Origin of the sequence: Streptomyces sp. NPDC014764 (genome assembly GCF_043082785.1) — a bacterium.
GTDB classification, from domain to species: domain Bacteria; phylum Actinomycetota; class Actinomycetes; order Streptomycetales; family Streptomycetaceae; genus Streptomyces; species Streptomyces althioticus.
Map to the genome: position 1 here is coordinate 1 of NZ_JBIBXY010000015.1, position 112,716 is coordinate 112,716.

Here is a 112,716-nt window from a genome sequence, read left to right on the forward strand (position 1 = left end):
AAGGTCATCGAGGAGATCGTCGACGACGGCGAGTACCTCGAGGTCCACGAGCGCTGGGCGCGGAACATCATCTGCGCGCTGGCGCGGATGGACGGGCAGGTCGTCGGCATCGTCGCCAACCAGCCGCAGGCGCTGGCGGGCGTGCTGGACATCGAGGCCTCCGAGAAAGCCGCCCGCTTCGTCCAGATGTGTGATGCCTTCAACATCCCGATCGTGACCTTCCTGGACGTCCCCGGGTTCCTGCCGGGTGTGGACCAGGAACACGGCGGCATCATCCGCCACGGCGCGAAGCTGCTGTACGCCTACTGCAACGCCACCGTCCCGCGCATCAGCCTGATCCTGCGCAAGGCGTACGGCGGTGCGTACATCGTCATGGACTCGCAGTCCATCGGCGCCGACCTGACCTATGCGTGGCCGACGAACGAGATCGCGGTGATGGGCGCGGAGGGCGCCGCCAACGTGATCTTCCGCCGGCAGATCGCCGAGGCCGAGGACCCCGAGGCCATGCGCAAGCGCATGGTCAAGGAGTACAGGTCCGAGCTGATGCACCCGTACTACGCCGCCGAGCGCGGTCTGGTCGACGACGTGATCGACCCGGCCGAGACCCGCGAGGTGCTGATCCGTTCGCTGGCGATGCTGCAGACCAAGCACGCCGACCTGCCGTCGCGCAAGCACGGCAACCCGCCCCAGTAACTGGGAGAACTGACGATGACGACACCTGACATCCGTGTGGAGAAGGGGCATGCCGAGCCGGAGGAGGTCGCGGCGATCGCGGCGATCCTGATGGCTCGTGCGGCCAACGCGCCGACGGCTGCGCCCGCCCACCGGGGCCGTCCCCGGGCCGGCTGGCGCCGCCTGGAACGCGAACCAGGCTTCCGAGCCCCCCACAGCTGGCGCTGACCCGAAGGGCCCCACCTCCACTCGGAGGCGGGGCCCTTCTGCGACACCCTGAAGGGGCGCCGGGGAACTGCGCGACCAGCCACGAACGAGCCGCACCCGGCATCCGGACAGGACCCGGCACCCCCGTGGCCGTGGCGAATGAAACAGCCCCCGTGCCAGGAACGCACCGGGGGCTGCTCTCGCGTGGAAGGCGCCTAGCGGAGCCGCGCCATCAGCGCATGCTCCACCAGCGTGATGAGCGTCGACTTCGCGTCCGCCCGATGCCGCGCATCCGTCGTGATGATCGGCGTGTCCGGCCCGATCTGCAGCGCCTCCCGGACCTCGTCCGGGTTGTACGGCTGCTGTCCGTCGAAGCCGTTGAGGGCGATGACGAAGGGCAGGCCGCTGTTCTCGAAGTAGTCGACCGCGGGGAAGCAGTCGGCGAGGCGGCGGGTGTCGACGAGCACGACCGCGCCGATGGCGCCGCGCACCAGGTCGTCCCACATGAACCAGAAGCGGTCCTGGCCGGGTGTGCCGAACAGGTACAGGATCAGGTCCTGGTCCAGGGTGATACGGCCGAAGTCCATGGCCACCGTGGTGGTGGTCTTGTCCCCGGTGTGGGTGAGGTCGTCGATGCCTGCCGAAGCAGACGTCATGACGGCCTCCGTGCGCAGCGGGTTGATCTCCGAAACGGCCCCGACGAACGTGGTCTTGCCCACGCCGAAGCCACCCGCCACCACGATCTTCGCCGAGGTGGTGGAGCGGGAAGGACCGCCGCTAGAGCTTGCGAAGTCCACTGAGCACCCTTTCGAGCAGTGTCACGTCTGGCTGGCCGCCGGCGTTCTCGTCGCCGCCGGGCTGATGAATGGCGACCAGTCCCGCCTCCGCCAAGTCGGCGACGAGGATCCTGGCCACGCCGAGAGGGATGGTCAGCAGGGCCGAGATCTCGGCCACCGACTTGATTTCCCGGCAGAGGTTGCAGATCCGCTGATGCTCGGGCAGCTGGCCCTGCATCTGGTGCGGCTGCGCGGTGGTGTGCACCAGTGCCTCGATGGCGAGCTGGTACCGCGGCCTGGTGCGGCCGCCCGTCATCGCGTACGGGCGCACCAGGGGATTGTTCGACGCCCCGGCGGGCGCCGCTTCGGGTGTCCGGCGCTGCGGCTGCACGGGCTGGATGCGTGGGCTGTGCGGCTGGTCGTACGGCGAGGGGCCGGGGCCCTGAGGCGCGTACGGCTGACCGTGCTGCGGCGTGGAGGGGTAGCCGTAGCGGTTCTGGGAACCGTCGTTCTGGCCCTGGGCAGGGCCGTACGACCAGTTGCCGGCCGATGAACCGTCTGGGGGTGTTGCCACTTTCTCCTCCTCCGACTGTGCCTGGCGCCCATCTCTGTGGAGCCGCGTCCCGAAACCTTACGGCCACGGGACGCCATATCGCACCGTCCGCTTGTCAGTTGAGAAGGCTCCCCTGGAGCTCCGCTCGAAGGTCCGGCGTGAGGACCGTACCCGCTCGATCGACCAGAAGGGCCATCTCGTAACCAATGAGACCGATGTCCGCCTCAGGATGTGCGAGAACCGCAAGCGACGAACCGTCGGAAATGGACATGATGAAGAGGAATCCCCGCTCCATCTCCACAACCGTCTGGTTCACGCTGCCGCCCTCGAAGATCCGAGAGGCGCCGGCTGTGAGTGAGGTCAGACCGGAGGCGACGGCCGCGAGCTGGTCGGCGCGGTCGCGGGGGAAGCCTTCGGACATCGCCAGAAGGAGTCCGTCGGCGGAGACCACCACCGTGTGGGACACCCCCGGGGTGTTGTCCACGAAGTTGGTGATCAACCAGTTCAGGTTCTGTGCCGCCTGGCTCATCGGGCTCACACTAACGCTCCTGGTTGTAGGTGCTGTCAGGACCGAAGCCCTGGCCGTTCGTTTCACTGCCTGCGGTGCGGCCTCGTTGGACGCCGCGCCGCAGGTTGCTCAGCCTGCCCCGGACGTCCTCCGGGGCTCGGGAGACCTGTGGGCCCCCCTGGGGGGTCGTTTCGGCGGCTCCCTGGACCAGGTTGGCCTTCGGGACCCTCCGAGGCAGACCGGAGGAGGTCACTCCGCCCGCCTTGGGCTTCCGGAGCGCCGACGCCTGCTCCCAGCGCTCGTCGTTCGCCGAGCGCCAGTTGCTGTCGCCGTCGCTCTCCGAAGTGGTGGCCGGCGGCTCCTGGTCGCGGCGCCCCGTGCCGCCCGCGCCGTTCGCGGAGGACCCGCGGCGCGGAAGGCCGGCATCGGTCAGCGCGTGGGCGTCGGAAGGAGCCGGTCCCGGACGGTCGAAGCCTACGCTGTCCGACTCGCGCGCGTCAGCGGCCTGCGAGGATTCCCCCTCCGGGGCCTGAGCAGGGTACTGGGCCTGGTAGCCGTTGCGGTAGCCGTCGTGCTGCGGCCAGTCGTCCTCCTGGCGCCGCTCGCCGAAGCCCGGGAACGAGCCCGTGGTGCCCGCGGGGGCCTGGCCGCCCTGACCCGGCTCGGCGTAGGAGCCGTTCCGGTAGCCGCCGTTCTGCTGGAAGGCGTCGCTCTGCTGGAAGGCGTCGTTCTGCGGCAGGTCGCCGTTCGGCGTGTAGTAGCCCTCGGCGTACGACTGTTGCTGGTCGTCGTAGCCGCCCTGACGGCCTTCGTCGTACGCCTGCTGGTCGTACCCGCCGCCCTGCTGCTGGTCCTGGTAGCCGTTGTCGAAGCCCTGGGGGTCGTAGCCCTGACCGTCGCCGAAGCCCTGCTGCTGCCCGGCGAACTCGTCGCGGTAGCCGCCCTGCTCGCCGCCGTCCTGGGCGTTCCCGGCGCTGAGCTCGCCCGGCTGCGACTGGGACTCCAGGGCCGCCCGCCGCTCCTCGCGCATCAGGGACCGGCCGACCGGGTCCAGCTCGCGGATGTCGTCGGGGACGTCCGAGTAGCGGCTGTCGTCGAAGCCCAGTTCCTCGGCGGTGCGCATCGGCTGGCCGAAGTTCTCACCCTGGAAGTTCTGCTCCGGGATGATCTGCGAGACCGTGAACTCGTTCTGGACGGGGGCCGCCTCGCCGCCACCGCCGTGGGTGATGGCGTCCGGCAGCATGACCAGCGAGGTGGTTCCGGCCTGCTCGCCCGAGGGGCGGAGCTGGACGCGGATGCCGTGCCGGTCGGACAGCCGGCCGACCACGAACAGACCCATGCGCTGCGAGATCGCGGCGTCCACGGTCGGCGGGTTGGCCAGCTTGTGGTTGATGTCCGCGAAGTCCTCGGCGGTGAGGCCGATGCCCTTGTCGTGGATCTCGATCATGATGCGGCCGTCGGGCAGACGGGTCGCGGTGACGCGCACCTTCGTCTGCGGCGAGGAGAACGTGGTCGCGTTCTCCAGCAGCTCGGCGAGCAGGTGCACGAGGTCGGTGACCGCGCGGCCGTGGATCTCGGCGTCCGGCACCCCGGACAGCTCGATGCGCTCGTACTGCTCCACCTCGGAGGAGGCGGCGCGCAGCACGTCGACCAGCGGGACCGGCTGGTCCCAGCGGCGGCCGGGCTCCTCGCCGGCGAGGACCAGGAGGTTCTCGCCGTTGCGGCGCATACGGGTCGCGAGGTGGTCCAGCTTGAAGAGGTTCTCCAGCTGGTCCGGGTCGGCCTCGTTGTTCTCCAGGTCGGTGATCAGGGTCAGCTGGCCCTCGATCAGCGACTGGTTGCGGCGCGACAGGTTGGTGAAGATCGCGTTGATGTTGCCCCGCAGCAGGGCCTGCTCGGCGGCGAGCCGCACGGCCTCGCGGTGGACCTGGTCGAAGGCGCGGGCGACCTCGCCGATCTCGTCCGTGGAGTTGATCGGAATGGGCGCGACCTTGGTGTCCACCCGGCCCGGGTCGGTCCGGGAGAGCTGGTCGACCAGCATCGGCAGGCGCTGCTCGGCGATGCCGAAGGCGGCGTTGCGCAGCTGGCGCATCGACTGGCTCATCTGGCGGGCGACCATGCCGGCCAGGATGAACGCGGCGAGCAGCGCGAGGACGACCGCGGCGCCGGTGATGAAGGCGTCCCGCTGGGCGTCGGAGGCGATCTGCGACGCCTCGTTCACGGCGCTGTCGGCGAGGTCGGACTCGATCTCGCGGTAGCCGTCGAACTTGAGGGTGTTCATCGCCCACCAGTTCTCGGGCGTGATGCCCTTGGCGGCGAGGTCCTCGCGGGCGGACGCGTCCGTGGTGGACAGGCGGCCCAGCTCGGAGATCATCGTCTCCGGCTTGGCCGGCGGCGGGACGTAGTCCGGGTCGTTCTGCGCCGCGGTCTTCGCCATGGCCGCGCCCTCGGCCTGGATGCGCGCGGCGACCTCTTCCAGCTTGGCGTTGTCCGCCTCGGTGCCGCCGCCCTTGTACTCGTCGAGAGCGATGTTCTCGAGGTAGGCGTACGACAGGAAGGCCACGCGCTGGCTGGCGAGCTGGCTGTCGGTCGGGCCCGGCTTCACCAGCAGGTGCATGCCGATGGAACGCTCCAGCGACAGGGCGGCCTTGGTCAGCGAGATCGCGTAGACCGTACGTCCGTAGCTGGTGATGTTGCCGGTGCCGAGGCCGAGCTCGTTGGCGATCTCCATCAGGGGGTGGGCGACGGCGACGTAGCCCTCCTCCGTCTCGACGCCCTTGAGCTTGGAGGTGTAGGCGGCGGCGCGCAGCGCGGACAGCTTGGGCTCGGCCTCGCGGACGAGCTGGAGGCGGCGCTGCAGACCGGGCTTGTCGGGCACGCTCTGCGCCGCCTCGTCGAAGGCGTCGGCTGCCTTGTCGGTCGCCTCGCGCGCCTTGGAGACGTCCGGGTCGTCCTCGCCCTTGCCGCTCAGCAGCGGCACGGCGCTGACGTCGCGCTCGTTGTAGAGGGCGTTGGCGTACGTGAGAGAGGCCCGCACCAGGCGGGCGGTGTTCTCGGCGTCCTGCGCCTCGGTCCAGGTGTCGATCGAGCTCTTCACCTGGAAGCCGCCCATGACGAGGCCGACCAGCACGGGTATGAGCAGGATCGCGTTGAGTCTGGTGGCCACGCGCCAGTTCCGCGGGGACATGCGTCCTCCGCTCTTTGCGGGCGCGGCCTTCGACTCCGGACCGGGCACGGGGGCGGGCGCCGCTGTGCGCGGCGGCGGCGTGAAGTTGCCCCGGGCCGACGGCTCGGGACTGTTCTTGCTTCGCCTCACTCGACCAACAACCTCTCGGCGGTCGGCACCTTCGTCGTGCCGCAGTGTCTCAGAGCCCGGCATGCCATCGACTACTGAGTACGTCTTTGACCCATGGGCAGTTCAGGCATTCCAGCATGCCGACCAGCGCTCTTCCAAACATGGAAAGGCAGGGGTCCCGAGTGATGTAAGCCCCAGATAAAACGGTCATAAAGAGCGAGGGACGCCAAATGGCGAGGTCTCCGTGCGCGCAGTGGTACGGCGCGACCGCGTCGCGTGTCGGCCTCACCCGATTCCTCTGCCGAAACGTTATGAACACCGGGGCCGGCCGTGTCAAAGGACACAGCCAGCCCCGATACGTCTACGACAACTGCAGTATGCCGCTTTTGACTTGCCGCTACCGGAGTCGTGCCATGAGGGCGTGCTCGACCAGGGTGATCAGCGCGCTCTTGGCGTCCGCGCGGTGACGGGCGTCCGTGGTGATGATCGGGGCGTCGGGTCCGATCTGCAGCGCCTCGCGCACTTCCTCCGGGTTGTACGGCTGCTGTCCGTCGAAGCCGTTGAGGGCGATGACGAAGGGCAGGCCGCTGTTCTCGAAGTAGTCGACCGCGGGGAAGCAGTCGGCGAGGCGGCGGGTGTCGACGAGCACGACCGCGCCGATGGCGCCGCGCACCAGGTCGTCCCACATGAACCAGAAGCGGTCCTGGCCGGGTGTGCCGAACAGGTACAGGATCAGGTCCTGGTCCAGGGTGATACGGCCGAAGTCCATGGCCACCGTGGTGGTGGTCTTGCCTCCGGTGTGGGTGAGGTCGTCGATGCCTGCCGAAGCAGACGTCATGACGGCCTCCGTGCGCAGCGGGTTGATCTCCGAAACGGCCCCGACGAACGTGGTCTTGCCCACGCCGAAGCCACCCGCCACCACGATCTTCGCCGAGGTGGTCGCACGGCTCTCGGAGACCGTCCCGCCGCTAGAGCTTGCGAAGTCCACTGAGCACCCTTTCGAGCAGTGTCACGTCCGGGGCGCCTGTCGCCTCGTCGCCGCCCGGCTGGTGCACGGCGACGAGTCCCGCCTCCGCCAGGTCTGCCACCAGGATCCGGGCGACGCCCAGCGGCATGTTGAGCAGTGCCGAGACCTCGGCGACCGACTTGACCTCTCGGCACAGGTGGCAGATGCGCTGGTGCTCGGGGAGGAGCCCCATGAGCGCTGCCGGGTCGGCCGTCGTACTGATGAGTGCCTCGATGGCCAGCTGGTAGCGCGGCCTGGTCCGGCCGCCGGTCATCGCGTACGGACGAACCAGCGGCTGGTCGCCCTCGTCCTCGTACGGCTCCGCGTACGGATCATGAGAGGCGGTGGGCGGGGTCATGAATCCTCCGGGCGAGACAGCAAGCAGGTCAGTCAAGCTGTTTGATGGGGCCGGTGGGGGGAATTGTGGCGGCCGGACGGTGATTTGGTGAGACGGGTGGTGCCGGGGCCGTTCAGTGGAGCAGACTTCCCTGTAGCTCGGCGCGCAGGTCCGGGGTGAGTACCGCCCCCGCGCGGTCGACCAGGAGCGCCATTTCGTAGCCGACGAGGCCGATGTCGCACTCGGGGTGCGCGAGCACGGCGAGGGACGAGCCGTCGGAGACGGACATGAGGAAGAGGAACCCCCGCTCCATCTCCACGACCGTCTGAGCGACGTTGCCGCCCTCGAAGATCCGGGAGGCGCCGGCCGTCAGGGAGGTCAGCCCCGAGGCGACGGCCGCGAGCTGATCCGCGCGGTCGCGCGGGAAGCCCTCGGAGAGCGCCAGGAGGAGACCGTCGGCGGACACGACGACGGTGTGGGACACCCCTGGGGTGTTGTCCACGAAGTTGGTGATCAACCAGTTGAGGTTCTGTGCCGCCTGGCTCATCGGGCTCAACTAACGCTCCTGCTGGTGAGTGGGGTGCGGGAAGCTGCCGGTCTGTCCGGACCCGGCCTGACGACCCTGTGCGATACCCCGACGGAGATTGGTCAGCCGGCCGCGCACGTCATCCGGCGCGCGCGAGACCTGAGGACCGCTCTGGTGGTTCTGCTGCTGAGCCGTGCCCGGGACGAGGTTCGCCTTGGGCACCCGGCGCGGCAGGCCGGAGGTGGTGACGCCGCCCGCGGCCGGCTTGCGGACGCGTTCGGCCTGCTTGACGAGCTCGTCGTTGGGCGAGCTGCGCCAGGCGGCGTTGGACCGCTGCGAGCCGGTCGGGCTCTGCGGCTGGGGGAACTGCTGCTGCGGCTGCTGCTGGGGTTGCTGCGGGGCGGCCGGCGCGGAGCCGTTGCCCTGCTCCTGCGCACCGCCCTGACCGCCGCGGAACCAGTTGGTCTCCAGCGTGTCGTACAGCGGTGTACGGCCGTCGCCCGGGCCGGAGGCCGGGGGCAGCGCCCACTGGTCGGACGGCTGGCGCTGCTCCTGCTGCTGAGGGGGCTGGTGACGCGGGGGGACGGGGCCGGCGCCGTGCGTGCCGTTCGTTCGCGGTCGCTCGAACTGGCCCGTGTCGGACGGGTCGGTGCCCGGGCGGCCGGGCAGCGCGTACTGGCCGGTCGAGCCGTGGTCCTGGCCCTGGACCGGGTACTGGCCGGCGCCGTTGGCGTAGCCCTGCGGGGCGGGGAACTGGCCCGTGGAGGCCGGGTCCTGCGCGCCGGGGCGGCCGCCCTGCGGGGCGCCGAAGATGTCACCGCGGACGAACTGGCCCGTGTTCGGGGCGTTGTCGGCACCGTTGGCGTCGGGACGGCCGTACTGGCCGGTGTCCTGGCCGGGCGCCTGCTGCCGCTCGTCGAACCGGGGGATCTCCGCGGTGGCGCCGGGACCCTGACGGTCGTCGAAACGCGGCATCGCGGCGGTGCGGGAGACGTCCGGCTCGTCGTGGCCGCGCGGGGCGTCCATCGAGGGGCGCGGCGCCGGGGGCCGGGCGTTGTCGTCGCTCCAGCTCGGCGTGCGCTGCTGCTCGCTGCCCGGCAGTTCCGGACGGGCGCCGCTGCGCGGCGGGAGCTGGAGACGGCGGCCGCGCTCGGGGGCGTTGCCCCGCTGCGGCGGGACCTGGCCCTGGTTCCCGAACGGAGACGCGGCCTGCGGGGCGTTCGGGCCCTGCTGCTGCCCGAAGCCGGCGCCCGCCGGAGCGGGACGGCCCTGCTGGGAAGCGGAGGGAGCGCCCTGGTCGAAGAGCGAAGGAGTCTGGTTGCCCGCCGGGGGACCCTGCGGTCCCCGGCCGCCGGGACGGCCCGAGCCGTCCCGCCCGGGCAGCGCGGCCCGCGGGCCCTGGCCGGCCCCGAGACGCCCGCCGGGCGCTCCCGCGCCGAGCGGACCGCCGCCGGACTGGCCGGCCCCGGCGGAGCGCCGCGCGGCGGCGGCACCGGCGGCGGCCTGCGCGGCGGCCGGACCGCCCGCGCCACCCGGCTGACCGGGCGCCTGAGGCTTCTTGCCGCCCTGGGCGACGTCGACGGGCAGCATGACCAGCGCGGTCGTACCGCCGGAGTCGGACGGGCGGAGCTGGATGCGGATGCCGTGGCGCTGCGACAGACGGCCGACCACGAACAGACCCATGCGGCGGGAGACGGAGACGTCCACGGTGGGCGGCGAGGCGAGCCGCTCGTTGATCGCCGCGAGGTCCTCGGGGGACAGGCCGATACCGGTGTCGTGGATCTCGATCAGCACCCGGCCGTCGGGCAGGGCGTGACCGGTCACCTTGACCTTGGTCTGCGGGGAGGAGAACGAGGTCGCGTTCTCCAGCAGCTCGGCGAGCAGGTGCACGAGGTCGTTGACCACGCGGCCGGCCACTTCGGTGGACGGCACGGCGGCCAGCTCGATGCGCTCGTACTGCTCCACCTCGGACGCGGCGGCGCGGAGCACGTCGACCAGCGGGACCGGGCGGGTCCACCGGCGGCCGGGCTCCTCACCCGCGAGGACGAGGAGGTTCTCACCGTTACGGCGCATGCGGGTCGCGAGGTGGTCCAGCTTGAACAGCGACGACAGCTGGTCCGGGTCGGCCTCGCGGGACTCGAGCTCGGAGATCAGCGACAGCTGGCGCTGGATCAGACCCTGGGAGCGGCGCGAGAGGTTGGTGAACATCGCGTTGACGTTGCCCCGCAGGAGGGCCTGCTCGGCGGCGAGGCGGACCGCCTCGCGGTGCACGTCGTCGAACGCCGCGGCCACACGGCCGATCTCGTCCCGGGAGTGCACACCGACCGACTCGACGGTGGTGTCGACGTCCTGCGGGTCCGTCTCGGAGAGCTGCTTGACCAGGTCGGGCAGGCGCTCCTGGGCGACCTTGGTCGCGGTCTCCTCCAGGCGGCGCAGCGACCGGATCATGGACCGGGCCACGACGAAGGCGCCGACGAGGGACACACCGAGCACGAGGAGGATCAGCGCACCGGAGATGATCGCGTCGCGCTCGGTGGCGCTGCGCAGCTCACGGGCCTTCTGTTCCATCTCCTCGAGCAGCGAAAGCTCGATGTTCTTCATCTGCTGGATCTTGGTGGAGCTGTCGTCCAGCCAGTCACGGTAGGAGCGCGCGCCCACCGACTGCAGACCGAACTCCGAGGCCAGCGCGCGGCCGGCGTACTCGTCGGTCGCCTTGATCGTGGTGTTGCCCTCTTCGATGGGCAGCAGCAGATCGGCGGCGGAGTCCTCGCCGTAGATGCTCTTGAAGGCGCGCAGCTCGGACTTCTGGCTCTCCAGCGCGGACTGCGCGTAGAGCCGGTCGTTCTCGTTGAGCTTGCCCTTGGTGGTGTTGCTGGCGGGCAGGGCCGCGGCCAGGACGGCGCGCTGGACCGACGCGTACTCCTTGGCGGAGGAGAAGGACGACAGGGCACGCGTGCGCTGGATCATGTCCGGGTTGCTGGTCGCCTCCGCCATGTCCTGCGAGAGGTCGATCAGGTTCTCGATCAGGCGGTGGTAGCCCTCGACGGTCTGCGTGGAGTTGTTCTCCTGCTGGAACGCCGTGTTGCGGATCTTGGCGAGCTCGCTCAGGTCGCCGGCCAGCTGGACGAGGTTGTCGCGGACGCCCTTGAGGTTGCCGTCCTTGCTCGCCGAGTCGATCTCCTCGGAGCTGTCGAGGAAGTTCGACATCGCGCGGTCGGTCTTCTCGCGGTAGCCCTTGACCGAGAAGTCCGTGCCCTTGCCGCCGTGCGCGAGCGGACCGGCCGACTGGTCGCGCTCCTCCTGGAGCGCGTGCGCCAGCTCGGTGGCCTGCTTGGTCATGTCCGTCAGCAGCTTCATGTTGTCGAGCTGCTGGATGTCGTCCATCGACTGCTGGATACGCAGCGCGCCGAGCGAGGTGGCCGCGACCACCGGCAGCGCCAGCAGCGACACCAGACGGGTCGAGATCCGCCAGTTGCGCAGGGCTATTCGCGAACCCGGGCCGGTCGGACCGGCGGAGGAGGCCGACGGGGTGGCCGGGGGTGCGGACGGCGCGCCGGGGCGCTCGCCGCCGTTGCCGCCGGGCGGGGTCGGCCCCTGGCTCTGGGCGTGCTGGGGCGAGGAGCTGACGGCCTTGGGGCCAGTCCCGCCCTGCGGCTCCGGCTCCGCCGAAGCGCTGCCATCCCTCTTGAAACGTCCCTGCACTAGCGTCGCAACCTCTGAACCAGGCGCCCCTCCGCGTGAACGGTGAGGCACGGTGTCGGCGTCATAGGGGCGCCCTGAATACGCCCCCGTGGTGGTCGTGATGTTCCGGCGCCGGTTCCCCCATCTCGCCGCCACTCGGCGCGTGGTCGCGCCCCCTGTGCGCCGGCTCGATCCCTGCGGCGGTCCGTGAGATTCCAGCACAGTGCCGGATCTCCAACAAGGCCCGTGGGCTTACCCGTGACATACGTGACACCCCGTGGCCGACGGATCACCGGACGTAGAACGGGATCTTGTTCATTCGGGACATACCGGCTCGGACCGGCGAGGGTGGGCCGGTGTCCCAGTCGGCATGATCAGGAGCGGAATGGTTGCTTCAGGGGGTCAATGTCCGATTCCGGGCGTCAGGGCGAGCGTCCGGGATGCCCGGAATGTCAATCGGATCGTGAGTAAACTCACACCGAGATCACCGCTGCCCGCCCCGGACCGCCGGGAATTGAATGTTTAGCCTGACGCTTTACAGGGACGGCAGAACTGACAACCCGCGCCCGTCCGAGGTTCCTCCCGGACCTCCGGGCGCCCGTTCACAGGACAGGGTCAAGTAAACAGTGAAGACGACGACGATGTTCCACAAGATCGCCAACCCGCGGCGCACCACGCTCGCGCACCTCGACGGTGCCGACGATCTGCAGAAGCCGGTCCAGCAGGAGCACTCCGTCGAACTCCCGGCCCAGACAGCCAACCCCAAGCGCACCGTCCTCATGGAGATCCCGGTCACGGCAGGCGCCGCGAACTGACACCGGTCCATACGCGCGGCCGCCGCGAAACGCTCAACGCGCGCCGCGCACCCACGAGGGGCGTCCCACCGGCCGAGGTGGGGCGCCCCTCGTCGGTGCGCCGGGCCGGGACGCCTGCGCGTTAGCCTGGAGCGTCAGACTCCAGCCGCTTCAGTCAAGGGGACCAGCATCCCGTGCGCATCGCCAGATTCTCCATCGACGGGAACGTCGCCTTCGGCGCGGTCGAGGGCGAGAAGCAGGACGAGCTCGTCCTGGACATCATCAAGGGCATCCCGTTCGCGGACTTCGAGCTCTCCGGCACCAAGGTCCCGGTGAGCAAGGTCAGGCTGCTGCCCCCGGTGCTCCCCAACAAGGTGGTGGCCTTCGGGCGCAACTACGCGGACCACGCGAAGGAGATGGGCAACGAGGTGCCCGACGCCCCCTTCGCCTTCTTCAAGCCCGCCACCTCGGTGATCGGCCCCGGTGACGAGATCCAGTACCCCTCCTTCTCCCAGGACGTGCATCACGAGGCCGAGCTCGCCGTGGTCATCGGCCGGCTCTGCCGCGAGGTCCCGCGCGAACGCGTGAAGGACGTGATCTTCGGCTACACCTGCGCCAACGACATCACCGCGCGCGACGTCCAGAAGCGCGAGAAGCAGTGGGCGCGGGCCAAGGGCTTCGACACCTCCTGCCCGCTCGGGCCCTGGGTGGAGACGGACCTCGACATCGCCGCCGCGCACGACCTGACGATCCAGCTCACGGTCAACGGCGGCCAGCGCCAGCTCGGCCGGACCAGCGAGATGATCCACTCCATCGAGGACCTGATCGTCAACATCTCCGAGGCCATGACCCTGCTCCCGGGCGACGTCATCCTCACGGGCACCCCGGCTGGGGTCGGCCCCCTCCACGTCGGCGACGAGGTCGCCGTCACCATCGAAGGCATCGGCACTCTCACCAACAAGGTTGTCAAGCGTGGCTAGCGCATCCGGCTCCTCAGTACGCGTCCGTTTCTGCCCCTCGCCCACCGGTAACCCCCACGTGGGCCTGGTCCGCACCGCCCTGTTCAACTGGGCGTTCGCCAAGCACCACGGCGGCACCCTGGTCTTCCGCATCGAGGACACCGACGCGGCCCGCGACTCCGAGGAGTCCTACAACCAGCTGCTGGACTCCATGCGCTGGCTGGGCTTCGACTGGGACGAGGGCCCCGAGGTCGGCGGCCCGCACGCGCCGTACCGCCAGTCGCAGCGCATGGACATCTACCAGGACGTCGCGCGGAAGCTCCTCGACGGCGGCCACGCCTATCACTGCTACTGCTCCCAGGAGGAGCTGGACACCCGCCGCGAGGCCGCCCGCGCCGCCGGCAAGCCGTCCGGCTACGACGGCCACTGCCGCGAGCTGACCGCCGCGCAGGTCGAGGAGTACAAGGCGCAGGGCCGCGAGCCGATCGTCCGCTTCCGCATGCCCGACGAGCCGGTCACCTTCACCGACCTGGTCCGCGGCGAGATCACCTACCTGCCGGAGAACGTGCCGGACTACGGCATCGTGCGCGCCAACGGCGCCCCGCTGTACACGCTGGTCAACCCGGTCGACGACGCCCTGATGGAGATCACCCACGTCCTGCGCGGCGAGGACCTGCTCTCCTCCACCCCGCGCCAGATCGCCCTGTACAAGGCGCTGATCGAGCTGGGCGTCGCCAAGGAGATCCCCGCCTTCGGCCACCTGCCGTACGTGATGGGCGAGGGCAACAAGAAGCTCTCCAAGCGCGACCCGCAGTCCTCGCTCAACCTCTACCGCGAGCGCGGCTTCCTGCCCGAGGGCCTGCTCAACTACCTGTCGTTGCTCGGCTGGTCGCTCTCCGCCGACCAGGACGTCTTCTCGATCGACGAGATGGTCGCCGCCTTCGACGTCACCGACGTCAACCCCAACCCGGCGCGCTTCGACCTCAAGAAGTGCGAGGCGATCAACGCCGACCAAATCCGCATGCTCGACGTGAAGGACTTCGCCGAGCGCTGCCGTCCCTGGCTCCAGGCCCCCCACGCCCCCTGGACGCCGGAGGCCTTCGACGAGACCAAGTGGCAGGCGATCGCCCCGCACGCGCAGACCCGCCTCAAGGTGCTCTCCGAGATCACCGACAACGTCGACTTCCTGTTCCTGCCGGAGCCGGTCTTCGACGAGGCGTCCTGGAACAAGGCGATGAAGGAGGGCTCCGACGCCCTGCTGCTCACCGCCCGGGACAACCTGGAGGCCGCCGACTGGACCTCCGCCGAGTCGCTGAAGGAGGCCGTCCTGGCCGCCGGCGAGGCCCACGGCCTCAAGCTCGGCAAGGCCCAGGCGCCGGTCCGCGTCGCCGTCACCGGCCGCACCGTCGGCCTGCCGCTCTTCGAGTCCCTCGAGGTGCTGGGCAAGGAGAAGTCTCTGGCCCGCGTCGACGCGGCCCTGGCGAGGCTCGCGGGCTGACCGCGCACCCGCCGCGCAGGGGCGGCTCCCGGAGACGTCCGGGGGTCGCCCCTCGGCGTTCCCCGGTGCCGTCCGGCCCGTCCCGGTACGGTCGGTGCCATGGACATCCGCGCCGTGGTCTGGGACGTCGACGACACGCTGTTCGACTACACCTCCGCCGACCGGGAGGGCATGCGCGCCCACCTCGTCGCCGAAGGGCTGCTCGCGGGACACGGGACTGTCGAGGAGGCGCTGGCGCGCTGGCGGGAGATCACCGACCAGCAGTGGGCGCGCTTCGCCGCCGGCGACGTGGACTTCGAGACCCAGCGCCGCGACCGCACCCGGGTCTTCCTCGGGCGCGAGCTCACCGACGCCGAGGCGGACGACTGGTTCGACCGCTACCTGGTCCACTACGAGTCCGCCTGGAGCCTGTTCCCGGACGTGCTCCCCGTGCTGGACGCCCTCGCCGCCAGCCACCGGCACGCGGTGCTCTCCAACTCCAGCCTGCACGTGCAGGACCGCAAGCTGCGGGTGCTGGGCGTCCACGACCGCTTCGAGGCGATCCTGTGCGCCGCCGAGCTGGGCGTCTCCAAGCCGGAGCCCGGCGCCTTCCTGGCCGCCTGCGACGCCCTGGGCCTGCCCCCGGAGCAGGTCGCCTACGTCGGGGACCACCCGGAGATCGACGGCAGGGGCGCCGCCGAGGCCGGACTGCTCTCGGTGTGGATCGACCGCGCCGACGCCCACGCCACCCTCGAACCGCCGACGGGTCCGCGCCGCATCGCGTCCCTCGCCGAACTGCCGTCCCTGTTGCGCGGCGATACTCGTTTTGGAGCGTCGTCGTCCTTCGGGTAATGTTCTTCCTGCGCCGCGGGGAGCGGGCCGGAAGGCCGGAGCCCCGAAGCGCAGAACTAGAACGAGATCCCCTTCGGGGCTTGCGTTCCAGTGGCCTATGGTGTAATTGGCAGCACGACTGATTCTGGTTCAGTTAGTCTTGGTTCGAGTCCAGGTAGGCCAGCTCGCAGAGCTCATCTGCACCCGCGGATCACATCCGCAAGCCCCCGTTGTGTAGCGGCCTAGCACGCTGCCCTCTCAAGGCAGTAGCGCCGGTTCGAATCCGGTCGGGGGTACAGATCCTTCCCGCGAGGACAGTCAGGGTAGCTCCCGCTGGCCACACGGTGACAAAACCCGGCTATCGCCGGGTGAGGATCGCTAGGGCCCCCGTTGTGTAGCGGCCTAGCACGCCGCCCTCTCAAGGCGGTAGCGCCGGTTCGAATCCGGTCGGGGGTACTGACTGGTCTAAACCATCATTGGTCTATGGTGTAATTGGCAGCACGACTGATTCTGGTTCAGTTAGTCTTGGTTCGAGTCCAGGTAGACCAGCAGGATCTGCGGAAACGCATGATCCACGCCCCCGTTGTGTAGCGGCCTAGCACGCCGCCCTCTCAAGGCGGTAGCGCCGGTTCGAATCCGGTCGGGGGTACACCGGCGAAGGCCCTCCACCTCGGTGGAGGGCCTTCGTGTTGTCCGTCACGCGATGCGGTACCGACCGGCCGACTTCTCCTCCTGAGTCGTACGTCCCCATGAAGTCGAGCTGCCGCACGCCACCTGGTGCATCAGCCGCGCGTACGACGGCGCGCCGAGGACCGGTTCGCGTACCGGCCGGAGCCGCCCGCACGGACGGAAGCGGCGGAAAAGACGGCGCCGTCGGCGGTGGCCGACGGCGCGTGAGGCGGGAGAGGGGGTCCGCCGCGGCGTTGAGGCGGACCCGTTCCCGCGGGGCGGGTGCGGTGGACGTGTACCGGGAGGGAACGCTCAGGAGCGCCGCAGCGCCTCGGAGAGACGGCCGGCGGCGTCGATGACGGCCTGGGCGTGCATCCGGCCCGGGTGACGCGTCAGCCGCTCGATGGGGCCGGACACCGACACGGCGGCCACCACACGGTTCGACGGGCCACGCACCGGCGCCGAGACGGACGCCACGCCCGGCTCGCGCTCGCCGATCGACTGCGCCCAGCCGCGGCGCCGTACGCCGGAGAGGGCCGTGGCCGTGAACCGGGCGCCCTGCAGGCCGCGGTGCAGCCGCTCGGGCTCCTCCCAGGCCATGAGGATCTGCGCCGACGACCCGGCCTTCATGGTGAGCGTGGAGCCCACCGGCACCGTGTCCCGCAGTCCGGACAGGCGCTCCGCCGCGGCCACGCAGATGCGCATGTCGCCCTGGCGGCGGTAGAGCTGGGCGCTCTCGCCCGTCACGTCGCGCAGGTGCGTGAGCACCGGGCCCGCCGTGGCGAGCAGCCGGTCCTCGCCCGCGGCAGCGGCCAGTTCCGCCAGGCGCGGGCCGAGGATGAACCGCCCCTGCATGTCACGCGCCACCATGCGGTGGTGCTCCAGCGCCACCGCGAGACGGTGGGCCGTGGGTCGTGCCAGTCCGGTGGCGCCGACCAACCCCGCGAGGGTGGCCGGGCCGGACTCCAGGGCGCTCAGGACGAGGGCTGCCTTGTCCAGAACGCCGACGCCGCTACTGTTGTCCATGCAACGATACTTGCGTCTCACTCTGTGAAACGCAAGTTCAATTTCTCGTGGAACCCGCCACTCTTGAAGCACGAAGCAACGCGGCCCGTGAACCACCGGGCCTGGCGGCGGACGCCCGGTGTCAGGGGCGCGGGCGCCGTCTCACAGATCTCTAGTTGGGCCGGAGAGCTGCATGCCGGCCGGAGGGAAAGCGATGGGTAGGACACTCGCGGAGAAGGTCTGGGACGACCACGTCGTCCGGCGCGCCGAGGGCGAGCCCGACCTCCTCTTCATCGATCTGCACCTGCTGCACGAGGTGACCAGCCCCCAGGCCTTCGACGGCCTCCGTAAGAACGGCCGCCCGGTGCGCCGTCTCGACCTCACCATCGCGACCGAGGACCACAACACCCCGACCCTCGACATCGACAAGCCCATCGCCGACCCGGTCTCCCGGATCCAGCTGGAGACGCTGCGCAAGAACTGCGCCGAGTTCGGCGTCCGGCTGCACCCGCTGGGCGACGTCGAGCAGGGCGTCGTGCACGTCGTCGGCCCGCAGCTCGGCCTGACCCAGCCCGGCATGACGGTGGTGTGCGGCGACTCCCACACCTCCACCCACGGCGCCTTCGGCGGGCTGGCCTTCGGCATCGGCACCTCCCAGGTCGAGCACGTCCTGGCGACCCAGACGCTGCCGATGACCCGCCCCAGGACCATGGCGATCACGGTCAACGGCGAGCTGCCCGACGGCGTCACCGCCAAGGACCTGATCCTGGCGATCATCGCCAAGATCGGCACGGGCGGCGGCCAGGGCTACGTCCTGGAGTACCGCGGCGAGGCCATCGAGAAGCTCTCGATGGAGGCCCGGATGACCATCTGCAACATGTCGATCGAGGCCGGCGCCCGCGCGGGCATGATCGCCCCCGACGAGACCACCTTCGCCTACCTCGAGGGCCGTCCGCACGCCCCGAAGGGCGAGGACTGGGACGCGGCCGTCGCGTACTGGAAGACGCTGAAGTCCGACGACGACGCCGAGTTCGACGCCGAGGTCGTCATCGAGGCCTCCGAACTGTCGCCGTTCGTCACCTGGGGCACCAACCCGGGCCAGGGCGCACCGCTCTCCGCGTCGGTCCCCGACCCCGCCTCGTACGAAGACGCCTCGGAGCGGCTCGCCGCCGAAAAGGCCCTGGAGTACATGGGGTTGGAGGCCGGGCAGCCGCTGCGCACCATCAAGGTGGACACCGTCTTCGTAGGGTCCTGCACCAACGGCCGCATCGAGGACCTGCGCGCCGCGGCGGACATCGTCAAGGACCGCAAAGTCGCCGACGGCGTACGGATGCTGGTCGTCCCCGGCTCCGCGCGGGTGGGTCTGCAGGCCGTCTCCGAGGGCCTGGACGTGATCTTCAAGGAGGCCGGCGCCGAGTGGCGGCACGCGGGCTGCTCGATGTGCCTGGGCATGAACCCGGACCAGCTCGCCCCCGGTGAGCGCTCCGCCTCCACCTCCAACCGCAACTTCGAGGGCCGGCAGGGCAAGGGCGGCCGGACGCACCTGGTGTCCCCGCAGGTCGCCGCGGCCACCGCGGTCCTCGGCCATCTGGCCTCCCCGGCCGACCTCGCCGCCGCCGACGACCGCACGCCCGCTGGAGTCTGATCAGTCATGGAAGCATTCACCACCCACACCGGCCGGGCCGTCCCGCTGCGCCGCAGCAACGTCGACACCGACCAGATCATCCCGGCCCACTGGCTCAAGAAGGTCACGCGGGACGGGTTCGAGGACGGGCTGTTCGAGGCCTGGCGCAAGGACCCCGAGTTCGTGCTCAACCGGCCCGAGCGCGAGGGCGCCACGGTCCTGGTGGCCGGCCCCGACTTCGGCACCGGCTCCTCCCGTGAGCACGCCGTCTGGGCGCTGCAGAACTACGGCTTCAAGGCCGTGATCTCCTCCCGCTTCGCCGACATCTTCCGAGGCAACTCGCTGAAGAACGGCCTGCTGACGGTCATCCTCGACCAGAAGATCGTCGACGCCCTGTGGGAGCTCACCGAGGCCGACCCCACCGCCGGGATCACCGTGGACCTCGAGGCCCGCGAGGTGCGCGCCGAGGGAGTGAACGCCCCCTTCGAGCTGGACGAGAACTCCCGCTGGCGGCTGCTGAACGGCCTCGACGACATCTCCATCACGCTGCAGAACGAGGCGGACATCGCCGCCTACGAGGCGAAGCGTCCCGCCTTCAAGCCGCGGACCCTCACGGCCTGACCCCCGCGCCGCCGAAGTCCTCGGCAGAGGTCGACTTTCGGCCACCGTGTCACCCCGCCCGTACCCCCGATCGGTCCGATCGGGGGTACGGGCGTCTTCGTACCCGTTCGGCTCCGCGTGCCGTCTTGAGAGCCGCCAACTTGCCACGTTATGAAGGTGGTTGCTGGGGTACACGTGTCACGTGCCCGTGGATCCCGGGAGTGTGCGGACGGCCGTCCGGCGCGGCAGTTGCCCCCTGCGCAGGCGACAACTCGCCCCAGATGGCACAATCTGTGCATGGAACACGACGGCCAACTCCAGCTCTATACGGCGGTCGCGGTCCGGCTCAAGGAAGCGCACTCGAGGGTGCGCGCACTGCAAGTCCCGGAGGGCGTACGTATGGCGCTGACCCGGAAGCTGTTGGTCATTACGGCCGCGGCCAAGCGCGATCTCGCCGGTGCGGCAAGGCGTCTGGAGCGGTTCATGGCGGACCTCGACGAGGGACGGATCCCCGGCGAGGAACGCTGAGCCAGTCGAGACAACCGAGTTCGTTGCGGCACAAGGGTGATTAGCCCGTTTCGTGTTTGATTTGCGGTATATATCTGCCTAACGTGCGAAAAAGCTTGAACACATTCGTTCTGGCGATGTCTCCGAAGGGGAAGACGTGAACAAGGCGCAGCTCGTAGAAGCGATTGCCGACAAGGTGGGCGGCCGCCAGCAGGCCGCCGACGCCGTCGACCACGTACTGGACGCCATCGTCCGCGCGGTCGTCTCGGGGGAGCGGGTCTCGGTCACCGGCTTCGGTTCGTTCGAGAAGGTCGACCGCCCCGCCCGCTACGCCCGCAACCCCCAGACGGGCGAGCGGGTTCGGGTGAAGAAGACCTCCGTCCCGCGTTTCCGCGCCGGTCAGGGCTTCAAGGACCTGGTCAGCGGCTCGAAGAAGCTGCCGCGCGGCGGCGAGGTCGCCGTGAAGAAGGCTCCCAAGGGCAGCCTCACCGGCGGCGCTTCGGCGACGGTGAAGAAGGCCGCGGCCAAGAAGACCACGGCCAAGAAGGCCGCCACGGCCAAGAAGGCTGCCGCGAAGAAGACGACGGCCAAGAAGGCCACCGCCAAGACCACGGCGAGCAAGACCACGGCGAAGAAGGCCCCCGCCAAGTCGACTGCCGCGGCCAAGAGCACCGCCGCGAAGAAGACCACGGCGAAGAAGGCCCCGGCGAAGAAGGCGACGGCCAAGAAGGCCCCCGCCAAGAAGTCGACCGCGCGCAAGACCACCGCCAAGAAGACCACCGCCCGCAAGAAGTAGCGGACGCCTCGTCCCCCCTTCGGGCAAGCGGTACTCACGTGCCGGGCCGGACTCCCCCGGGAGCCCGGCCCGCGGTGTGTCCGGGGCCGCCCGCGCGCGTCAGAAGGTCTGCAGCGTCACCAGCGTGATCCTCAGGGACGCGCCCTCGCCCTCCGTCTCCAGCCGCACCCGCTGCCCGGGACGCAGCAGCCGGAGACCGCCCGCGTCGAACGCCGCGGCGTCGAAGGGGACCGGGGTGCCGTCGTCCAGCAGCACCTGACCGCTGCGGCTGCCGGGGTCGTAGGTGTACGCGGTGGCCTGCATGTGCGGCAGCCTACTGCTGCCCGGCGGGCAGCCGCGCGGCGGCCGCGGCCGTGCGGGGGCCGACGCCCAGCGTCAGCGCGGCCCGCAGATCCCCGCCGGTGTCCACGTCCTGGCGTACGGAGTCGACCGCGTCGAGCGTGAGCTCCACCGCGCCGGACGCCCGGTGCAGGGCGCGCGAACCGACGCCGAATCGCGGACGCAGTTCACGGCCGCGGCTCGCGGCGAGAAGAGTCGTGCCGAGTCCCGCGGAATCCGCAAGGAAGGACCGCGGGAATTCCGCCGCCGCGTCCAGCACCCGGGCCAGTTCCGCGGGGCGCAGCGCCGGCAGATCCGCGTTCAGCGCCGCCACCGAGGCCGCGCGGCGGGCGGCGCCCACCACCGTCGCGGCATGGACGAGTGCGGCGTTGAGCCCGGCCCGGGGGAGGTCGGGGACGGTCCCGGCGCCCAGCGCCGCCAGCTCCCTGGAGGCCAGGGCGTCGTTGGTGACGACCACCACATCCCGCACCGCCGGACAGCTGAGCGCGGCGGCCACCGTGTCCTGCGCGAACGCCAGCGCCAGACCCGGCCGCAGACCGTCGTCCGCGGTGTCCGCCAGCCTGCTCTTGGCCAGCGGCAAGGGCTTCAGGGGTACCACCAAGGTCCACTGCACGAGTGTTGCGTCCCTCTCTTGTCACGGCCATTGTCACCCGGGGCGGCCGGCGGCCGCGGGACCGGGCGTACGGTGTTCTCGACAGACCGGCGGCCCGGGGCGACACTTGTGCGGCCCGCCCGGCCTTGAGGGGGCCGGGACCTGGGCCTGTCGTCCGTAAGAGGAAGGTGTACTCGTGCCGCGCCGCAGAATCGGCTTCTGGTACCGCTTCGCCGCGGTGATCTGCAAACCGCCGCTGGTGGTACTGCTCAAGCGGGACTGGCGCGGAATGGAGAACATTCCGGCCGAGGGCGGATTTATCACCGCGGTGAACCACAATTCGCACATCGATCCTCTGGCCTACGCGCACTTCCAGTACAACACCGGCCGTGTTCCGCGATTCCTCGCGAAGAGCGGGCTTTTCAGCAAGGGATTCGTCGGCGCCGCGATGCGCGGCACCGGACAGATCCCCGTCTACCGCGAGAGCACGGACGCGCTGAGCGCCTTCCGTGCCGCCATCGACGCCGTGGAGCGCGGGGAGTGCGTCGCCTTCTACCCCGAGGGCACCCTCACCCGGGACCCGGACGGCTGGCCCATGACCGGCAAGACCGGTGCAGCGCGCGTCGCGCTGCAGACCAGGTGCCCGGTGATCCCGGTCGCCCAGTGGGGCGCCAACGAAGTGCTCCCGCCGTACGCCAGGAAGCCGCGGCTGTTCCCGCGCAAGACCAGCAGGGTGCTGGCCGGCCCGCCGGTCGACCTGTCGCGCTTCTACGACCGGGAGATGACACCGGAGCTCCTCAAGGAGGCCACCGAGGCGATCATGGCCGCGGTGACCCTCCTGCTGGAGGAGATCCGCGGCGAGAAGGCCCCCGAGACGCCCTACGACCCGCGCGTGGAGCGCTTGGAGCAGCGCCGCCGGACGCACGCGCAGCGCAACGGGCGGCAGGACCGCAACCGGGGCGAGCGCGCCGCCGTCCGGGAAGTACGCGAAGAGGGGCTGGGCACGTGAGCAAGCCGGTCAAGGCGGCCGTCTTCGGCACGGGATCGTGGGGGACGGCCTTCGGCATGGTCCTCGCCGACGCGGGCTGCGACGTCGTGCTGTGGGGACGGCGCCCCGGACTCGCCGATGCGATCAACTCCGGCCGCACCAACCCCGACTACCTGCCCGGGGTCGAACTCCCCGAGAACCTGCGGGCCACCTCGGACGCCGCCGAGGCCGCGCGCGGCGCCGACTTCACCGTCCTCGCCGTGCCCTCGCAGACGCTCCGCGGCAACCTCGCACAGTGGCGCGACCTGCTCGCGCCCCGCACGGTGCTGGTGTCGCTGATGAAGGGTGTCGAACTCGGCTCCGCGATGCGCATGAGCGAGGTGATCGAGGACGTCGCCAAGGTCGGCCGGGAGCGGATCGCCGTGGTGACCGGCCCCAACCTGGCCCGCGAGATCGCCGCGAAGATGCCCGCAGCCGCCGTCGTCGCCTGCACCGACGAAGAGGTCGCCCGGCGGCTCCAGACCGCCTGCCACACCCCGTACTTCCGGCCGTACACCAACACCGACGTCATCGGCTGCGAGCTGGGCGGCGCGGTGAAGAACGTCATCGGTCTCGCCGTCGGCATCGCGGACGGCATGGGGCTCGGCGACAACACCAAGGGCTCGCTCATCACCCGCGGCCTCGCCGAGACCACCCGGCTGGGCGTCGCGCTCGGCGCCGACCCGCTGACCTTCTCCGGACTCGCGGGTCTGGGCGATCTGGTGGCCACCTGCTCCTCGCCGCTGTCCCGCAACCACACCTTCGGCACCAACCTCGGCAAGGGGCTGACCCTGCAGGAGACCATCGCGGTCACCAAGCAGACCGCCGAGGGCGTCAAGTCCTGCGAGTCGGTGCTGGACCTGGCCCGCCGGCACGGCGTCGACATGCCGCTCACCGAGACGGTCGTCGGGATCGTGCACGAGGGCAAGCCCCCTCAGGTTGCCCTGAAGGAGCTGATGTCGCGCAGCGCGAAGCCCGAGCGACGCTGAGCGACGGGCCCGGCGGCGGACCCCTCCGTTCGGCCCACGCACGGCGTTGCGGGCGCTGTGTCCCGGCTCCGGCAGCGGGTACGCTCGTCGCGATATGAGCACCGAGAACCTCCCCCAGAGCCCCGACTCGCCGTCGCGCAAGCCGCGCGTGGCCGTCGTGTTCGGCGGGCGCAGCTCCGAGCACGGGATCTCCGTGGTCACCGCCGGCGCCGTCCTCAAGGCCATCGACCGGACCAGGTACGACGTCCTGCCGATCGGCATCACCCAGGACGGCCGGTGGGCGCTCACCGCCGACGAACCGGAACGCATGGCGATCGCCGAGCGCCGCACGCCCAGCGTCGACCAGCTCGCCGAGTCCACGGAGGGCGCGGTGGTGCTCCCCGTCGACCCCGCGGACCGCGAAGTCGTGTACAGCGAGCCGGGATCGGTGCCCAAGGCACTCGGTGAGGTCGACGTCGTCTTCCCGGTGCTCCACGGCCCCTACGGGGAGGACGGCACCCTCCAGGGCCTGCTCGAACTCTCCGGCATCCCCTACGTGGGCTCCGGTGTGCTGTCCTCGGCCGTCGGCCAGGACAAGGAGTACATGAAGCGGGTGTTCACCTCCTTCGGGCTCAAGGTCGGTCCGTACCTGGTGATCCGGCCGCGCGAGTGGGCCCAGGACGAGGCCGCCGCCCGCAGGCGCATCGTGGACTTCGCCGGCGAGCACGGCTGGCCGCTGTTCGTGAAGCCCGCACGGGCCGGCTCGTCCATCGGCATCACCAAGGTCGACGACCTCTCCGGCCTGGACGACGCCATCGCCGAGGCCCAGCGCCACGACCCGAAGATCCTGATCGAGGCGACGCTGCGCGGGCGCGAGATCGAGTGCGGCGTGCTGGAGTTCGAGGACGGGCCGCGCGCCTCGCTGCCCGCCGAGATCCCCCCGCCGGACGCGCACGCGTACTACGACTTCGAGGCGAAGTACATCGACTCCACGCCCGGCGTCGTGCCGGCGCCGCTGACCGACGCGGAGACGGCCGAGGTGCGCCGGCTCGCGGTCGAGGCGTTCGACGCGGCCTCCTGCGAGGGCCTGGTCCGCGCGGACTTCTTCCTCACCGAGGACGGCGAGTTCGTGATCAACGAGATCAACACCATGCCCGGCTTCACGCCCATCTCGATGTACCCGCAGATGTGGCAGGCGACCGGCGTCAGCTACCAGGAGCTCGTCGACCTGCTGATCCAGGCGGCGCTGCGCCGGTCCACCGGACTGCGCTGAGCCGCACCCCGCGCGCGTGTCAGGAGGCGATCCCCTCGGGGATCGCCTTCTTCACGGCCGGGGCCAGATCGATCAGCACACCCGTGCTGTCCCGCCCGTCGGCCACCTCGACCTCTACGTACGCCTCGCGGTTGGCCGTGGTGAAGCGCTGGACGCCGTCGCCCTGCCGCTCCATCAGCCAGTCGACGCCGTTGACGCCGCCGGGCACCGCGTCGGCGTCCTGGCCGTTGGCCACCTTGGGATCCGTCATCTTCGGCGGCCGCCCGACACCGCACCGCAGTATGATCGCCACGCCGCCCCAGCCCGCGGTCAGTTCGGACGCGGGTTCGGGGTCGTCGCGGCTCTCACCGTCCACCGTCGCCGGCAGGACCTCGTCCAGGTTCTGACACAGCTCGGTGACCTTCGCGTCCGGGCTGGGAACCGCCGCGGACACGTCGTCGTCTGCCGAGGAGCAGCCCGCGACGGTGATCAGCACCGCGAGGGCGGAGCAAACGGCGTGCCGGTGACGGAAGGAGTTCACCGGGACAGGGTAGACGGGGGCTAAAGATGCACCACCGGGCAGGTCAGGGTGCGGGTGATGCCGTCCACCTGCTGGACCTTGGCGACGACCATGCGTCCCAGGTCGTCTACGGTGTCGGCCTGGGCGCGCACGATGACGTCGTAGGGACCCGTCACGTCCTCGGCCTGGACGACTCCAGGGATCTTGCCGATCAGATCGGCGACGGTCGACGCTTTGCCGACCTCCGTCTGGATCAGGATGTACGCCTGTACCACGGAACCTCCAGGGCGGCCACGAGGATCATGTGGGGAAAAGGAACGCCACGGTATCGCGTCGCCGCTCGTCGCGGGGAGACCTGCGGGAACCGGGGCTTGCGCGCCGGGGTACAGGCACGAGAGAAGTTGACGGTCAGTTCGACCGTAGCGAGGACTCGGACGACCCGCGACCGGGCACGGACAGGGATAGAAGGGGCGTAAGGGAAATGAAGGGCACTGTTGGTGAGCTAGGGGAGTTCGGGCTCATCAGGGAGCTCACCTCCCGTCTCACCACCACCCCGGCGGTCCGGGTCGGCCCCGGCGACGACGCCGCGGTGGTCTCCGCGCCCGACCGGCGGGTCGTGGCCAGCACCGACGTCCTGGTGGAGGGGCGCCACTTCCGCCGCGACTGGTCCACGGCCTACGACGTCGGCCGCAAGGCCGCCGCCCAGAACCTCGCCGACATCGCCGCCATGGGCGCCGTGCCGACCGCGCTGCTGCTCGGCCTGGTCGTGCCCGCCGAACTGCCGGTGACCTGGCCCAGCGAACTCATGGACGGCCTGCGCGACGAGTGCCAGGTGGCCGGCGCGGCGGTCGTCGGCGGGGACGTCGTGCGCGGCGACACCATCACCGTGTCCATCACCGCGCTCGGCGACCTGCGCAACCAGGAGCCTGTGACCCGTGGCGGGGCGCAGCCCGGCGACATCGTCGCCGTCACCGGCTGGCTCGGCTGGTCCGCGGCCGGGCACGCGGTGCTCTCCCGCGGGTTCCGCTCCCCCCGCGCCTTCGTCGAGGCCCACCGGCGTCCCGAGCCGCCGTACCACGCGGGCCCGGCCGCCGCCGGTCTCGGCGCGACCGCCATGTGCGACGTGAGCGACGGCCTGATCGCCGACCTCGGGCACATCGCCGAGGCCAGCAAGGTCCGCATCGACGTACGCTCCGGGGCGATCGACATCCCCTCGCAGATGAACGACATCGGGCAGGCCGTCGGCGTCGACCCCATGCAGTGGGTGCTGACCGGCGGCGAGGACCACGCGATCGTCGCCACCTTCCCGCCGGACGTGAAACTGCCCGCACGCTGGAAGGTCATCGGCGAGGTGCTCAACCCGTCCGCGCTGCCGCAGGTGACGGTGGACGGGGCGCCCTGGACCAGCCAGGGCGGCTGGGACCACTTCGGGGACATCGAGTCATGAGCGCGCCGCCCCGGGTACTGACGGTGGCCGGCTCCGACTCCGGCGGGGGAGCGGGCATCCAGGCCGACCTGAAGACGATGCTCGCGCTCGGCGTACACGGCATGAGCGTGCTCACCGCGGTGACCGCGCAGAACTCCCTCGGCGTGCAGGGCGCCTGGGAACTGCCGGTGGAGGCGGTGCGCGCCCAGTACCGCAGCGTGGTCGACGACATCGGCGTGCAGGCGGTCAAGACCGGCATGCTGTCCTCGGCCGAACTCGTCGGGACGGTCGCCGACTTGCTGGCCGGCACGGACGCGCCGACGGTCGTCGACCCGGTGGGCGTCTCCAAGCACGGCGACGCGCTGCTGGCGGCGTCGGCGCTGGACTCCGTGCGCACGAAGCTGCTGCCGGTCGCGACCGTGGCCACCCCCAACCTCGACGAGGTCGCTCAGCTCACCGGCGTGCGGGTGACCTCCGAGCGGGACATGCGACGGGCCGCCGCGGCCGTGCTGGACTTCGGCCCGCGCTGGGTGGTGATCAAGGGCGGCCACCTCGCCGGCGGCGAGTCGGAGGAGGCCGTCGACCTCCTCACGGACGGCACGGAGGAACACTGGCTCCGCGCCCCCCGCCACGACAACCGCCACACCCACGGCACCGGCTGCACCCTGGCCTCCGCCATCGCCTCCCACCTCGCCCAGGGCCACACGGTCCCGGAGGCGGTGAGCGCGGCGAAGGCCTACGTCACCGGGGCGCTGGCGTCGGGCTTCGCCCTCGGCGGGGGGATCGGCCCGGTGGACCACGGGTGGGCGCTGCGGCGTGGCGAGGCCTCGGACGCCTAGGGCGGTGGAGGCGTCCCGTCGGGGCCGCCGCCCCGCCGCGCACGGCGCGTACCGGTACAGCAAAAAGCCGGTCCACCCTGAGGTGGACCGGCTCGTTGCGGCGATACCGGCTGTGGCCGCGCGCTCAGCGATTGCGTCAGCGCGAGACCTTGCCGGCCTTGATGCACGAGGTGCAGGCGTTCACGCGCTTCGGCGTCCCGCCGACCACGGTACGCACGCGCTGGATGTTCGGGTTCCAGCGACGGGGCGTACGGCGGTGCGAGTGCGAGATGTTGTTGCCGAAGCCCGGCCCCTTGCCGCAGACGTCGCAGTTGGCAGCCACGGGTCACTCCAAAGACTTCAGATGCACTTACGGTTGATCCCGGCAGGCCGGGATCCAGATCCAGAGCTCGGAGAGCCGGGAGGATCTGAGTGGCGTTGCCAGGGGAGACGCCCGATCGGATCGGGCAACCGGAGCAGCATACAACGGCTGCACCCGTAGGACGAAACTAGCATGCCAGCTCACGGCCCCGCCCGCGGCCCTCTTCCGGCAGGCGGGGGCCCACCGTCTACGCTGCGTGCCACGTCCAGCAGCTCGAGGAGGCGCAGGTGCCGCAGGTGCCGCAGACGTTCGATGCTCTCGCGGTGCGTGCCTGGTGCGGTCTCGCGCTCGACGCGCTCGGACGGGCCCGCGAGGAGATCGACGCGATCAACGTCTATCCCGTCGCGGACGGCGACACCGGCACCAACCTCTATCTGACGCTGGAGTCCGCGGCCACGGCCGTGGAGGCGGTGTTCGCCGGTCACGAGGCGGGCGGCGGCGGGGACCCAGGCCGCCCCACCCTCGCCGACGCGGTACGCGCGATGGCTCACGGCGCGCTGATCGGCGCGCGCGGCAACTCCGGGACGATCCTCGCCCAGCTGCTGCGCGGCATGGCCCAGGTGCTGGCCGGCGACGACGCCCCGGCGCACGCCGACGGCACCGGCCTCGGACTGGCCCTGCGGCACGCGGCCGACTCCGCCCGGCAGGCGGTGGCGCACCCCGTCGAGGGCACGGTCCTCACGGTCGCCTCGGCCGCCGCCGACGCGGCCGGGAGCGCCGACGGCGACTGCGGCGCGGTGGCCCGCGCCGCCTACGAGGGCGCCCGCACGGCGCTCGCCGAGACCCCGGACCGGTTGGACGTCCTGCGGCAGGCGGGCGTGGTCGACGCGGGCGGACGCGGCCTGGTGACCGTCCTGGCGGCGCTGGTGGAGTCGCTCACCGGGGAGACGCCCCGGGGCCTGGCGGCACGCGGGCCCGGCCCGCACACGCGCACCGGCGCGGTCGCCGCTCCCTGCGCGGACGACGACGCCGGGCCGCAGCCCGGAGGTCCCGCCTTCGAGGTGATCTACCTGCTGGAGGCCGGGGACGCGGCCGTCGCCCGGCTGCGGGAGCGGCTCGACGCCCTCGGCGACTCCCTCGTCGTGGTCGGCGGCGACGGCCTGTGGAACGTCCACGTGCACGTCGACGACGCCGGCGCCGCCGTGGAGGCGGGCGTCGAGGCGGGACGGCCGTACCGCATCCGGATCACCCACTTCGGCACCGGGGACGCGCACGCGCCGGGCGCCGGGCGGACCCCCGCCGAGCGCGTCCAGCGGGCCGTGGTGGCCGTGGTGCCCGGCGAGGGCCTGGCGGGGCTCTACGCGCAGGCCGGGGCCACGGCCGTGCTCGCCCGGCCCGGGGAGCCGCCCGCGAGCGGCGAGCTGGTCCATGCCGTACGGCGCGCCCACGCGCGCGAGGTGGTGCTGCTGCCCAACGACGCCGAGCTGCGCCACACCGCCGCCGCGGCCGCCGAGCAGGTGCGGGCGGAGGGCGTCCGGGTGGCGCTCATCCCCACCCGCTCCGCGGTGCAGGGCATCGCGGCGCTCGCGGTGCACGAGCCGGAGCGCCGCTTCGACGAGGACGTGGTGGCCATGACCTCCGCCGCCGGAGCGACCCGCTACGCCGAGGTCACCGTGGCCGAGCGGCAGTCCTGGACCATGGCCGGCATCTGCCAGGCCGGCGACGTCCTCGGACTGGTCGACGGGGACGTGGCGGTCATCGGCCAGGACCTCACCGAGACCGCGCTGGCCGTCCTGGACCGCATGCTCGCGGCCGGCGGCGAACTGGTGACCCTGGTCGTCGGCGACGGCGCCCCGCAGTCCGTCGCCGAACGCCTGGAGGCCCGGGTCCGCGAGGGCTACCTGGCCGTCGACACCGTCGTCCACCACGGCGGACGGCAGGGCTCCGTCCTCCTCATCGGCGTCGAGTGACCCGTCCGCAGCCGCCCGGCGCGGACCGGGGAGGCGGCCCGCCGTCCCCGCTGTGTCAGAGGAGTGGTGTCCAATGGATCCCGTGCCCGCACTGGACGAACCACTGAAGAAAGTGCTCGGCCCCGCCACCGCGAAGGTGATGGCCGAGCACCTCGATCTGCACACCGTCGGCGACCTGCTGCACCACTACCCCCGCCGGTACGAGGAGCGCGGCCAGCTCACCCACCTCGCCGACCTGCCGATGGACGAGCACGTCACCGTGGTCGCGCAGGTCGCCGACGCCCGGCTGCACACCTTCGCCTCCAGCCGCGCCCCGCGCGGCAAGGGCCAGCGCCTGGAGGTGACGATCACCGACGGCAGCGGCCGGCTGACGCTGGTCTTCTTCGGCGCCGGCGTCCACAAGCCGCACAAGGAACTCCTGCCGGGCACCCGCGCGATGTTCGCCGGCAAGGTCTCCGTCTTCAACCGCCGCCTTCAACTCGCCCACCCGGCCTACGAGCTGCTGCGCGGGGACGCCGAGGAGACCGTGGAGACCTGGGCGGGTGCGCTCATCCCGATCTACCCGGCCACCGCCAAGCTGGAGTCCTGGAAGATCGGCAAGGCGCTGCAGACGGTGCTGCCCGGCGCCCAGGAGGCCGTCGACCCGCTGCCCGGCTCGCTGCGCGAGGGCCGCGGCCTGGTCACGCTGCCCGAGGCGCTGCTGAAGATCCACCGCCCGCACACCAAGGCGGACATCGAGGAGGCCCGCGCCCGCCTCAAGTGGGACGAGGCGTTCGTCCTCCAGGTCGCCCTCGCCCGCCGCCGGTACGCGGACGCCCAGCTCCCGGCCGTGCCCCGCCGCCCCCGGCCCGACGGCATCCTCGCCGCCTTCGACGACCGGCTCCCCTTCACGCTCACCGAGGGCCAGAGCAAGGTCTCCGAGGAGATCTTCGCCGACCTCGCCACCGACCACCCCATGCACCGCCTGCTCCAGGGCGAGGTCGGCTCCGGCAAGACCCTGGTCGCCCTGCGCGCCATGCTCGCCGTCGTCGACGCGGGCGGCCAGGCGGCGATGCTCGCGCCCACCGAGGTCCTCGCCCAGCAGCACCACCGCTCGATCACGGAGATGATGGGGGAGCTGGCCGAGGGAGGCATGCTCGGCGGCGCGGACGACGCCACCAAGGTGGTCGTGCTCACCGGTTCCATGGGCGCCGCGGCCCGCCGCCACGCCCTGCTCGACCTGGCCACCGGCGAGGCCGGCATCGTCATCGGCACCCACGCGCTGATCGAGGACAAGGTGCAGTTCCACGACCTCGGCCTGGTGGTCGTGGACGAACAGCACCGCTTCGGCGTCGAGCAGCGCGACGCCCTGCGCGGCAAGGGCAAGCAGCCGCCGCACCTCCTCGTCATGACGGCCACCCCCATCCCGCGCACGGTCGCCATGACCGTCTTCGGCGACCTGGAGACCTCCGTCCTGGACCAGCTCCCGGCCGGCCGCTCGCCCATCGCCAGCCACGTCGTCCCGGCCGCCGACAAGCCGCACTTCCTCGCCCGCGCCTGGGAGCGCGTGCGCGAGGAGGTGGAGAAGGGCCACCAGGCGTACGTGGTCTGCCCGCGCATCGGCGACGAGGAGGACGGGGCCAAGGCGAAGAAGAGGTCCCCGGAGGACGAGGCGCAGAAGCGGCCCCCGCTCGCCGTCCTGGACACCGCCGAGCAGCTCGCGCGGGGCCCGCTGGCCGGACTGCGCGTCGAGGTCCTGCACGGCAGGATGCAGCCCGACGACAAGGACGCCGTGATGCGCCGGTTCGCCGCCGGCGAGGTGGACGTCCTGGTGGCCACCACCGTCATCGAGGTCGGCGTCAACGTCCCGAACGCCACCGTGATGGTGATCATGGACGCCGACCGCTTCGGCGTCTCCCAGCTGCACCAGCTCCGCGGCCGCGTCGGCCGCGGCTCGGCCCCCGGACTGTGTCTGCTGGTCAGCGAGATGCCCGAGGCGAGCGCCGCCCGCCAGCGGCTGAACGCCGTCGCGTCCACCCTCGACGGCTTCGAGCTCTCCCGCATCGACCTCGAACAGCGCCGTGAGGGCGACGTGCTGGGCCAGGCCCAGTCCGGCACCCGGTCCAGCCTGCGCATGCTCGCCGTCATCGACGACGAGGAGGTCATCGCCGAGGCCCGCGAGGAGGCCGCCCGGGTCGTCGCCGCCGACCCGGACCTGGAGCGCCTGCCCGCCCTGCGCACCGCGCTCGACGCCCTGCTGGACGAGGAGCGGGAGCAGTACCTGGAGAAGGGCTGACAGACTGGGACCGGCCCCCGGCTCCACGACAGGCCACCGGCCCGCACACACCGACGCGCACACACCGACCCGTACTCACGGACAAGGACCGAGGACATGACCCGCGTGATCGCCGGCACCGCCGGCGGACGCCGCCTGGCCGTCCCGCCCGGGCAGGGCACCCGACCCACCTCCGACCGGGCGCGCGAAGGCCTCTTCTCCACCTGGCAGTCGCTGCTCGGCGGCCCTCTCGACGGCGAACGCGTCCTCGACCTCTACGCCGGCTCCGGCGCCGTCGGCCTGGAGGCCCTGTCCCGCGGCGCCGGACACGTCCTGCTCGTCGAGGCCGACGCCCGCGCGGCGCGCACCGTCCGGGAGAACGTGAAGTCGCTCGGTCTCCCCGGCGCCGAGGTGAGGTCCGGCAAAGCGGAACAGATCGTCCGTACCGCGCCGCCGGAGCAGCCGTACGACCTCGTCTTCCTCGACCCGCCCTACGCCGTCTCCGACGGCGATCTCCGGGAGATCCTCCTCACACTCCGTTCCCAGGGGTGGCTCGCCGACGACGCCCTCGTCACCGTGGAGCGCAGCACCAGAGGCGGAGAATTCGCCTTCCCGCCGGGTTTCGAGGCCATCCGGGCCCGTCGTTACGGCGAGGGAACGTTTTGGTACGGTCGCGCCGCCTCTACGTGCGAAGACGCACGATGACCGGACCGGAGAGCGAGGAATCACCAGTGCGCCGCGCCGTATGTCCCGGGTCCTTCGACCCGATCACCAACGGACACCTCGACATCATCGCCCGGGCCTCCCGGCTGTACGACGAGGTCTACGTCGCGGTGATGATCAACAAGTCCAAGAAGGGCCTGTTCGAGATCGAGGAGCGGATCGACCTGATCCGCACCGTCACCGCCGAGTACGGCAACGTCCGGGTCGAGGCCTTCCACGGCCTCCTCGTCGACTTCTGCAAGCAGCGCGACATCCCCGCCATCGTCAAGGGCCTGCGCGCGGTCAGCGACTTCGACTACGAGCTGCAGATGGCCCAGATGAACAACGGCCTCTCGGGCGTGGAGACCCTCTTCGTCCCCACCAACCCGACCTACAGCTTCCTGTCCTCCTCGCTCGTCAAGGAGGTCGCGGCCTGGGGCGGCGACGTCTCCCACCTGGTGCCCGCCGAGGTCCTGGCGGCGCTCACCGAACGCCTGAACAAGGACTGACGCGCCCCGGCGCCACGGACGGTGGAGGGCATCCGGTGTCCACCGGACGCCCCATGGCCGTACAGTCGTCCCGTTCCGTCTCCAACACAGCTGTAGAGAGTGGCGAGCACACGGTGGACGTGCAGAAGAAGCTGGACGAGATCGTCGCCGCGGTCTCCAGTGCCCGGTCGATGCCCATGTCGGCGTCGTGCGTGGTCAACCGCGCCGAACTGCTCGCCATGCTCGACGAGGTGCGCGCGGCGCTGCCCGACTCCCTCGCCCAGGCCGAGGAGTTGATCGGCGGCCGGGAGCAGATGGTCGAACAGGCCCGCCACGAGGCCGAGCGCATCATCTCCGAGGCGCACGCCCAGAGAGGCTCGCTCGTCGCCGAGACCGAGATCGCCCGCCGCTCCCAGGCCGAGGCCGACCGGATCCTCGCCGAGGCCCGCAAGGATGCCGAGGAGATCCGCGCCGAGGCCGACGACTACGTCGACTCCAAGCTCGCCAACTTCGAGGTCGTCCTCACCAAGACCCTCGGCTCCGTCGGCCGCGGCCGCGAGAAGCTGCTCGGCACGGGCCCCGGCCTCGACGAGCAGGGCTACGAGGACGAGGACGCCCCGGAGCGCAGCCACGACCCGGAGACGCTCCGCCGCAACGCCGACGCCTACGTCGACGTCAAGCTCGGCGCCTTCGAGGCGGTGCTCGCCAAGACCCTGGAGGCGGTGGGCCGCGGCCGGCAGAAGCTGCACGGCCGGATCGCCACCGACGACCTGGGCGCGCTGGCCGACGACCCCACCACCGTCCAGCACTCCAGCGACGCCGACTACCTCGCCGACCTGGCCTCCCTCGCCGAGCAGGACGCCCAGGGCCGCCGGTCCGAGCCGCAGCAGCCGCCCAGGCCCCAGCAGCCCCCGCAGCCGCCGGCACAGCCGTACGCCCAGCCGGAGCCCGCGTACGGCTACGACGCCCAGCAGGCCGACCCCTACGGCGGCTACCAGCAGCAGTACGGCGGCGCCCAGGACCCGTACGCCCAGGCGGGCGGCTACGCCCAGGCCGACCCGTACGCCGCCTACCAGGGCTACGACGCCTCCCAGCAGGCGTACGACCCCGGCCAGGCCGCCCAGCCCGTGCCGCAGCAGCCCCAGCAGGGGTACGCGCTGGACGAGACGAGCCTGTTCGACACCAGCATGATCACGCCTGAGCAGCTCGAGGCGTACCAGCGCGAGCGGGGCCTGTAGGGGCGGATTGGGCCGAGAGCGAAAGGTCCAGTATCCTGGCTCTTCGGTCGCGCGTATGACCGCGATCCACGCTGCCCGGAACGCACCCGTACGGCAGCGACACCCTCTGAGCTCGAAGATCGAAAGCAGGAATGGCTCTGAACGCCCGCCTCGACCACCGCAACCCCCTCGTGTTCGACACGCACGAGCTGGGGCGGCGGCCCGGTGCGCTGCAGCGCCTGACCCGTACGGTCGACGCTCCCAAGGACCTCGGTATCAAGGGAGTCGTCGGAGTGCCGGAAGGCGCCCCGGTGGAGCTCGAACTCCGGCTCGAGTCGGTCATGGAAGGTGTGCTCGTCACAGGCACCGCCCGTGCGAAGGCCGAGGGGGAGTGCGTAAGGTGTCTGGAGCCGCTCGAGCTGGAGCTCGAAGCGGACTACCAGGAGATGTTCTCGTACCCTGACGCCGACGACCGGGGCCGCGTGATCGCGGAACCGGGCGACGACGCCGAGGACGACGAGGACCGGCTCCTCCTCGAGGACGGCCTGTTCGACCTCGAGCCGGTGCTGCGCGACGCGGTGGTGCTCGCACTGCCGATGCAGCCGGTGTGCCAGGAAGACTGCCCGGGACTGTGCTCCGAGTGCGGAGCGCGGCTGGCGGACGACCCGGACCACCATCACGACGCCGTCGACATCCGTTGGGCGGCTTTGCAGGGACTCGCCGGCACCATGAAGGACGGCGAGAAGGACGAGATGAGCGGCGCCGATGCCGGCGTCGACGAGAAGCAGGAGAAGTAGCCGTGGCTGTTCCGAAGCGGAAGATGTCGCGCAGCAACACGCGCCACCGCCGGTCGCAGTGGAAGGCTGCGGTCCCCACCCTGGTTGCGTGCGAGCGCTGCCACGAGCCCAAGCAGCAGCACATCGCGTGCCCGTCTTGCGGCACTTACAACAAGCGCCAGGTCCTCGAGGTCTGAGCGGCTGGTGAGAGGCACTGTGTCCACGCCGAAGAAAAACTCTGCGGACAACCAGGCCTCGTCCCCAACGCTTCTGGAAGGGCGGCTCGGCTACAAGGTCGAGTCCGCCCTTCTGGTGCGTGCGCTGACACATCGTTCCTACGCGTACGAGAACGGCGGTCTGCCGACGAACGAGCGGCTGGAGTTCCTCGGGGACTCCGTGCTCGGCCTCGTCGTCACCGACACGCTGTACCGCGCCCACCCCGACCTGCCCGAAGGCCAGCTGGCCAAGCTGCGGGCCGCGGTGGTCAACTCGCGTGCGCTGGCGGAGGTGGGCCGCGGGCTCGACCTCGGCTCCTTCATCCGGCTCGGCCGCGGTGAAGAGGGAACGGGCGGCCGGGACAAGGCGTCCATCCTCGCCGACACCCTCGAAGCGGTGATCGGCGCGGTCTATCTCGACCAGGGCCTGGAATCGGCGGCGGAGCTGGTGCACCGCCTGTTCGACCCGCTGATCGAGAAGTCCTCGAACCTGGGAGCCGGCCTGGACTGGAAGACCAGTCTCCAGGAGCTCACCGCGACCGAGGGGCTCGGCGTGCCCGAGTACCTGGTCACGGAGACCGGCCCCGACCACGAGAAGACCTTCACTGCTGCCGCCCGCGTCGGAGGCGTCTCGTACGGCACCGGCACCGGCCGCAGCAAGAAGGAGGCGGAGCAGCAGGCCGCCGAGTCCGCGTGGCGGTCCATCAAGGCCGCGGCGGACGAGCGGGCCAAGGCGGCTCAGGAGGCCGAAGAGGTCGTCCAGGCCGCCGAGGCCGAAGCCTCCGGCAAGAGCGCCGACGCCCCGTCGGCCTCCGCCTGACGTAGCACGCGCGACCCGAGCGCCCGTCCCCGCACCGGGGCGGGCGCTCGGTGCTCGTTCCACCGGTCCTGGGAGGACGCCATGCCCGAGCTGCCCGAGGTCGAGGTCGTCCGGCGCGGACTCGAGCGGTGGGTCGCCCACCGGACCGTCGCCGACGCCGAGGTCCTGCACCCGCGCGCCGTGCGCCGCCACGTCGCCGGCGCGGACGACTTCGCACACCGCCTGAAGGGCCACCGCATCGGCGTCCCGCGCCGCCGCGGCAAGTACCTGTGGCTGCCGCTGGAGGACACTGACCAGTCGGTCCTGGCCCACCTCGGCATGAGCGGCCAGCTGCTGATGCAGCCGCACGCGGCGCCGGACGAGAAGCACCTGCGCATCCGCATCCGCTTCACCGAGCCGCAGTCGCCGGACGAGGGCCCGGCGGGCGACACCGAGCTGCGCTTCGTCGACCAGCGCACCTTCGGCGGTCTGTCGCTGCACGACAACACCCCCGACGGCCTGCCCGACGTCATCGCGCACATCGCCCGCGACCCGCTCGACCCGCTCTTCGACGACGAGGCCTTCCACCAGGCGCTGCGCCGCAAGCGGACCACGATCAAGCGGGCGCTGCTCGACCAGTCGCTGATCAGCGGCGTCGGCAACATCTACGCGGACGAGGCGCTGTGGCGCGCTCGCATCCACTACGAGCGCCCGACGGCCGGCCTCACCCGCCCCCGCACGCTGCAGCTGCTGGGCCACGTCCGCGACGTGATGAACGCGGCCCTCGTCGCCGGCGGCACCAGCTTCGACAGCCTCTACGTCAACGTCAACGGCGAGTCCGGCTACTTCGACCGCTCCCTGGACGCGTACGGCCGCGAGGGTCTGCCCTGCCGCCGCTGCGGGACGCCGATACGCCGGCGGGCGTGGATGAACCGCTCCAGCTACTTCTGTCCGCGCTGTCAGCGGGCGCCGCGCGCCGCGTCGTAACGCTCCCGGGCCTCCAGGACGGTGTCCATACGGTCCTCCAGCAGACGGATGAGCGCCAGCAGGTGCTCGGCGACCTCGCGGCCCAGCGGGGTCAGTTCGTAGTCCACCCGGGGCGGGTTCGTCAGCTGCGCCTCACGGTGCACGAGCCCGTCACGCTCCAGCGCGTGGAGGGTCTGCGACAGCATCTTCTCGCTGACGCCGTCGACCCGCCGCCGCAGCTCGTTGAACCGCAGCGAGCCCTCGTACAGCGCCCCCAGTGTCAGCCCGCCCCAGCGCCCGGTCACGTGTTCCAGCGTGCCGCGGGACGGGCAGGACTTGGCGAACACGTTGAACGGGAGGTCCCGGTCCTCCGGGGCCGACTGCGTGGTCGTCATACGCTCAGCGTACTTCAGAGCAGCGCTTGCCGAAGGGTTGCGCTTACCTCTGGTAAGCATGCGGCGGGCTTCCGCTGCCGGCTGTTCGCTTCTGTGAGACCGGTGCCGCCTCGGGTGGACGCCCTCCTGTCGAGAGGGGGGAGCCGTGCGGGCACGCAGCGCGCTGACCGGTCCGACGGTGGCGTTCGCCCTCGCGGGCCTGTTGACCGCGATGATCGCGCTGTGGTTCGCCGCACGCCCGGACGGGGGTCAGGTGATCATGCTGATCCTTGCCGTCGTGCCGGCGCCGGTGTGGCTGGTCATCGGGGTGCAGCGCCTCAGGGCGAAGCGGGCCGACGAGGAAGGGCCCGCGCCACCCGCCTGAGACAGACCAAGGACGCCGGTCGGCAGACCACCAGGAGCTGGGTGATGCTGCCGCCGGCGCCCGGGCCGAGTCGTCCGTGGGGGATCAGTAGCCGAAGTTCTGCGTCCACCAGGGGCCGCCCGGGCCCATGTGGACGCCGACGCCGAGGGTCTTGAAGTCGCAGTTCAGAATGTTCGCCTTGTGGCCGGGGCTGTTCATCCAGGCCTCCATGACCGCTTCGGCGTCGGCCTGGCCGCGGGCTATGTTCTCGCCGCCGAGATTGCCTATGCCGGCCGCCTGGGCGCGGTCCCACGGGGTGTCGCCGTCGGGGTCCGTGTGGTCGAAGAAGCCCCGGTCTGCCATGTCGTCGCTGAACGCCGTGGCCAGCGCGGTCAGTGGGCCGTCCGCGGTGACCGGGCTGCAGCCCACCTTCGCGCGCTCGGCGTTGACCAGCCTCAGCACCGCCGCGGCGGCGGTGGACTCGGCCGAGGTCTGGCCCTTGCCCCGGCTCTGGTCGCCGGCCTTCCGCTCGGTGCCGGGCGCGGTCCTGCGGTCCTGGGCCGGCTCCTCGGTCTTCTCCGGGGCGGCCGCGGACTCCGTCTTCTCCGGGGCCTTCTCCGCCTCGGGCGCCTTCGTCGGCGCGGCCGGGGTGGACGGCGTCGCCGAGGGCGCCGGGGAGGTGGCGCGTCCGCCGTCGCGGCTCGCGGGAGTCGACGCGTCGCGGCTCGGGGCCTCGGCGGAGCCGGACGTGCCGCCCTGCTCGGTCGGCAGGTTGGTCGCCACGCCGGCGCCGGCCTGCACGCTGTCGCCGGGGCCGCGGTCGCCGCCGAGCTTGTAGTTCTCCAGTCCCGGCACCGCGCCGGTGGCCACCGCGACCGTGCCGATGGCCACGGCGGCGGACACGCCGAGCAGTCCGGTGCGGACCGGCGTCGCGGCCTTCTTCTTCTTGCGGCGCCGCCCGTTCGCGGGCCGGTCGTCCGCGCCGACCGACGAGGTCACGGCGGTGCGGGCGGTCCGTACAGGCCGGGGCCGGGGCGTGACGTCCCACTCGGGGAGCGGGTCGTCACCGGTGAAGGAGTGACCCGTGAAGTCGTACTGGGCGGTGCGAGGGCCCGGGGCGGTGGGAGCGGTGACGGTCGGGGCCGCCACGGTGTCCGCGGCGGGCGCGGTGTAGGCGGGGGGCGCCGTGCGGGCGTACGCGGCCGTGGCGGGGCCGGGGCCCGCGTCCGGGCGGCCGTCCGGGGCGAAGCCGGTGCCACCGGTGGGGGCCGCCATCTCGTCCGTCGCATACAGGTACGCCTGGCTGTGGGCGTACGTCTCCGCGTAGGCCTCAGGGTTCAGGTAGGGGGCGGTGCCCATCGTGGGCGGGCCGTCGGTCACGGCGCCTCGCGGGTCCAGGCCTTCACCGTAGGAGCCGTCGTGGTGGGTGACCCCGGCGGCGCGGCTCGTGGCGGCGCGGCCGGCGTCGGAGCGTCGGTGGCGTCCCATGTATGGCCTTCCTCGTCCTGGCGGTCGGCCGCGTCTCGCGACCAGCCCGAAACTCGACGATCACGAAACTCACACGAACGAGTGAGTTTCATATGAGATTCATGGGTGGGGACGCTACCGCATGGCGCAAGGGGGAGGAGTGCCCGGTGTGACTTTGTCCGGTTAGGTTGCAGGCATGAGCGAGGATGTGCGACTGGTGGCCTGGGTCCGTGGACATGTGCAGGGCGTGGGCTTCCGCTGGTTCACCCGGGCCAAGGCCTTGGAGATCGGCGGCCTGCAGGGTTTCGCCCTGAATCTCGGCGACGGCAGGGTGCAGGTGGTCGCCGAGGGTTCCCGCGAGGGCTGTGAGCGTCTGCTGGAGTGGCTCCAGGCCGGCGACACGCCCGGGCGCGTGAATGGCGTCACCGAGATCTGGGACACACCTCGCGGCGGCTACGACGGCTTCGCGATCCGCTGAGGGCGGGCCGCCCGGGGGGTACACCGAGGTCCGCACAGGACCCGCCGCGAACCGCCCGGACGTAAAAAAGTCCTGGTGATCGAAGCGAACGGCTTGCCAGCGGCAACTGCGCCCGCCAGGATGACCGCCACGCCCCGAGGACCCGTGAGGAACGCGACGCCGCCGCCGCCCGGCCGTATGCGCCCGGTTGTCCCCCAATACGGGGCGTGATCGTGTTGACCCTCAAACTTTTTGGTGAGACGCTGAAAGCCCCGCGCACCTTAGCTGTTTGGCATGGCTGAACGGCAGCACAACTCCAGGCCTGCCAAGCACCGCGGGTGCGAATCCCTCACGACCCACACCGCATCGGTCGGTCACTCATTGTGGAGGACCATCCATCATGGCAAAGGCGCTTCTCGGTTACGTCGGCGGCTCCGACCCGCGACTCCTCGCCGAGATGCGACGGCTCCAGCAGCGCGTCCAGGACCTGGAATCCGAGCTCGTGCGGATCCAGGCCGAGAAGGACGCCCTGAAGGCTGCCGCTTCTCACGACAGGATCATGGAGAGCGTTGACGCACACCAGGCGGAGCCTGCGCTCACCTGATCACTGCACGCTCCACGAACAGCACCGCAGTGGCCGGGCTTGCCCGTCACCACCGCCGAGCAGTCAGAACTGCAAGGGACGCTTCGGCGTCCCTTCTTTCTTCTCCCCTCCGCGTCCCGAACCGCTGAGCCTGCCGTCTGTCCGCGGTTGAATCCCGCGACCCCCGCGCGGCGCACTCTCTGTGCCGCGCACCTTTTCACCTTCTCAACGTCTGGCATGCCCTGCGTGTTCACCCGCGAAACCGCGCGCTCATGGAGTGAGACATGCCCGCCGGGTAGAGTCCGACGGCGTGCACCTCAAGGCCCTGACGCTCCGCGGCTTCAAGTCGTTCGCCTCGGCGACCACGCTCCGGTTCGAACCGGGCATCACGTGCGTCGTCGGTCCGAACGGCTCGGGCAAGTCCAACGTGGTGGACGCGCTCAGCTGGGTCATGGGCGAGCAGGGCGCCAAGTCGCTGCGCGGCGGCAAGATGGAGGACGTCATCTTCGCCGGCACCACCGGCCGCCCGCCGCTCGGCCGCGCCGAGGTGTCCCTGACCATCGACAACTCCGACGGGGCCCTCCCCATCGAGTACGCCGAGGTCACCATCACGCGGATCATGTTCCGCAACGGCGGCAGCGAATACCAGATCAACGGCGACACCTGCCGCCTCCTGGACATCCAGGAACTGCTCTCCGACTCCGGCATCGGCCGCGAGATGCACGTCATCGTCGGCCAGGGCCAGCTCGACTCCGTCCTGCACGCCGACCCCATGGGCCGCCGCGCCTTCATCGAGGAGGCGGCCGGCGTCCTCAAGCACCGCAAGCGCAAGGAGAAGGCGCTGCGCAAGCTGGACGCGATGCAGGCGAACCTCGCGCGCGTCCAGGACCTCACCGACGAACTCCGCCGCCAGCTTAAGCCGCTCGGCCGCCAGGCCGCGGTCGCCCGCCGCGCCGCCGTCATCCAGGCCGACCTGCGCGACGCCCGCCTGCGCCTCCTCGCCGACGACCTCGTCAAGCTGCGCGAGGCGCTCCAGGCCGAGATCGCCGACGAGACCGCCCTCAAACAGCGCAAGGAGGCGGCCGAGGCCGAGCTGAAGAAGGCCCTCCAGCGCGAGGCGCTCCTGGAGGACGAGGTCCGCCGCCTCACCCCGCGCCTCCACAGCGCCCAGCAGACCTGGTACGAGCTCTCCCAGCTCGCCGAACGCGTGCGCGGCACCACCTCGCTGGCCGACGCGCGCGTGAAGAGCGCCACCTCCGCGCCCCCCGAGGAGCGGCGCGGCCGGGACCCCGAGGACATGGAGCGCGAGGCCGCCCGCATCCGCGAGCAGGAGGCCGAACTGGAGGCCGCGCTCGAGGCGGCCGAACGCGCGCTGGAGGACACCGTCGCCCACCGCGCCGAACTGGAACGCGAACTCGCCCAGGAGGAACGGCGCCTCAAGGACGTCGCCCGAGCCATCGCCGACCGGCGCGAAGGGCTCGCCCGGCTCAAGGGCCAGGTCGGTGCCGCCCGCTCGCGTGCCGCCGCCGCCCAGGCCGAGATCGAACGCCTCGCCGCCGCCCGTGACGAGGCACAGCAGCGCGCCGTGGCCGCCCAGGAGGAGTACGAGGCCCTGCAGGCGGAGGTCGACGGCCTCGACGCGGGCGACGCGGAACTCGCCGAGCGGCACGAGGAGGCCAGGCGCGGGCTCGCCGAGGCCGAGGCGGCCCTCACCGCCGCGCGCGAGGCGGCCACCGCCGCGGAACGGAAACGCGCCGCGACCCAGGCACGCCACGAGGCGCTGGCGCTCGGCCTGCGCCGCAAGGACGGAACCGGCGCACTGCTCGGCGCGACGGACAGCCTCACCGGGCTGCTGGGCCCGGCCGCGGAACTGCTGACGGTCACGCCCGGCTACGAGGTACCGCTCGGCGCCGCGTTCGGCGCGGCGGCCGACGCCCTCGCGGTGGCCTCCCCGTCCGCCGCGGCCGACGCGATCCGGCTCCTGCGCAAACAGGACGCGGGCCGGGCCGCTCTCCTGGTCACGGGTCCGTCTCCCGACACGACGGGCGAAACACCCTCCAGGGGTGCGGGGAACGGCGCGCCCAGCCACGAAGCACCCGCCGGCCCCTCCTCCGGAACCCCCCTCCCCGCGGAGCGCCTGGTCAGCGGCCCCGACGACCTCATGCCGGCCGTACGACGGCTCCTGCACGACATCGTCGTCGTCGCCACTCTCGAGGACGCCGAGGAACTCGTATACGCCCGGCCCGGCCTCACCGCCGTCACTGCCGAGGGCGACCTGCTCGGCGCCCACTTCGCGCACGGAGGCTCGGCCGGCGCCCCCAGCCTGCTGGAGGTGCAGGCGTCCGTCGACGAGGCCGCCGCCGAGCTGGAGGAGCTCGAGGTGCGCTGCGAGGAACTGGCCGGGGCGCAGGAGGCCGCGGCCGCCCGGCGCCGGGAGTGCGCGGCTCTCGTCGAGGAACTGGGGGAGCGGCGCCGGGCCGCCGACCGGGAGAAGTCCGCCGTGGCCCAGCAGCTCGGCCGCCTCGCCGGACAGGCACGCGGTGCCGCCGGAGAGGCCGAACGCGCAGGGGCCGCCGCCGAACGCGCGCAGGAGGCTCTGGACAAGGCGCTCGCCGAGGTGGAGGAGCTGGCCGAGCGGCTCGAGGTGGCCGAGGAGATGCCGTTCGAGGAGGAGCCCGACACCTCCGTGCGCGACCGGCTCGCCGCCGACGGAGCCAACGCCCGCCAGACCGAGATGGAGGCCCGCCTCCAGGCTCGTACGCACGAGGAGCGGGTGAAAGGGCTGGCCGGGAGGGCCGACTCCCTGGACCGGGCCGCCCGCGCGGAACGCGAGGCACGCGCGCGTGCGGAACAGCGCAGGGCCCGGCTGCGGCACGAGGCTGAGGTCGCCGCCGCCGTCGCTGCGGGCGCCCGCCAGCTGCTGGCGCACGTCGAGGTGTCCCTCACCCGCGCCGCCGAGGAGCGCACCGCCGCCGAGGCCGCCAAGGCCCGCCGCGAGGAGGAACTCGCCCGTGCCCGCACCGAGGGACGCGATCTCAAGGCGGAACTCGACAAGTTGACGGATTCGGTTCACCGAGGCGAGGTACTAGGAGCGGAGAAGCGGCTGCGGATGGAGCAGCTGGAGGCGAAGGCGCTGGAGGAACTGGGTGTCGAACCGGCCGGGCTGGTGGCGGAGTACGGGCCGCACCAGCCGGTGCCGCCCTCGCCCCCCGCCGAGGGCGAACAGCTGCCGGAGGACCCGGAGCACCCGCGCAACCAGCCCCGTCCCTTCGTACGGGCCGAGCAGGAGAAGCGACTGAAGGCCGCCGAGCGCGCCTACCAGCAGCTCGGCAAGGTCAACCCGCTCGCCCTGGAGGAGTTCGCGGCGCTGGAGGAACGCCACCAGTTCCTCAGTGAGCAGCTGGAGGACCTGAAGAAGACCCGCGCGGACCTGCTCCAGGTCGTCAAGGAGGTCGACGAACGCGTCGAGCAGGTCTTCACCGAGGCCTACCGGGACACGGCCCGGGAGTTCGAAGGCGTCTTCTCCCGGCTCTTCCCGGGGGGCGAGGGGCGTCTGGTGCTGACCGACCCCGACAACATGCTCACCACGGGCGTGGACGTCGAGGCGCGTCCGCCGGGCAAGAAGGTCAAGCGGCTGTCGCTGCTGTCGGGCGGCGAGCGGTCGCTGACCGCGGTGGCCCTGCTCGTGTCGATCTTCAAGGCGCGGCCCAGCCCGTTCTACGTGATGGACGAGGTCGAGGCCGCCCTCGACGACACCAACCTCCAGCGGCTGATCCGGATCATGCAGGAGCTGCAGGAGGCCTCGCAGCTGATCGTGATCACGCATCAGAAGCGCACCATGGAGGTCGCCGACGCGCTGTACGGCGTCTCCATGCAGGGCGACGGCGTGTCCAAGGTCATCAGTCAGCGTCTCCGCTGAAGCGGCTCAAACTCTTCAAGATGTGAACCATTGGTGGGTTCCACCTCGGCTCTCGCGTCTAATAACTCACAGCCGAGGACCTATTGACTTCAAAAGTTGAAGACATAGTCTCTGCAATGTTGTTTTTACCTTCAGGTGCCTACGGCGGAAACCTTGAAGGGCTGACCCCCACCCGGCGATGTTGCCGGTGGCCCGAGGAGTACACGTGACCAGCAGTGCGCAGGCACAAGCGTCAGGAGCCAGGACGGCTCACCCCGAACATCTCGGGCATGTCATCTTCATCACCGCTGCCGCCGCCATGGGCGGTTTCCTCTTCGGCTACGACAGCTCCGTGATCAACGGCGCCGTCGAAGCGATCCGCGACCGCTACGACGTCGGCTCCGCCGCGCTCGCCCAGGTCATCGCCATCGCGCTGATCGGCTGTGCCATCGGCGCCGCCACCGCCGGCCGGATAGCCGACCGCATCGGACGCATCCGCTGCATGCAGATCGCCGCGGTCCTCTTCACGGTCAGCGCCGTCGGCTCCGCGCTGCCCTTCGCACTGTGGGACCTCGCCTTCTGGCGGGTCGTCGGCGGCTTCGCCATCGGCATGGCCTCCGTCATCGGCCCGGCCTACATCGCCGAGGTCGCCCCGCCCGCCTACCGCGGCCGGCTCGGCTCGTTCCAGCAGGCCGCGATCGTCATCGGCATCGCCGTCTCCCAGCTCGTCAACTGGGGCATCCTGAACGCGGCCGACGGCGACCAGCGCGGTGAGCTGATGGGCCTGGAGGCCTGGCAGGTCATGCTCGGCGTCATGGTGATCCCGGCCGTCCTCTACGGCCTGCTGTCCTTCGCCATCCCCGAGTCGCCCCGCTACCTGATCTCCGTCGGCAAGCACGAGCGCGCCCGCCGGATCCTCTCCGAGGTCGAGGGCAGCGAGGTCGACCTCGACGCCCGCGTCGCCGAGATCGAGACCGGCATGCACCGCGAGGAGAAGTCCAGCTTCAAGGACCTGCTCGGCGGCAGCTTCTTCTTCAAGCCGATCGTCTGGGTCGGTATCGGCCTGTCGGTGTTCCAGCAGTTCGTCGGCATCAACGTCGCGTTCTACTACTCCGCCACGCTGTGGCAGTCGGTCGGCGTCGACCCGTCGGACTCGTTCTTCTACTCGTTCACCACGTCGATCATCAACATCGTCGGCACCGTCATCGCGATGATCTTCGTCGACCGCGTCGGCCGTCGGCCGCTGGCCATCATCGGCTCCGTCGGCATGGTGATCGGTCTCGCGCTCGAGGCCTGGGCGTTCTCCTCGAACCTCGTCGACGGCCAGCTGCCCGCCACGCAGGGCTGGGTGGCCCTGATCGCGGCCCACGTCTTCGTCCTCTTCTTCGCCATGTCGTGGGGCGTGGTCGTGTGGGTCATGCTCGGCGAGATGTTCCCGAACCGGATCCGGGCGGCGGCGCTCGGCGTGGCCGCGGCGGCGCAGTGGATCGCCAACTGGGCGATCACCGCGAGCTTCCCGTCGCTGGCGGACTGGAACCTGTCCTTCACGTACGTGATCTACACGGTGTTCGCGGCGCTGTCGATTCCGTTCGTGTTGAAGTTCGTGAAGGAGACGAAGGGCAAGCGGTTGGAGGAGATGGGCTGAGGCCCCTCTGCCCCCTGTGACCCGAGGGGTGGGGTCACCTCCCCGCTGCCCTGCCCCTCGTGTGCGCGCCCCACCCGTCCCGGTTCGGATGCGTCCGAGCCGGGGCGGTGGCGTCTGTGCGTCTGTGCTTTTGTGCGGGTGGGTGGGGGGCGAGCGCGGCTCCCCGTGCCCGTGGAGGCGGTGTGGCGGTGGAGTCGTACCGTGCGGCGTCGCTTGGGCTGGTCGCGCAGTTCCCCGCGCCCCTGAGGCGTTGCCCGGTGCGGTGGTGTCGAGGTCGCGCGCGTGGTTCCCGCGTTCCTGAGGCGCTTCGGACGGCGCGCGTCTGTATGGGGGGCGTGGGGGGAGCATGGCTGATACTGGACGGGTTATGGACATCGTCATCCTTGCTGTAGTCATCGCCGTGGTCGTGCTCGGCGCGCTCGGCGGGCTGATCGTCGGGAGCCGGCGCAAGAAGCCGCTGCCCCCGCCGCCGCCCTCCGCGCCCGACATCACCGCCCCGCCGGCCGAGCCGCACGTCGGCGAAGAGGCCGAGACGCCGCGGGAGGAACCGCGGCGCACCATCGAGGAGGTTGATCTTCCGGCGGGCGCCGGTCCCGTCGTCATCGAGGAACCGCCCGCCGCCGAGGCTCCCGAGATCGAGATCCCGGAGCCCACCGCCGGCCGTCTGGTCCGGCTGCGCGCCCGGCTGTCCCGGTCGCAGAACGCCCTGGGCAAGGGCCTGCTCACCCTGCTGTCCCGCGAGCACCTCGACGAGGACACCTGGGAGGAGATCGAGGACACCCTGCTCACCGCCGACGTCGGCGTCCAGCCCACCCAGGAGCTCGTCGAGCGGCTGCGCGAGCGGGTCAAGGTGCTCGGCACCCGCACCCCCGGGGAGCTGCGCACGCTGCTCCGCGAGGAGCTGATCACGCTGGTCGGTCCCCAGATGGACCGCACCGTGCACACCGAGAACCCCGACGGCGGCCCCGGCGTCGTCATGGTCGTCGGCGTCAACGGCACCGGCAAGACCACCACCACCGGCAAGCTCGCCCGTGTGCTGGTCGCGGACGGCAACACCGTCGTCCTCGGCGCCGCGGACACCTTCCGCGCCGCCGCGGCCGACCAGCTGCAGACCTGGGGCGAGCGGGTCGGCGCCCACATCGTGCGCGGTCCGGAGGGCGGCGACCCCGCCTCCGTCGCGTTCGACGCGGTCAAGGAGGGCAAGGAGATGAGCGCCGGCGCGGTGCTCATCGACACCGCCGGCCGGCTGCACACCAAGACGGGCCTCATGGACGAACTCGGCAAGGTGAAGCGGGTCGTGGAGAAGCAGGCCCCGCTGGACGAGGTGCTGCTGGTGCTCGACGCCACCACCGGCCAGAACGGTCTGGTGCAGGCGCGGGTCTTCGCCGAGGTCGTGGACATCACCGGGATCGTGCTCACCAAGCTCGACGGCACCGCCAAGGGCGGCATCGTCGTCGCCGTCCAGCGTGAGCTGGGCGTCCCGGTCAAGCTGATCGGTCTCGGCGAGGGCGCGGACGACCTGGCGCCGTTCGAGCCCGAGGCCTTCGTGGACGCCCTCCTCGGGGAGTGACCCCGGAGCCGTCCGGCCCCGTACACGCGGAAGCGCCCGCCCTCCAGAGCGATCGGGGGACGGGCGCTTCGCCGTGCCGGGAGGGAGCGGGTGCGCGAGCGGGAGGGGCAGGCGGGTGTCGGAGGGGACAGGCGCGTGAGTCGGAGGGGGCAGGCGCGCGAGCGGGAGGGACGTCAGGCGCCCGAGCGGTGCGCCACGTACGCCAGCGTGCCGAGCAGGAGCCGGGCCTCGGGCGGACGGGAGGCGGAGTCCAGGGCGGGGGAGCGCAGCCAGCGCACCGGGCCGAGGCCGGCGCGGTCCGACGGCGGCGCCGTGATGTGCGTCCCGCGTCCCAGGCCGCGCAGGTCGAGGGAGCCCGGGTCGTCCCAGCCCATGCGGTACAGCAGGTCCGGCAGGGCAGCCGCGGCGCCCGGGGCGACGAAGAACTGGGCCCGGCCGTCCGGGGTGGCGGCGACCGGCCCGACCGGCAGGCCCATCCGCTCCAGCCGCGCCAGGGCGTGACACCCGGCGGGCTCAGCCACCTCGACCACGTCGAAGGCCTGCCCCACGGGCAGCATCACCGAGGCGCCCGGGAACTCCGACCAGAGCGCGGTCGCTTCGTCCAGCGGCGCGCCCGCGCGGATCACCGGGGCGTGCTCCAAGGGATGGGCGCCCGGCGCCCGGCAGCCCGCGCGGCCGCAGGAGCAGGACCCGGCGACGGCGCGCACGCCCGGCACCACGTCCCAGCCCCACAGTCCCGTGTACTCCGCCACGACCGTGCCGTCCGAGGAGCGGCCGCGCCGCCGCGAGCCGGACCGGATGTCACGGATGCCCCGGCTGATACCGATCGTGAAGCCCATGCCCCCTCCAACGGGTCCGGCGTTCCGGTGGTTACGTAACGGACGCAGAGTGTGACTCTCCGTTTCCGGCTTCCCGGTACGACCTGCGGCAACCAGCGCCTCGATGCGCACGGGGTGGTGCGGCGGGTGTCACGCGCCCCGGAGTGCATCGCTACACCCGCTCTTGTCTGTCCTGTGTCAAGTCAATCGCGGGACGGCGACGGTGCGTTCATTCGAAGGGGTGGCGAATGGTGGCGATTGTGGTTCCGCCATGGTGGGACGGGTGATCATAGGGTTACTGTGTGTGCACGGCTTGGATGGGGCACATGCACTCGTGGGTATGCCGGAGGCAACTCGGCTTTCCGTTCGAAGGGTGGCAACCGCCGGACGGGCGGCCCCAACTACCGGCATTCTGATAGGGCTTGGCGCACTCAGCGACAAGTGGTCTTCAGGGATGGGGGCGTTCCAGTGAGCGGCAACGGCGGTGGCGGGACGAGTTCTGCGAGTGCGGAGAAGCGCCCGAACGAGCTGCTCACCTCATGGTTCGTCCGCAGCGGTTGGTCAAAGGGTGAGCTTGCCCGCCAAGTGAACCGCAGAGCCCGCCAGTTGGGCGCCAACCACATCTCCACCGACACCTCCCGGGTGCGCCGCTGGCTGGACGGGGAGAACCCGCGCGAGCCGATCCCGCGCATCCTCTCCGAGCTGTTCTCCGAGCGTTTCGGTGTCGTCGTCTCCGTGGAGGACCTGGGCCTGCGCACCACACGCCCGGCGCCCTCCGCGACCGGCGTGGACCTTCCCTGGACGGGCCCGCAGACCGTGGCCCTGCTCAGCGAGTTCTCGCGCAGCGACCTCATGCTGGCGCGGCGCGGCTTCCTCGGGAGCTCGCTGGCCCTCTCCGCGGGCCCGTCCCTCATCGAGCCCATGCAGCGCTGGCTCGTCCCCTCCCCGTCCACCCCGCTGCCCAGGCCCGAACCGGACGTCGCCCCCTCCTCGGCGCGCGCCCGCGGCCGGCTCTCCAAGCCGGAGCTGGACCTGCTCGAGACCACCACCGTGATGTTCCGGCAGTGGGACGCCCAGTGCGGCGGCGGACTGCGCCGCAAGGCCGTCGTCGGCCAGCTCCACGAGGTCACCGACCTCCTCCAGGAACCCCAGCCCGACGCCACCACCAAGCGGCTGTTCAAGGTCGCCGCCGAGCTCGCCGAACTGGCCGGCTGGATGTCGTACGACGTGGGTCTTCAGCCCACCGCGCAGAAGTACTTCGTGCTCGCCCTGCACGCCGCCAAGGAGGCCGGCGACCGGCCCCTCGGCTCCTACGTCCTCTCCAACATGAGCCGCCAGATGATCCACCTCGGCCGCCCCGAGGACGCCCTGGAGCTCATCCACCTCGCCCAGTACGGCAGCCGCGACTGCGCGAGCCCTCGCGTCCAGTCCATGCTGTATGCGATGGAGGCCCGCGCCTACGCCAACATGGGCCAGCCCGGCCGCTGCAAGCGCGCCGTCCGCATGGCCGAGGACACCTTCGCCGAGGCCGGCGAGTGGGACGAGCCGGACCCCGACTGGATCCGCTTCTTCTCCGAGGCCGAGCTGTACGCGGAGAACAGCCACTCCTTCCGCGACCTCGCCTACGTCGCGGGCCGCAGCCCCACCTACGCCTCGCTCGCCGAGCCGCTGATGAAGCGGGCCGTCGAGCTGTTCGGCCAGGAGGGCGGCGAGCACCAGCGCTCCTACGCACTCAACCTGATCGGCATGGCCACGGTCCACCTGCTCCAGCGCGAGGCCGAGCAGAGCACGGTTCTCGCCACCGAGGCCATCAAGGCCGCCAAGAAGGTCCGTTCCGAGCGCGTCAACACTCGTATCCGAAAGACCGTCGACACCGCCGTACGCGACTTCGGTGAGCTCGCCGAGGTCGTCGAACTCACCGAGCGGCTCGCGGTCGAGCTGCCCGAGACCGCCCAGGCGGTCTGAACAACCGAGCAACCCTGGACCCCGGCCGCGGCCGGCCCTCCCGAACTGCCCGACTCGGCTCCCCCATGCCAGTCATTCGGAAGGCCGACCGCGGCCGGTCGTGTGTCTCCCCGGCCGCGGCTCACCGCCGTGCACCGAAGATTGCGCCACGATAACGATCGGCGCGCCCCGGATCCGGCGGTTCACCGACCCGTAACACGCCGGGTGCCTTCGTCACGGCGGCGAAACAACGAGGGGCTTCCACCGAAACGGCGCTGCGCCAATCTTCATGGCGCATAACCGGCCCACCCCTCAATCCGCTCAAGGCTTCGCCCGCACGGGGCCGTACCAACGACGAGGAGACGCCGATGGCACAAGCCATCACCCTGGCAGCAGACGCGCCCACGCTGTCCGCCGCCAACACAGGGTTCATGCTCATCTGTTCCGCTCTGGTGATGCTCATGACGCCCGGCCTGGCCTTCTTCTACGGAGGCATGGTCCGGGTCAAGAGCACGCTGAACATGCTGATGATGAGCTTCATCAGCCTGGGCATCGTCACCATCCTCTGGGTGCTCTACGGATTCTCCGTCGCGTTCGGCGACGACAAGGGCAGCCTCGTCGGCTGGAACTCCGACTGGGTGGGCCTGAGCAACATCGGCCTGACGGAACTGTGGGGCAGCACCACCATCCCGCTGTTCGTCTTCGCCGCCTTCCAGCTGATGTTCGCGATCCTCACGCCCGCCCTGATCAGCGGCGCGCTCGCGGACCGCGTGAAGTTCAGCGCCTGGGCCCTGTTCATCACCCTTTGGGTCACCGTCGTCTACTTCCCGGTCGCGCACTGGGTGTGGGGCGAGGGCGGCTGGGCCTTCGACCTCGGCGTCATCGACTTCGCCGGCGGTACCGCCGTGCACATCAACGCCGGTGCGGCCGCCCTCGGTGTGATCCTGGTGATCGGCAAGCGCATCGGCTTCAAGAAGGACCCGATGCGTCCGCACAGCCTCCCGCTGGTCATGCTCGGCGCCGGTCTGCTGTGGTTCGGCTGGTTCGGATTCAACGCCGGCTCGTGGCTCGGCAACGACGACGGCGTCGGCGCGCTGATGTTCGTCAACACCCAGGTCGCCACCGGTGCCGCGGTCGTCGGCTGGCTCGCCTACGAGAAGATCCGCCACGGCGCGTTCACCACCCTGGGCGCCGCCTCCGGCGCGGTCTCCGGCCTGGTCGCCATCACCCCGGCGGGCGGCGCGGTCTCCCCGCTCGGCGCCATCGCGGTCGGCATCATCGCCGGTGTCCTGTGCGCCATGGCGGTCGGCCTCAAGTACAAGTTCGGCTACGACGACTCCCTCGACGTCGTCGGCGTCCACCTCGTCGGCGGCATCATCGGCTCCCTGCTCATCGGCTTCCTCGCCACCGGCAAGGGCCAGTCCGACGTCGCGGGCCTCTTCTACGGCGGCGGCCTCGACCAGTTCTGGAAGCAGTGCGCCGGTGTCCTGGGCGTCCTCGCCTACTCCTTCGTCGCCTCCGCGGTCCTGGCCCTCCTGATCCACAAGACCATCGGTATGCGAGTCTCCGAGGACGAGGAAGTGGCCGGCATCGACCAGGCCGAGCACGCCGAGACCGCATACGACTTCAGCGGCGCCGGCGGCGGCGCGGCCCGCACCGCAGCCGGCACCCCCGTCGCCCCGGCCGAGAGCAAGAAGGTGGACGCATGAAGCTCATCACCGCCGTCGTGAAGCCGCACCGGCTCGACGAGATCAAGGAGGCCCTCCAGGCCTTCGGAGTGCACGGTCTGACCGTCACCGAGGCCAGCGGCTACGGCCGTCAGCGCGGCCACACCGAGGTCTACCGCGGCGCCGAGTACACCGTCGACCTGGTGCCGAAGGTCCGCATCGAGGTCCTCGTCGAGGACGACGACGCCGAACAGCTCGTCGACGTCGTCGTCAAGGCGGCCCGCACCGGCAAGATCGGCGACGGCAAGGTGTGGACGATCCCCGTCGAGACGGCCGTACGGGTCCGGACCGGCGAGCGCGGCCCGGACGCGCTCTGACAACAGACCGACCGAACAGGAGTCGCCGGGTGACGAGGACTGACATGCACCACCAGGCAGAGGACTCGGGACCCGGCGGCTACGCGGCGGCCCGGCTGCGCCTTCTCAACGAGAAGGCGCGGTCCGGGCCGCCGCGCCGTTCCGCGCTCGCCGGCCTCACCGACGAATGGCTCGCCGGCCTCTTCGCGGCCGGCGCCCCCGGAGCACGCGGGATCTCCCTGGTCGCCGTCGGCGGCTACGGGCGCGCGGAACTCTCCCCGCGCAGCGACCTCGATCTGCTGCTGCTCCACGACGGCAGCGACCCCGAGACCGTGTCGAAGCTCGCCGACCGTCTCTGGTACCCGGTGTGGGACCTCGGCCTCGCCCTCGACCACTCCGTCCGCACCCCGGCGGAGGCCCGCAGGACCGCAGGGGAGGACCTCAAGGTCCAGCTCGGCCTGCTGGACGCCCGGCACGTCGCAGGCGACCTCGGCCTCACCACCGCCCTGCGCACCACCGTCCTCGCCGACTGGCGCAACCAGGCACCCAAGCGGCTGCCCGCCCTGCGGGAGCTGTGCGAGGAGCGCGCCGCACGCCAGGGCGAACTGCAGTACCTCCTCGAGCCCGACCTCAAGGAGGCCCGCGGCGGACTGCGCGACGCCACCGCCCTGCGCGCGGTGGCCGCGTCCTGGCTCGCCGACGCCCCCCGCGAAGGGCTCGCCGAGGCCCGCAGCAGCCTCCTCGACGTGCGCGACGCCCTGCACCTGACCACCGGACGCGCCACCGACCGGCTCGCCCTCCAGGAACAGGACCAGGTCGCCGCCGAGCTCGGCCTCCTCGACGCCGACGCCCTGCTCCGCCAGGTCTACGAGGCCGCCCGCGTCATCGCCTACGCCGGCGACGTCACCTGGCGCGAGGTCGGCCGCGTCCTGCGTTCCCGCTCGGTGCGGCCCCGGCTGCGCAAACTGGCAAGGGAGCGAAGCGACTTCATCAGAAGGGCGGTGGCGGGCGACGGGAGGGCGCTGGGCGGCGGGAAACCGGCCCCCGAACGCTCGCCGCTCGCCGAAGGGGTCGTCGAACAGGACGGCGAAGTGGTGCTCGCCCGCGCCGCGCGCCCCGACCGCGACCCCGTGCTCCCGCTCCGCGCCGCGGCCGCCGCCGCCCAGGCCGGACTCCCCCTCAACCTGCACGCCGTACGCCGCATGGCCGCCGGCGCCCGCGCCCTCCCGTCACCCTGGCCCGCCGAGGCCCGTCAGCAGCTCCTCACCCTGCTCGGCTCCGGGCGGCCCACCGTCGACGTGTGGGAGGCGCTGGAGGCCGAGGGGCTGATCAGCCTGCTGCTCCCCGACTGGGACCGGGTGCGCTGCCGTCCGCAGCGCAACGCCGTCCACCTGTGGACCGTCGACCGGCACCTCATCGAGACCGCCGTGCGCGCCTCCGCGTTCACCCGCCGGGTCAGCCGCCCCGACCTGCTGCTCATCGCCGCCCTGCTGCACGACATCGGCAAGGGCTGGCCCGGCGACCACTCGGTGGCCGGCGAGGTCATCGCCCGGGACGTGGCGGCCCGCATCGGCTTCGACGCGGACGACGTCACCGTGATCGCCACCCTCGTACGCCACCACCTGCTGCTCGTGGAGACCGCCACCCGGCGCGACCTCGACGACCCCGCCACCGTGCGCTCCGTCGCCGAGGCCGTCGGCTCCCCGGGCACGCTGGAGCTGCTGCACGCCCTCACCGAGGCGGACGCCCTCGCCACCGGACCGGCGGCCTGGTCCTCGTGGCGCGCCTCACTCGTCGCCGACCTGGTCAAGCGGGTCGCCGCCGTGCTCGCGGGCCAGGCCCCGCCCGACCCGGAAGAGGCCGCGCCCACCGCGCAGCACGAGCGGCTCGCCCTGGAGGCCGTCGCCATCGGCGCGCCCGTGCTGTCCCTGAGGGCGCAGACCGAACCGCCCGCCGAGCCATCCGACGACCCGGAACCGCTCGGCGTGGAACTGCTGATCGCCGTGCCCGACCAGGCGGGCGTGCTGCCCGCGGTGGCCGGCGTGCTCGCCGTGCACCGGCTGACCGTGCGCACGGCCGAACTGCGCTCGCTGGATCTCCCGGACGGCGTCGACGGCTCCGTGCTGCTGCTGGACTGGCGGGTCGCCGCCGAGTACGGCTCGCTTCCGCAGGCCGCCCGGCTCCGCGCCGACCTGGTCCGAGCCCTGGACGGCAGCCTGGACATCTCCGGCCGCCTCGCCGAACGGGACGCCGCGTACCCGAGGCGCCGCGGGGTGGTCGCCCCGCCCCCGCGGGTGACGGTCGCCCCGGCCGCGTCCCGGCACGCCACGGTCATCGAGGTCCGCGCACAGGACGCACCCGGCCTGCTGTTCCGCATCGGCCGGGCGCTGGAGGACACCGCCGTACGGGTGCGCAGTGCGCATGTGAGCACGCTGGGGGCGAACGCGGTGGACGTCTTCTACGTGACGCAGGAGCAGGGCGTGCCCTTGCCCGCTGAGGAGGCGGTGGCCGTGGCACGGAAACTGGAGGAGACGCTGCGGGGGTGACCACACCCGCAGCGAGGTGACCGCACCCTGTGCCGCACGGGAGCGTGTGCGGCACGGGGCCCCGCCCCGGCCACCGGCCACGGCGGGCGGGGGCGATTTGCTTGCGGGGCCGGATACCCTGGAGGGCAGCCCAGTTCCGCCCCCGACCTCGAGGACCGACGCCACCGTGTTCGATACCCTCTCCGACCGCCTCAGCGCGACTTTCAAAAACCTCCGCGGCAAAGGCAGGTTGTCCGAGGCGGACATCGACGCCACGGCGCGTGAGATCCGCATCGCCCTCCTCGAGGCCGACGTGGCCCTGCCCGTCGTCCGCTCGTTCATCAAGAACGTCAAGGAGCGTGCGCTCGGCTCCGAGGTCTCCAAGGCGCTGAACCCTGCCCAGCAGGTTCTCAAGATCGTCAACGACGAGCTCGTCCAGATCCTCGGCGGCGAGACCCGCCGCCTCCGCTTCGCCAAGCAGCCCCCGACCGTGATCATGCTCGCGGGTCTGCAGGGTGCCGGTAAGACCACCCTCGCGGGCAAGCTCGGCAAGTGGCTCAAGGACCAGGGCCACTCCCCGCTGCTCGTCGCCGCCGACCTCCAGCGCCCCAACGCCGTCAACCAGCTCAGCGTCGTCGCCGAGCGGGCGGGCGTCGCCGTCTACGCGCCCGAGCCGGGCAACGGCGTGGGCGACCCGGTGAAGGTCGCCAAGGACTCCATCGAGCACGCCCGCGCCAAGGTGCACGACATCGTGATCGTGGACACCGCCGGCCGCCTGGGCATCGACCAGGAGCTGATGCAGCAGGCCGCGGACATCCGTGACGCGGTCTCGCCCGACGAGATCCTCTTCGTCGTCGACGCGATGATCGGCCAGGACGCGGTCAACACCGCCGAGGCCTTCCGCGACGGCGTCGGCTTCGACGGCGTGGTGCTGTCCAAGCTCGACGGCGACGCGCGCGGTGGTGCCGCCCTGTCGATCCGGCAGGTCACCGGCAAGCCGATCATGTTCGCGTCCAACGGTGAGAAGCTCGACGACTTCGACGCCTTCCACCCGGACCGGATGGCCTCCCGCATCCTCGACATGGGTGACCTGCTCACCCTGATCGAGCAGGCGGAGAAGACGTTCAGCCAGGAAGAGGCCGAGCGGATGGCCTCCAAGCTGGCGTCGAAGAAGGGCCAGGACTTCACCCTGGACGACTTCCTCGCCCAGATGGAGCAGGTCCGCAAGATGGGCTCCATCTCCAAGCTGCTCGGCATGCTCCCGGGCATGGGCCAGATCAAGGACCAGATCAACAACCTGGACGAGCGGGACGTCGACCGCACCGCCGCGATCATCAAGTCGATGACGCCCGGCGAGCGCCAGGACCCGACGGTCATCAACGGCTCGCGCCGCGCCCGTATCGCCAAGGGCTCCGGTGTCGACGTCAGCGCGGTGAAGAACCTGGTCGAGCGGTTCTTCGAGGCGCGCAAGATGATGTCCCGCATGGCGCAGGGCGGCGGCATGCCGGGGATGCCCGGGATGCCGGGCATGGGCGGCGGTCCCGGCCGCGGCAAGAAGAAGCAGAAGCAGGCCAAGGGCAAGCAGCGCTCCGGCAACCCGATGAAGCGCAAGCAGCAGGAGCAGGAGGAGGCCGCGCGGCGCGCGGCGGCGGCCCAGGGCGGCAACGCCTTCGGTCTGCCGCAGCAGGGCGGCAAGGACTTCGAGCTGCCCGACGAGTTCAAGAAGTTCATGGGCTGAGGCCCGTGCACGAACGCCGCAGGGGCGCTCTCCTCGTCGGAGGAGGCGCCCCTGCGGCGTTCCGCGGGCCGTGCGTGTCAGGGCAGGCGCGCGACGAGGTACCGGAACACGTTCGGCATCCACACGGTGCCGTCCGCGCGCTGGTACGGGTGGAGGGCCTCGGTCAGTTCCTTGTCGACCTGCACCTGGTCGGTGGCGGTGATCGCCGGGTCGAACAGACCCGTCGACTTCAGACCCCGTACGGCGCTGTCGGCGTCCGCGTAACCGAAGGGGCAGGCCACCCGTCCCGAGCCGTCGGGCCGGAGTCCGGCGCGCTCGGCGACCCGCTCCAGGTCGTCGCGCTCGGTGGGGCGCCAGGCGTCCGCGCCGCGCAGCGGTTCCGCCAGCTTGGCGGCGACCCGCAGCACCGCGGAGGTGGTGCAGCGCTCCGGCGGGCCCCAGCCGGCCAGCACCACGGCCGCCCCGTGCCCGGCCAGCGGGAGTGCCTCCGCCAGCAGCTCGCCCAGCCCTTCCGCGTCGCCGGCGAGGCACCCGATCGGTTCGAAGGCGGTCACCACGGTGTACCCGGCGGCGTCCGCGGGGGCCGCCTCGGCGGGGGAGCCCCGCACGATCCGGGTGTGCGACCGCGTGCGGGTCTCCCGCTCGTCCGGCAGCAGCCGTTCCCGGGCGAGGGCGAGCCGGTCGGACGAAGTGTCCACACCGGTGACCGCCGCGCCGCGGGAGGCCGCCATCAGCAGGGCCAGTCCTGAACCGCAGCCGAGGCCCAGCAGCTGGGTCGCCGGGCCCACGTCGAGTCGCTCGTACACCGCTTCGTAGAGCGGTACGAGCATCCGCTCCTGGATCTCGGACCAGTCACGCGCGCGTGCCCGCAGGTCCACGCGCGGGGCCGCCCCCGTGTGTGACGGGTGCTGCCGCACGAGCGTAGGTGTCATAGGTAAGCGCCCCAATCAGCCGAGAGTTGCCGCAGTGCCTGTCTTCCTGGCCCCCGTGCAGTGCGCCCGCACACCCCCCGTATGCCAGGTAACTCCGCCCTCGACGTGTCGTCCAGTGGAAGGGGGCGGCCGTTTGGTAGTTGCTCGTGCCAGTGGCAAGAATTCACATTCCGGTAATCGGGGGCCGCCCGGTCCGTCACGGCGGGGACGGTCCGAGGAACGGTTCCGGCCATCGGCGGCGGGGGCGCCGGGGGCCGGGGGAGGGCCGGTTCGCGGTGGCGGGGGCGGACCCGGTAGGTTCTGCGGTCACGGCGTTCCGGGTGAACCGGACGCAGCCTTCCGCCGCGAGTGCGTCCGAAAGGGCTCTTGCGCGTCCGTGGGGCGCACGCGCACCGGCGCGTGCAGACCGGATACACGCGGGGGCGTACGTCAGCCTACGCACCACCTTGCGGTGAGCTGCGAGGCTTCTCCGCAGATCAGCGCACCCGTGCTCGTCAGGACGCATCAGTGCCAACTGACTGGTACGTGCAAATTATTTGGGATGCCCCGGAATCGGAACACTGAGGCCCCCCGGCTCGTTGTCATTACGTGAGCACGACACAGACACCACCTGTTCTCGCCGCAGAGCTGGCACAGGCGTGGGCCGACATTCAGCGGTACCACCCCGAACTGCCCGATCTTGCCGCGCCCGAGTCCCTGATCGGAGAGTCGTCGTCCGCGTGCGGGCACGAACTCTCCTTCGAGCGACTGCTGCACGAGGCAGTCCACGGCATCGCCGCCGCGCGCGGCGTGCGCGACACGTCCCGAGCCGGGCGGTATCACAACCGCAGGTTCCTGGCCATCGCCGAGGAGCTGGGCCTGGACCACCCCGAGGAGCCGCACCCGAGCAGCGGCTTCTCGCTGGTCACGCTCACCCCCGAGGCGAAGCGCCGGTACCGCCCGACGACGGAGCGGCTCCAGCGTGCCCTCAAGGCCCACACCGCGGCGACGGCGGGCGACACCGCCCGCAGCTTCCGCGGTCCGGCCGCGCGGCACGGTTCCTCCGGCGGCGGGGTGCGCGTGAAGGCGGTCTGCGACTGCGGCCGCAACGTGCGCGTCGTCCCGTCCGTGCTGGCGCAGGCGCCCATCGTCTGCGGCGGCTGCGGGAAGCCGTTCCGCATTCCGGAAGTCGTCGCGGCGAGCTGAGGCCCCGGCACCTCGTGGGTGCCGGGGCCTCGGCCCCGCCGGCCACCGGGCGCACCCGACGCGAAAAGCACCACGCGCCGGGTGCCGCTTCGTCGTGCCCACGCGCCCTCGCCCCGCGGCCGTCCGGCCCCTCGGGGTGTGGCACAATGGCTAGCTGTACTCGACAGCCGCACAGGACCCCTCTCTCCTCCGGCTGACGCGTCCATCGGGCACTCGGGTACCGCAACCCCACGCGGCTCTCTCGCCGTGCCCAACCACGTCAAATCCAGGAGAACCCACTCCCGTGGCAGTCAAGATCAAGCTGAAGCGTCTGGGCAAGATCCGTTCGCCTCACTACCGCATCGTCGTCGCCGACTCCCGTACCCGCCGTGACGGCCGGGCCATCGAGGAGATCGGCAAGTACCACCCGACGTACAACCCGTCGGTGATCGAGGTCGACGGCGACCGCGTGGCGTACTGGCTCTCCGTCGGCGCCCAGCCGACCGAGCCCGTGCTCGCCATCCTGAAGAAGACCGGCGACTGGCAGAAGTTCAAGGGCGAGCCCGCCCCGGCGCCTCTGCTCCAGCCGTCCGAGAAGCCCGCCCGCCCGTCCTTCGAGGCCATCGGCGGCGACGACGAGGGCAAGGGTGAGGCGATCACCCAGAAGAAGAAGGCTGAGAAGAAGGACGAGGCCGCCGCTGCGTCCTCATCGTCTGCGTCGACCGAGGCCTGAGCATGCTCGAGGAGGCTCTCGAGCACCTCGTGAAGGGCATCGTCGACAACCCTGACGATGTGCAGGTCGCCTCGCGCAACCTGCGCCGCGGTCGCGTGCTCGAGGTCCGGGTCCACCCGGACGACCTCGGCAAGGTGATCGGCCGCAACGGCCGCACCGCACGCGCGCTGCGCACCGTCGTGGGCGCCATCGGCGGCCGCGGCGTCCGGGTCGACCTCGTCGACGTGGACCACGTCCGCTGACGTCGTAAGCAGCACCGGCTCGGGCCGGGGAGGGCCACTGGGCCGTCCCCGGCCCGCAGTCGTATACGCAGTCATGCCGCAGGCACACGACAGGAGAAACGAACACCGTGCAGCTGGTAGTCGCGCGCATCGGCCGCGCCCACGGGATCAAGGGCGAGGTCACCGTCGAGGTCCGCACCGACGAGCCGGAGCTGAGGCTCGGCCCCGGCGCCGTGCTGGCCACCGACCCGGCCTCCGCCGGGCCGCTCACCATCGCGAGCGGCCGGGTGCACAGCGGCCGTCTGCTGCTGCGCTTCGAGGGCGTCCACGACCGCACCGGCGCCGAGGCGCTGCGCAACACCCTGCTGATCGCCGACGTCGACCCCGAGGAACTGCCCGAGGGCGACGACGAGTACTACGACCATCAGCTGATCGACCTGGACGTCGTCACCAAGGACGGCGAGGAGGTCGGCCGGATCACCGAGATCTCCCACCTGCCCACCCAGGATCTCTTCGTGGTCGAACGCCCGGACGGCACCGAGGTGTTCGTGCCGTTCGTCGAGAAGATCGTCACGGAGATCGACCTGGAGGAGCAGCGCGCGGTCATCGACCCGCCGCCCGGTCTGATCGACGACCGCGCCGAGGTCGCCTCCTCCCGCGACGCCGCCGGGGACGACGCCCGATGAGGCTCGACGTCGTCACGATCTTCCCCGAGTACCTCGACCCGCTGAACGTCTCCCTGGTCGGCAAGGCGCGCGCCCGCGGACAGCTCGGCGTGCACGTCCACGACCTGCGCGACTGGACGTACGACCGGCACAACACCGTCGACGACACCCCGTACGGCGGCGGTCCCGGCATGGTCATGAAGACCGAGCCCTGGGGGGACGCGCTGGACACGGTCCTGGCGGACGGCTACGAGCACGGCTCGCACGAGCCCGCGCTGATCGTCCCCACCCCCAGCGGCCGCCCCTTCACCCAGGAGCTCGCGGTCCATCTCTCCGAGCGGCCCTGGCTGATCTTCACCCCGGCCCGCTACGAGGGCATCGACCGCCGCGTCGTCGACGAGTACGCCACCCGCATGCCGGTGTACGAGGTGTCCATCGGCGACTACGTCCTGGCCGGCGGTGAGGCCGCGGTCCTGGTGATCACCGAGGCGGTGGCCCGGCTGCTCCCGGGCGTCCTCGGCAACGCGGAGTCGCACCGCGACGACTCCTTCGCGCCGGGCGCCATGGCGAACCTGCTGGAGGGCCCCGTCTACACCAAGCCTCCGGCCTGGCGCGGCCGGGAGATCCCGGACGTGCTGCTCAGCGGCCACCACGGGAAGATCGCCCGCTGGCGGCGCGACGAGGCGCTGCGGAGGACCACCGCGCACCGCCCCGACCTCATCGAGGGCTGCGACCCCAAGGCCTTCGACAAGAAGGACCGGGAGATGTTGTCCATCCTCGGCTGGGAACCGGTCCCCGACGGGGAGCCGAACGGCCGATTTTGGCGCAGGACCGGCGGCGTGGAAGAATAGGCCGCTGCTGTGCGCCGTCAGGCGAGCGCCCCTGCCGCAGGGGGAAACGACGCCCGCCCCGCACCGCGCAGCCCGATCCGTTACCTAGTGCCGTTGATGACCTGCGGCATCAGCGAAGAAAGCAGACACGATGTCTCACCTGCTCGACTCCGTCGACTCCGCGTCGCTCCGCAGCGACGTCCCGGACTTCCGCCCCGGCGACACCGTCAACGTCCACGTGCGCGTCATCGAGGGCAACCGCTCCCGTGTGCAGCAGTTCAAGGGCGTGGTGATCAGCCGCCAGGGTTCCGGCGTGCGCGAGACCTTCACGGTCCGCAAGGTCTCCTTCTCCGTCGGCGTCGAGCGCACCTTCCCGGTGCACACCCCGATCGTGGAGAAGATCGAGCTCGTCACCAAGGGTGACGTCCGCCGCGCCAAGCTGTACTACCTCCGTGACCTCCGCGGCAAGGCCGCGAAGATCAAGGAGAAGCGCGAGAACTGAGCGCTTTACCGGCGTCATATCGCGGCCGGATAGCATCTGGCGCCGATGGACACCGAAGCACAGCCGACGGAGCGCGACCGCTCCCTCCCCCCGGACCCCGAGGACCCCTCGGGCGCGCCGCGGCCGGAGGGGCGGTCGCGTTCCGCGTTGGCCTCGCGCTTCATGGACGGGCTGCCCGGCGGGCGGACGACCGTGACCCTGCTGCTCTGCCTGCTGTTCCTGCTGGCGGTCAACACGTTCGTGGCGCGGCCCTTCGAGATCCCGAGCGGATCGATGGAGAAGGGATTGAGGGTCGGGGACCGCGTTCTCGTAAACAAGTTGGCGTACACCTTCGGCGACGAACCGGCCCGCGGCGACGTGATTGTGTTCGACGGCACCGGGTATTTCGGTGACGCCGACTACATCAAACGGGTTGTCGGGGTGGGCGGGGACCATGTCGTCTGCTGCGACGGGGAGGGGAGGATCCGGGTGAACGGCCGGTCGGTCGACGAGTCGGGCTTCCTGTTCCCCGGCGACAGCCCTTCCACGGTGCGGTTCGACGTGGTCGTGCCCGAGGGGCGGCTCTTCGTCCTCGGGGACCACCGCGGCAGTTCCAGCGACTCGCGTGACCGTCTCGGGTCGCCCGGTGGCGGGATGGTGCCCGTCGAGAAGGTCGTCGGGCGCGCGGAGGGGGTCGTGTGGCCGTTCGGCCGCGCCGGCCGTCTGGAGCCGACGGACGCGTACGCGAACGTGCCGGCGGGGGAGGCATCGGCGCACGCGGCAGCTCCGACGGGAGGCGGCCATGGGTAACCGCGGCAAGCCCCGCGGCGTGCCGGAGAGCGCCGCCGAGAACCTGCTGCCCACCGGGTCCCGCCGGGCCGTCGCCCCGGGCTCCGGCCGCACCCGCGCCGAGCGCCGAAAGCTCCAGCGCAAGGTCAAGCGCCGCCGCAGGCGCAGCGCCGTCAAGGAGATCCCCCTCCTCATCGGCGTCGCCGTCCTGATCGCGCTGGTCCTGAAGACGTTCCTCGTGCAGGCGTTCGTCATCCCGTCCGGCTCCATGGAGCAGACGATCCGGATCGGCGACCGCGTCCTCGTCGACAAGCTCACCCCCTGGTTCGGGTCCGAGCCGCAGCGCGGTGACGTCGTCGTGTTCAAGGACCCCGGCGGCTGGCTCCGGGACGAGCGGACCACGGTGAAGAAGGAGGACCCGGTCGGCATCAAGCAGATCAAGGAGGGCCTCACCTTCATCGGTCTGCTGCCGTCGGAGAACGAGAAGGACCTGATCAAGCGGGTCGTCGGCGTCGGCGGCGACCGCGTCCAGTGCTGTGACACCCAGGGCCGCGTCACCGTCAACGGCGTCCCCCTGAACGAGGACTACCTCTACCCCGGCAACGCCCCCTCGCTGACGCCCTTCGACGTCACCGTGCCGGAGGGCCGCCTGTGGGTGATGGGCGACCACCGCGCCAACTCCGCGGACTCCCGCTCGCACCAGGACACCGACTACGGCGGCACCGTCTCCGAGGACGAGGTGGTGGGCCGTGCCATGGTCATCGCCTGGCCCCTCGGCCACTGGAACACCCTCGACGAGCCCACGACGTACGCCTCCGTGTCCGACTCGGCGCCCGGGTCGATCGCCGGGGCGCCGCCGTCGCATAGGGTTGCCCCGGACGATCCCGGCCAACGTGAAGAGATGGTCCAGCTCCCGAGCCCTGCGGAACTCCCGCTCGTTATGGGAGTGGTGGGCCTGCGTCGGGCATGGCGCGGGCGGCGGCAGAGAGTGAGGAGTCGGCGTGGGGGATGTGGCGGTAGGCGCACGGTCCGGTCAGGGGGGCGAGGAGCCCCGCGGACGCTCCGCGGGACCGGGCGACCCGGACGCGGGCCACGCCGCGTTCTCCGGGAGTGACGGGCGTGCGGTCGAGGACGGCGGAGTGAACGAGGACGGGACGCGGACCGACGGTCAGGGACCGGACGGCCCGGAGCATGGCCGGCCGAAGAAGCAGCAGCGCTCCTTCTGGAAGGAGCTGCCGATCCTCATCGGTATCGCCCTTGTCCTGGCGCTGCTGATCAAGACGTTCCTCGTCCAGGCGTTCTCGATCCCCTCCGACTCGATGCAGAACACCCTCCAGCGGGGGGACCGGGTCCTGGTCGACAAGCTGACCCCGTGGTTCGGCTCCGAGCCGGAGCGCGGCGAGGTCGTCGTCTTCCACGACCCCGACAACTGGCTGGCGGGCGAGCCGACCCCCGACCCCAACGCGCTGCAGAAGGCTCTCAGCTTCATCGGCCTGATGCCTTCCGCGGAGGAGAAGGACCTGATCAAGCGGGTCGTCGGCGTCGGCGGCGACACGGTCGAGTGCAAGGGCACCGGCCCGCTGACGGTCAACGGCAAGGCGCTCAACGAGCCCTACGTCTACCCGGGCAACACCCCGTGCAGCCAGGACGACCAGGGCGGCCAGTTCAAGGTGAAGGTCCCCGAGGGCCACATCTGGGTCATGGGCGACCACCGGCAGAACTCGCGGGACTCCCGCTACAACACGGCCGACAAGAACCAGGGCTTCGTCCCCGTCGACAAGGTCGTGGGCCGCGCCGTGGTCATCGCCTGGCCGATCAACCGCTGGACCAACCTGCCCGTCCCGGACACCTTCGACCAGCCCGGTCTGAACACCCGGGCGCAGGACGCTGCGGCCCTGACGGTCGCGCCTCCCGCGCTCGCGCTGGCCGGCGCGGTGCCGTTCGTGCTGTGGCGGCGCCGTCGCGCCTGAGCGCCGGCACCCGCGCCCGGAGAGGGAGGGCGCGGGGAGTGCTGACCCGCCCGGGTACCGCCGGGTAGGGTGCCGCCCATGAGTGGTCAGAGCACGACGCGTACGGTCCCGGGCAGTGGCGGTTCCGGCACGGCGCGGAGCGGCCGGACCGGGCAGGTGCTGTCCAACGTGGCCGTCGCGCTCGGGCTGGTGCTGTTTCTCGGCGGGTTCGCCTGGGGAGCGGTGGTCTACCGGCCCTACACCGTGCCGACCACCTCGATGGCCCCGACGATCGACGCCGGCGAGCGGGTGCTGGCGGAGCGCGTCGACGGCGGAGAGGTCCGCCGGGGCGACGTCGTCGTCTTCCGGGACGCCACCTGGTCGAACGCGCCCATGGTGAAGCGGGTCGTCGCCGTCGGCGGCGACACCGTCTCCTGCTGCGAGGACGGCAAGCTCACGGTCAACGGCAAGGTGATCGACGAGCCGTATCTCCCCGACGACCCGATGGCGCGCTCGTCGGTCTTCCCCGAGGTGACCGTGCCCGAGGGACGCCTGTTCCTGCTCGGCGACGAGCGCTCCGGGTCGGTCGACTCCACGGCCCATCTGACCGACGCCGCCGGCGGCACCGTCGCCCGCGACGCCGTCCAGGCCCGCGTGGACGCCGTCGTCTGGCCGATGGACGGCATGCTCGCCAAGCCCGCCGGCTTCCAGCCCCTCGGCCCGCTCTCCACGCCGGGACCGCTGCCGAGCGTGCTCGCCACGGTGGTCGGCGGGGCGGTGCTGGTGCTGGCGGGAGCCGCCTACGGCCCGCTGGCCAAGCGTGCGGCCGCCTCCCGGGCCCGGCGCACAACGGGGACCACCGGTGGCCGCTGAGCCGGCGCCGGCCGCACCGGACACGTACACGGGCGGGCTGCGCAGGGTCGCCCGGGTGGTGCTGCTCGACCCGCAGGACCGCATTCTGCTGCTCCACGGCCACGAACCGGACGACCCCGGCACCGACTGGTGGTTCACGCCCGGCGGCGGCGTGGAGGGCGACGAGACCCGTGAGCAGGCCGCCCTCAGGGAACTCGCCGAGGAGACCGGCATCACCGACGTCGAACTCGGCCCCGTGCTGTGGCGGCGGCGCTGCTCCTTCCCCTTCGCGGGCCGCCAGTGGGACCAGGACGAGTGGTACTACCTGGCCCGTACGACGCAGACGGCCACCGCGGCGACGGCCCTGACCGAGCTGGAACGGCGCAGTGTCGCCGGAGCTCGATGGTGGACCTGCCCGGAACTGTCGCACGCCCGTGAGACGGTGTACCCGACCAAGCTCGCCGGGCTGCTGCGGAAACTGCTCGACGAAGGCCCCCCGGCCGCGCCCGTCACCCTGGACACCGAAATCGTCCGGTGACTTGCGGGACTGGCGCACAATGGTGGGATCGCACGGCTGAAGGGGAACATGCCATGAGCGCCGAGGACCTCGAGAAGTACGAGACCGAGATGGAGCTGAAGCTCTACCGGGAGTACCGCGACGTCGTCGGGCTGTTCAAATACGTGATCGAGACCGAGCGGCGCTTCTACCTCACCAACGACTACGAGATGCAGGTCCACTCGGTGCAGGGCGAGGTGTTCTTCGAGGTCTCCATGGCGGACGCCTGGGTCTGGGACATGTACAGGCCGGCCCGCTTCGTGAAACAGGTGCGCGTGCTCACGTTCAAGGACGTGAACATCGAGGAGCTCAACAAGAGCGATCTGGAGCTCCCGAGCGGGTGACGTGGTGACGTCACCCTCGCGGGTGGCGGAGTTGTCCACAGCCGCGAGGTTGTGCACCTGACCCGGCGGGGACCGGCCGGTGTGCGTGACGGTTGGCGCCGGAGGTGGTGCCGGCATGAACGCACGGCAGGACACGCAGGTACGCAGGGCCGGGAGTGGTGGCGGGCAGGCCCGCGGAGCGCTCGGCAGATACGGGGAGACACTGGCCGCACGGCGGCTGACCCAGGCCGGGATGACGGTGCTGGCGCGCAACTGGCGCTGCGGCAGGACCGGCGAGATCGACATCGTGGCCCGGGACGGCGACGCCCTGGTCGTCTGCGAGGTGAAGAGCCGCCGCGCCGGGTCCTTCCAGCACCCCATGGCGGCGATCACCCCGGCCAAGGCGAGCCGGCTGCGAGGGCTCGCGGAGCGCTGGCTCCAGGAACACGGTGGAGCACCGCCCGGCGGCGTCCGCATCGACCTGGTCGGCGTAAGGCTCCCGAGGCGCGGCGCCCCCGTCGTCGAGCACGTCAGGGGGGTGGCCTGAATGGGATTCGCCCGTACGTGCTCGGTGACCCTCGTCGGCGTCGAGGGCGTGGTCGTCGAGGTGCAGGCCGATCTGGAGCCGGGAATCGCCGCGTTCACGCTGGTGGGGCTGCCGGACAAGAGCCTGACGGAGAGCCGCGACCGGGTCAGGGCCGCCGTGGTCAACTCCGGCGGCGAGTGGCCGCAGAAGAAGCTCACCGTGGGACTGAGCCCGGCGTCGGTGCCGAAGGCCGGCAGCGGATTCGATCTCGCCGTCGCCTGCGCCGTCCTCGGCGCCTCGGAGCGGATCGACCCGCGGGTCCTGTCCGACATCGTGATGATCGGCGAGCTGGGGCTGGACGGCCGGGTGCGGCCGGTGCGCGGCATCCTGCCGGCGGTGCTGGCCGCGGCGGACGCGGGTTTCGAGCAGGTGGTGGTGCCGGAGTGCGCCGCCGCCGAGGCCGCCCTGGTGCCGGGCGTGTCCGTGCTGGGCGTGCACAGCCTGCGCCAGCTCGTCGCGGTCCTGACCGACGAGCCGGTGCCCGACGAGGAGCCCCGGGAGCCGGACCGGCCCGATCCGCTGATGGCGGGGCTGCGCGACCTCGGCGGCGGAGCGATCACCGGCATGTGCGGCGGTACCGGCCGTTACGACCAGGGACACGACCTCGCCGACGTCGTGGGCCAGCACACGGCGCGCACGGCCGTCGAGGTGGCCGCGGCGGGCGGGCACCACCTCTTCCTCGAGGGCCCGCCCGGTGCGGGCAAGACGATGCTCGCCGAGCGCATGCCGTTCATCCTGCCGCCGCTGGACCGCCAGGCGTCCCTGGAGGTGACCGCCGTGCACTCGGTGGCGGGCCTGCTGCCGCCGGGCCGGCCCTTGATCGACACCGCGCCCTACTGCGCCCCGCACCACTCGGCCACCATGCAGGCCCTGGTGGGCGGCGGCCCGGGGACGGCCCGGCCGGGGGCGGTGTCCCTGTCCCACCGGGGTGTCCTGTTCCTGGACGAGACCCCCGAGTTCAGCAGCAAGGCGCTGGACGCCCTGCGCCAGCCGCTGGAGGCGGGGCACGTGGTCATCGCGCGCAGCGCGGGCGTCGTGCGCTTCCCGGCGCGCTTCCTCATGGTGCTCGCGGCCAATCCGTGCCCGTGCGGCCGGTTCTCGCGCACGGACGACCGATGCGAGTGCCCGCCCTCGGCGATCCGCCGCTACCAGGCCCGGCTCTCCGGACCACTGCTCGACCGGGTCGACCTGCGGGTCGAGGTGGACGCCGTCACCCGGGGCGAGCTGACGGCGACGGGAGCCCGGGGTGAGACCACCGCCGTGGTCGCCGACCGGGTGCGCTCCGCCCGCGAACGCGCCGCCGCGCGGTTCCACGGCACGCCGTGGCGCCTGAACAGCGAGATCCCGGGCCGCGAGCTCCGCAGCCGCTGGCAGGCCGCACCAGGCGCCATGGACGAGGCCGAGCGGAGTCTGGAGCGGGGCCTGCTGACAGCACGGGGAATCGACCGCGTGCTGCGGGTCGCCTGGACGGTCGCCGACCTGTCCGGCCACGACCGCCCCGACGCCTGCGACGTCGCACTCGCCCTGCAGCTGCGCACGGGCGTGCCGCGCGGGATGCCGATGGCGATCGGGGCGGGGGTATGAGCGGGGGGACGGGGCCGGTCGGCCCGCTGGGGTGTGGTGAGCCGTCGGGGGCAGTCGGGGGAATGGGGCGGGAGGGCTCACGGCGACCGACCGAAGCAGGCGGCCCGCCCGGAGCGGCCGGTTACGACGGCCCACCTCCACCGGCCGGTCACGGCGGCCCGCCCCCACCGGCCGGTCACGGCGGCCTTCTCGGCCGAGTCTTCCTCACCCGTGTCATCGAACCCGGTGACGAGACGGGTGGACGCTGGGTGCGGGAGTTCGGGGTGGACGGGGTGGTGCGGCGGCTGAGGCAGCGCGGGGAGCCCTTGCCGGGCGTCAGCGGGAAGCGGTGGGCCGGGCTGCTGGCGCGGGCCGAGCGGGCCGACCCGCGTCGGGATCTCGCCGTCGCGCAGGACGCGGGCGTGCGGTTCGTGTGCCCAGGGGACGCCGAGTGGCCCGGTCAGCTCGACGACCTCGGTGACGCGCGCCCGTTCGGCCTCTGGGTGCGCGGCACCGCGGACCTGCGGCTGTGGGCCTTGCGCTCGGTCGCCCTCGTCGGTGCCCGCGCCTGCACCGAGTACGGCGCGTTCATGGCCGCCACCCTCGCGGCCGGACTCGCCGAGAAGGGGTGGGTCGTCGTTTCAGGCGGCGCCTACGGCATCGACGGCGCCGCCCACCGTGGGGTGCTCGGCGCGGGCGGTGCGACGGTCGCCGTGCTGGCCTGCGGGGTGGATCGCCCCTACCCACGCGGACACGCCGGACTGATCGGCCGGATCGCGGAACAGGGGCTCGTGATCGGAGAGTTGCCGCCGGGCGAGCATCCGACCCCCAGCCGCTTCATCCTCCGTAACCGCGTGATCGCCGCCCTCACCCGGGGCACGGTCGTCGTCGAGGCGGCCCACCGCAGCGGCTCCCTGGTGACCGCCCGTGCCGCCCGCCGGCTCGGACGCCACACGATAGGAGTACCGGGCCCGGCCACCAGCGGCCTCTCCGCAGGCGTGCACGAACTGCTCCGGCAGGAAGCCGTCCTGGTCACCGACGCCGACGAGATCGTCGAACTGGTCGGAGACATCGGCGAGCTGGCTCCCGAGCGCAGGGGACCCGTCCTGCCCCGCGACCTGCTGGACCCGGCGGTCCGCCAGGTCCTCGCCGCGCTGCCGGCCCGCAGGGCGGCCCGCCCGGACGACATCGCCCGCACGGCGCAGACCACCCCGGACGACGCGATCGCGAAGCTGTACGAACTCCGAGCACTTGGTTACGTCGAACGACACGGCGACGGCTGGAAGTTGACGCGCCAGGCGATGATCTCGGTCCGGGGCGCCGCCGATCTCCGCTGACGCAGCGTGTTCGGCCGTCCGGGGGAACCCCGACACGCCCTGGAAAACATCGCAGTTGAGGTATCCGGGTGATCACGCAGAGCAACGGGTGTGCCCCGGCGGGACGGCCCCCGGAACGTATCTGCGCACGGTCCGGGCCCCGTTCTTCGCACACCGCGACGCCGTAGTCACGCTACGCTCACGAGGGCCCAGACACGGACGGCCCAGAACAGGCACGAGAACAGACATCGGACAGACGACGCACCCAGGCAGTACCAGCCCACGGCAGAACGGCACTAGGCGACGAATGCCCCAGCACACCTCCGGGTCCGACCGGGCGGCGATCCCCCCAGCCGCCCGCGACGGTGGCAGCGTGCGGCCGCCCGCTCCCTCGACGCTCGACGAGTTGTGGCGGTCGTACAAGGCGACGGGGGACGAACGTTTGCGGGAGCAGCTGATCCTGCACTACTCACCGCTGGTGAAGTACGTCGCCGGCCGGGTCAGCGTGGGGCTGCCGCCCAACGTCGAACAGGCGGACTTCGTCTCCTCCGGGGTCTTCGGGCTGATCGACGCGATCGAGAAGTTCGACGTCGACCGCGAGATCAAGTTCGAGACGTACGCGATCACCAGGATTCGCGGCGCGATGATCGACGAGCTGCGGGCGCTGGACTGGATCCCCCGCTCCGTGCGGCAGAAGGCGCGCAACGTGGAGCGCGCCTACGCCACCCTCGAGGCGAGGCTGCGGCGCACCCCGACGGAGAACGAGGTCGCCGTCGAGATGGGCATCACCGTCGGCGAGCTGCACGCGGTGTTCAGCCAGCTCTCCCTCGCCAACGTCGTCGCCCTGGAGGAGCTGCTGCACGTAGGCGGTGACGGCGGCGACCAGCTCAGCTTCATGGACACCCTGGAGGACACCGCCGCCGACAACCCGGTGGAGGTCGCCGAGGACCGGGAGCTGCGCCGCTTCCTGGCGCGGGCCATCAACACCCTGCCCGAGCGCGAGAAGACCGTGGTCACGCTGTACTACTACGAGGGCCTGACCCTGGCCGAGATCGGCAACGTCCTCGGCGTGACCGAGAGCCGCGTCAGCCAGATCCACACCAAGTCGGTGCTCCAGCTGCGCGCCAAGCTGGCCAGTTTCGGCCGCTGACCTCCGGCGGCGACCGGAGTGACCGGCCGGCCGGAACCCCTGGCCGCCGTGGGCAGGGCGTCCGTAAAGTGGACGACGTGCCAAGGATTCGAGCGGCCTCCGTGGCCGAGCACCGGTCGATGCAGCGAGCCGCCCTGCTGGACGCGGCACGCTCCCTGCTGTCCGAGGGCGGTACGGAGGCGCTGACCTTCCCGGCCCTCGCCGAGCGCACGGGCCTCGCCCGGTCGTCCGTGTACGAGTACTTCCGCTCGCGGGCGGCCGTCGTCGAGGAACTGTGCGAGGCCGACTTTCCCGTCTGGGCGGCCGAGGTCGAGGCGGCGATGGCGGACGCCGATGGTCCCGAGGGCAAGATCGAGGCGTACGTCCGCAAGCAGTTGGAGCTGGTGGGGGACCGGCGGCATCGCGCGGTCGTAGCGATCTCCGCGAGCGAACTGGACGCCGGCGCCCGGGAGAAGATCCGCGCCGCCCACGGCGGGCTCGTCGCCATGATCGTCGAGGCGCTCGCCGGGCTGGGGCACGCCGAGCCGCGCCTCACCGCCATGCTGCTCCAGGGCGTGGTCGACGCCGCGGTGCGCCGCATCGAGCTGGGGGCGGCCGAGCATCCCGAGGTGATCGTCCGGGCGGCGGTCTCCCTGGCCCTGGACGGCGTCCGGGGCTGAAGCGGCCGGCGCAGCGCGGCGCGGACCGCCGCGCGGGCCTCGGCGCCGCTGTGGGCGACCCGGTCCCCTCAGGGCAACGGCACCCCGAGAACCGGCAGGAGCCGGGACGGGCCCCGGTGGAGCAGCCACGGGGGCAGCAGGGAGAGCGGGTCCAGGTAGGCCTCGCTCCGCAGCAGACCCCAGTGGACGCACGGCGCCGTGTAGTGCGAGCCGCCTGCCTCGACCGTGCCGATCACCTCGCCCGCCGTCACCTCCGCGTCCTGCGGCACCGAGGCCCGGACGGGTTCGTAGGTCGTGCGCAGCGGAGGCTCCCCGGTGCCGGTGAGCTCCACCGACACGACGCCCTTCCCGGCCACCCGGCCCGCGAACGACACCCGGCCGTCCGCCACCGCCCGTACCGGTGTCCCCGGCGCCGCCGCGAGATCGACGCCCCGGTGTCCGGGCCCGTAGACGGAGGCCGGCGGTTCCCACCCGCGCAGGACCCGCGGACGTCCCCCCACCGGCCACGTACGGCCGACGGCCGGGACGGTGTCGTCGACCGCGGTGGGACGCGCTCCCGCGGCGGCCCCCACAACGGCCCCGGACGATCCGGCCGTGCCCGCCGCGAACAGCCGTGACGCCGGGGGCGCCAGCAGCGCCGCCACGGTCAGGGCCACCACCAGCGCCAGCCGCACGCACCGCCGGATCCACCTGCCCGGCCCGCCCCCGCCACTCGCTTCATGCCGTGTCACGCCACCCACGTCCTTGCCTCCGTCCCGGTCGTCGCATGGCGGAAGCGTCTCCCGGGGACGTGAGCTCCGCCGGGACCTGTGGACCGACGGCCGGGTTGTGGACAACGGCGTCACCCGGCACCCTCCGGGTCCCGTACACTTCTGGTGGCGACCCGGGCCACCGGGTCGACTTCGCACGCCCCGACATCGGGACCGGTCACGGCCGTGGCCCGGTGTCAGCGCCCCTCGGTCCTTCGTGGCACGGCGCGTCGTGGGCGTCAGGCGCGGGAGCCGTCCGGCACCCGCGGCACAACCGAGAAATTCAAGGAGATACGGCCATGGCCGTCGTCACGATGCGGGAGCTGCTGGAGAGCGGCGTCCACTTCGGTCACCAGACCCGTCGTTGGAACCCGAAGATGAAGCGCTTCATCTTCACGGAGCGCAACGGCATCTACATCATCGACCTGCTCCAGTCGCTGTCGTACATCGACCGCGCCTACGAGTTCGTCAAGGAGACCGTGGCCCACGGCGGCACGGTCATGTTCGTCGGCACGAAGAAGCAGGCGCAGGAGGCCATCGCCGAGCAGGCCACCCGCGTCGGCATGCCCTACGTCAACCAGCGCTGGCTGGGCGGCATGCTCACCAACTTCTCGACCGTCTACAAGCGTCTGCAGCGCCTCAAGGAGCTCGAGCAGATCGACTTCGAGGACGTGGCCGCCTCCGGCCTCACCAAGAAGGAGCTGCTGGTCCTCTCCCGCGAGAAGGCGAAGCTGGAGAAGACCCTCGGCGGTATCCGCGAGATGCAGAAGGTGCCCAGCGCCGTCTGGATCGTGGACACCAAGAAGGAGCACATCGCGGTCGGTGAGGCCCGGAAGCTCAACATCCCGGTCGTCGCCATCCTCGACACCAACTGCGACCCCGACGAGGTCGACTACAAGATCCCGGGCAACGACGACGCGATCCGCTCCGTCACCCTGCTCACCCGCGTGATCGCCGACGCCGTCGCCGAGGGCCTCATCGCCCGTTCCGGTGGCGCCGGCGAGGGCAAGGGCGAGAAGGCCGCCGGTGAGCCGCTGGCCGAGTGGGAGCGCGACCTGCTCGAGGGCGAGAAGAAGGCCGAGGAGGCCGCTCCGGCCGCCGCCGAGGGCGAGAAGCCGGCCGAGGCGCCCGCCGCCGAGGCCCCGCAGGCCGAGGCTGAGGCCGAGCCCAAGGCCGAGGCCGAGCCCAAGGCCGAGCAGGCCTGACCGCTCCGTCAGAGCCGATGACGGCGGGAGCGGTGACATGACGTCCGCTCCCGCCGTTCACCCGTAGACCGGCGGTGGCCCGGGGCCTGCCCACGAAGCGGTCCCGCCCCGCCGATCTTCGAACCTCCAGACTTCGAGAAAGATTCACAGACTCATGGCGAACTACACCGCCGCCGACGTCAAGAAGCTCCGGGAGCTCACCGGCGCCGGCATGATGGACTGCAAGAAGGCGCTGGACGAGGCCGACGGTAACGTCGACAAGGCCGTCGAGGCGCTCCGCATCAAGGGCCAGAAGGGCGTCGCCAAGCGCGAGGGCCGCTCCGCCGAGAACGGCGCCGTGGTCTCGGTCATCGCCGACGACAACTCCTCCGGTGTCATCGTCGAGCTGAAGTGCGAGACGGACTTCGTCGCCAAGGGCGAGAAGTTCCAGGCCGTCGCCACCGCGATCGCCGAGCACGTCGCCAAGACGTCGCCCGCCGACATCGAGGCCCTCCTCGCCTCCGAGATCGAGGCCGGCAAGACCGTCCAGGCGTTCGTGGACGAGGCCAACGCCAACCTCGGCGAGAAGATCGTGCTGGACCGCTTCGCGCAGTTCGCCGACGGTTACGTGACGGCGTACATGCACCGCACGATGCCCGACCTGCCCCCGCAGATCGGCGTGCTCGTCGAGCTGGACAAGCCGAACGCCGAGATCGCCAAGGGCGTCGCCCAGCACATCGCCGCCTTCGCGCCGAAGTACCTCTCCAAGGAGGACGTGCCGGCCGAGGTCGTCGAGTCCGAGCGTCGCATCGCCGAGGAGACCACCCGCGCCGAGGGCAAGCCCGAGGCCGCGATCGGCAAGATCGTCGAGGGTCGTCTCAACGGCTTCTTCAAGGACGCCACGCTGCTCGGCCAGCCGTACGCGCTCGACAACAAGAAGTCCGTCCAGAAGGTGCTGGACGAGGCCGGTGTCACCCTGAAGCGCTTCTCGCGCATCAAGGTCGGCATCTGAGTCCGTACCGCGACGGGCGCGCGACCCGGATAGGGTCGGCAGCAGTCGTTCGGACACGCGTCCACGCACGCGCGCGTGCCGGGCGACAGCAGATCTGACGAGGAGGCCATTGCCGCATGGGATGCGAACCACGCCCCACCGGCAATGGCCTTCTTCGTATGTGCAACACGTGAAAGAGGCGGGATTCGACCATGACGACCAAGGCTGAGAAGAGCGACGACGGCAAAGTGCGCGGCCGGTTTCTGCTGAAGCTGTCCGGAGAGGCCTTCTCCGGTGGCGGAGGCCTGGGCGTCGATCCCGACGTGGTGCACGCCATCGCCCGTGAGATCGCGGCCGTCGTACGGGACGGCGCGGAGATCGCGATCGTGATCGGCGGCGGCAACTTCTTCCGCGGAGCGGAGCTCCAGGTACGCGGCATGGACCGCGCCCGCTCCGACTACATGGGCATGCTCGGCACCGTGATGAACTGCCTGGCACTTCAGGACTTCCTGGAGAAGGAGGGCGTCGACTGCCGCGTGCAGACCGCCATCACCATGGGCCAGGTCGCCGAGCCCTACATCCCGCTGCGCGCCGTGCGCCACCTGGAGAAGGGCCGCGTGGTCATCTTCGGCGCCGGTATGGGCATGCCGTACTTCTCCACCGACACCACCGCCGCGCAGCGCGCCCTCGAGATCGACGCCGAGGCGCTGCTCATGGGCAAGAACGGTGTCGACGGGGTCTACGACTCCGACCCCAAGACCAACCCCGACGCCGTCAAGTTCGACGCCCTCGGCTTCGGCGAGGTCATCACCCGGAACCTCAAGGTCGCCGACGCCACGGCCGTCACCCTCTGCCGTGACAACAACCTGCCGATCGTGGTGTTCGAACTCCTCAAGGAGGGCAACATCGCCCGCGCCGTCAAGGGTGAGAAGATCGGCACGCTGGTGGACGACCAGGCCGGGCGCGACTGACCGGGGGATGGACAATGTCCTGCCGGTCGTGAACCGTGCAGGAAGAAGACGCGACGCAGCCGGCCGCCGCCCCGACCGAGGACCGCAGCCGGGCCTACTCAAGACACGCAGGAGCAAGTGGTGATCGAAGAGACCCTCCTCGAGGCCGAGGAGAAGATGGAGAAGGCCGTCGTGGTCGCCAAGGAGGACTTCGCCGCGATCCGCACCGGCCGTGCGCACCCGGCGATGTTCAACAAGATCGTGGCCGACTACTACGGCGCGCCGACGCCGATCAACCAGCTGGCCTCGTTCTCCGTGCCCGAGCCGCGCATGGCCGTGGTGACCCCGTTCGACAAGAGTGCCCTGCGCAACATCGAGCAGGCGATCCGCGACTCCGACCTGGGCGTCAACCCGAGCAACGACGGCAACATCATCCGGGTGGTGTTCCCCGAGCTGACCGAGGAGCGCCGGCGCGAGTACATCAAGGTCGCCAAGGGCAAGGGCGAGGACGCGAAGATCTCGATCCGCTCCGTGCGCCGCAAGGCCAAGGAAGCCATCGACAAGCTGATCAAGGACGGCGAGGTCGGCGAGGACGAGGGCCGCCGTGCGGAGAAGGAGCTCGACGACACCACGGCGAAGTACGTCGCCCAGGTGGACGAGCTTCTGAAGCACAAGGAAGCGGAGCTGCTCGAGGTCTGATGAACGACTCTTCCTGGGGGACGCCGCAGACCGGGTACTGGGGGCCGTCCGACCAGGGACCCGGCCGGGGAGCTGCCCCGGCGGGTCCCGCGTACGATGCGCACCAAGCACAGCAGACGCGGCCCATGCCCATCGTGCCTGACGTACCCGAACTCGGCGGAGACCAGGATGCGGACCGGGGGGTCGCTCGGCTGAGCGGCCCCCTGTTCCGAGACGAGCCGACGCGGGCCCGCCCCCTGCCGGGGGAGGTGCCGCAGAATCCGGAGCCCATGCCCCACGCCCCGCAGCCGGCCCCCGCACCGCAGAAGAAGAGCGCGGGGCGGGACCTCGGCGCGGCGATAGGCGTCGGCGTCGGACTCGGCGCGGTGATCGTCGCGTCGCTGTTCTTCGTCAAGGCCGCCTTCGTCGGGGTGATCGCGGTCGCCGTCGTGGTGGGCCTCTGGGAGCTGACGACGCGGCTTGACGAGCGCAAGGGGATCAAGGCGCCCCTCGTCCCGCTGGCGCTGGGCGGCGCGGCGATGGTCGTCGCCGGGTACGCCAGGGGCGCGGAGGGCGCGTGGGTCGCCATGGCGCTCACCACCCTGGCGGTGCTGGTGTGGCGTATGACGGCGCCGCCGGAGGGCTACCTCAAGGACGTCACGGCGGGCGTCTTCGCGGCGTTCTACGTGCCCTTCCTGGCGACGTTCGTCGCGATGCTGCTGAAGGCCGAGGACGGCCCCTGGCGTGTGCTGACCTTCCTGGTGCTCACCGTGGTCAGCGACACCGGTGCGTACGCGGTCGGCTGGCGCTTCGGCAAGCACAAGCTCGCCCCGCGCATCAGCCCCGGCAAGACCCGCGAGGGCCTGCTGGGCGCGGTCGGCTTCTCGATGGCGGCGGGCGCGCTGTGCATGCAGTTCCTCATCGACGACGGACAGTGGTGGCAGGGCCTGCTGCTGGGCCTCGCGGTCGCCGGGAGCGCCACGCTGGGCGACCTCGGCGAGTCGATGATCAAGCGCGACCTCGGCATCAAGGACATGGGCACGCTGCTGCCGGGCCACGGTGGCATCATGGACCGCCTGGACTCCCTCCTGCCGACGGCGCCGGTGGTGTGGCTGCTGCTGGCGATCTTCGTGGGGTCGGGCTGAGGTTCCGTCCCTGGTGTCGTGACTCTCGGGCCCCCGTCCTGCTGGGACGGGGGCCCGAATGCTGTGTCCATGCCGATAACGACCTGTCATCGTGATCATGGAGGAGTCCGCTGGTGATCACCTTGCACATGCTGCGTGCGCAGGGCAGCGCGTCCGTCAGGGCCGCCGTCCTGGCGTTCGAAGCGCGTCACACTCTCGGCGACGCCGAGCCCGACCGGAAGCGGGCGGAGCGGCACTTCGCCGAGCTGATCGAAGTGATCGCGGCGGCGGGGCCCTCGACGGCGGCGGGGCACGAGGCCGTTCACCTGTTGCTGGCGATCGGTGACCTGCCGGGTCACCGCTGTCCCGTCTGCGTCAGGCCCCAGTCTCGTCTCCCTCAATCGTCGGCCGGACCCGGAGGCGACATGACGGACAACGAGCGCGCCGAGCACGCGGCCCGCCTCCGCGGACTGCTCCACCTCTCCTGTCCCGACGCCCCCGCCGGCGCCCTCGAGGCCACGGCCGAAGCCATCACGCGGAGCGCCGGGCGCGTGCCCGCCGAAGCAGTCCCGGAGGCCGCTGATCTCGGCCGCCCTCGGCAGCCCTACAGTGCGGACCCCCTGAACCTGTGCGGCGCGGACCTCCGCGGTGCGAACCTCACGGGCGCGGACCTCAGCCATGCGGACGCCTATCGCGCGGACCTGAGCGGCGCGGATCTGACCGGCGCAGATCTGAGCTACGTGAACCTGACGGGCGCGGACCTGAGCCAGGCGAACCTCTCCGGCGCGAACCTGACCGACGCGAACCTGAGCCACGCGACGCTGAGTCACGCGAACATGACCGGCGCCGTTCTGCGGGACGCGGCCCTGACCGACACGGATCTGCGCGGAGCGCTGCTGTGCGACGCGGACCTGGCGGGCGCGGATCTGACGTACGCAGATCTGACGGGCGCGGATCTGACGGACGCGGTCCTGACGAACGCGGATCTGACGGACGCGGTCCTGACCGACGCGGATCTGACGTACGCCGTCCTGACCGACGCGGATCTTACGGACGCGGACCTTACGGGTGCGGCCCTGTCCGTTGCCGTCCTGGCGGCACCGGTGGTCGAGAACACGACCCCGTGCCCGGATCAGCGCTGACCAGGGTCAGTAGGCGCGTGCCACGACGGCGACGTTGCCAGGCTGGTCGTCGCTTTCGGGGACGGAACCGTCCGCGGCGACCAAGCACCGCACGGTGACGCCCTGTTCGGCGAGCTCGGCCTCACCCTCCACGCCCAGCTTCTCCCAGGCGATGCGCGCCCAGCCGGTGCTCGCCGCCTCCGCAGCCTCCTGGACCGTGGTCACCTCGACGGTGCGGTCGTCACGACGCTTACGGGACTGCGCCAGCAGACGCGCCTGGTCGTCCTCCAGCACCGTGGGCAGAATCTCGGACAGCGCCCCGATCGGCGTCGGCTCCTTGCTTCCCGCTACGCGGCGCACCAGTACGGCGGTCCCGCTCTCCACGTCACGTGGCCCGACCTCGACGCGTACCGGCACCCCCTTGAGCTCCCAGTCGACCGCGCGGCGGCCGAACGGCGTGTCGGTGCGGTCGTCGACGTGTACGCGGATGCCGGCCGTCCTCAGCCGGTCAGCGATCCCGCGGACCGTGTCCAGGACCGCGTCGTCCCCCTTGACGGCCACGACGACCACCTGGACCGGGGCCAGACGCGGCGGGACCCGAAGGCCGTCGTCGTCGCCGTGCATCATCACCAGTGCGCCGACCATCCGGGTCGTGGAACCCCACGACGTCTGCCAGACGTATTCCTCACGGCCTTCCTTCGACAGATAGCGCGTTCCGAACGCCTTGGCGAAGTTCTGGCCCAGTTCGTGGCTCGTGGCCAGCTGGAGGGCTTTGCCGTCGCCCATCATGCCTTCCAAGGTGAGCGTGTTGATCGCGCCGGCGAACCGTTCGCGGACCGTCTTGCGGCCCGGTACGACATCCATGGCGAGGACGTTCACCAAGAAGTCGGCGTACACCTCCTGGTGGATGCGTGCGGCGTAGTCCCGGGCCTGCTCGCAGGTGGCGTGTGCCGTGTGGCCCTCCTGCCACAGGAACTCCGTCGTGCGGAGGAACACCCGCGGCCGCAGCTCCCAGCGGACCACGTTCGCCCACTGGTTGATCAGCAGCGGAAGGTCGCGGTAGCTCTGCACCCATTTGGAGAAGTAGTCGTTGACGATCGTCTCGGAGGTGGGGCGGACGACCACGGGCTCTTCCAGTTCCTTGCCCCCGCCACGCGTGACCACGGCCAGTTCGGGCGCGAAGCCCTCGACGTGCTCGGCCTCCTTCGTCAGGTACGACTGCGGGATGAAGAGCGGGAAGTACGCGTTCTGCGCGCCGGCCGCCTTGATCCGGGCGTCCACCTCCTGCTGCATCCGCTCCCACAGGCCGTACCCGTACGGTCGGACGACCATGGTGCCGCGCACCGGCCCGTTGTCGGCCAGTTCGGCCTTGCTGACCAGGTCCTGGTACCAGCGGGGGAAGTCGTCCGCCCGGGGTGTGAGAACGGGTGCTTGTGCCATGGCGCGCAGAGTAGGGCGCGGCCCCACCAGGGCGCGACCCGATTACGAGGTGTGATCGGCCGTCCTTCGGCGGTCCTTCGGTCGTCCTCCGGCCGTCGTCCGGCGTTCCGGGACCGCTCGGCAGCGACCGATGGCGGCCGCTGACGACTGCCGTGGCGGACGACACCCGCGGGTCACCCATCTGGATCTGCGACACTGGTACAGCCATGCCTAAGCCCGGAGAACTGGCAGTAGCCGGGCAGCAATGAGCCCCCTACCAGCGCGTTCGGCGCGGATAGGGGGCCTTGTTCGGGCTACTGGGCCGTCTCTGGGCCGTCAGGCTCGCGGGGCCGGGAGAAGAATCCGATCCACGGCCTTCCTCGTGCGCTCCTGGCTCGACGGCATCAGGTGCGCGTACACCCGCAGCGTCAGTCCGGGGTCGGCGTGCCCCAGGTACTCACTCACGGCCTTGATGCTCTCGCCAGCATCCAGCAGTACCGAGGCGTAGAAGTGCCGCAGCGCGTGCATACCGTGCTCACGAGCGGACTGGTGCTTGCCGTCCTCCCCGGCTTCCGCGATCAATCCGGCCGACGCGAGGGCGGGCTTCCACTCCTGGACGTTGAAGTTGCTGCGCCAGACGAGTCCGCTTGCGGTGTTCGTGAACAGGAGACGGGCGGAGACCTTCGGGCCGTCCGGCTTGCGCCACGGCAAGGTGATCTCGACGGGCTTGAAGGCGTCCATGTGGGCCCGCAGGGACTCGGCCACCGAGGGCGGCAAGGGTACGTCCCGCTCCTTGTTGCACTTTGGAGGAGCGAATACGGCCTTCCCTCGGATCAGCTTCACCTGCCGGACGACCCGGATGATGCCGCCGTCGAAGTCGAGCGCGTCCTCAGCCAGTCCCACTATCTCCCCCTGCCGGAGTCCGCACCCGGCACCCACGTCCACCATGGGCCGGTAGCGCTGGGGGAGAGCCGCGCGGACCGCCCGGACCTGAGCAGGCAGCCACGGCACAACCCGGCGTTGCTCGGCGGCCGGCGGACGAACGGACTTCGCGGAGCACGGGTTACGGGGCATCAGCCCGTCGTCGACCGCCGCACTGAGGACGGCCCGTACGTCGCCGTAGATGTTCCGCGCATAGCCGCCGCTCACGGCCGGGTCATTCTCCAGCGCGCTCACCAGCGCACGAATGTGCTCCGGGCGGAACGAGTCCAGCGGCCGAGAGCCGATCAGGCGAAACGCGTGCAGGCGTAACCGCTGCTCGACGACGACCTGACTGGCCGGGTCGATGCCGTGCGTCTTGAGCCACTTCTCGGCGTAGCTCTTGAAGGTGATCCGAGCGGCACGCGGGTCGATGTACCGACCGCGCGACATGTCCGACGCGATGTCCGTGAGCCACTGCTCGGCGAGGCGCTTCTGTCGGTCCGGGAAGCTCTTGGACTTCTCGGTGCCGTCAGGGCCGACGTACCGAGCGCGGTAACGCATGCCAGCGCCGTATCGGTCAGTCTTGACCTTGACGGGCTTGCCGTCCGGACCGGTCTCTGTCTTGTACCAGCGGTCTTGGATGTGCCCCGCCATCAGGCAGCCTCACCAATCTGTGAGTCCACCCAGGCACGCACGTCGGTCGGGTCGAAGCGGAGGTGCCGACCGACGCGGAAGCCGCGGGGACCGGTGCGCTTGCGGCGCCACTGGTAGACCGTCTCGACGCTGGGCAGCTCGAACATCTCGACCAGGTCCTCAGGGGTCAGGAACCGGTTCGGCAGCTCTGAGGCCATGGTCAGCACTCCCTTTCGTCGGCGAGTTGGTCGCGTAGGGCTTCGCGGGCGGTTTCGCGGTTGAGCTGGAGGTCGCGGGCGATGGTGGCGGCGAGGACGGATTCACCGGGGGTGTGGCCGTGTCCGGCGTACTGCCAGTCGGCGAGGACCAGGACGGTGTCCGGCTCGGCGTCCTCGAGGCCGAGGGCGGCGCGCTCCTGGGCGGCCCGGTACTCGGCGCGTGTCTGGCGGAGTTCGCTGAGCGTGGTCGAGTAGCGGCGGGACTTCGAGGAGAAGTGGCCACGGAAGCCGAGCATGTGAGCCCAGGCCCACAGCCGCCGGTCCGGGTAGAGCGGGTCGAGCGCCTTGCAGGTTTCGATCAGGCGGCGGGTGTGGTCGGGGACCTGGTGGCGGTCGAGCTCGGCCAGCTCGCCGATGCGGCGGTCCAGGGTGCCGGTGTTCTCGGCCGCTTTGGTCGCGTACTTGGCGACGTAGGAGGCGACAGCCTGCTCGGTGATGTCGGAGCCGTCCCCGAACGCCTTCACGGGGCGGATGTCGAGCTGGGTGCCCCAGCGGAAGGTCCGCGCGGGTTGATCTTCGGCGGCCGGGACGGAAACCGAGGTGTACGAGTGCGCCGCAGCTGCACGGATCGCGTCGGCGAGCAGGTCGACGGTCGCCCAGGCCGGGGGAGGAGTATCCGGGCCGTCCGGGCCGTCGAGTCGGATCACGGCATGGAAGTGCAGAGCGCCCCGTTTCTGGAACTCGGCGACCTTGCCGTACGACAGCCGGGCACGCTCTTTCAGCTCGCGTTGGGTGAGGCCGGCGCGGGCGGCGATCTCGCGGCGGAGCCGGTTGGTGAAGCGCTGCCAGAGCTGTCCGGCGTGGTTGTTGAACAGCACCGCGCCCGCGTAGTCGTAGGTGTCCGGGTCGAGGGCGGTGCCCAGCTCCGGGGCGTCGGGAGTGTGGCGAGTGCCGCAGCGGCAGACGCCGCGATCGGGGCGGTTGTGGACCGGGCCGAACGAGGGTGCGGTGAGGGTGGCGAAGACCCGAGGGTGATCCCGGACGGTGGCGGGGATGTCGCGGCGATCGTCACCGGCGAGGCCCGCGCGGATGAGGTGGTAGGTGTCGCCCGCGTAGGTCCAGGCACAGGAGGGGCAGCGGGAGGCACGCCGGTTGCCGCAGGCGAGGCGGAGACGGCCGCCCGGCTCGCCCTCGGTGGAGTAGTGGTGCAGGGTCTCGCCGGTGGTCTTGTCCTTGTGCACGACCCAGCCGGTCAGGTGGATGGGGTCGGCGCAGCCACCGGTGCGGCGTATCTGTTCTTCCCAGCGGTGGTAGTCGACGGCCGAAGCCACCCTCAGCAGGTCGCTGAGGGTGGTCGGGTCGAGCAGCGTCTCAGGCACCAGCGCCCTCCCGGACGCGGCGGGCGGTGACGGTGCCGGTGCCGTGGCAGACCGGGCAGTGAGCGGTGATGGTGCGCAGGTGCCCGCGCAGGTCACGGCCGCCGATGGTGACGGCGACGGAGGCGAAGCCGTCGCAGGCCGGGCAGATACGCGACGCGGGCGGGGTGTGCTGGGTCATGATGGTGGTTCCTTTCGATTGCGGTTGGAAGGAACGGCCCCGGGTGGCGGCGTGCTTGGCGGCTTGTGCGCCACCCGGCGGCCGGTCAGCGAGAGAGGCGTGAGCCCCGGCGACCACGGCCTTTGGCCGCGTACATGGCCGCGTCGGCGGCGGCGAGGGCATCGGTCAGCAGCGGCACCGGCAGCTCGGCGAGGCGGCAGACGCCGACCGACGCGGCCAGCGGCAGCGATACGCTGTTGTAGGGCAGCGGCCGGTGGAGTGCGGTGGTGAGCGCGTCGAGGTCGACGGCGGCCAGGTCCTGGACGACGGCGACGAACTCGTCCCCGCCCAGGCGTCCGGCGGTGCCGTGACGGCCGCACCAGGTGCGCAGGCGGTCGGCGGTGGCGATGAGCGCGGCGTCCCCGGCGGCATGGCCGTGGGTGTCGTTGAGGTCCTTGAAGTGGTCGAGGTCGACCAGGAGGACGGCAGTGGCCGGGTGCCGGCGGATGCAGTGTTCGGCGCGGGCGGTCCATCCGGCGCGGGTGTGCAGACCGGTCAGCGGGTCACGGCGGGCGGCGGCGAGCCGGTGGGTGAGGACGCCCCCGTGCACGGCCCAGCCCAGTAACGGCACCAGGGCGGCGGCTATCTGCAGGTCCATGAGTGTTCCCTTCGGTGACGGCGGTTGGCGAGGTACGGGGTCCCGGAAGGCGGCGGCGTGCTTGGCGGCTTGTGCGTCGCTACCGGGACCGGTCAGCGGCGGTGCTGGGAGGCCAGCAGCGAGCGCAGGACGACGGCGCAGACGGCGACCGAGGCGGCGGTGATGGCGACGGCCAGGAGCATGGAGACCAGGACGGCGCCGACGACCAGGACCACGGCGGTGCCGCCGCCGACCAGGGCGAGCGCCGTGCCGGGGGTGAGCTGGACCGTGGGCCGGGCGGGGCCAGCGACCGGGGCCGGGGCGGGCGGCGAAACCGAGGTGCCCGGGGTGATGGTGGTCGGCTCCACCACGGTGGGAGGGGTGACCGTGCCGGTGGGCTGGGGCATGGTCGGGAGCTTGGGCCGGAACATGAGCGGGTCTCCTTACTTGACGGCGGTGTCGATGACCGGGGACAGGAGGCTGTCGGCGAGGAGGTAGCCGCCGAGCAGCAGCACCAGGACCAGCCAGAGCGGCGGGCGGATGAGCTTGACGCCGAGGACTCCGACGACGACCAGGGCGAACCAGAGGGGGACATCCATGGGTGGCCTCCTAGCGGACCTTGCAGCGGTGGGTGCGGGCGGCGAGCTGGGCGGCGGACTGGCTGGAGTAGTCGGCGGACCAGCCGCAGCCGTCGGCGCTGCACACGGCGGCGTGCTTGGTGGTGCCGTTGCGATCGCGGTGGGTGCCGATCTGCACCGGGCCGATCCGCATCACGGAGTGGAAGAAGTCGCGGGCAGGCATGACGGGGTCTCCTCTCGGGTCAGGTGAGCTGGGCGGCGATGGCGTCGGCGAGCTGGGGCGGGACGCCGAGGCGGGCGCGGAGGGTGTCGGTGTCGATCCGGGAGCCGGTGCGCTGCTGGTGGTCGGCGGCGACCTTGCGGGCGTGGTCGACCAGCGCGGCCGGGACCGGCACCACCGGACGGGGCTTCGCGGTGGGCAGGGCCGGGGCTTCCTCAGCCGCCGGGACCGCTACGGCTTGAGGTTCCGGGTCCGGCTCAGCAGCGGTGACCGGTTCGGGCTCATGCTCCGGGTCCGGGGCGGAGGGTGCCGGCGCTTCCGGCTCCTGCCGAGTGGGTGAGTGGGCGAGGAGGGTGCCACCCATGAAGGCCAGGGCGGGCCAGGCGGCGACGAGGATGCGCAGCCAGGCCGGAACGTCGTCCAGGTCGAGGAGTCCGGCGGTGGCGACGTTCGCGCCGAGCGAGGCGACCAGGGCGATGAGGAACCAGCACCAGGCGAGCCGGGACGGCCCGTCCGTACGCAGCCGACGCCAGGCGGCGACCAGGAGCAGGTCGACCGAGACCGGGTAGGCCCAGGCCTTCCAGCCGTCCTGTCCGGCAGCGGCGGCCAGGTCGTGCAGGTGCGCGAAGGACAGCGCCCCGGCGATGACGGCCTGGACCAGGACGGCGTCGACGCGGAGGCGGGCCATCACGGCTGCCCTCCCGGGTACTGAGGGCCGTCGGTGGGGTCGTAGCCGGGCGGGAAGATGCCGGGCGGGGGGTCGGGGAGGGAGACGGCCAGGGCCGGGCCGATGGCGTCGACGAAGGCGGGGTCGGCTCCATAGGTGTGGGCGTACAGGGCCAGGGCGCTGAGCAGCTGCACCGTGCGGTTGAAGTCCTCGCGGGTGTCCACGGGTTCACCTCCGGTTTCTGGCATGGCAGGGGTAGGGACTTGGCGCGAAGAGCGGTCGCGCCGACCGATCAGGGGGTGTGGCTCAGGCCACGGCCGGGGCGGACTCGACAGCCGGGGCCGGAACCGGTGTGAGGGTGCCGAGCGCGGGCCTGAACGGGGTCAGGGCGGGAAGGTCCGGGGTCAGGTCGGCGTGCCGGTTGCAGATGTTCACGGCCTGCCGCAGCGAGGTGTGCGGGGCGCGGATGCGGGCCCAGCCGCCGGTCGAGTCGCCGGTGATGGCGACGCCGGGGGTGTCGGTGGGGATCTGAATCGCGGCGAGGACGGCGTCCGGGGCGATGTCGCCGAGGGCCATATTCGCGGAGGATTCGTCGTTGACGCGGTGGGCGGTGCGGCCGGTGAGCTGGGCGCGGAGCATGGTGATGCCCTTGCCGAGTTCAGAGCCGAAGCGCTGCCCGCAAATCTCCAGGTAGATGCCGGCCGCGCGGCCGAGCTGGGCGAGCCGGGCCAGGGCGGTGATGATGCGGTCCCGCCGCTTCTCCTCCTCCTTGGTCGCGAAGAGGGCGAGTTCGGCGACCTCGTCGACCAGGACCACGATGGGCACCGGGCGCAGTCCTTCGGGCAGGTCCCAGATGTCCGCGGCGATCTCCGCATCCGGCACGTCAGCAGTGATCCGCTGCTCGGCCCGGATGAGCTGGTAGACGTCCTCCATGTGGGACACCAGCGCGTCGAGGAGTTCAGCGGCGGTGTCGGGGTTGTCGGCGAGCGCGGAGAACCGGCGGGCCAGCGGGAACAGCTCGACACCCTGCTTGCAGTCGATGCCGACCAGGGCGACTTGCTGCGGCGCGAGGGCGGCGACGAGGTTGCGCTGATAGACCGACTTCCCGGACTCCGTAGCCCCCAGGGTGAGGGCGTGCGGAACGGCGCGGTAGTCGCGGTAGTGGACTGCCCCGTCTTCACGCAGGGCAACCGGGACCCGCATCGGTCGGGTGTCGACCACGGCAGGCATCTGCACGCGCTTGAGCACGTCGTAGCCGGTCATGCGCAGCTCGACCACACCCGAGCGCAGCTCACGAGAGGTCACGCCGTACATGGCGAATGAGTGCCGCAGCCGATCACATGAGGCGGCCACGTCGAAGGCGTCCTGACCGGGGCGGAGCTTGAGCCTGAGCACCAGGCCGGTCCGGGTCACTCGGACCCGCAGGATGCGCGGGGCACGGGGTCCGGGAACGGAGCGGTTCGTCATCCGGGCCAGCGTCAGTCGCCAGCGAGGGGCCGGTACGGTGAGGCCGCAGGCGTCCATGACCGAGCCGTACCGGACCAGGACCCGCAGTGCGGCGAGGGCGACCCCGAAGGTCAGCCAGTACCAGGCGGGGCGCCGCCACCGCAGGAGACCCGCAGCGGCGACGACCAGCACCAAGGCGACGATCAGCCACGTCATGGCTCAGGCCGCCTTCGAGGCCGAGTCCGCGGCGGTCAGCGAGGTCACCGCGACTGCGCGGAAGGCGATGCCGTGCCGCTTCTGGCCGTTGAACTCGTTCTCCCACGGCGAGGCGACCAGGCCGGTCAGGACCACCGGGGTGCCCATGTCCAGGTCTTCGGAGACGCCGGACTGCGGGACGGTGAGCTTGAGGATCTCTACCTCGTCGGGCGTGGAGAACATGACCTCCACGACCATCAGGGTGGCACCGTCCTTGTCGGTGGCGATCTCACCGGTGCGGCGGTCCTTCACCTTGGGCTGCGGGGCCTTGGCGACCATCACGGTGGCGTTGGCGGTGTCCACGGGAATCTGACGCATCGTCTTGTCTCCTGTTGCGGTGAGGTGTTGACCGACATCCCGTCGGTGAGATCAGGAGACCGTGAGAAGGGGTGGACGCATCACCGCCCGTATGGACGTTTGGGGACGTCTGAGCTACCGTCAAAACGTCCCTAGCCGTCCGAGTGAAGGGCACGTCATGGCGAACGAGCGGCTGCGCGCGGCGATTTCAGCGAAGGGCGAGACGATCCAGTCCGTTGCCGAGCACGTCGGAGTGGACCCCAAGAGCGTCGAGCGGTGGATCACCACCGGCCGCACTCCGCACCGCGGGCACCGCTGGAAGGCGGCGAGCTTCCTCGGGGTCGACGAGGTCTACCTCTGGCCGTCCGTGGAGAAGCAGGCGGAGAAGGCCAGCACGTCCGAGCTGATCACGTACTACCCGCACCGTGGCGCGGTGCCCGCCCCTCTCTGGTCATCCCTGATCGAGAAGGCGACGGACCAGGTCGACATCCTCGTGTACGCCGGACTCTTCCTCTTCGACAGCAACCCGGACCTGCCCGACCAACTGGCCGAGAAGGCGAAGGCCGGCGCCCAGGTCCGCATCCTGCTCGGGGACCCCGACTCCGAAGCGGTCCGCCAGCGCGGCGAAGAGGAGGGCATCGGCGGTGACCTGGCCGCACGTGCCCGCATCACCCGGCGCTACCTCGAGCCCGCCATGTCGACGCCCGGCGTCGAAGTCCGGCTGCACGACACGATCCTCTACAACTCGATCTACCGGTTCGACGAGGACGTTCTCGTGAACCCGCACGTCCTCGGAGCTCCCGCCGGCCAGAACCCGGTGATGCACTTCCGGTACCTCCCCGGAGCGCGAACCTTCCGGCACTACATGCGGAGCTTCGACTATGCATGGGAGCGGGGCCGGGAGGCGTAACAGGCCCCGGACGTGCAACGCTGAACACATGGCCCGTGTCGACTACTTCAACGATCCCAACGCTCCGACGGCGAACAGCCTCGTCCCCTCCGTGACCGCCGTGGCCCGCAACGAGGTCGGAGAGGTCTTGTTGATCCACAAGACCGACAACGACCTCTGGGCTTTGCCCGGTGGCGGCGTCGACCTGGGCGAGTCGGCCCCGGACGCAGCCGTGCGCGAGACGAAGGAAGAGACCGGCTTCGACGTGGAGGTGACCGGCCTCGTCGGCATCTACACCAACCCCGGGCACGTCATGGCGTACGACGACGGCGAGGTCCGCCAGCAGTTCTCCATCTGCTTCCAGGCCCGCATCACCGGCGGCGAGCTGCGGACGAGCAGCGAGAGCAAGGAAGTGGCATTCGTCGACCCGAGCAAGCTGGACGAGCTGAACATTCACCCGTCGATGCGCATGCGGATCGAGCACGGCCTGGCCGACCGGGCGGAGCCCTACATCGGCTGATGCGCCATGCGGTCGCGAGTCCGCTCGACAGCGCCCCGGAGATACGGCCGTGCCTTGCTGATCGCGTTGTGAACCTCGCTGCCGGGCTCGTAGCGGACCAGGATCTCGTCAATCCGGGTGTCGAAGTCGAAGGACTGCCCGGCGGGGCCGGTCGTCATATCAGCGAAGATCAGTGCGTCCAGGACGGGGGAGTCTTCCCGCTCGTAGACGGCCAGCTCTGCCGAGAGCCCGCGTTGCTCCGCTTCGTACACGGCTCCGGAGTGGTGAGCGACCAGCCGCACCAGGCGCGCCGGCGCACCCAGCGATTCGAGGTACCGAGCACCGTCGAGGGGATGGAAGCCGGTGTCACGCAGCTCGGGGGCGTAGCCGATGTCATGCAGCCACGCGGCAGCGACGAGGAGATCCCGGTCCGCCTCGGACACAGCCGCGGAAGCCTCGCGCGCCCGAGCGGCCACGGCCTGAGTGTGCAGCCAGCGGTTCCCGAGCGGAGGGAGCAGGGACTCGGCGAGTTCGGCCGCTCCCTGGGGCGTGTCCAGTGCAGAAGGCATGCATGGAACGTTAGCCGAGGCGAGCAGAGAGCCGACAGGCCACGATCGGGGCGGTTGCCGATCATGGGTGCGGTAAGACTTTCCCTACGTTCATCAAGGCCCGCGCACGGCGCGGGCGCGCGCCGCCTCTGCGGCGCGGCCTGCCTCCTGTCTGCGCCCCGGCTGGCCGCGCCCGGCGGCGCGCTCGGCGGCTGCGGGCATGAAGGTGGGAGACACCCTCTGTGGCTGGGGCGGTCGGCTCCACGGCTTTAGGCAGCCACTTTGGGGCGAGCCTCTAAGATCTTGGCCCCAACGTCGTGCTTTAACGGGCAGGTCCACAGACTGCCCGACTCGCCATCAGCTTACGGGGCCAAGATCACTCGCCCCAAAGCAGCTCCAGCCCAAAGCCGCTCCGCCGACCGGTGGGCGACTTCATCATGCGGGGAGCGCTCCACGCGAGGCCCGCCACATGGTGTGTTCTCGACTAATTGCTTCCTCAGCATCTGCCGATTCGCGTGCCCAGACATCTTCCTCTTCAATAAATTGGAGTCGTGCGTACACCGTACTCAAGTCGTTCGCGGCAAACGTGTATGCCCGCGCCAGCGCCTCATATTGGCGAACTGCAAACCATGCCGATCCAGCCGCAAGGAGAGCCGCTAGAACTCCAGGGAGATCGAAATCAACGACGCTACCCGCTTTGAGTAGAGCAACTACGATCCCTGCGCCTTCGATGGAGATCAACGCTAAACGCCAACCTCGCGCGCGACTCGAATTGAATTTCGCCTTCCTTGAGTACCATTCGAGCTGATCCTGAATCCGAGAATCAAGGTATGTTTGCTTACGAACAGCTAGGCTTCCCTTCCTGAGGGCCCGCATCTGCTCGGTAATGCGGACGGGGTCAGATATCACGATTGTGTCCGCAGGAGCTTCATCTATGAGCCTTTGCATTTCGTGAATGAACTGCCTTTCAACCTCCACATCGGCAGAGGAGAAAGTGAACGGTGCGGCTCCGACTGAGTAGCGCCAAGATAACGTCTTAATCGATTCCGCGAAGGCGCGACCGTCATACCAGTCACGTTCGGGATTACGGGTAAGCAGCCAAACTTCAACCATCAAGGTTGCAATGAATGCACAGGCCACGATGAGTGCCGCAAGATCCCACCTATCGCCGATCTTTATGCTGCCTGCGGCAAATGCTGCTGAGGTGACAGCCAAGACCAATCGAATGATTGTCGCTCTGATGTAAACTCTTTGCCCTCTGAGTGACGTGCTATCAGCCGTTTTAAAAATGGCTGGAAGGTCGCTGTCTGTGAGTCGCAGTTCGGTCATGACTATGCGCAAGTCCGATTGTACGAGAAGAGAAGGCGACTGTTATTAGGCACCGCAGTCTCTCGGGCAGAGTAGGCAGTCTCAATCATTTCACTGAGTTGAGACACGCTGCGAGGGTAGTTGTACCAGTTGGCGTATGCGCGCCCGCCATGTTCGGCGGCGAGATTATCTGATAGGCGAGGAGGTGCTTTTGGGACTGCTGAAGCAGAAGGCAAAACGATTCCCATAAGGCCACTTCGAGGGTTACGGGCATCATTGCGGAGAGTCGATGCGATCTCCCAGTCCACATAACGCCTTGCCCAGGTGCATCGTCCGATCATGACGATAGTCACGGTGCTGTCACGCAGGTACGCTTCCCGCACTCGACGCATAATGTAGTCTCGGTCAGTGCTTTGGATCACGTCACCAGGCATTCCGGCGCCAATGCCCCGCGCGATAAAGCTGTCGTGAGTGTGGTCGTATTGTTGAATGAAGCGAAGAACCTCAGATTCGTCATCATGGTGGTACGAGATGAAGCACTTCCTTCGAGGCATCTATCCACCCATCCCTGAAAAGGCAATACGTATGTACCCAGCATAGAAGAGACTGGCGAGTTACGGGTCGCTTTTGAAGATTTGGGCGTCGAGCCGTTCCACGGTTTGCCAGTATGAGTAGCTTCGCCCTGTTATGAAGGCAGAGGGAAGAGCGTAGGGGACGTCCCTTACGCTCTCGCCGGCGCTGCTGGTGTATGCGTCCGTAGGAGGCACCAGCAGGACGGGGCCTAATCTACCCGGAGGCTACTTGGCGGCTTGCCTGAGGATCTTTAGGAAGGTCTGAGCGGTGTCGCGGTTTTCCCATGCGGCGATTACGTGAGCCTCAATCTTTGGAATGTCTTTGGCTACTGTACTGGTCCACAGATTGGGGTTGTACTCTTCTACGCGCAACATGTTATCGACGTCAAAGATTGGACCCGTTCCCTTAGCGCGCACCAGCACTACCGGCTTGTCCTCAGCCATTCGCATGCCAAGCTCAAAAAGCACATTCGGATTATGTTCCGTGAGGTCGGCAAGGACCAAGTCAGCATCTAGAAGTTCCGTCACAATCGTGGAGTGAATGATGTCAGAACCTTGGCGGCGTGCAGTTGTGATCTCGAAACCGGCATTCGTTACTGCTGGTTTAAACAATGCCTCGAATACTTCGTCGAAGAAACCAACGGCATGTGACTCATCTCGCTCCGAGAATGGCATGATCACGAAACATGTTGGCGGATTTTCCGTACCACCGATAGGAGGTGCAGCCGCACTAGGGGCCGTGGATGCGGATGCTTCTAGCGTTGCTTGAAGTGTTTGACCGGACCCTCGTTCTCCGATCTCAAAGTCTGAGCCGATCCCCACGAAGCGGCAGTTCTTCTCGAACAAGTCGAGGAACTCGCCATGGATTTCGACCGGCAGGCCGAAACTCGTCTGCAGGGTGTTGGTCAGGAACCGCTCTTCGGGAAGTTTGGATCCGTTGAAGTGATCTACAACCCGATGGAATATCTCCACTGAGAAGAACGCCTTGTACAAGGACTCGCGTTCGTCTTCATGTGACGACGGGTAAACGGCTTGCCTTCCCAGCGTGGTGAGGGTGATCTGTGGACTGTCGCGTGTCCCAGAAGTCAGACCGAAGTCGCGCGAAGATGCGGTTAGGTAGAAGAAGTTGCTGCTTCCTCTGCCAACTCCGAGGGCCTTAGCCACTTGTTCCGGTGGCCATGCGTTACCCCCATTATATTCTTTAAGTGCCTGAGGGATCCTAAGCGCCTCCTCGAGCGTTCTGCGGGGATAGGGGCGATTGATAGCCGCATTGCGACGCGTTCTCTTGGGTTTCGTCTCGGAGTCGTCTCCCTCCGACGGCCCACTCTCTTGATCGATCTTTCCCTGCTCAGGTGCGTCGCTCACAGACCCTCCCCCGGGCGCCCTAACGGTTCCATTCTTGTAGCACCCATCTGCCGGTTGTGTCGCCCCACTGAACAAAGATGCTGGTCAAATTACCTGACCGAGGTCTCCAGTAATACGAACTAACGTTTGAATCTCCTCGAGGTCGCTGTCTCGGGAAGGGTTGAATTCAAACGAGTGTTTGATTTGATACGCCGGATTGGGTTCCTCCGGAATCTCGCCGTCCCGCAGCCTCATCGTGTTTCTTGCTCGCGCTGCCCTCTTCGATGTGACGAACGCTCGCCGGAGCGAAGGAATCCTGACCGCGCCCTGGCCGGATCGCTCCCTTGTGCGCCCTTCGTGTACGTGTCACACAGTTCAGAAGCGAGGACCAGGGGGAGGGGGACGCTGCGTGTCGGTGTTAGGTGGCTATCCGGCAGGGCCGTCGGCCTGGGCTGTCGAGCGGTTTGGGCGGCATGCCGGCGCGCTTGCGGCTGCTGTCCCGGTGCAGCTCGCCAAGGCGCATGGGAAGGCTCACGCCGCGCATCTTGCCGCAGGGTTGAAGAAGCGGAGTCCGTACGGTGTCGCCCTTGCGGGCCTGGTGCGCGAGAACCTGGCGGAAACGGCTCGGGAGCTGGGGGAAGCCGTGCGAGACGTGCGCGGATACGAGTACGCGGTGATCAACGATCACGCACTCTTCCCGTACCGGTACTCGGACAGGCCGAGGCCGTTGGACCGAGCCCGATTGCCCGCCAATGCGTCGCCCACTCGGCATCGGCTGCTCCGGGCGCACGGGCCGCAGCCCCCGGAGGCCCTATTCGATGTCGATGAGGATCTGGCGACCGAGGAGTATCTGGGGCTGCACGAGGCGTTCGAGGAGCTGGGAGCTTGCACCCGGCTGGTCTGTGTGTTCTTCACGGCCGACGTAAAGAACGGCATCCATGCCATCCACTGGGGGGACGCCCACCTCGAACCAGACCGCACGTTCACTTGGCCCTACAGGGAGCAGCTCCCGATCGCTCCCGTGCAGGTGGAGTGAAGGGCGGTGGCGCCGCTGCTTGCACACAGGCGGTCGGGGACTCACTGAGTCCTGGGCCGTCCCTGGGCCGTCCGAGGCCGACCAACGCTGACAGTCGGCACCCACGGGTGACCACCCCCACCCCGCTCTGGCCTGGGCGCCCGGGGATGATCTGCGACACTGGTACAGCCATGCCTAAGCCCGGAGAACTTACATTCGTCGCGCCGCGCGGAGCCAAGAAGCCGCCGCGGCATCTTGCCGATCTCACGCCTGCCGAGCGCAAGGAGGCGGTTGTCGCGGTCGGTGAGAAGCCGTTCCGTGCCAAGCAGCTCTCGCAGCACTACTTCGCGCGGTACGCGCACGATCCGGAGCAGTGGACCGACATCCCCGCCGGTTCGCGCGGCAAGCTGCAGGAAGCGCTGCTTCCCGAGCTGATGAGCGTCGTGCGGCACCTGTCGACCGACCAGGGGACGACCCGCAAGACGCTGTGGAAGCTGTTCGACGGGACGCTCGTCGAGTCCGTGCTGATGCGGTACCCGGACCGGGTCACCATGTGCATCAGCTCGCAGGCCGGCTGCGGCATGAACTGCCCGTTCTGTGCGACCGGGCAGGCGGGGCTGGACCGGAACCTGTCCACCGCCGAGATCGTGCACCAGATCGTCGACGGCATGCGGGCGCTCCGCGAGGGCGAGGTGCCCGGCGGGCCCGCGCGGCTCAGCAACATCGTGTTCATGGGCATGGGCGAGCCCCTCGCCAACTACAACCGCGTCGTCGGCGCCATCCGTCGCCTCACCGACCCGGAGCCCGACGGCCTCGGCCTGTCGCAGCGCGGCATCACCGTCTCGACGGTGGGCCTCGTCCCGGCCATCCACCGCTTCTCCGACGAGGGCTTCAAGTGCCGGCTGGCCATCTCGCTGCACGCCCCCGACGACGAGCTCCGCGACACCCTCGTCCCCGTGAACACGCGGTGGAAGGTGCGCGAGGTGCTCGACGCCGGGTTCGAGTACGCGGCGAAGTCCGGGCGCCGGCTGTCCATCGAGTACGCGCTGATCCGGGACATCAACGACCAGGCCTGGCGCGGTGACCGGCTCGGGCGGCTCCTCAAGGGGCGTCCCGTGCACGTCAACCTCATCCCGCTCAACCCGACGCCCGGCTCCAAGTGGACCGCGTCGCGGCCCGAGGACGAGAAGGCGTTCGTCGAGGCGATCGCCGCGCACGGTGTGCCGGTGACGATCCGGGACACCCGTGGTCAGGAGATCGACGGGGCGTGTGGTCAGCTCGCCGCCACCGAGCGGTAGTCTGACCGGCGTCAACACATCTGCATATTCCGACAGGGGAGCGCCACAGCGCTGAGAGTGCGGCACCGGCCGCAGACCCTCCGAACCTGGCCCAGGTCATTCTGGGTAGGGAGATCGGTCATCACTCGAGCTGTTGCGCCCTGCCCGGGTCCCCGACCGGGGATCCAGGCAGGGCCGCGTCTCTTCCTGGTCACTCCAGGAGGAATCAAGTGGGCATCACCAAGAAGGTCACCGTCCTGGCCGTCGGGCTGGGGCTCGTCACGCTGTCCGCCTGCGGGTCGTCCGGCGGGACCGACGGCGGCGGCAGCGGCGAGGGCTCCAAGACGGTGACCCTCGTCAGTCACAACTCGTGGGCCGTGTCCGAGGACGTCGTCGCCGCCTTCGAGAAGCAGTCCGGCTACAAGCTCAAGGTCCTTGAGGACGGCGACGCCGGGCAGGCCGTGAACAAGGCGATCCTGACCAAGGACAACCCCCAGGGGGACGTCTTCTTCGGCGTCGACAACACCCTGCTGTCCCGCGCCCTCGACAACGGCCTCTTCCAGCCCTACGAGGCCAAGGACTCCGACCTGATCCTGCCCGAGTACCGGGTCGACGAGGACAAGCACCGGGTCACCCCCGTCGACACCGGTGACGTCTGCGTCAACTACGACAAGGCATGGTTCGAGAAGAAGGAGCTGACCCCGCCGAAGACCTTCGACGACCTGGTCAAGCCCGCTTACAAGGACCTCCTCGTCGTCGAGAACGCCGCCACCTCCTCGCCCGGCCTCGGCTTCCTGCTCGGCACCGCCGCCGAGTACGGGGACAAGGGGTGGGAGAGCTACTGGGAGAAGCTCAAGGACAACGGAGTCAAGGTCGTCGACGGCTGGGAGCAGGCGTACAACGAGGAGTTCTCCGGATCGGCCGGAGGCAAGGAGGCCAAGGCGGACCGCCCGCTCGTCGTGTCGTACGCCTCCTCGCCGCCGGCCGAGGTGATCTACGCCGACCCGCGGCCCGACACGGCGCCCACCGGCGTCGCCGAGGGCACCTGTTTCCGGCAGGTCGAGTACGCGGGCCTGCTGAGCAAAGCCGAGAACCCCGAGGGCGGCAAGGCGCTGCTGGACTTCATGGCCGGCAAGACCTTCCAGGAGGACATGCCGCTCAACATGTTCGTCTACCCGGTGCGTGAGGGCGCCCAGGTGCCGGAGGAGTTCGTGAAGTTCGGGCCGCAGGCCGAGGAGCCGCGGACCATGGACGCGGCGAAGATCGCCGAGAACCGTGACCAGTGGGTCAAGTCGTGGACCTCGCTCGTACTGAAGTGACCCCGCAGCGGCCCGGATGGTGGCGCCGGAACGCGGCCCGGCTCGGTCTCATGGCCGTGCCGGCCGCGTTCTTCGCCGTCTTCTTCGCCTACCCGGTCGCCGCGATCGTCGCCCGAGGGCTGAAGTCCGAGGGCGGCTGGCAGCCCGGGCGGATCGCGGACGTGCTCGCCCAGTCCGACATCCGCCAGGTGTTGTGGTTCACCACCTGGCAGGCGCTCCTCTCCACGGCCCTCACCCTGGTGATCGCCCTGCCCGGCGCCTACGCCCTGGCCCGCTTCGACTTCCCCGGCAGACAGGTGCTGCGCGCGGTGATCACCGTGCCGTTCGTGCTGCCGACGGTCGTCGTCGGCACGGCGTTCATGGCGCTCGTCGGACGCGGCGGGCTGCTGGACGAGCTGTGGGGCGTGCGCCTGGACACCACCGTCTGGGCGATCCTCCTCGCACACGTCTTCTTCAACTACGCCGTGGTCGTCCGCACCGTGGGCGGGCTGTGGGCGCAGCTCGACCCGCGGCAGGAGGAGGCCGCGCGGATGCTCGGCGCCTCCCGCCTCACCGCCTGGCGCACGGTCACCCTCCCGGCGCTCGCGCCCGCCGTGGCCGCCGCCGCGCTGATGGTCTTCCTCTTCACCTTCACGTCGTTCGGTGTGGTGCAGATCCTCGGCGGACCCACTTTCTCCACCCTGGAGGTGGAGATCTACCGGCAGACCGCCGACATCTTCGACCTGTCCACGGCCGCCGTCCTCACGCTGATCCAGTTCGTCGCCGTCGGCGCGATCCTCGCCCTGCACGCCTGGACCGTGCGGCGCCGGGAGACCGCGCTGCGGCTGGTCGACGCCTCGGCGACCGCACGCCGCCCGCGCGGCGCCGGACAGTGGGCGCTGCTCGGCGGGGTCGTCGCCACGGTCGTCGTCCTCCTGCTCCTGCCGCTCGCCGTCCTGGTGCAGCGGTCCTTCGGCAGTGCCGGCCTCGCCTACTACCGGGCGCTGACCGAGGCCGACGGCGGTGTCTTCCTGGTCGCCCCGATCGAGGCGATCGGCAACTCCCTGCGCTACGCCGTCACCGCCACCGTGATCGCCGTGGTGATCGGAGGTCTCGCCGCCGTCGCGCTGACCCGGCGGGACGCGGGACGGCTGGTGCGCGGATTCGACGCGCTGCTGATGCTGCCCCTCGGAGTGTCCGCGGTGACCGTCGGCTTCGGCTTCCTGATCGCTCTGGACGAGCCCCCGCTGGACCTGCGCGCCTCCTGGATCCTGGTACCGCTCGCGCAGGCGCTGGTCGGCGTCCCCTTCGTCGTACGGACCATGCTGCCGGTGCTGCGCGCGGTGGACGTGCGGCTGCGGGAGGCGGCGTCCGTGCTGGGGGCGTCGCCGTGGCGGGCGTGGCGGGAGGTGGACCTGCCGCTGGTGCGGCGGGCGCTGCTGATCGCCGCCGGATTCGCCTTCGCGGTGTCGCTGGGGGAGTTCGGGGCGACGGTGTTCATCGCGCGGCCGGACAACCCCACCCTGCCGGTGGCCGTGGCGCGGCTGCTGGGGCGGCCCGGGGACCTCAACTACGGGCAGGCGATGGCCCTGTCGACGATTCTGATGATCGTGTGCGCCGTGGCTCTGCTCGTGCTGGAGCGGCTGCGGACCGACCGGACGGGGGAGTTCTAGATGCCCACCGACAGCCAGCCGCCCGCGGACAGCCTGCCGCCCGCGGACAGCCTGCCGCCCGCGGACAGCCTGCCGCCCGCCGACGGCCAGTCGCCCGCCGACGGCCAGTTGCGCACCGGCAGCCACCTGCCCGTCGACAGCCTGCCGCACACGGGCAGCCGTGTCCCACCGGACAGCCAGCCGCCCACCGGCAGTCACGTCCCCGCGGACAGCCTGCTGCGTCTCGAGGACGTGACCGTCCGCTTCGGCGGCCGGGCCGCGCTGGACTCCGTCGGTCTCGATGTCGCCGAGCACGAGATCGTGTGCGTGCTCGGACCCAGCGGCAGCGGCAAGTCCACGCTGCTGCGCGCGGTCGCCGGACTCCAGCCTCTGGACGGCGGGCGGATCGTGCTCGACGGCCGTGACCGGACGGGCGTGCCCGCGCACCGGCGGGGCGTGGGCCTGATGTTCCAGGACCACCAGCTGTTCCCGCAGCGGGACGTGGGCGGCAACGTGGCCTTCGGCCTGCGCATGCACGGCGCGTCCCGCGCCGAACAGACGCGGCGCGTGCAGGAGTTGCTGGAGCTGGTGGGACTGCCCGGGGCATCCGGGCGGGCGGTCGCCGCTCTGTCCGGGGGCGAGCAGCAGCGGGTGGCGCTGGCCCGTGCGCTCGCGCCCAGCCCGCGGCTGCTGATGCTCGACGAGCCGCTCGGCCAGCTCGACCGGTCGCTCAGGGAGCGGCTCGTCGTCGAACTGCGCGAGCTCTTCGGCCGGTTGGGTACGACGGTGCTGGCCGTGACGCACGACCAGGGCGAGGCGTTCGCGCTCGCCGACCGGGTGGTGGTGATGCGCGACGGGCGGATCGCCCAGTCCGGCACGCCGCTCGAGGTGTGGCAGCGGCCCGCCGACGCCTTCGTGGCCCGCTTCCTCGGCTTCGAGAACGTCGTCGAGGTGACGGTCGCCGACGGCGTCGCCGTCACCCCCTGGGGCAAGGTACCGGTGCCGCGGGACGCACCCGAGGGCCCGCGGCCGCTGCTGGTCCGGCCGGCCGGGGTGCGGCTGGTCCCGGCCGGGGAGGGGCTGCGGTGCACGGTGACCGCGCGCACCTTCCGCGGCACGCATGTCGCCGTGCGCCTTCAGCCGGAGGGCGCGCCCCCGCTGGAGGCGGCCTGCGCGCTCCGGGACGCCCCGGGGGTCGGGGACGTCGTCGGCGTGGAGTTCGACGGCGCGGAAATCGCTGTGCTGGGCTGATCATCGCCACCTAGGGTGAGCGGCATGACACGACTGGCTCACGAGCGCTACTGCGACGAGATCGCCTATCAGGTCGGCGAGTTGAGGTCGGTGGTGACCTCGGGGGTGGACCTGTCCCGCTCGGTGCCGACCACACCCGACTGGACGCTGGAACAGCTCGTCCGGCACCTCGGGGGCGCCTTGCGCTGGGCGGCCCTGATGGTGCGGGACGGGGCCGAGAAGGAAACCCCCGAGGAGGATGTGCCGGGCTTCGATGGGCCCGGGGCGCGCGGGGACGCCGCCGCGCTGGACGCCTGGCTGGCGGAGAGCGGCGACCTGGCCGTCGGCGCGCTCCGGGACGCCGGGCCGGACGCCCGGGTGTGGAGCTGGGCGGGCATCGAGAACGCCGGCTTCTGGGCCCGCCGTATGACCCACGAGGTGACCGTGCACCGCGCGGACGCCACGCTCGCCGCCGGACTGCCCTACGAGGTCGCGCCCGAGGTGGCAGCCGACGCGGTCGACGAGTGGCTGGAGATAGTGGAGTGGGCGCAGCGGACGCTGCCCGACGACGAGGTGCACGGGCTGCGCGGACCCCTGCGCACGATCCACCTGCACGCCACCGACACCGCGCCCGAGGTGAACGCCGAGCGAAGCGGGATGGGGGTCCCTCCGCCCGAAGGGTGGGGGAGGCTGATCAGGCTGGACGAGAAGGGGGTGTCCTGGAGTCGCGGCCACGAGCAGGCCACGGTCACGCTGCGCGGGCCGCTCACCTGGGTGCTGCTCGCCTTCTACCGCCGTATCCCGCTGGACGATCCCCGCATCGAGGTCCTCGGTGAGCGCGCGGTGTTCGAACACTGGCTGGAGCGGGCCTCGTTCGGCTGACGGTCACGCCGACGGCGAGCGGCCCGCCCCCGGTTCGGGGACGGGCCGCAGGCGTATCCGTGGGACGTCAGCGCTGGCTGTTCGCCCCGCGGCGGCGCATGCCGAAGAAGACGGCGCCGCCACCGATGGCGACCAGGGCGGCCGCGACACCGGCGATCATGCCGGTGTTGGAGTTGGCGCCGGTCTCGGCGAGGTTGGAGTCACCGGCCGGGGACGGGGCGTTGTCGGACGTGTCCGCCGGGGGAGCGGCGCTCTCGCTCTCGCTCTCCGACGGGGCCGGGCTCGGCTCCTCGCTCTCCTCGGCCGGGGCCGAGGTCTCCTCCGACGGCGTCGGCTCGGGGGACGGGGACTCCTCGTCCTCCTTGCACGGCGTCGACGGCGTCACCAGGTTCGGCTTGATGTCCTCGTCCACGTACGGCTTGGCCGTGACGTGGATGCGGTACTCGGCGTTGGGCTTCCAGTCCTCCTCGAAGGTGATGGTGGTGCCCTGCTTGGAACCCTTGACCACCTGCTCGCCGACCTTCTCGATGTCGGCGCCGTTGTTCTGGAGGAACACGGTCACGGTGGCGGGGACGCCGGCCGGGTCGACGTCGGTGACGGTGATGACGCCCTTGTCACCGTCGCACTTGGCCTCGGCCGAGAACTCGTTGATGTTGCACGCCGCGGCGTTGCCGGCGGCACCGAGCGCGAGCGCGGCGGACGCGGAGACGACACCGAGGGCGCGCACGGAGCGGGTCACGGTACGGCGTGATACGGACAGAACTGCCACGTTTGTCCTTTACATGATGCGCAAATGCGGGGGGTTGAGGGAGGCGTGATGAAGAATCAGCACTCCCATGAGGCTCCCAGGTCTATAAGCGCCGCATAAGTAGTGTCAACGCATATGCCTACTGGGGACCCGGGCTTTGCCTATTTGTTAACCACCCGTACGTTTACGCGCCCTTGGGACCGCATCGATCCGACCGCAGCGTCCGAGAAGGGTCACCGACCGTGAACGCCTGCGCAGTTGGGGCAGCGGCAGGGTGACGACCCTGCCGCCACTCTACGTCGGCCTCAGCCCTCCACGGCCGCCGGGTCCATCCAGACGACCTCCCAGGTGTGGCCGTCGAGGTCGTCGAAGGAGCGGCCGTACATGAAGCCGAGGTCCTGGGTGTCGCCGGCGACGGAACCGCCCGCCGCCAGTGCCTTCTCCACCAGCTCGTCGACCTTCTCCCGGCTCTCGGCGCTCAGTGCCAGCAGCACCTCGCTGCTCGTGCGGGCGTCCGCGATCTCCTTCTTCGTGAACTGCGCGTACTTCTCCTTCGTCAGCAGCATCGCGACGATCGTGTCGCTGATCACGACGGACGCCGTGGACTCGTCGCTGAACTGCTCGTTGATGGAGTAGCCGAGCGCCGTGTAGAACGTCCGCGACGCGTCGATGTTCTCGACGGGCAGGTTCACGAAGATCATCTGCTGGTACATGACGGGGCCTCTCCCTGTAAGTGTCGCCGTTCGAGTGGGTAGACCCCGGGGCCGTGCGGAACTCATCGCCCAGGGGGAAGGTTTTTTCTGCCGTCTCCGCTCAGCCGCCCAGCGGCCACGCCGACAGCTCGGCCACCGCCACGGTGAGCGGCCCGAACAGGGCGAGCAGCGCGGCCGCGCGCAGGGCGGCGGCCCGGCGCAGCGTCCCGGCGGGCGCCCCCAGCCGCCGCAGCGAGGCCGTGGTGTCCGCGTGCGCCTGCTTCGCCTCGACGGCCGCGGTCAGCAGCGTCGCCACCGTGCAGCCGGCCACCAGCAGCACGCCGAGCACCACGAGCGGACCGGCCGACGGGTCGTCCCGGTCGTGCAGCGACGCCATCGCGTACGCGGCCGACACCACCGCGCAGACCACGCCCAGCGGGCGTCCGATGCGCGTCGCCTCCGTCATCAGCACCCGACCGGCCAGCAGCCGCAGCGCACCCGGCCGCACCGCCTGGAGCAGCCGCCCGCACAGATGGGTGAGCCCGGGCCCGACCAGAGCCAGTCCGAGGGAGGCGAGGGCCAGTCCGAGGAACGCAGCCGGACCGCCCTCGGTGCCGGTACGGCTCGCCAGCGCCTCCACCGCCAGCCCCACCGCGAGCACCGCGATCCCCCAGGGCAGCCCCGACGGCGCGGCGGTCGGCACGGGGGGCGGCGGGACGACGGCGGGGGAGGCGTCGGTGGTCTCCTCCGGCGCATCGGCCGAGGGCGTGTCCGCGCCGTCCCGTTCCGGCGCGGGCGCCTCCGTGGCCGTGCGCCGCCCGTGCGCGGCGGCCCCGAGCTGCCTGCCGAACCGTCCGTACGCGCCGAAGGACTCCTGCACCGGGGTGCGCCGGTAGGCGCCGAACCGGCCGTACGCCCGTGCCGCCCGGCCCGCGCCCGTCACCGGCTCGCGCGGCCGCAGCGCCGTCGCCACCGCGGCCGACGCGCTCAGCGGCACCAGGGCCAGCAGTGTCAGCGCGGCCGGCAACGGCAGGCGACGCCCGGCGGCCAGAAACTCCTGCGCGCTCCCGCCGAGGGACATCCCGGTCAGGTCGCCGCGCAACTGGAGGAACACCAGCAGCGCCAGCGCCGAGCCGAGCGCGCAGGACAGGGCCGTGGTCGCCGCGGAGATCACCATCAGCTTGACCGGGCCGAGCCCGACCGCCGACAGACCGGGCCGGGGCCGGGTCGCCGGATCGGTGCGGGCGACCGCGACCGCGAGATAGACGGTGGCCGCCAGCGGGGCCGTGCACCAGGCCAGCCGGAGCGCGGAGGCGGCGGGGTCGGGGTGGCTCAGCGCGTGGCCGAGGGCGCTCAGCAACAGGAAACCCGTGCCGGCCGACGCGCCCGCGACGAGGAGCCGGCGGACCTGTACGGCGGGCTGGGCCCCGAGGGTCAGACGGAGAGCGAGCACGCCGCCCGGCCTTCCGACTCGGCCGGTCCGGAGACCGGGGGGAGGTGCACGGTCCGCACGCACCGCCCGTCGAGCAGGGACACCGTGCGGTCGGCGAGGGCCGCGGTCTGCGCCTCGTGCGTCGCCAGAACCACGGTGATGCCGTGCGAGCGGGCCGCCGTGGTCAGCGTGCGCAGCACGTGGGCGCGGTCGACGCGGTGCAGCGGCGCGGTCGGCTCGTCGGCGAACAGCACCGACGGCGCCGGGGCGAGCGCCCGGGCGATGCACACCCGCTGGCGCTCCGCGTGGGTCAGCTCCACGGGGTTCCTGCGCGCGCGGTCGCCGACGTCGAGACGCTCCAGCCACTCCTGGGCGGCCGCCTTGGCGCGGCGGCGTCCCGTGCCGCGCAGCATGAGGGGCAACGCGGCGTTCTCCCACACGTTCAGCTCGGGAACCAGCACCGGGGCCGGGTCGATCCAGCCGAACCGGTCGCGACGCAGCCGCTCCCGGGCCGCAGGGCCCATGGTGTGGACGGGCACGCTGTTGAACCAGACCTCGCCGTCGTTCGCGGGCACCAGGCCGGACAGGCAGCGCAGCAGGGTCGATTTGCCGCTGCCGCGCGGGCCTGAGACGGCGAGGATCTCGCCCTCCCGGACGCCGAGCGAGACCCCGCTCAGGCCGGGCGAGCCGTCGTCGTGACGGAAGTGCAGGGCGCGCGCCCAGAGCACGTCGTTGTCCGGTGGGGCCACCATGGCGTACACCTCGGTTCGGATCGGAAATGCCGTGCGCTCTTCGGGTTTATCCCCCGTCCGGGGGAACGAAGGGCGGGCCGATCGGTCACTGGGCACGCTAGGCAGGCGGTGGCGGGCGGCCGGACAGCACGCGGCCCCGGGCCGCCGTTTCTCACTCGAACGGCGGCACCGGGGCCGGTGTTGATCATTCAAAGGGAAGATCGGTACCTCGGACGGCCGATGTCCGCGATCAGCTCGTCGGACTACAGCTTGGTCCACGCCTCCGTGAGCGTCGCGCGCAGGATCTGCTCGATCTCGTCGAACGTCTCCTGGTCGGAGATCAGCGGCGGCGCGAGCTGGATGACCGGGTCGCCGCGGTCGTCGGCCCGGCAGTACAGGCCGTTCTCGAACAGCTTCTTGGAGAGGAAGCCGTACAGCACGCGCTCGGTCTCGTCGGCGTCGAAGGACTCCTTGGTCGCCTTGTCCTTGACCAGCTCGATGCCGTAGAAGAAGCCGTTGCCGCGGACGTCGCCGACGATCGGCAGGTCGTGCAGCTTCTCCAGGGTGGAGCGGAACGCGCCCTCGTTGTCGAGGACGTGCTGGTTGAGGCCCTCGCGCTCGAACAGGTCGAGGTTGGCGAGACCGACCGCCGCCGACACCGGGTGGCCGCCGAAGGTGTAGCCGTGGAGGAAGGTGTTGTCGCCCCGGTAGAACGGCTCGGCGAGCCGGTCGGAGACGATGCACGCGCCGATCGGGGAGTAGCCGGAGGTCATGCCCTTGGCGCAGGTGATCATGTCCGGGACGTAGCCGAACTTGTCGCAGGCGAAGGTCGTGCCGAGCCGGCCGAAGGCGCAGATGACCTCGTCGGAGACCAGCAGCACGTCGTACTTGTCGCAGATCTCGCGGACCCGCCGGAAGTAGCCGGGCGGGGGCGGGAAGCAGCCGCCCGCGTTCTGCACGGGCTCCAGGAAGACCGCGGCGACCGTGTCCGGGCCCTCGAAGAGGATCTGCTGCTCGATCTGGTCGGCGGCCCAGCGGCCGAACGCCTCCGGGTCGTCACCGTGGATCGGCGCCCGGTAGATGTTGGTGTTCGGCACCTTGTGCGCGCCCGGGACGAGCGGCTCGAAGGGGGCCTTGAGGGCCGGAAGACCGGTGATGGACAGGGCGCCCTGCGGGGTGCCGTGGTAGGCGACCGCGCGGGAGATGACCTTGTACTTGGTCGGCTTGCCGGTCAGCTTGAAGTACTGCTTGGCGAGCTTCCAGGCGGTCTCCACCGCCTCGCCGCCGCCGGTGGTGAAGAAGACCTTGTTGAGGTCGCCGGGGGCCTCGTGCGCGAGCCGCTCCGCGAGCTCGACGGCCTTGGGGTGGGCGTACGACCAGACCGGGAAGAACGCCAGTTCCTGCGCCTGCTTGGCGGCCGTCTCGGCGAGCTCCTGGCGGCCGTGGCCGGCCTGCACCACGAACAGGCCAGCCAGGCCGTCGAGGTAGCGCCTGCCCTTGTCGTCCCAGATGTGGGTGCCCTCACCGCGGACGATGGTGGGGACGGGCGCGTTCTCGTACGACGACATGCGGGTGAAGTGCATCCACAGGTGGTCGTACGCGGACTTGCTGAGGTCCTTGGGGGTGTCGGTGCTCACGGTTATCGGGTTCCCCACATGTAGGTCTGCTTCTTGAGCTTGAGGTAGACGAAACTCTCGGTCGAGCGCACGCCGGGCACGGCACGGATGCGCTTGTTGATGACCTCCAGCAGGTGGTCGTCGTCCTCGCAGACGATCTCGACCATCAGGTCGAAGGAGCCGGCGGTCATCACCACGTACTCGCATTCGGCCATCTCGGCCAGCGCCTCGGCGACGGCCTCCACGTCGCCCTCGACGTTGACGCCGACCATCGCCTGCCGGCGGAAGCCCACGGTGAGCGGGTCCGTGACGGCGACGATCTGCATCACGCCCTGGTCGAGCAGCTTCTGCACCCGCTGGCGCACGGCCGCCTCCGACAGGCCCACGGCCTTGCCGATCGCGGCGTACGGCCGGCGGCCGTCCTCCTGGAGCTGCTCGATGATGGCGAGGGAGACGGCGTCCAACTGCGGTCCGCCGCCGTTCTTGGACTCGCGGGAGTCCTTGGGGTCTGCGCTTCGACTGGCCACGAGGTCACTGTGCACGACGTATCGACAGTTTCGCAAGGCTCGAGCGATGAAATCCGTTGTTAACGAAGCTCGTGCTTGCGGATTTCGCAGATGCCGGGGGATCGGGGGTGTTGAAAACGTCAGCCGTCCGTCTAGGGTGGGTGTCTCAGGGGTTGGACACCTCTACCCGCACACACCCGACACCCCGGGCACCCACGAGGAACACCAGGAGGGCCTGCAGTGAGCACCGAGCTGCGTCGTCTGCGCAACTACATCGGCGGTGAGTTCCGGGACGCCGCCGACGGACGGACCACCGAGGTGGTCAATCCCGCGACCGGCGAGGCGTACGCGACGGCTCCGCTGTCCGGTGCCGCGGACGTCGACGCCGCGATGGCGGCCGCCGCCGAGGCCTTCCCCGGCTGGCGCGACACCACCCCGGCCGAGCGGCAGAGGGCGCTGCTGAAGGTCGCGGACGCCTTCGAGGAGCGCGCCGAGGAACTCATCGCCGCCGAGGTGGAGAACACGGGCAAGCCCACCGGGCTGACCCGCACCGAGGAGATCCCGCCGATGGTGGACCAGATCCGCTTCTTCGCGGGCGCGGCGCGGATGCTCGAGGGCAAGGGCGCCGGCGAGTACATGGAGGGCCTGACCTCCTTCGTGCGCCGTGAGCCGGTCGGCGTCTGCGCCCAGGTCGCGCCCTGGAACTACCCGATGATGATGGCCGTGTGGAAGTTCGCCCCGGCGATCGCCGCGGGCAACACGGTGGTCCTGAAACCCTCGGACACCACCCCGGCCTCCACCGTCCTGATCGCCGAGATCCTCGGCTCGATCCTGCCCAAGGGCGTCTTCAACGTCGTCTGCGGCGACCGTGACACCGGCCGTCTGATGGTCGAGCACCCGACCCCGGCGATGGCCTCCATCACCGGCTCGGTGCGCGCGGGCATGGCGGTCGCCGAGTCCGCCTCCAAGGACCTCAAGCGGGTCCACCTGGAGCTGGGCGGCAAGGCCCCGGTCGTGGTCTTCGAGGACGTCGACATCGCCAAGGCCGTGGCGGGCATCTCCGAGGCCGGATACTTCAACGCCGGCCAGGACTGCACGGCCGCCACGCGCGTACTGGTGCACGAGTCCGTGCACGACGAGTTCGTCCAGGCGCTCGCCAAGGCCGCCTCCGACATCAGGACCGGCATGCCCGACGACGAGGACGTTCTCTACGGGCCGCTCAACAACCCCAACCAGCTCAAGCAGGTCGAGACCTTCATCGAGCGGCTGCCCGCCCACGCGCGCGTCGAGGCCGGCGGCAAGCGGGTCGGCGACAAGGGCTACTTCTACGCGCCGACCGTGGTCTCGGGCCTGAAGCAGGACGACGAGATCATCCAGAAGGAGGTCTTCGGCCCGGTCATCACCGTCCAGTCCTTCACGGACGAGGACCAGGCCGTCGAATACGCCAACGGCGTGGAGTACGCGCTGGCTTCGTCGGTGTGGACCAAGGACCACGCCCGCGCGATGCGGATGTCGAAGAAGCTGGACTTCGGCTGCGTGTGGATCAACACGCACATCCCGCTGGTCGCGGAGATGCCGCACGGCGGCTTCAAGAAGTCGGGCTACGGCAAGGACCTGTCGGCCTACGGCTTCGACGACTACACGCGGATCAAGCACGTGATGACGTCCCTGGAGGACTAGCGGGCAGGAGGTCGGCCCCGGACGGTGCGGCGCACCGTCCGGGGCCGACCTGTTTCCGGAGGGCATCCGGAGCAACTTTTTGAACGCGTTCAACTTCAGGCGTACGCTCCTGTCATGAGCGACAGAGCCGCCCTGCTCAAGGGCATTCGCGTGTGGCTGGTGTTCTTCGTCGTCTGCCTGGTGCTCAGCGGGATCACGGCCTTCCCGCTCGTGCACGAACTGCGCTGGACCGAAGAGGTGTTGCGGTCCCTCGGGGCGCCCGAGCACCTGCCCGGCCTCATGGAGTGGATCGAACGCGTACGGGACGGGCTCGACACCACCGACGCCGACCACCCCTTCCTGCTCTACGGCACCGACTGGCTGGCCTTCGCCCACCTCGTCATCGCGGTCGCCTTCCTCGGCCCGTACCGGGACCCCGTACGCAACGTCTGGGTCGTGGAGTTCGGCCTGATCGCCTGCGCCGGCGTCATCCCCCTCGCTCTGATCTGCGGGCCGATCCGCGGCATCCCCTTCTGGTGGAGCGTTCTCGACATGGCGTTCGGGGTGTTCGGCGCCGTCCCGCTGTACATCGTCAGGAAGAGGATCAAGCGACTGGAGGCGCTGACGGAGGCAGCTGTCCCCGGGGCCGCCGCCGCGCCCGCTCAGTAGGTTGGGCACATGACGGGAGAACGGGTGGGCGGAGCCGTCACGTGGGGGCTCCTGGGCGCATGGGTCGTGCACGATCTCGAGGAACTGGCCACCGTGCCGGGATGGTTGCGGCGCAACGTGCCCGAGTTGCGGAAGCGGTTCCCCCAGGTGCCGGAGGGGGTGTGGCGGCGGGCCGAGACCATGGGCGCGGCCGAATTCGCCACCGCCGTCGGGGTGATGGGCGCCGTCGTCGGAACCGCGGCGGCCGCCGGACGGCTCACCGGCGGACGGTCCGGCTTCTACCAGTCCGCACTGACCGGCTTCGGACTGCACGGCGTGATGCACATGGCCCAGGCCGCGGCCGTACGCGGCTACACCCCCGGCTCGGTGACGTCACCGCTGGTCGTCCTGCCGTTCACGCTGTGGGCGCGGGGGCGGCTGCGGAAGGCCGGGGTGCTGCGTCCGGCACGGCCGCGTGACGCGGTGGCCGGGCCGGCGGCCGCCGCGGCGGCCACGGTCGCCTCGCACGTCGTGGCGCGCCGGCTGCTCGGTCGAGGTGACGGGGGAGGAGGACGGCACGCTGCGCGTCACGACGGCTCGGCGCGCCGGCCGTCATGACGTCAGACGACCGCGCAGCGCGCACAGGACGTCGACGCGGTTCGTGGTGATCGAGTCCACGCCCGCGGCCAGCAGGCGGCGCATCGAGCGGCGGGTGTCCGGGGTCCACACCGACAACAGGAAGCCGTCGCGGTGGACGCGGTCCGCGAGGGCCCGGTCCACCAGGCTGAAGCGGTAGTTGAGCCAGCGCGGCCGGACCGCCTCCAGCACTCCCGCGCGCACCGGCGCGCGGGAGGTGTGGGTGAGCGCGATCTCCGCGTCCGGGTCCACCGCACGCACGGCCAGCATGGCGGGGGCGCCCGCGCAGTAGTAGACGCGGTCCTGCGCGCCCTGCTGCCGGACGACGTCCACGATCCGGCGCACGGCGCGCTCGCCCGGGGCGCCGGGCAGGTCGATCATCACGCGGCTGCCCCCGGTCGCCCCCAGCGCGTCGGCGAGGGCGGGCACCCCGCCGCCCGTCACCTCGCGCACCTCGTCCCAGGTGAGGGACGCGAGGGGACGGTCGTGGTCCCACAGGCGTTCGAGCGTCGCGTCGTGCAGCAGTACCGGAACGCCGTCCCGGGTGAGCCGTACGTCGATCTCGACCGCATCCGCCGCTCGCCCGATCGCCGAGCGCAGGGAGGGGAGGGTGTTCTCCCGGACGCGGTAGGGGTCGCCGCGGTGGGCCACGGCGGTCACGTTCTGCATGGTGCCCTTCGCGGGATGGTCAGGAGGCGAGCCAGGAGGCGGTGTACGAGTCGATCTCGGCGGTGATCCGCGCCTTGCCGGCCGGGTCGAGGAAGGACGCCTCGACCGCGTTCTTCGCCAGGTCCGCCAGGCCCCGCTCGTCGAGGTCCAGCAGGCGGGCGGCGACCGCGTACTCGTTGGCGAGGTCGGTGCCGAACATCGGCGGATCGTCGGAGTTGACCGTCACCAGCACCCCGGCCCGGGTGAACTCCTTGATCGGGTGCTCGTCCAGGGTGGTGACCGCGCGGGTGGCGATGTTGGACGTCGGGCAGACCTCCAGCGGGATGCGCCGCTCGGCCAGGTGCTGCAGCAGCTTCGGGTCCTGCGCGGCGCTCGTGCCGTGGCCGATGCGCTCGGCGCCCAGTTCGTTCAGCGCGTCCCAGATCGTCTCCGGTCCCGTGGTCTCGCCCGCGTGCGGCACCGAGCGCAGGCCGGCCGCGATGGCCCGGTCGAAGTACGGCTTGAACTGGGGGCGCGGCACGCCGATCTCCGGGCCGCCCAGGCCGAACGAGACCAGGCCCTCCGGGCGCAGCCGGTCGTCGGTGGCGAGCCGCGTGGTCTCCTCGGCGGCCTCGAGACCGGCCTCGCCCGGGATGTCGAAGCACCAGCGCAGCACGGTGCCCAGCTCGCTCTCGGCCGCCTTGCGGGCGTCCTCGATCGCCTCCATGAAGGCACGCTCGTCGATCCCGCGACGGGTCGAGGAGAACGGGGTGATGGTCAGCTCGGCGTACCGCACCTGCTGCCGGGCCAGCTCACGGGCCACCTCGTACGTCAGCAGCCGCACGTCCTCGGGGGTGCGGATCAGGTCGACCACGGACAGGTACACCTCGATGAAGTGCGCGAAGTCCGTGAAGGTGAAGTAGTCCGCGAGGGCCTCGGGGTCGGTGGGGACCTTGGAGTCGGGGTGGCGGGCGGCCAGCTCCGAAACGATGCGGGGGGAGGCGGAGCCGACGTGGTGCACGTGCAGTTCGGCCTTGGGCAGTCCGGCGATGAAGGCGTGCAGGTCACGGACCTGTCCGGCGGTGGCCGAGGTGTCGTGGTGGTCGGTCAAGGTTCCTCCCCGGGAACGGCGTCCCGGTCCGGGTCACGGCGGGACGCGGATGATCGGCTGATCGGTGGTGCGGGGATCATCGTAGGCCCGGCGTACGCGCGCGGGGTGCGGGCCGTAGCATGACGGTTCGTCCGAGGAAGGGGTCGCAGCGCATGTCCGACGACGCACCGGCACCGGGGCCAGGGGACCGCACGGGGGACGGAGTGCCTCCGGCGGGTTCGTCCACCCCTGACGCGTGGCCGGCGCCGGCCGACGGCGGGGCGCCGCACGTCGCCCCCCTGGACGGCTCGCTGGTGGACGCGCGGACCACGGAGACGGGGCGCGCGGCGCCGCCGCGGGATCGGGACCCGGACGCGTCCGCGGCCGATCCCTGGGCGCTGCCCGGGGACCGTGTGGCGGGCTCCGGCGGGCCGGGCGAGACCGTGGTGGCGGGGGAGAACGCGGCGTGGTCGTCGCCCACCGTGCACGACCGGTCGGCGCCGGGTGCTTTCGGTGCGGCCGGGGCGTCGGGTTCGTCCGGGGCGTCCGCCGTGCACGACCAGCAGACGGTGACGTCCTTCCCGGCGGCCCCCGACACGACGCCGCCCGCACCGGCGTACGGCGGCGGTCCGTGGGCCGGGCCCTCAGGGGCGACCGGCCCCGTGCCGCAGGCCGCCGCTCGCCCGGCGGCCGCCGATCCGTTCGCGCCTCCGGCCGCGGGGGCTGCCGCGGGGGCGGCGGCCGTTCCGCCGCCGCCGATCGGGCCGGAGGGGCCGGGTCAGGTGCTGTACGGCTATCCCCAGGTGGGGTACCCGGGTGGTGCGCCCGCGCAGGGGTACGCCGGATGGGGCGGGGTACCGCCTCTGCCGAGCAACGGCATGGGTGTCGCCTCCCTGGTGCTGGGGATCGTCGCGGCGGCCGCGTTCTGTCTGTGGCCGGTGGCCATCGTGCTGGGTGTCCTCGCGGTGATCTTCGGTGCGATCGGGCGTGGCAAGGCGAATCGGGGCGAGGCGACGAACGGCGGGCAGGCTCTGGCGGGGGTCATCTGCGGGGCCGTGGGCGGCACGTTGGCGCTTGCGTTCGGCGTGATCGTGCTGGTCACTTGAGCGGGGCTCCTTCGAACGGGGTTCACCTCCGAGGCGTGGGGGCGCGCGCTATGCCGTTGATCGTCCCGGCGTTGGAACGGTGCTGCTGCGCCCACCCGTGCCGCCCTAGCGGCACGACTGCCCGCAGCGGCGGTGGGCGGTTTCAGCGGTCGCGGCGGTAGCGCCCTTCAGGGGCGCGGGGAACTGCGCGATCAGCCTGGGACTGCCCGCAGCCGGCGCTGCAGAGGTGCCGCTTGCGCCCACCCGTGCCGCCCTAGCGGCACGACTGCCCGCAGCGGCGGTGGGCGGTTTCAGCGGTCGCGGCGGTAGCGCCCTTCAGGGGCGCGGGGGCCTGCGCGATCAGCCTGGGACTGCCCGCAGCCGGCGTTGCAGAGGTGCCGCTTGCGCCCACCCGTGCCGCCCTAGCGGCACGACTGCCCGCAGGCGGCGGTGCGTCACTTTCCGCGGCCGTGGCGGAAGCGCCCTCCAGGGGCGCGGGGAACTGCGCGGCCAGCCAGGGACTGCCCGCAGCCGGCGTTGCAGAAAGCCGCTGTGCCCGCCCACGACTGCCCGCAGCGGCGGTGAGTCACATATGAGCGCCCAGGCGGTAGCGCCCCTCAGGGGCGCGGGGAACTGCGCGATCGGCCAGGGACTGCCCGCGGACGGCGTTGCACCGGTGCCGTCCGCGGCCTCGCGTCACGCCTCTCGCAGCCGCCTCCGTGCCTCCATCAGGGCGAAGCCCAGGAGGTTCGGGCCGCGCCAGCGGGTCGGGTCGTTCGCCGCGTCCGCGTCGGCCGCCAGGCCTATGCCCCAGACCCGGTCGACAGGGCTCGCCTCGACCAGGACGCGGTCGCCCGTGCCCAGCAGGAAGGACCGCAGCTCACCGTGAGCCGCGAACTTGTGCACGCTGCCTTCCACGACGATCCCGAACCGCTCCCGCCGCCAGACCTCCTCGTCGAAGCCCTTGACCAGGCGTCCGGCCTTCTTCGCCGCCGAGGGGTGCTCCGCGGCCAGGACGCGCCGCTCGCCCTCCGCGTCCCCGAAGAGGCGGGCCTTGGCCGCCATCATCCAGTGCTCCGCCGTCGCGTACTCCACGCCGTCGACGGTGAACGGGGACGGCCACCACTGGCTCAGGCAGCTCGCCCCGACGCGTCCGTCGGGCAGCGGCCGGTGTCCCCAGAAGTGCAGGTACTTCACCCGCTCCCCGGCCCGCACCGCCTCGATCAACGCCTCCCGGGATGCCACCGTCCGCACGGTTCCGTCCATGCTCGCCCCCTCATGTCGATCCGAGCGCAGAGGAGTCTCGCAGGCACCACTGACAATCCGTCCTGCCTTTTCCGCAGCCACTCGACACCTGGTCGACAGATTCCGTCGCGTAACCAAATGGCAACAACGGAATCACTTGTTGGAGTGCCTCTGCTCTGTCAGGATCGGCACT

At 70.9% G+C, this 112,716-nt stretch carries 115 protein-coding genes, 5 tRNA genes and 1 riboswitch; of the genes, 75 read left to right on the forward strand and 45 right to left on the reverse strand.

Translation table 11 applies throughout. The features are described from left to right. Both ACF1AG_RS27070 and ACF1AG_RS27075 read left to right on the forward strand, forming a co-directional pair. Positions 1-693 (forward strand): acyl-CoA carboxylase subunit beta (locus ACF1AG_RS27070; protein ID WP_391810536.1); only part of this gene is annotated, 693 nt, incomplete at its 5' end. Positions 694-708: 15 nt separating this feature from the next. Continuing rightward, positions 709-900 (forward strand): acyl-CoA carboxylase subunit epsilon, encoded by a 192-nt coding sequence (locus ACF1AG_RS27075; protein WP_078895274.1) that lies wholly within the window; start codon positions 709-711, stop codon positions 898-900. Between the two features lie 194 nt (positions 901-1,094). On the opposite strand, the gene ACF1AG_RS27080 is transcribed toward ACF1AG_RS27075, so the two are convergent. The 8 genes from ACF1AG_RS27080 to ACF1AG_RS27115 form a co-directional block, all read right to left on the reverse strand. Beyond that, positions 1,095-1,676 (reverse strand): ATP/GTP-binding protein, encoded by a 582-nt coding sequence (locus ACF1AG_RS27080; protein ID WP_026243582.1) that lies wholly within the window; start codon positions 1,674-1,676, stop codon positions 1,095-1,097. Continuing rightward, positions 1,657-2,229: a DUF742 domain-containing protein gene (locus tag ACF1AG_RS27085; protein WP_199205006.1), complete on the reverse strand. Its 573-nt coding sequence runs from the start codon at positions 2,227-2,229 to the stop codon at positions 1,657-1,659. Before ACF1AG_RS27085 ends, ACF1AG_RS27080 begins: the two co-directional genes overlap by 20 nt. A 94-nt stretch (positions 2,230-2,323) precedes the next feature. Further along, positions 2,324-2,737 carry a roadblock/LC7 domain-containing protein gene (locus ACF1AG_RS27090; RefSeq protein WP_004983065.1) on the reverse strand — a complete coding sequence of 138 codons (414 nt, stop codon included), beginning with the start codon at positions 2,735-2,737 and terminating at the stop codon, positions 2,324-2,326. A gap of 10 nt (positions 2,738-2,747) precedes the next feature. Then, a complete protein-coding gene (locus tag ACF1AG_RS27095; RefSeq protein WP_391810537.1) occupies positions 2,748-6,032 on the reverse strand; it encodes a nitrate- and nitrite sensing domain-containing protein in 3,285 nt (1,094 codons plus the stop codon). A 376-nt stretch (positions 6,033-6,408) separates the two neighbouring features. Then, entirely contained in the window at positions 6,409-6,999 is a 591-nt protein-coding gene (locus ACF1AG_RS27100; protein WP_359607454.1) for an ATP/GTP-binding protein, read from the reverse strand. Further along, a complete protein-coding gene (locus ACF1AG_RS27105; RefSeq protein ID WP_006130593.1) occupies positions 6,980-7,375 on the reverse strand; it encodes a DUF742 domain-containing protein in 396 nt (131 codons plus the stop codon). The genes ACF1AG_RS27100 and ACF1AG_RS27105 overlap by 20 nt, the downstream gene beginning before the upstream one ends. A gap of 112 nt (positions 7,376-7,487) precedes the next feature. Next, on the reverse strand, positions 7,488-7,901 hold the full coding sequence (locus ACF1AG_RS27110) for a roadblock/LC7 domain-containing protein (protein WP_004983056.1): 414 nt from the start codon (positions 7,899-7,901) through the stop codon (positions 7,488-7,490). Positions 7,902-7,910: 9 nt separating this feature from the next. Further along, on the reverse strand, positions 7,911-11,582 hold the full coding sequence (locus tag ACF1AG_RS27115; RefSeq protein WP_391810538.1) for a nitrate- and nitrite sensing domain-containing protein: 3,672 nt from the start codon (positions 11,580-11,582) through the stop codon (positions 7,911-7,913). 605 nt (positions 11,583-12,187) lie between these two features. Between ACF1AG_RS27115 and ACF1AG_RS27120 the strand changes: the two genes are divergently transcribed. The 9 genes from ACF1AG_RS27120 to ACF1AG_RS27160 all read left to right on the forward strand — a co-directional run bounded on the left by ACF1AG_RS27120 (position 12,188) and on the right by ACF1AG_RS27160 (position 16,271). Then, positions 12,188-12,376, forward strand: a complete 189-nt coding sequence (locus ACF1AG_RS27120; protein WP_048459371.1) for a hypothetical protein — start codon at positions 12,188-12,190, stop codon at positions 12,374-12,376. Between the two features lie 173 nt (positions 12,377-12,549). Further along, a complete protein-coding gene (locus ACF1AG_RS27125) occupies positions 12,550-13,335 on the forward strand; it encodes a fumarylacetoacetate hydrolase family protein (protein ID WP_359750191.1) in 786 nt (261 codons plus the stop codon). Next, entirely contained in the window at positions 13,328-14,812 is a 1,485-nt protein-coding gene (gene gltX, locus ACF1AG_RS27130; protein WP_391810539.1) for a glutamate--tRNA ligase, read from the forward strand. The genes ACF1AG_RS27125 and gltX overlap by 8 nt, the downstream gene beginning before the upstream one ends. Before the next feature lie 99 nt (positions 14,813-14,911). After that, the gene (locus ACF1AG_RS27135) at positions 14,912-15,643 is read left to right on the forward strand and encodes an HAD family hydrolase (RefSeq protein ID WP_387798535.1); all 732 of its coding nucleotides are present in this window, start codon (positions 14,912-14,914) and stop codon (positions 15,641-15,643) included. 91 nt (positions 15,644-15,734) lie between these two features. Further along, positions 15,735-15,806: transfer RNA gene (locus ACF1AG_RS27140), tRNA-Gln, on the forward strand. Positions 15,807-15,845: 39 nt separating this feature from the next. Then, a tRNA-Glu gene (locus tag ACF1AG_RS27145) sits at positions 15,846-15,918 on the forward strand. 87 nt (positions 15,919-16,005) lie between these two features. Then, positions 16,006-16,078 (forward strand) — tRNA-Glu (locus ACF1AG_RS27150). Between the two features lie 21 nt (positions 16,079-16,099). Beyond that, a tRNA-Gln gene (locus ACF1AG_RS27155) sits at positions 16,100-16,171 on the forward strand. A 27-nt stretch (positions 16,172-16,198) separates the two neighbouring features. Beyond that, positions 16,199-16,271, forward strand: a tRNA-Glu gene (locus ACF1AG_RS27160). A 332-nt stretch (positions 16,272-16,603) separates the two neighbouring features. On the opposite strand, the gene ndgR is transcribed toward ACF1AG_RS27160, so the two are convergent. Next, positions 16,604-17,317, reverse strand: coding sequence for an IclR family transcriptional regulator NdgR (ndgR, locus tag ACF1AG_RS27165; protein ID WP_004924944.1), 714 nt, complete (start codon positions 17,315-17,317; stop codon positions 16,604-16,606). A gap of 193 nt (positions 17,318-17,510) precedes the next feature. On the opposite strand from ndgR, the gene leuC reads away from it, so the two are divergent. The 4 genes from leuC (at position 17,511) to ACF1AG_RS27185 (ending at position 20,823) form a co-directional block, all read left to right on the forward strand. After that, positions 17,511-18,941 (forward strand): 3-isopropylmalate dehydratase large subunit, encoded by a 1,431-nt coding sequence (gene leuC, locus ACF1AG_RS27170; RefSeq protein ID WP_359605123.1) that lies wholly within the window; start codon positions 17,511-17,513, stop codon positions 18,939-18,941. 6 nt (positions 18,942-18,947) lie between these two features. Next, positions 18,948-19,541 carry a 3-isopropylmalate dehydratase small subunit gene (leuD, locus tag ACF1AG_RS27175; protein ID WP_359605125.1) on the forward strand — a complete coding sequence of 198 codons (594 nt, stop codon included), beginning with the start codon at positions 18,948-18,950 and terminating at the stop codon, positions 19,539-19,541. A gap of 276 nt (positions 19,542-19,817) precedes the next feature. Continuing rightward, complete coding sequence (locus tag ACF1AG_RS27180; RefSeq protein WP_387798529.1) at positions 19,818-20,048, forward strand: hypothetical protein; 231 nt, start codon at positions 19,818-19,820, stop codon at positions 20,046-20,048. Between the two features lie 136 nt (positions 20,049-20,184). Next, complete coding sequence (locus tag ACF1AG_RS27185; RefSeq protein WP_033275881.1) at positions 20,185-20,823, forward strand: HU family DNA-binding protein; 639 nt, start codon at positions 20,185-20,187, stop codon at positions 20,821-20,823. A gap of 99 nt (positions 20,824-20,922) precedes the next feature. Here the strand turns inward: ACF1AG_RS27185 and ACF1AG_RS27190 are convergent, their stop codons facing one another. Together ACF1AG_RS27190 and cofC are read right to left on the reverse strand one after the other, a co-directional pair. Further along, the gene (locus ACF1AG_RS27190) at positions 20,923-21,126 is read right to left on the reverse strand and encodes a hypothetical protein (protein ID WP_359605129.1); all 204 of its coding nucleotides are present in this window, start codon (positions 21,124-21,126) and stop codon (positions 20,923-20,925) included. A 10-nt stretch (positions 21,127-21,136) separates the two neighbouring features. Beyond that, entirely contained in the window at positions 21,137-21,775 is a 639-nt protein-coding gene (cofC, locus tag ACF1AG_RS27195; protein WP_359605131.1) for a 2-phospho-L-lactate guanylyltransferase, read from the reverse strand. Between the two features lie 175 nt (positions 21,776-21,950). Here cofC and ACF1AG_RS27200 point away from each other — a divergent pair, with 175 nt between their 5' ends. The 3 genes from ACF1AG_RS27200 (at position 21,951) to ACF1AG_RS27210 (ending at position 25,022) form a co-directional block, all read left to right on the forward strand. Further along, positions 21,951-22,763, forward strand: a complete 813-nt coding sequence (locus ACF1AG_RS27200; protein WP_359605133.1) for a lysophospholipid acyltransferase family protein — start codon at positions 21,951-21,953, stop codon at positions 22,761-22,763. Beyond that, the gene (locus ACF1AG_RS27205; protein WP_359605135.1) at positions 22,760-23,770 is read left to right on the forward strand and encodes an NAD(P)H-dependent glycerol-3-phosphate dehydrogenase; all 1,011 of its coding nucleotides are present in this window, start codon (positions 22,760-22,762) and stop codon (positions 23,768-23,770) included. The genes ACF1AG_RS27200 and ACF1AG_RS27205 overlap by 4 nt, the downstream gene beginning before the upstream one ends. A 94-nt stretch (positions 23,771-23,864) precedes the next feature. After that, the gene (locus tag ACF1AG_RS27210) at positions 23,865-25,022 is read left to right on the forward strand and encodes a D-alanine--D-alanine ligase family protein (protein WP_359605137.1); all 1,158 of its coding nucleotides are present in this window, start codon (positions 23,865-23,867) and stop codon (positions 25,020-25,022) included. 19 nt (positions 25,023-25,041) lie between these two features. Here the strand turns inward: ACF1AG_RS27210 and ACF1AG_RS27215 are convergent, their stop codons facing one another. Beyond that, positions 25,042-25,542: a DUF3515 domain-containing protein gene (locus ACF1AG_RS27215; RefSeq protein ID WP_086702266.1), complete on the reverse strand. Its 501-nt coding sequence runs from the start codon at positions 25,540-25,542 to the stop codon at positions 25,042-25,044. A gap of 20 nt (positions 25,543-25,562) precedes the next feature. Continuing rightward, positions 25,563-25,796 carry an Lrp/AsnC family transcriptional regulator gene (locus tag ACF1AG_RS27220; RefSeq protein ID WP_004983019.1) on the reverse strand — a complete coding sequence of 78 codons (234 nt, stop codon included), beginning with the start codon at positions 25,794-25,796 and terminating at the stop codon, positions 25,563-25,565. Between the two features lie 206 nt (positions 25,797-26,002). Between ACF1AG_RS27220 and ACF1AG_RS27225 the strand changes: the two genes are divergently transcribed. Together ACF1AG_RS27225 and thiD are read left to right on the forward strand one after the other, a co-directional pair. Beyond that, complete coding sequence (locus ACF1AG_RS27225) at positions 26,003-26,968, forward strand: thiamine-phosphate kinase (protein WP_190005336.1); 966 nt, start codon at positions 26,003-26,005, stop codon at positions 26,966-26,968. Continuing rightward, on the forward strand, positions 26,965-27,786 hold the full coding sequence (thiD, locus tag ACF1AG_RS27230; protein ID WP_359750181.1) for a bifunctional hydroxymethylpyrimidine kinase/phosphomethylpyrimidine kinase: 822 nt from the start codon (positions 26,965-26,967) through the stop codon (positions 27,784-27,786). The genes ACF1AG_RS27225 and thiD overlap by 4 nt, the downstream gene beginning before the upstream one ends. Positions 27,787-27,922: 136 nt before the next feature. Here thiD and rpmB read toward each other — a convergent pair whose 3' ends face one another. Further along, the gene (rpmB, locus tag ACF1AG_RS27235) at positions 27,923-28,108 is read right to left on the reverse strand and encodes a 50S ribosomal protein L28 (RefSeq protein ID WP_004924906.1); all 186 of its coding nucleotides are present in this window, start codon (positions 28,106-28,108) and stop codon (positions 27,923-27,925) included. Between the two features lie 266 nt (positions 28,109-28,374). On the opposite strand from rpmB, the gene ACF1AG_RS27240 reads away from it, so the two are divergent. The 9 genes from ACF1AG_RS27240 (at position 28,375) to mutM (ending at position 37,495) form a co-directional block, all read left to right on the forward strand. Then, positions 28,375-30,057, forward strand: coding sequence for a DAK2 domain-containing protein (locus ACF1AG_RS27240; RefSeq protein ID WP_387798521.1), 1,683 nt, complete (start codon positions 28,375-28,377; stop codon positions 30,055-30,057). Between the two features lie 73 nt (positions 30,058-30,130). Further along, positions 30,131-32,332, forward strand: coding sequence for an ATP-dependent DNA helicase RecG (gene recG / locus ACF1AG_RS27245; RefSeq protein ID WP_387798518.1), 2,202 nt, complete (start codon positions 30,131-30,133; stop codon positions 32,330-32,332). Between the two features lie 96 nt (positions 32,333-32,428). Next, complete coding sequence (gene rsmD / locus ACF1AG_RS27250) at positions 32,429-33,016, forward strand: 16S rRNA (guanine(966)-N(2))-methyltransferase RsmD (RefSeq protein WP_359607690.1); 588 nt, start codon at positions 32,429-32,431, stop codon at positions 33,014-33,016. A 26-nt stretch (positions 33,017-33,042) separates the two neighbouring features. Further along, the gene (coaD, locus tag ACF1AG_RS27255; protein WP_359607696.1) at positions 33,043-33,522 is read left to right on the forward strand and encodes a pantetheine-phosphate adenylyltransferase; all 480 of its coding nucleotides are present in this window, start codon (positions 33,043-33,045) and stop codon (positions 33,520-33,522) included. 113 nt (positions 33,523-33,635) lie between these two features. Then, positions 33,636-34,739 carry an ATP synthase F0 subunit B gene (locus ACF1AG_RS27260; protein ID WP_359750204.1) on the forward strand — a complete coding sequence of 368 codons (1,104 nt, stop codon included), beginning with the start codon at positions 33,636-33,638 and terminating at the stop codon, positions 34,737-34,739. A 131-nt stretch (positions 34,740-34,870) separates the two neighbouring features. Beyond that, a complete protein-coding gene (locus tag ACF1AG_RS27265) occupies positions 34,871-35,515 on the forward strand; it encodes a YceD family protein (RefSeq protein WP_359607692.1) in 645 nt (214 codons plus the stop codon). Between the two features lie 2 nt (positions 35,516-35,517). Further along, positions 35,518-35,691, forward strand: a complete 174-nt coding sequence (rpmF, locus tag ACF1AG_RS27270) for a 50S ribosomal protein L32 (RefSeq protein ID WP_003951102.1) — start codon at positions 35,518-35,520, stop codon at positions 35,689-35,691. Between the two features lie 19 nt (positions 35,692-35,710). Beyond that, the gene (gene rnc, locus ACF1AG_RS27275) at positions 35,711-36,529 is read left to right on the forward strand and encodes a ribonuclease III (RefSeq protein ID WP_359607694.1); all 819 of its coding nucleotides are present in this window, start codon (positions 35,711-35,713) and stop codon (positions 36,527-36,529) included. 81 nt (positions 36,530-36,610) lie between these two features. Next, entirely contained in the window at positions 36,611-37,495 is an 885-nt protein-coding gene (gene mutM / locus ACF1AG_RS27280) for a bifunctional DNA-formamidopyrimidine glycosylase/DNA-(apurinic or apyrimidinic site) lyase (protein WP_359605972.1), read from the forward strand. On the opposite strand, the gene ACF1AG_RS27285 is transcribed toward mutM, so the two are convergent. Continuing rightward, a complete protein-coding gene (locus ACF1AG_RS27285) occupies positions 37,468-37,869 on the reverse strand; it encodes a helix-turn-helix domain-containing protein (RefSeq protein ID WP_163087067.1) in 402 nt (133 codons plus the stop codon). The genes mutM and ACF1AG_RS27285 overlap by 28 nt on opposite strands. Positions 37,870-38,014: 145 nt before the next feature. Here ACF1AG_RS27285 and ACF1AG_RS27290 point away from each other — a divergent pair, with 145 nt between their 5' ends. Further along, positions 38,015-38,233 (forward strand): hypothetical protein, encoded by a 219-nt coding sequence (locus ACF1AG_RS27290; RefSeq protein WP_359605970.1) that lies wholly within the window; start codon positions 38,015-38,017, stop codon positions 38,231-38,233. An 84-nt stretch (positions 38,234-38,317) separates the two neighbouring features. On the opposite strand, the gene ACF1AG_RS27295 is transcribed toward ACF1AG_RS27290, so the two are convergent. Beyond that, the gene (locus ACF1AG_RS27295; RefSeq protein WP_359605968.1) at positions 38,318-39,700 is read right to left on the reverse strand and encodes a CAP domain-containing protein; all 1,383 of its coding nucleotides are present in this window, start codon (positions 39,698-39,700) and stop codon (positions 38,318-38,320) included. A 175-nt stretch (positions 39,701-39,875) separates the two neighbouring features. Here ACF1AG_RS27295 and ACF1AG_RS27300 point away from each other — a divergent pair, with 175 nt between their 5' ends. The 5 genes from ACF1AG_RS27300 to ftsY all read left to right on the forward strand — a co-directional run bounded on the left by ACF1AG_RS27300 (position 39,876) and on the right by ftsY (position 47,832). Next, a complete protein-coding gene (locus ACF1AG_RS27300) occupies positions 39,876-40,157 on the forward strand; it encodes an acylphosphatase (RefSeq protein ID WP_359605966.1) in 282 nt (93 codons plus the stop codon). A gap of 379 nt (positions 40,158-40,536) precedes the next feature. Continuing rightward, positions 40,537-40,740, forward strand: a complete 204-nt coding sequence (locus tag ACF1AG_RS27305) for a hypothetical protein (protein ID WP_006130460.1) — start codon at positions 40,537-40,539, stop codon at positions 40,738-40,740. A 289-nt stretch (positions 40,741-41,029) separates the two neighbouring features. After that, positions 41,030-44,638 carry a chromosome segregation protein SMC gene (gene smc / locus ACF1AG_RS27310; RefSeq protein WP_391810540.1) on the forward strand — a complete coding sequence of 1,203 codons (3,609 nt, stop codon included), beginning with the start codon at positions 41,030-41,032 and terminating at the stop codon, positions 44,636-44,638. Between the two features lie 205 nt (positions 44,639-44,843). Continuing rightward, complete coding sequence (locus ACF1AG_RS27315) at positions 44,844-46,262, forward strand: sugar porter family MFS transporter (RefSeq protein WP_359605962.1); 1,419 nt, start codon at positions 44,844-44,846, stop codon at positions 46,260-46,262. A gap of 367 nt (positions 46,263-46,629) precedes the next feature. Continuing rightward, a complete protein-coding gene (ftsY, locus tag ACF1AG_RS27320; RefSeq protein ID WP_359750165.1) occupies positions 46,630-47,832 on the forward strand; it encodes a signal recognition particle-docking protein FtsY in 1,203 nt (400 codons plus the stop codon). Positions 47,833-48,005: 173 nt separating this feature from the next. Here ftsY and ACF1AG_RS27325 read toward each other — a convergent pair whose 3' ends face one another. Further along, positions 48,006-48,671: a bifunctional DNA primase/polymerase gene (locus ACF1AG_RS27325; protein ID WP_359605958.1), complete on the reverse strand. Its 666-nt coding sequence runs from the start codon at positions 48,669-48,671 to the stop codon at positions 48,006-48,008. A 447-nt stretch (positions 48,672-49,118) separates the two neighbouring features. Between ACF1AG_RS27325 and ACF1AG_RS27330 the strand changes: the two genes are divergently transcribed. From ACF1AG_RS27330 to ffh, 5 genes are all read left to right on the forward strand, one after another. Further along, entirely contained in the window at positions 49,119-50,615 is a 1,497-nt protein-coding gene (locus ACF1AG_RS27330) for a hypothetical protein (RefSeq protein ID WP_359605956.1), read from the forward strand. Between the two features lie 347 nt (positions 50,616-50,962). Next, a complete protein-coding gene (locus tag ACF1AG_RS27335) occupies positions 50,963-52,303 on the forward strand; it encodes an ammonium transporter (protein ID WP_359605954.1) in 1,341 nt (446 codons plus the stop codon). After that, positions 52,300-52,638, forward strand: a complete 339-nt coding sequence (locus ACF1AG_RS27340) for a P-II family nitrogen regulator (RefSeq protein WP_006130453.1) — start codon at positions 52,300-52,302, stop codon at positions 52,636-52,638. The genes ACF1AG_RS27335 and ACF1AG_RS27340 overlap by 4 nt, the downstream gene beginning before the upstream one ends. Positions 52,639-52,682: 44 nt before the next feature. Beyond that, positions 52,683-55,163, forward strand: coding sequence for a [protein-PII] uridylyltransferase (locus ACF1AG_RS27345; RefSeq protein ID WP_387798507.1), 2,481 nt, complete (start codon positions 52,683-52,685; stop codon positions 55,161-55,163). Between the two features lie 166 nt (positions 55,164-55,329). Then, positions 55,330-56,880 carry a signal recognition particle protein gene (gene ffh, locus ACF1AG_RS27350; protein WP_359750159.1) on the forward strand — a complete coding sequence of 517 codons (1,551 nt, stop codon included), beginning with the start codon at positions 55,330-55,332 and terminating at the stop codon, positions 56,878-56,880. A gap of 77 nt (positions 56,881-56,957) precedes the next feature. Here ffh and ACF1AG_RS27355 read toward each other — a convergent pair whose 3' ends face one another. Further along, on the reverse strand, positions 56,958-57,812 hold the full coding sequence (locus ACF1AG_RS27355) for a methyltransferase domain-containing protein (protein WP_391810541.1): 855 nt from the start codon (positions 57,810-57,812) through the stop codon (positions 56,958-56,960). Between the two features lie 588 nt (positions 57,813-58,400). On the opposite strand from ACF1AG_RS27355, the gene ACF1AG_RS27360 reads away from it, so the two are divergent. The 17 genes from ACF1AG_RS27360 (at position 58,401) to ACF1AG_RS27440 (ending at position 71,649) form a co-directional block, all read left to right on the forward strand. After that, complete coding sequence (locus ACF1AG_RS27360; RefSeq protein WP_033275912.1) at positions 58,401-58,997, forward strand: hypothetical protein; 597 nt, start codon at positions 58,401-58,403, stop codon at positions 58,995-58,997. A 283-nt stretch (positions 58,998-59,280) separates the two neighbouring features. Continuing rightward, on the forward strand, positions 59,281-59,709 hold the full coding sequence (gene rpsP, locus ACF1AG_RS27365) for a 30S ribosomal protein S16 (protein WP_359601525.1): 429 nt from the start codon (positions 59,281-59,283) through the stop codon (positions 59,707-59,709). Positions 59,710-59,711: 2 nt separating this feature from the next. Next, the gene (locus ACF1AG_RS27370) at positions 59,712-59,951 is read left to right on the forward strand and encodes an RNA-binding protein (RefSeq protein ID WP_003973401.1); all 240 of its coding nucleotides are present in this window, start codon (positions 59,712-59,714) and stop codon (positions 59,949-59,951) included. Positions 59,952-60,058: 107 nt separating this feature from the next. Further along, the gene (gene rimM, locus ACF1AG_RS27375; RefSeq protein ID WP_359601526.1) at positions 60,059-60,616 is read left to right on the forward strand and encodes a ribosome maturation factor RimM; all 558 of its coding nucleotides are present in this window, start codon (positions 60,059-60,061) and stop codon (positions 60,614-60,616) included. Then, positions 60,613-61,446 (forward strand): tRNA (guanosine(37)-N1)-methyltransferase TrmD, encoded by an 834-nt coding sequence (gene trmD, locus ACF1AG_RS27380; RefSeq protein WP_359750151.1) that lies wholly within the window; start codon positions 60,613-60,615, stop codon positions 61,444-61,446. The genes rimM and trmD overlap by 4 nt, the downstream gene beginning before the upstream one ends. Before the next feature lie 130 nt (positions 61,447-61,576). Beyond that, a complete protein-coding gene (gene rplS, locus ACF1AG_RS27385; protein ID WP_359601528.1) occupies positions 61,577-61,927 on the forward strand; it encodes a 50S ribosomal protein L19 in 351 nt (116 codons plus the stop codon). A gap of 45 nt (positions 61,928-61,972) precedes the next feature. Continuing rightward, positions 61,973-62,716 (forward strand): signal peptidase I, encoded by a 744-nt coding sequence (lepB, locus tag ACF1AG_RS27390; RefSeq protein WP_391810542.1) that lies wholly within the window; start codon positions 61,973-61,975, stop codon positions 62,714-62,716. Then, complete coding sequence (gene lepB / locus ACF1AG_RS27395; protein WP_359601530.1) at positions 62,709-63,809, forward strand: signal peptidase I; 1,101 nt, start codon at positions 62,709-62,711, stop codon at positions 63,807-63,809. The genes lepB (ACF1AG_RS27390) and lepB (ACF1AG_RS27395) overlap by 8 nt, the downstream gene beginning before the upstream one ends. Further along, positions 63,706-64,665 (forward strand): signal peptidase I, encoded by a 960-nt coding sequence (gene lepB / locus ACF1AG_RS27400; protein WP_387798501.1) that lies wholly within the window; start codon positions 63,706-63,708, stop codon positions 64,663-64,665. Before lepB (ACF1AG_RS27395) ends, lepB (ACF1AG_RS27400) begins: the two co-directional genes overlap by 104 nt. A 78-nt stretch (positions 64,666-64,743) precedes the next feature. Next, complete coding sequence (gene lepB, locus ACF1AG_RS27405; RefSeq protein ID WP_359601532.1) at positions 64,744-65,517, forward strand: signal peptidase I; 774 nt, start codon at positions 64,744-64,746, stop codon at positions 65,515-65,517. Beyond that, positions 65,507-66,034 carry an NUDIX hydrolase gene (locus tag ACF1AG_RS27410; protein WP_359601533.1) on the forward strand — a complete coding sequence of 176 codons (528 nt, stop codon included), beginning with the start codon at positions 65,507-65,509 and terminating at the stop codon, positions 66,032-66,034. Before lepB (ACF1AG_RS27405) ends, ACF1AG_RS27410 begins: the two co-directional genes overlap by 11 nt. Before the next feature lie 53 nt (positions 66,035-66,087). Next, entirely contained in the window at positions 66,088-66,396 is a 309-nt protein-coding gene (locus ACF1AG_RS27415) for a DUF2469 domain-containing protein (RefSeq protein ID WP_003993268.1), read from the forward strand. An 85-nt stretch (positions 66,397-66,481) separates the two neighbouring features. Beyond that, positions 66,482-66,922, forward strand: a complete 441-nt coding sequence (locus ACF1AG_RS27420) for a YraN family protein (RefSeq protein WP_391810573.1) — start codon at positions 66,482-66,484, stop codon at positions 66,920-66,922. Continuing rightward, positions 66,923-68,545, forward strand: a complete 1,623-nt coding sequence (locus tag ACF1AG_RS27425) for a YifB family Mg chelatase-like AAA ATPase (RefSeq protein WP_391810543.1) — start codon at positions 66,923-66,925, stop codon at positions 68,543-68,545. A gap of 62 nt (positions 68,546-68,607) precedes the next feature. Next, complete coding sequence (gene dprA / locus ACF1AG_RS27430; protein WP_391810544.1) at positions 68,608-69,861, forward strand: DNA-processing protein DprA; 1,254 nt, start codon at positions 68,608-68,610, stop codon at positions 69,859-69,861. A gap of 286 nt (positions 69,862-70,147) precedes the next feature. Beyond that, on the forward strand, positions 70,148-70,990 hold the full coding sequence (gene whiG / locus ACF1AG_RS27435) for an RNA polymerase sigma factor WhiG (RefSeq protein WP_359601536.1): 843 nt from the start codon (positions 70,148-70,150) through the stop codon (positions 70,988-70,990). Between the two features lie 101 nt (positions 70,991-71,091). Next, on the forward strand, positions 71,092-71,649 hold the full coding sequence (locus tag ACF1AG_RS27440; RefSeq protein ID WP_359750202.1) for a helix-turn-helix domain-containing protein: 558 nt from the start codon (positions 71,092-71,094) through the stop codon (positions 71,647-71,649). 68 nt (positions 71,650-71,717) lie between these two features. Here ACF1AG_RS27440 and ACF1AG_RS27445 read toward each other — a convergent pair whose 3' ends face one another. Continuing rightward, entirely contained in the window at positions 71,718-72,323 is a 606-nt protein-coding gene (locus tag ACF1AG_RS27445; RefSeq protein ID WP_391810574.1) for a murein hydrolase activator EnvC family protein, read from the reverse strand. A 374-nt stretch (positions 72,324-72,697) separates the two neighbouring features. Between ACF1AG_RS27445 and rpsB the strand changes: the two genes are divergently transcribed. The 6 genes from rpsB to ACF1AG_RS27475 all read left to right on the forward strand — a co-directional run bounded on the left by rpsB (position 72,698) and on the right by ACF1AG_RS27475 (position 78,467). Beyond that, positions 72,698-73,603 carry a 30S ribosomal protein S2 gene (gene rpsB, locus ACF1AG_RS27450; RefSeq protein ID WP_391810545.1) on the forward strand — a complete coding sequence of 302 codons (906 nt, stop codon included), beginning with the start codon at positions 72,698-72,700 and terminating at the stop codon, positions 73,601-73,603. 154 nt (positions 73,604-73,757) lie between these two features. Further along, the gene (gene tsf, locus ACF1AG_RS27455) at positions 73,758-74,594 is read left to right on the forward strand and encodes a translation elongation factor Ts (RefSeq protein WP_086700497.1); all 837 of its coding nucleotides are present in this window, start codon (positions 73,758-73,760) and stop codon (positions 74,592-74,594) included. Between the two features lie 191 nt (positions 74,595-74,785). After that, the gene (pyrH, locus tag ACF1AG_RS27460) at positions 74,786-75,544 is read left to right on the forward strand and encodes a UMP kinase (RefSeq protein ID WP_359601538.1); all 759 of its coding nucleotides are present in this window, start codon (positions 74,786-74,788) and stop codon (positions 75,542-75,544) included. Positions 75,545-75,664: 120 nt separating this feature from the next. After that, the gene (frr, locus tag ACF1AG_RS27465; RefSeq protein WP_006136598.1) at positions 75,665-76,222 is read left to right on the forward strand and encodes a ribosome recycling factor; all 558 of its coding nucleotides are present in this window, start codon (positions 75,665-75,667) and stop codon (positions 76,220-76,222) included. Next, positions 76,222-77,346: a phosphatidate cytidylyltransferase gene (locus ACF1AG_RS27470; RefSeq protein ID WP_359601539.1), complete on the forward strand. Its 1,125-nt coding sequence runs from the start codon at positions 76,222-76,224 to the stop codon at positions 77,344-77,346. The genes frr and ACF1AG_RS27470 overlap by 1 nt, the downstream gene beginning before the upstream one ends. A 113-nt stretch (positions 77,347-77,459) precedes the next feature. Beyond that, complete coding sequence (locus tag ACF1AG_RS27475) at positions 77,460-78,467, forward strand: pentapeptide repeat-containing protein (RefSeq protein WP_391810546.1); 1,008 nt, start codon at positions 77,460-77,462, stop codon at positions 78,465-78,467. 6 nt (positions 78,468-78,473) lie between these two features. Here ACF1AG_RS27475 and proS read toward each other — a convergent pair whose 3' ends face one another. From proS to ACF1AG_RS27540, 13 genes are all read right to left on the reverse strand, one after another. Then, entirely contained in the window at positions 78,474-79,886 is a 1,413-nt protein-coding gene (gene proS / locus ACF1AG_RS27480; RefSeq protein ID WP_387798484.1) for a proline--tRNA ligase, read from the reverse strand. Between the two features lie 315 nt (positions 79,887-80,201). Next, entirely contained in the window at positions 80,202-81,440 is a 1,239-nt protein-coding gene (locus ACF1AG_RS27485) for a tyrosine-type recombinase/integrase (protein ID WP_391810547.1), read from the reverse strand. Then, the gene (locus tag ACF1AG_RS27490) at positions 81,440-81,637 is read right to left on the reverse strand and encodes an AlpA family transcriptional regulator (RefSeq protein ID WP_031017537.1); all 198 of its coding nucleotides are present in this window, start codon (positions 81,635-81,637) and stop codon (positions 81,440-81,442) included. Before ACF1AG_RS27490 ends, ACF1AG_RS27485 begins: the two co-directional genes overlap by 1 nt. A 2-nt stretch (positions 81,638-81,639) precedes the next feature. Further along, positions 81,640-83,016, reverse strand: a complete 1,377-nt coding sequence (gene repSA / locus ACF1AG_RS27495) for a replication initiator protein RepSA (RefSeq protein WP_102637909.1) — start codon at positions 83,014-83,016, stop codon at positions 81,640-81,642. Beyond that, positions 83,009-83,194: a hypothetical protein gene (locus tag ACF1AG_RS27500; protein WP_102637910.1), complete on the reverse strand. Its 186-nt coding sequence runs from the start codon at positions 83,192-83,194 to the stop codon at positions 83,009-83,011. Before ACF1AG_RS27500 ends, repSA begins: the two co-directional genes overlap by 8 nt. Before the next feature lie 85 nt (positions 83,195-83,279). After that, complete coding sequence (locus ACF1AG_RS27505; RefSeq protein ID WP_102637911.1) at positions 83,280-83,831, reverse strand: GGDEF domain-containing protein; 552 nt, start codon at positions 83,829-83,831, stop codon at positions 83,280-83,282. 92 nt (positions 83,832-83,923) lie between these two features. Further along, the gene (locus ACF1AG_RS27510) at positions 83,924-84,241 is read right to left on the reverse strand and encodes a SpdD-like protein (protein ID WP_102637912.1); all 318 of its coding nucleotides are present in this window, start codon (positions 84,239-84,241) and stop codon (positions 83,924-83,926) included. 12 nt (positions 84,242-84,253) lie between these two features. Continuing rightward, entirely contained in the window at positions 84,254-84,409 is a 156-nt protein-coding gene (locus ACF1AG_RS27515) for a hypothetical protein (RefSeq protein WP_391810548.1), read from the reverse strand. A 10-nt stretch (positions 84,410-84,419) separates the two neighbouring features. Further along, positions 84,420-84,611 carry a mobile element transfer protein gene (locus ACF1AG_RS27520; protein WP_102637914.1) on the reverse strand — a complete coding sequence of 64 codons (192 nt, stop codon included), beginning with the start codon at positions 84,609-84,611 and terminating at the stop codon, positions 84,420-84,422. 19 nt (positions 84,612-84,630) lie between these two features. Then, positions 84,631-85,296, reverse strand: coding sequence for a DUF2637 domain-containing protein (locus tag ACF1AG_RS27525; protein ID WP_102637915.1), 666 nt, complete (start codon positions 85,294-85,296; stop codon positions 84,631-84,633). Further along, entirely contained in the window at positions 85,296-85,499 is a 204-nt protein-coding gene (locus ACF1AG_RS27530) for a hypothetical protein (protein ID WP_225252536.1), read from the reverse strand. Before ACF1AG_RS27530 ends, ACF1AG_RS27525 begins: the two co-directional genes overlap by 1 nt. Positions 85,500-85,581: 82 nt before the next feature. Further along, positions 85,582-86,937 carry an FtsK/SpoIIIE domain-containing protein gene (locus tag ACF1AG_RS27535; RefSeq protein ID WP_391810549.1) on the reverse strand — a complete coding sequence of 452 codons (1,356 nt, stop codon included), beginning with the start codon at positions 86,935-86,937 and terminating at the stop codon, positions 85,582-85,584. A 3-nt stretch (positions 86,938-86,940) separates the two neighbouring features. Beyond that, positions 86,941-87,294: a hypothetical protein gene (locus ACF1AG_RS27540; protein ID WP_031023277.1), complete on the reverse strand. Its 354-nt coding sequence runs from the start codon at positions 87,292-87,294 to the stop codon at positions 86,941-86,943. A gap of 157 nt (positions 87,295-87,451) precedes the next feature. On the opposite strand from ACF1AG_RS27540, the gene ACF1AG_RS27545 reads away from it, so the two are divergent. Together ACF1AG_RS27545 and ACF1AG_RS27550 are read left to right on the forward strand one after the other, a co-directional pair. Next, positions 87,452-88,183, forward strand: coding sequence for an XRE family transcriptional regulator (locus ACF1AG_RS27545; RefSeq protein ID WP_030767829.1), 732 nt, complete (start codon positions 87,452-87,454; stop codon positions 88,181-88,183). A gap of 28 nt (positions 88,184-88,211) precedes the next feature. Continuing rightward, positions 88,212-88,682, forward strand: coding sequence for an NUDIX hydrolase (locus ACF1AG_RS27550; RefSeq protein WP_391810550.1), 471 nt, complete (start codon positions 88,212-88,214; stop codon positions 88,680-88,682). Here ACF1AG_RS27550 and ACF1AG_RS27555 read toward each other — a convergent pair. The 4 genes from ACF1AG_RS27555 to ACF1AG_RS27570 all read right to left on the reverse strand — a co-directional run bounded on the left by ACF1AG_RS27555 (position 88,670) and on the right by ACF1AG_RS27570 (position 92,454). Continuing rightward, positions 88,670-89,230: an HD domain-containing protein gene (locus ACF1AG_RS27555; protein ID WP_391810551.1), complete on the reverse strand. Its 561-nt coding sequence runs from the start codon at positions 89,228-89,230 to the stop codon at positions 88,670-88,672. The genes ACF1AG_RS27550 and ACF1AG_RS27555 overlap by 13 nt on opposite strands. Positions 89,231-89,644: 414 nt before the next feature. Then, positions 89,645-90,538 (reverse strand): DUF4231 domain-containing protein, encoded by an 894-nt coding sequence (locus ACF1AG_RS27560; RefSeq protein WP_391810552.1) that lies wholly within the window; start codon positions 90,536-90,538, stop codon positions 89,645-89,647. Positions 90,539-90,540: 2 nt separating this feature from the next. Continuing rightward, a complete protein-coding gene (locus ACF1AG_RS27565; RefSeq protein ID WP_391810553.1) occupies positions 90,541-91,071 on the reverse strand; it encodes a TIR domain-containing protein in 531 nt (176 codons plus the stop codon). Between the two features lie 243 nt (positions 91,072-91,314). Then, positions 91,315-92,454 (reverse strand): hypothetical protein, encoded by a 1,140-nt coding sequence (locus ACF1AG_RS27570; RefSeq protein ID WP_391810554.1) that lies wholly within the window; start codon positions 92,452-92,454, stop codon positions 91,315-91,317. 481 nt (positions 92,455-92,935) lie between these two features. Between ACF1AG_RS27570 and ACF1AG_RS27575 the strand changes: the two genes are divergently transcribed. The 6 genes from ACF1AG_RS27575 to ACF1AG_RS27600 all read left to right on the forward strand — a co-directional run bounded on the left by ACF1AG_RS27575 (position 92,936) and on the right by ACF1AG_RS27600 (position 99,787). Then, positions 92,936-93,469 carry a hypothetical protein gene (locus ACF1AG_RS27575; RefSeq protein WP_391810555.1) on the forward strand — a complete coding sequence of 178 codons (534 nt, stop codon included), beginning with the start codon at positions 92,936-92,938 and terminating at the stop codon, positions 93,467-93,469. A gap of 170 nt (positions 93,470-93,639) precedes the next feature. After that, positions 93,640-94,746, forward strand: a complete 1,107-nt coding sequence (rlmN, locus tag ACF1AG_RS27580; protein ID WP_048459316.1) for a 23S rRNA (adenine(2503)-C(2))-methyltransferase RlmN — start codon at positions 93,640-93,642, stop codon at positions 94,744-94,746. Between the two features lie 24 nt (positions 94,747-94,770). After that, positions 94,771-94,876, forward strand: a riboswitch (TPP riboswitch). A gap of 79 nt (positions 94,877-94,955) precedes the next feature. Then, positions 94,956-96,044: a thiamine ABC transporter substrate binding subunit gene (locus ACF1AG_RS27585; protein WP_391810556.1), complete on the forward strand. Its 1,089-nt coding sequence runs from the start codon at positions 94,956-94,958 to the stop codon at positions 96,042-96,044. Between the two features lie 50 nt (positions 96,045-96,094). After that, entirely contained in the window at positions 96,095-97,696 is a 1,602-nt protein-coding gene (locus ACF1AG_RS27590) for an iron ABC transporter permease (protein ID WP_359750130.1), read from the forward strand. Between the two features lie 126 nt (positions 97,697-97,822). After that, entirely contained in the window at positions 97,823-98,926 is a 1,104-nt protein-coding gene (locus ACF1AG_RS27595) for an ABC transporter ATP-binding protein (RefSeq protein ID WP_391810575.1), read from the forward strand. Between the two features lie 24 nt (positions 98,927-98,950). Continuing rightward, complete coding sequence (locus tag ACF1AG_RS27600; protein WP_391810557.1) at positions 98,951-99,787, forward strand: maleylpyruvate isomerase family mycothiol-dependent enzyme; 837 nt, start codon at positions 98,951-98,953, stop codon at positions 99,785-99,787. A 67-nt stretch (positions 99,788-99,854) separates the two neighbouring features. On the opposite strand, the gene ACF1AG_RS27605 is transcribed toward ACF1AG_RS27600, so the two are convergent. From ACF1AG_RS27605 to ACF1AG_RS27630, 6 genes are all read right to left on the reverse strand, one after another. Next, a complete protein-coding gene (locus ACF1AG_RS27605) occupies positions 99,855-100,526 on the reverse strand; it encodes an LAETG motif-containing sortase-dependent surface protein (RefSeq protein ID WP_359601554.1) in 672 nt (223 codons plus the stop codon). Positions 100,527-100,840: 314 nt separating this feature from the next. Then, entirely contained in the window at positions 100,841-101,248 is a 408-nt protein-coding gene (locus ACF1AG_RS27610; protein ID WP_359601555.1) for a VOC family protein, read from the reverse strand. A gap of 100 nt (positions 101,249-101,348) precedes the next feature. Then, entirely contained in the window at positions 101,349-102,680 is a 1,332-nt protein-coding gene (locus tag ACF1AG_RS27615) for a hypothetical protein (protein WP_391810558.1), read from the reverse strand. After that, the gene (locus ACF1AG_RS27620; protein ID WP_359601557.1) at positions 102,662-103,411 is read right to left on the reverse strand and encodes an ATP-binding cassette domain-containing protein; all 750 of its coding nucleotides are present in this window, start codon (positions 103,409-103,411) and stop codon (positions 102,662-102,664) included. Before ACF1AG_RS27620 ends, ACF1AG_RS27615 begins: the two co-directional genes overlap by 19 nt. 242 nt (positions 103,412-103,653) lie before the next feature. Continuing rightward, positions 103,654-105,027, reverse strand: coding sequence for an aspartate aminotransferase family protein (locus tag ACF1AG_RS27625; protein ID WP_391810559.1), 1,374 nt, complete (start codon positions 105,025-105,027; stop codon positions 103,654-103,656). A 2-nt stretch (positions 105,028-105,029) separates the two neighbouring features. After that, positions 105,030-105,548, reverse strand: coding sequence for an Lrp/AsnC family transcriptional regulator (locus ACF1AG_RS27630; protein WP_359601559.1), 519 nt, complete (start codon positions 105,546-105,548; stop codon positions 105,030-105,032). 204 nt (positions 105,549-105,752) lie between these two features. Between ACF1AG_RS27630 and ACF1AG_RS27635 the strand changes: the two genes are divergently transcribed. The 3 genes from ACF1AG_RS27635 (at position 105,753) to ACF1AG_RS27645 (ending at position 108,437) form a co-directional block, all read left to right on the forward strand. Further along, positions 105,753-107,192: a gamma-aminobutyraldehyde dehydrogenase gene (locus ACF1AG_RS27635; RefSeq protein ID WP_359601560.1), complete on the forward strand. Its 1,440-nt coding sequence runs from the start codon at positions 105,753-105,755 to the stop codon at positions 107,190-107,192. A 114-nt stretch (positions 107,193-107,306) separates the two neighbouring features. Then, the gene (locus tag ACF1AG_RS27640; RefSeq protein WP_391810560.1) at positions 107,307-107,840 is read left to right on the forward strand and encodes a hypothetical protein; all 534 of its coding nucleotides are present in this window, start codon (positions 107,307-107,309) and stop codon (positions 107,838-107,840) included. Positions 107,841-107,849: 9 nt separating this feature from the next. Next, positions 107,850-108,437 (forward strand): HXXEE domain-containing protein, encoded by a 588-nt coding sequence (locus ACF1AG_RS27645; protein WP_359607909.1) that lies wholly within the window; start codon positions 107,850-107,852, stop codon positions 108,435-108,437. Here the strand turns inward: ACF1AG_RS27645 and ACF1AG_RS27650 are convergent. After that, on the reverse strand, positions 108,432-109,124 hold the full coding sequence (locus ACF1AG_RS27650) for a glycerophosphodiester phosphodiesterase (protein WP_391810561.1): 693 nt from the start codon (positions 109,122-109,124) through the stop codon (positions 108,432-108,434). The genes ACF1AG_RS27645 and ACF1AG_RS27650 overlap by 6 nt on opposite strands. Before the next feature lie 19 nt (positions 109,125-109,143). Next, positions 109,144-110,214, reverse strand: a complete 1,071-nt coding sequence (locus tag ACF1AG_RS27655) for an adenosine deaminase (protein WP_359607905.1) — start codon at positions 110,212-110,214, stop codon at positions 109,144-109,146. Between the two features lie 152 nt (positions 110,215-110,366). On the opposite strand from ACF1AG_RS27655, the gene ACF1AG_RS27660 reads away from it, so the two are divergent. Further along, entirely contained in the window at positions 110,367-111,299 is a 933-nt protein-coding gene (locus tag ACF1AG_RS27660; protein WP_359607903.1) for a hypothetical protein, read from the forward strand. Between the two features lie 675 nt (positions 111,300-111,974). Here ACF1AG_RS27660 and ACF1AG_RS27665 read toward each other — a convergent pair. Then, positions 111,975-112,544: an NADAR family protein gene (locus tag ACF1AG_RS27665; RefSeq protein WP_387798463.1), complete on the reverse strand. Its 570-nt coding sequence runs from the start codon at positions 112,542-112,544 to the stop codon at positions 111,975-111,977. Positions 112,545-112,716 lie beyond the last annotated feature (172 nt).

Coding starts and splice junctions, on each gene's coding strand:
- recG (WP_387798518.1), top strand. CDS start 30,131: ATGGATCCCGTGCCCGCACTGGACGAACCACTGAAGAAAGTGCTCGGC.
- ACF1AG_RS27285 (WP_163087067.1), bottom strand. CDS start 37,869: ATGACGACCACGCAGTCGGCCCCGGAGGACCGGGACCTCCCGTTCAAC.
- ACF1AG_RS27075 (WP_078895274.1), top strand. CDS start 709: ATGACGACACCTGACATCCGTGTGGAGAAGGGGCATGCCGAGCCGGAG.
- ACF1AG_RS27515 (WP_391810548.1), bottom strand. CDS start 84,409: ATGGATGTCCCCCTCTGGTTCGCCCTGGTCGTCGTCGGAGTCCTCGGC.
- tsf (WP_086700497.1), top strand. CDS start 73,758: ATGGCGAACTACACCGCCGCCGACGTCAAGAAGCTCCGGGAGCTCACC.
- ACF1AG_RS27590 (WP_359750130.1), top strand. CDS start 96,095: ATGGCCGTGCCGGCCGCGTTCTTCGCCGTCTTCTTCGCCTACCCGGTC.
- ACF1AG_RS27660 (WP_359607903.1), top strand. CDS start 110,367: ATGTCCGACGACGCACCGGCACCGGGGCCAGGGGACCGCACGGGGGAC.
- trmD (WP_359750151.1), top strand. CDS start 60,613: ATGAGGCTCGACGTCGTCACGATCTTCCCCGAGTACCTCGACCCGCTG.
- ACF1AG_RS27335 (WP_359605954.1), top strand. CDS start 50,963: ATGGCACAAGCCATCACCCTGGCAGCAGACGCGCCCACGCTGTCCGCC.
- ACF1AG_RS27210 (WP_359605137.1), top strand. CDS start 23,865: ATGAGCACCGAGAACCTCCCCCAGAGCCCCGACTCGCCGTCGCGCAAG.
- ACF1AG_RS27560 (WP_391810552.1), bottom strand. CDS start 90,538: ATGACCGAACTGCGACTCACAGACAGCGACCTTCCAGCCATTTTTAAA.
- ACF1AG_RS27535 (WP_391810549.1), bottom strand. CDS start 86,937: ATGACGTGGCTGATCGTCGCCTTGGTGCTGGTCGTCGCCGCTGCGGGT.
- rplS (WP_359601528.1), top strand. CDS start 61,577: ATGTCTCACCTGCTCGACTCCGTCGACTCCGCGTCGCTCCGCAGCGAC.
- ACF1AG_RS27370 (WP_003973401.1), top strand. CDS start 59,712: ATGCTCGAGGAGGCTCTCGAGCACCTCGTGAAGGGCATCGTCGACAAC.
- rlmN (WP_048459316.1), top strand. CDS start 93,640: ATGCCTAAGCCCGGAGAACTTACATTCGTCGCGCCGCGCGGAGCCAAG.
- ACF1AG_RS27545 (WP_030767829.1), top strand. CDS start 87,452: ATGGCGAACGAGCGGCTGCGCGCGGCGATTTCAGCGAAGGGCGAGACG.
- ACF1AG_RS27645 (WP_359607909.1), top strand. CDS start 107,850: ATGACGGGAGAACGGGTGGGCGGAGCCGTCACGTGGGGGCTCCTGGGC.
- ACF1AG_RS27640 (WP_391810560.1), top strand. CDS start 107,307: ATGAGCGACAGAGCCGCCCTGCTCAAGGGCATTCGCGTGTGGCTGGTG.
- lepB (WP_391810542.1), top strand. CDS start 61,973: ATGGACACCGAAGCACAGCCGACGGAGCGCGACCGCTCCCTCCCCCCG.
- pyrH (WP_359601538.1), top strand. CDS start 74,786: ATGACGACCAAGGCTGAGAAGAGCGACGACGGCAAAGTGCGCGGCCGG.
- ACF1AG_RS27470 (WP_359601539.1), top strand. CDS start 76,222: ATGAACGACTCTTCCTGGGGGACGCCGCAGACCGGGTACTGGGGGCCG.
- lepB (WP_359601532.1), top strand. CDS start 64,744: ATGAGTGGTCAGAGCACGACGCGTACGGTCCCGGGCAGTGGCGGTTCC.
- ACF1AG_RS27520 (WP_102637914.1), bottom strand. CDS start 84,611: ATGCCTGCCCGCGACTTCTTCCACTCCGTGATGCGGATCGGCCCGGTG.
- rsmD (WP_359607690.1), top strand. CDS start 32,429: ATGACCCGCGTGATCGCCGGCACCGCCGGCGGACGCCGCCTGGCCGTC.
- ACF1AG_RS27665 (WP_387798463.1), bottom strand. CDS start 112,544: ATGGACGGAACCGTGCGGACGGTGGCATCCCGGGAGGCGTTGATCGAG.
- ACF1AG_RS27105 (WP_006130593.1), bottom strand. CDS start 7,375: ATGACCCCGCCCACCGCCTCTCATGATCCGTACGCGGAGCCGTACGAG.
- ACF1AG_RS27540 (WP_031023277.1), bottom strand. CDS start 87,294: ATGCGTCAGATTCCCGTGGACACCGCCAACGCCACCGTGATGGTCGCC.
- ACF1AG_RS27135 (WP_387798535.1), top strand. CDS start 14,912: ATGGACATCCGCGCCGTGGTCTGGGACGTCGACGACACGCTGTTCGAC.
- ACF1AG_RS27110 (WP_004983056.1), bottom strand. CDS start 7,901: ATGAGCCAGGCGGCACAGAACCTCAACTGGTTGATCACCAACTTCGTG.
- ACF1AG_RS27490 (WP_031017537.1), bottom strand. CDS start 81,637: ATGGCCTCAGAGCTGCCGAACCGGTTCCTGACCCCTGAGGACCTGGTC.
- ACF1AG_RS27425 (WP_391810543.1), top strand. CDS start 66,923: ATGGGATTCGCCCGTACGTGCTCGGTGACCCTCGTCGGCGTCGAGGGC.
- ACF1AG_RS27295 (WP_359605968.1), bottom strand. CDS start 39,700: ATGGGACGCCACCGACGCTCCGACGCCGGCCGCGCCGCCACGAGCCGC.
- mutM (WP_359605972.1), top strand. CDS start 36,611: ATGCCCGAGCTGCCCGAGGTCGAGGTCGTCCGGCGCGGACTCGAGCGG.
- ACF1AG_RS27415 (WP_003993268.1), top strand. CDS start 66,088: ATGAGCGCCGAGGACCTCGAGAAGTACGAGACCGAGATGGAGCTGAAG.
- ftsY (WP_359750165.1), top strand. CDS start 46,630: ATGGACATCGTCATCCTTGCTGTAGTCATCGCCGTGGTCGTGCTCGGC.
- ACF1AG_RS27190 (WP_359605129.1), bottom strand. CDS start 21,126: ATGCAGGCCACCGCGTACACCTACGACCCCGGCAGCCGCAGCGGTCAG.
- ACF1AG_RS27340 (WP_006130453.1), top strand. CDS start 52,300: ATGAAGCTCATCACCGCCGTCGTGAAGCCGCACCGGCTCGACGAGATC.
- ACF1AG_RS27505 (WP_102637911.1), bottom strand. CDS start 83,831: ATGGACCTGCAGATAGCCGCCGCCCTGGTGCCGTTACTGGGCTGGGCC.
- ACF1AG_RS27600 (WP_391810557.1), top strand. CDS start 98,951: ATGACACGACTGGCTCACGAGCGCTACTGCGACGAGATCGCCTATCAG.
- ACF1AG_RS27225 (WP_190005336.1), top strand. CDS start 26,003: ATGAAGGGCACTGTTGGTGAGCTAGGGGAGTTCGGGCTCATCAGGGAG.
- thiD (WP_359750181.1), top strand. CDS start 26,965: ATGAGCGCGCCGCCCCGGGTACTGACGGTGGCCGGCTCCGACTCCGGC.
- leuC (WP_359605123.1), top strand. CDS start 17,511: ATGGGTAGGACACTCGCGGAGAAGGTCTGGGACGACCACGTCGTCCGG.
- ACF1AG_RS27620 (WP_359601557.1), bottom strand. CDS start 103,411: ATGGTGGCCCCACCGGACAACGACGTGCTCTGGGCGCGCGCCCTGCAC.
- ACF1AG_RS27500 (WP_102637910.1), bottom strand. CDS start 83,194: ATGACCCAGCACACCCCGCCCGCGTCGCGTATCTGCCCGGCCTGCGAC.
- ACF1AG_RS27345 (WP_387798507.1), top strand. CDS start 52,683: ATGCACCACCAGGCAGAGGACTCGGGACCCGGCGGCTACGCGGCGGCC.
- ACF1AG_RS27180 (WP_387798529.1), top strand. CDS start 19,818: ATGGAACACGACGGCCAACTCCAGCTCTATACGGCGGTCGCGGTCCGG.
- proS (WP_387798484.1), bottom strand. CDS start 79,886: ATGGCACAAGCACCCGTTCTCACACCCCGGGCGGACGACTTCCCCCGC.
- ACF1AG_RS27650 (WP_391810561.1), bottom strand. CDS start 109,124: ATGCAGAACGTGACCGCCGTGGCCCACCGCGGCGACCCCTACCGCGTC.
- ACF1AG_RS27510 (WP_102637912.1), bottom strand. CDS start 84,241: ATGTTCCGGCCCAAGCTCCCGACCATGCCCCAGCCCACCGGCACGGTC.
- leuD (WP_359605125.1), top strand. CDS start 18,948: ATGGAAGCATTCACCACCCACACCGGCCGGGCCGTCCCGCTGCGCCGC.
- ACF1AG_RS27555 (WP_391810551.1), bottom strand. CDS start 89,230: ATGCCTTCTGCACTGGACACGCCCCAGGGAGCGGCCGAACTCGCCGAG.
- rpsB (WP_391810545.1), top strand. CDS start 72,698: ATGGCCGTCGTCACGATGCGGGAGCTGCTGGAGAGCGGCGTCCACTTC.
- ACF1AG_RS27300 (WP_359605966.1), top strand. CDS start 39,876: ATGAGCGAGGATGTGCGACTGGTGGCCTGGGTCCGTGGACATGTGCAG.
- ACF1AG_RS27485 (WP_391810547.1), bottom strand. CDS start 81,440: ATGGCGGGGCACATCCAAGACCGCTGGTACAAGACAGAGACCGGTCCG.
- whiG (WP_359601536.1), top strand. CDS start 70,148: ATGCCCCAGCACACCTCCGGGTCCGACCGGGCGGCGATCCCCCCAGCC.
- ACF1AG_RS27325 (WP_359605958.1), bottom strand. CDS start 48,671: ATGGGCTTCACGATCGGTATCAGCCGGGGCATCCGTGACATCCGGTCC.
- ACF1AG_RS27090 (WP_004983065.1), bottom strand. CDS start 2,737: ATGAGCCAGGCGGCACAGAACCTGAACTGGTTGATCACCAACTTCGTG.
- ACF1AG_RS27550 (WP_391810550.1), top strand. CDS start 88,212: ATGGCCCGTGTCGACTACTTCAACGATCCCAACGCTCCGACGGCGAAC.
- ndgR (WP_004924944.1), bottom strand. CDS start 17,317: ATGGACAACAGTAGCGGCGTCGGCGTTCTGGACAAGGCAGCCCTCGTC.
- dprA (WP_391810544.1), top strand. CDS start 68,608: ATGGGGCGGGAGGGCTCACGGCGACCGACCGAAGCAGGCGGCCCGCCC.
- ACF1AG_RS27565 (WP_391810553.1), bottom strand. CDS start 91,071: ATGCCTCGAAGGAAGTGCTTCATCTCGTACCACCATGATGACGAATCT.
- ACF1AG_RS27305 (WP_006130460.1), top strand. CDS start 40,537: ATGGCAAAGGCGCTTCTCGGTTACGTCGGCGGCTCCGACCCGCGACTC.
- ACF1AG_RS27610 (WP_359601555.1), bottom strand. CDS start 101,248: ATGTACCAGCAGATGATCTTCGTGAACCTGCCCGTCGAGAACATCGAC.
- ACF1AG_RS27355 (WP_391810541.1), bottom strand. CDS start 57,812: ATGACACCTACGCTCGTGCGGCAGCACCCGTCACACACGGGGGCGGCC.
- lepB (WP_359601530.1), top strand. CDS start 62,709: ATGGGTAACCGCGGCAAGCCCCGCGGCGTGCCGGAGAGCGCCGCCGAG.
- ACF1AG_RS27525 (WP_102637915.1), bottom strand. CDS start 85,296: ATGGCCCGCCTCCGCGTCGACGCCGTCCTGGTCCAGGCCGTCATCGCC.
- ACF1AG_RS27265 (WP_359607692.1), top strand. CDS start 34,871: ATGGCTCTGAACGCCCGCCTCGACCACCGCAACCCCCTCGTGTTCGAC.